This window comes from Achromobacter sp. 18P8.1.1, from assembly GCF_057799415.1.
This window is the reverse complement of record NZ_JBYOKH010000025.1, coordinates 1-90,745: the sequence shown is the minus strand read 5'-3', so window position 1 is coordinate 90,745 and position 90,745 is coordinate 1. Positions and strand designations below refer to the sequence as shown.

The 90,745-nt window shown below is 65.0% G+C and carries 80 protein-coding genes, 3 tRNA genes and 1 other RNA gene; 53 read left to right on the top strand and 31 right to left on the bottom strand.

Annotation, left to right across the window (positions count from 1 at the left end; genetic code table 11):
* The 15 genes from AC27VE_RS17220 to ompA form a co-directional block, all read right to left on the bottom strand.
* On the bottom strand, nucleotides 1–479 hold a 479-nt coding region (locus AC27VE_RS17220; RefSeq protein WP_488704520.1), incomplete at its 3' end, for an alginate O-acetyltransferase AlgF.
* 3 nt (nucleotides 480–482) lie between these two features.
* Nucleotides 483–1,952 (bottom strand): AMP-binding protein, encoded by a 1,470-nt coding sequence (locus AC27VE_RS17215; RefSeq protein ID WP_488704519.1) that lies wholly within the window; start codon nucleotides 1,950–1,952, stop codon nucleotides 483–485.
* Nucleotides 1,953–1,983: 31 nt separating this feature from the next.
* Nucleotides 1,984–2,223: an acyl carrier protein gene (locus tag AC27VE_RS17210; protein WP_088590158.1), complete on the bottom strand. Its 240-nt coding sequence runs from the start codon at nucleotides 2,221–2,223 to the stop codon at nucleotides 1,984–1,986.
* Nucleotides 2,224–2,248: 25 nt separating this feature from the next.
* Entirely contained in the window at nucleotides 2,249–3,829 is a 1,581-nt protein-coding gene (locus AC27VE_RS17205) for an MBOAT family O-acyltransferase (RefSeq protein WP_427957959.1), read from the bottom strand.
* 9 nt (nucleotides 3,830–3,838) lie between these two features.
* The gene (locus tag AC27VE_RS17200; protein WP_488704518.1) at nucleotides 3,839–4,933 is read right to left on the bottom strand and encodes an alginate O-acetyltransferase AlgX-related protein; all 1,095 of its coding nucleotides are present in this window, start codon (nucleotides 4,931–4,933) and stop codon (nucleotides 3,839–3,841) included.
* Between the two features lie 4 nt (nucleotides 4,934–4,937).
* Nucleotides 4,938–5,918: an alginate O-acetyltransferase AlgX-related protein gene (locus AC27VE_RS17195; RefSeq protein ID WP_488704517.1), complete on the bottom strand. Its 981-nt coding sequence runs from the start codon at nucleotides 5,916–5,918 to the stop codon at nucleotides 4,938–4,940.
* A gap of 38 nt (nucleotides 5,919–5,956) precedes the next feature.
* Nucleotides 5,957–8,698, bottom strand: coding sequence for an NfrA family protein (locus AC27VE_RS17190; RefSeq protein ID WP_488704516.1), 2,742 nt, complete (start codon nucleotides 8,696–8,698; stop codon nucleotides 5,957–5,959).
* Nucleotides 8,695–10,392 carry a glycosyl transferase family protein gene (locus AC27VE_RS17185; RefSeq protein WP_488704515.1) on the bottom strand — a complete coding sequence of 566 codons (1,698 nt, stop codon included), beginning with the start codon at nucleotides 10,390–10,392 and terminating at the stop codon, nucleotides 8,695–8,697. Before AC27VE_RS17185 ends, AC27VE_RS17190 begins: the two co-directional genes overlap by 4 nt.
* Nucleotides 10,393–10,404: 12 nt before the next feature.
* On the bottom strand, nucleotides 10,405–12,621 hold the full coding sequence (locus AC27VE_RS17180) for a cellulose biosynthesis cyclic di-GMP-binding regulatory protein BcsB (RefSeq protein WP_488704514.1): 2,217 nt from the start codon (nucleotides 12,619–12,621) through the stop codon (nucleotides 10,405–10,407).
* Between the two features lie 34 nt (nucleotides 12,622–12,655).
* Nucleotides 12,656–13,816, bottom strand: coding sequence for a non-hydrolyzing UDP-N-acetylglucosamine 2-epimerase (wecB, locus tag AC27VE_RS17175; protein WP_488704513.1), 1,161 nt, complete (start codon nucleotides 13,814–13,816; stop codon nucleotides 12,656–12,658).
* 366 nt (nucleotides 13,817–14,182) lie between these two features.
* Nucleotides 14,183–14,573, bottom strand: a transfer-messenger RNA (tmRNA) gene (gene ssrA, locus AC27VE_RS17170).
* Between the two features lie 90 nt (nucleotides 14,574–14,663).
* A complete protein-coding gene (locus AC27VE_RS17165; RefSeq protein WP_088590163.1) occupies nucleotides 14,664–15,839 on the bottom strand; it encodes an MFS transporter in 1,176 nt (391 codons plus the stop codon).
* Between the two features lie 343 nt (nucleotides 15,840–16,182).
* Nucleotides 16,183–16,857, bottom strand: coding sequence for an HAD-IA family hydrolase (locus tag AC27VE_RS17160; RefSeq protein ID WP_488704512.1), 675 nt, complete (start codon nucleotides 16,855–16,857; stop codon nucleotides 16,183–16,185).
* Nucleotides 16,854–17,582: a bifunctional 2-polyprenyl-6-hydroxyphenol methylase/3-demethylubiquinol 3-O-methyltransferase UbiG gene (gene ubiG, locus AC27VE_RS17155; protein ID WP_488704511.1), complete on the bottom strand. Its 729-nt coding sequence runs from the start codon at nucleotides 17,580–17,582 to the stop codon at nucleotides 16,854–16,856. Before ubiG ends, AC27VE_RS17160 begins: the two co-directional genes overlap by 4 nt.
* Nucleotides 17,583–17,732: 150 nt before the next feature.
* Nucleotides 17,733–18,314 (bottom strand): outer membrane protein OmpA, encoded by a 582-nt coding sequence (ompA, locus tag AC27VE_RS17150; protein ID WP_006225153.1) that lies wholly within the window; start codon nucleotides 18,312–18,314, stop codon nucleotides 17,733–17,735.
* 413 nt (nucleotides 18,315–18,727) lie between these two features.
* Between ompA and gyrA the strand changes: the two genes are divergently transcribed.
* The 15 genes from gyrA to cysM all read left to right on the top strand — a co-directional run bounded on the left by gyrA (nucleotide 18,728) and on the right by cysM (nucleotide 35,414).
* On the top strand, nucleotides 18,728–21,397 hold the full coding sequence (gene gyrA, locus AC27VE_RS17145; RefSeq protein WP_280025424.1) for a DNA gyrase subunit A: 2,670 nt from the start codon (nucleotides 18,728–18,730) through the stop codon (nucleotides 21,395–21,397).
* Nucleotides 21,397–22,527 carry a 3-phosphoserine/phosphohydroxythreonine transaminase gene (gene serC, locus AC27VE_RS17140; protein WP_006225151.1) on the top strand — a complete coding sequence of 377 codons (1,131 nt, stop codon included), beginning with the start codon at nucleotides 21,397–21,399 and terminating at the stop codon, nucleotides 22,525–22,527. Before gyrA ends, serC begins: the two co-directional genes overlap by 1 nt.
* Nucleotides 22,520–23,605, top strand: coding sequence for a prephenate dehydratase (gene pheA, locus AC27VE_RS17135; RefSeq protein ID WP_088590167.1), 1,086 nt, complete (start codon nucleotides 22,520–22,522; stop codon nucleotides 23,603–23,605). Before serC ends, pheA begins: the two co-directional genes overlap by 8 nt.
* A gap of 11 nt (nucleotides 23,606–23,616) precedes the next feature.
* On the top strand, nucleotides 23,617–24,738 hold the full coding sequence (gene hisC, locus AC27VE_RS17130) for a histidinol-phosphate transaminase (protein ID WP_006225149.1): 1,122 nt from the start codon (nucleotides 23,617–23,619) through the stop codon (nucleotides 24,736–24,738).
* Nucleotides 24,735–25,637: a prephenate dehydrogenase gene (locus tag AC27VE_RS17125; RefSeq protein WP_488704510.1), complete on the top strand. Its 903-nt coding sequence runs from the start codon at nucleotides 24,735–24,737 to the stop codon at nucleotides 25,635–25,637. The genes hisC and AC27VE_RS17125 overlap by 4 nt, the downstream gene beginning before the upstream one ends.
* A 5-nt stretch (nucleotides 25,638–25,642) precedes the next feature.
* Nucleotides 25,643–26,965, top strand: coding sequence for a 3-phosphoshikimate 1-carboxyvinyltransferase (aroA, locus tag AC27VE_RS17120; protein ID WP_006225147.1), 1,323 nt, complete (start codon nucleotides 25,643–25,645; stop codon nucleotides 26,963–26,965).
* A 12-nt stretch (nucleotides 26,966–26,977) separates the two neighbouring features.
* Nucleotides 26,978–27,670 (top strand): (d)CMP kinase, encoded by a 693-nt coding sequence (gene cmk / locus AC27VE_RS17115; RefSeq protein ID WP_088590170.1) that lies wholly within the window; start codon nucleotides 26,978–26,980, stop codon nucleotides 27,668–27,670.
* Nucleotides 27,671–27,874: 204 nt separating this feature from the next.
* On the top strand, nucleotides 27,875–29,587 hold the full coding sequence (gene rpsA, locus AC27VE_RS17110) for a 30S ribosomal protein S1 (protein ID WP_006225145.1): 1,713 nt from the start codon (nucleotides 27,875–27,877) through the stop codon (nucleotides 29,585–29,587).
* 3 nt (nucleotides 29,588–29,590) lie between these two features.
* A complete protein-coding gene (locus tag AC27VE_RS17105; RefSeq protein WP_006225144.1) occupies nucleotides 29,591–29,950 on the top strand; it encodes an integration host factor subunit beta in 360 nt (119 codons plus the stop codon).
* A gap of 183 nt (nucleotides 29,951–30,133) precedes the next feature.
* The gene (locus AC27VE_RS17100) at nucleotides 30,134–30,448 is read left to right on the top strand and encodes a LapA family protein (RefSeq protein WP_006225143.1); all 315 of its coding nucleotides are present in this window, start codon (nucleotides 30,134–30,136) and stop codon (nucleotides 30,446–30,448) included.
* Between the two features lie 59 nt (nucleotides 30,449–30,507).
* Nucleotides 30,508–31,725, top strand: a complete 1,218-nt coding sequence (gene lapB / locus AC27VE_RS17095) for a lipopolysaccharide assembly protein LapB (protein ID WP_315135154.1) — start codon at nucleotides 30,508–30,510, stop codon at nucleotides 31,723–31,725.
* Nucleotides 31,722–32,663: a D-glycero-beta-D-manno-heptose-7-phosphate kinase gene (gene rfaE1, locus AC27VE_RS17090; RefSeq protein ID WP_427959402.1), complete on the top strand. Its 942-nt coding sequence runs from the start codon at nucleotides 31,722–31,724 to the stop codon at nucleotides 32,661–32,663. The genes lapB and rfaE1 overlap by 4 nt, the downstream gene beginning before the upstream one ends.
* Complete coding sequence (gene rfaD, locus AC27VE_RS17085; RefSeq protein WP_006225140.1) at nucleotides 32,660–33,649, top strand: ADP-glyceromanno-heptose 6-epimerase; 990 nt, start codon at nucleotides 32,660–32,662, stop codon at nucleotides 33,647–33,649. The genes rfaE1 and rfaD overlap by 4 nt, the downstream gene beginning before the upstream one ends.
* Before the next feature lie 193 nt (nucleotides 33,650–33,842).
* Nucleotides 33,843–34,397 carry a ComEA family DNA-binding protein gene (locus tag AC27VE_RS17080; protein ID WP_488704509.1) on the top strand — a complete coding sequence of 185 codons (555 nt, stop codon included), beginning with the start codon at nucleotides 33,843–33,845 and terminating at the stop codon, nucleotides 34,395–34,397.
* 108 nt (nucleotides 34,398–34,505) lie between these two features.
* Entirely contained in the window at nucleotides 34,506–35,414 is a 909-nt protein-coding gene (cysM, locus tag AC27VE_RS17075) for a cysteine synthase CysM (RefSeq protein ID WP_006225138.1), read from the top strand.
* Between the two features lie 86 nt (nucleotides 35,415–35,500).
* On the opposite strand, the gene mltB is transcribed toward cysM, so the two are convergent.
* Nucleotides 35,501–36,655 carry a lytic murein transglycosylase B gene (gene mltB, locus AC27VE_RS17070; RefSeq protein ID WP_488704508.1) on the bottom strand — a complete coding sequence of 385 codons (1,155 nt, stop codon included), beginning with the start codon at nucleotides 36,653–36,655 and terminating at the stop codon, nucleotides 35,501–35,503.
* A gap of 10 nt (nucleotides 36,656–36,665) precedes the next feature.
* Here mltB and AC27VE_RS17065 point away from each other — a divergent pair, with 10 nt between their 5' ends.
* The 17 genes from AC27VE_RS17065 to AC27VE_RS16985 all read left to right on the top strand — a co-directional run bounded on the left by AC27VE_RS17065 (nucleotide 36,666) and on the right by AC27VE_RS16985 (nucleotide 56,974).
* On the top strand, nucleotides 36,666–37,589 hold the full coding sequence (locus tag AC27VE_RS17065; protein ID WP_006225136.1) for a histone deacetylase family protein: 924 nt from the start codon (nucleotides 36,666–36,668) through the stop codon (nucleotides 37,587–37,589).
* Between the two features lie 70 nt (nucleotides 37,590–37,659).
* A complete protein-coding gene (locus AC27VE_RS17060) occupies nucleotides 37,660–38,409 on the top strand; it encodes an electron transfer flavoprotein subunit beta/FixA family protein (RefSeq protein WP_006225135.1) in 750 nt (249 codons plus the stop codon).
* A gap of 2 nt (nucleotides 38,410–38,411) precedes the next feature.
* Nucleotides 38,412–39,341 (top strand): electron transfer flavoprotein subunit alpha/FixB family protein, encoded by a 930-nt coding sequence (locus AC27VE_RS17055; protein WP_006225134.1) that lies wholly within the window; start codon nucleotides 38,412–38,414, stop codon nucleotides 39,339–39,341.
* Nucleotides 39,342–39,536: 195 nt separating this feature from the next.
* Entirely contained in the window at nucleotides 39,537–41,228 is a 1,692-nt protein-coding gene (gene aspT / locus AC27VE_RS17050; RefSeq protein ID WP_006225133.1) for an aspartate-alanine antiporter, read from the top strand.
* 113 nt (nucleotides 41,229–41,341) lie between these two features.
* The gene (locus AC27VE_RS17045; RefSeq protein ID WP_488704507.1) at nucleotides 41,342–43,168 is read left to right on the top strand and encodes a bifunctional aspartate transaminase/aspartate 4-decarboxylase; all 1,827 of its coding nucleotides are present in this window, start codon (nucleotides 41,342–41,344) and stop codon (nucleotides 43,166–43,168) included.
* 22 nt (nucleotides 43,169–43,190) lie between these two features.
* Entirely contained in the window at nucleotides 43,191–44,891 is a 1,701-nt protein-coding gene (gene aspT, locus AC27VE_RS17040; RefSeq protein WP_488704506.1) for an aspartate-alanine antiporter, read from the top strand.
* 133 nt (nucleotides 44,892–45,024) lie between these two features.
* Nucleotides 45,025–46,851, top strand: a complete 1,827-nt coding sequence (locus tag AC27VE_RS17035) for an acyl-CoA dehydrogenase family protein (protein ID WP_488704505.1) — start codon at nucleotides 45,025–45,027, stop codon at nucleotides 46,849–46,851.
* 150 nt (nucleotides 46,852–47,001) lie between these two features.
* Nucleotides 47,002–47,643, top strand: coding sequence for a peroxiredoxin (locus tag AC27VE_RS17030; protein WP_006225129.1), 642 nt, complete (start codon nucleotides 47,002–47,004; stop codon nucleotides 47,641–47,643).
* A 211-nt stretch (nucleotides 47,644–47,854) separates the two neighbouring features.
* Nucleotides 47,855–48,883 carry a sulfate ABC transporter substrate-binding protein gene (locus AC27VE_RS17025; protein WP_006225128.1) on the top strand — a complete coding sequence of 343 codons (1,029 nt, stop codon included), beginning with the start codon at nucleotides 47,855–47,857 and terminating at the stop codon, nucleotides 48,881–48,883.
* Between the two features lie 24 nt (nucleotides 48,884–48,907).
* Entirely contained in the window at nucleotides 48,908–49,798 is an 891-nt protein-coding gene (gene cysT / locus AC27VE_RS17020; protein ID WP_488704504.1) for a sulfate ABC transporter permease subunit CysT, read from the top strand.
* Complete coding sequence (gene cysW / locus AC27VE_RS17015) at nucleotides 49,795–50,697, top strand: sulfate ABC transporter permease subunit CysW (RefSeq protein ID WP_488704503.1); 903 nt, start codon at nucleotides 49,795–49,797, stop codon at nucleotides 50,695–50,697. Before cysT ends, cysW begins: the two co-directional genes overlap by 4 nt.
* Before the next feature lie 26 nt (nucleotides 50,698–50,723).
* Nucleotides 50,724–51,788 (top strand): sulfate/molybdate ABC transporter ATP-binding protein, encoded by a 1,065-nt coding sequence (locus AC27VE_RS17010; RefSeq protein ID WP_088590182.1) that lies wholly within the window; start codon nucleotides 50,724–50,726, stop codon nucleotides 51,786–51,788.
* Nucleotides 51,785–52,543: a phosphoadenylyl-sulfate reductase gene (locus tag AC27VE_RS17005; RefSeq protein ID WP_488704502.1), complete on the top strand. Its 759-nt coding sequence runs from the start codon at nucleotides 51,785–51,787 to the stop codon at nucleotides 52,541–52,543. Before AC27VE_RS17010 ends, AC27VE_RS17005 begins: the two co-directional genes overlap by 4 nt.
* 40 nt (nucleotides 52,544–52,583) lie before the next feature.
* Entirely contained in the window at nucleotides 52,584–53,492 is a 909-nt protein-coding gene (gene cysD / locus AC27VE_RS17000) for a sulfate adenylyltransferase subunit CysD (RefSeq protein ID WP_488704501.1), read from the top strand.
* A 42-nt stretch (nucleotides 53,493–53,534) separates the two neighbouring features.
* Entirely contained in the window at nucleotides 53,535–54,833 is a 1,299-nt protein-coding gene (locus AC27VE_RS16995) for a sulfate adenylyltransferase subunit 1 (RefSeq protein ID WP_488704500.1), read from the top strand.
* 213 nt (nucleotides 54,834–55,046) lie between these two features.
* On the top strand, nucleotides 55,047–56,447 hold the full coding sequence (locus AC27VE_RS16990) for a PA0069 family radical SAM protein (protein ID WP_488704499.1): 1,401 nt from the start codon (nucleotides 55,047–55,049) through the stop codon (nucleotides 56,445–56,447).
* 59 nt (nucleotides 56,448–56,506) lie between these two features.
* Complete coding sequence (locus tag AC27VE_RS16985) at nucleotides 56,507–56,974, top strand: hypothetical protein (RefSeq protein WP_488704498.1); 468 nt, start codon at nucleotides 56,507–56,509, stop codon at nucleotides 56,972–56,974.
* 34 nt (nucleotides 56,975–57,008) lie between these two features.
* Here AC27VE_RS16985 and AC27VE_RS16980 read toward each other — a convergent pair whose 3' ends face one another.
* Nucleotides 57,009–57,881 (bottom strand): EamA family transporter, encoded by an 873-nt coding sequence (locus AC27VE_RS16980; RefSeq protein ID WP_488704497.1) that lies wholly within the window; start codon nucleotides 57,879–57,881, stop codon nucleotides 57,009–57,011.
* Nucleotides 57,882–58,185: 304 nt separating this feature from the next.
* Between AC27VE_RS16980 and rplS the strand changes: the two genes are divergently transcribed.
* Together rplS and AC27VE_RS16970 are read left to right on the top strand one after the other, a co-directional pair.
* Nucleotides 58,186–58,566 (top strand): 50S ribosomal protein L19, encoded by a 381-nt coding sequence (gene rplS, locus AC27VE_RS16975; RefSeq protein ID WP_054423686.1) that lies wholly within the window; start codon nucleotides 58,186–58,188, stop codon nucleotides 58,564–58,566.
* A 123-nt stretch (nucleotides 58,567–58,689) separates the two neighbouring features.
* Nucleotides 58,690–59,421, top strand: coding sequence for a CoA pyrophosphatase (locus tag AC27VE_RS16970; RefSeq protein ID WP_035213221.1), 732 nt, complete (start codon nucleotides 58,690–58,692; stop codon nucleotides 59,419–59,421).
* A 102-nt stretch (nucleotides 59,422–59,523) separates the two neighbouring features.
* Here AC27VE_RS16970 and rsgA read toward each other — a convergent pair whose 3' ends face one another.
* Together rsgA and AC27VE_RS16960 are read right to left on the bottom strand one after the other, a co-directional pair.
* Complete coding sequence (gene rsgA, locus AC27VE_RS16965) at nucleotides 59,524–60,489, bottom strand: ribosome small subunit-dependent GTPase A (RefSeq protein WP_006225117.1); 966 nt, start codon at nucleotides 60,487–60,489, stop codon at nucleotides 59,524–59,526.
* The gene (locus tag AC27VE_RS16960) at nucleotides 60,486–61,736 is read right to left on the bottom strand and encodes a M48 family metallopeptidase (protein ID WP_488704496.1); all 1,251 of its coding nucleotides are present in this window, start codon (nucleotides 61,734–61,736) and stop codon (nucleotides 60,486–60,488) included. Before AC27VE_RS16960 ends, rsgA begins: the two co-directional genes overlap by 4 nt.
* Nucleotides 61,737–61,796: 60 nt before the next feature.
* On the opposite strand from AC27VE_RS16960, the gene orn reads away from it, so the two are divergent.
* Nucleotides 61,797–62,342 (top strand): oligoribonuclease, encoded by a 546-nt coding sequence (gene orn, locus AC27VE_RS16955; protein ID WP_006225115.1) that lies wholly within the window; start codon nucleotides 61,797–61,799, stop codon nucleotides 62,340–62,342.
* A gap of 56 nt (nucleotides 62,343–62,398) precedes the next feature.
* Nucleotides 62,399–63,022, top strand: coding sequence for an NAD(P)H-hydrate epimerase (locus AC27VE_RS16950; protein ID WP_488704495.1), 624 nt, complete (start codon nucleotides 62,399–62,401; stop codon nucleotides 63,020–63,022).
* Nucleotides 63,023–63,029: 7 nt separating this feature from the next.
* Here the strand turns inward: AC27VE_RS16950 and paaX are convergent, their stop codons facing one another.
* A complete protein-coding gene (gene paaX / locus AC27VE_RS16945) occupies nucleotides 63,030–63,959 on the bottom strand; it encodes a phenylacetic acid degradation operon negative regulatory protein PaaX (RefSeq protein ID WP_488704494.1) in 930 nt (309 codons plus the stop codon).
* A 172-nt stretch (nucleotides 63,960–64,131) separates the two neighbouring features.
* Between paaX and paaA the strand changes: the two genes are divergently transcribed.
* The 9 genes from paaA to paaK all read left to right on the top strand — a co-directional run bounded on the left by paaA (nucleotide 64,132) and on the right by paaK (nucleotide 72,475).
* A complete protein-coding gene (paaA, locus tag AC27VE_RS16940) occupies nucleotides 64,132–65,121 on the top strand; it encodes a 1,2-phenylacetyl-CoA epoxidase subunit PaaA (RefSeq protein WP_315135141.1) in 990 nt (329 codons plus the stop codon).
* 177 nt (nucleotides 65,122–65,298) lie between these two features.
* The gene (paaB, locus tag AC27VE_RS16935) at nucleotides 65,299–65,583 is read left to right on the top strand and encodes a 1,2-phenylacetyl-CoA epoxidase subunit PaaB (protein ID WP_006225111.1); all 285 of its coding nucleotides are present in this window, start codon (nucleotides 65,299–65,301) and stop codon (nucleotides 65,581–65,583) included.
* Nucleotides 65,584–65,598: 15 nt separating this feature from the next.
* Nucleotides 65,599–66,363 carry a 1,2-phenylacetyl-CoA epoxidase subunit PaaC gene (gene paaC, locus AC27VE_RS16930; RefSeq protein ID WP_427957275.1) on the top strand — a complete coding sequence of 255 codons (765 nt, stop codon included), beginning with the start codon at nucleotides 65,599–65,601 and terminating at the stop codon, nucleotides 66,361–66,363.
* Nucleotides 66,360–66,866, top strand: coding sequence for a 1,2-phenylacetyl-CoA epoxidase subunit PaaD (gene paaD, locus AC27VE_RS16925; RefSeq protein WP_488704493.1), 507 nt, complete (start codon nucleotides 66,360–66,362; stop codon nucleotides 66,864–66,866). Before paaC ends, paaD begins: the two co-directional genes overlap by 4 nt.
* 13 nt (nucleotides 66,867–66,879) lie before the next feature.
* On the top strand, nucleotides 66,880–67,968 hold the full coding sequence (paaE, locus tag AC27VE_RS16920; RefSeq protein ID WP_488704492.1) for a 1,2-phenylacetyl-CoA epoxidase subunit PaaE: 1,089 nt from the start codon (nucleotides 66,880–66,882) through the stop codon (nucleotides 67,966–67,968).
* Between the two features lie 46 nt (nucleotides 67,969–68,014).
* Entirely contained in the window at nucleotides 68,015–69,679 is a 1,665-nt protein-coding gene (paaN, locus tag AC27VE_RS16915) for a phenylacetic acid degradation protein PaaN (RefSeq protein ID WP_454676366.1), read from the top strand.
* A gap of 110 nt (nucleotides 69,680–69,789) precedes the next feature.
* Nucleotides 69,790–70,578 (top strand): 2-(1,2-epoxy-1,2-dihydrophenyl)acetyl-CoA isomerase PaaG, encoded by a 789-nt coding sequence (paaG, locus tag AC27VE_RS16910; protein WP_088590195.1) that lies wholly within the window; start codon nucleotides 69,790–69,792, stop codon nucleotides 70,576–70,578.
* A complete protein-coding gene (paaI, locus tag AC27VE_RS16905; protein WP_006225105.1) occupies nucleotides 70,578–71,048 on the top strand; it encodes a hydroxyphenylacetyl-CoA thioesterase PaaI in 471 nt (156 codons plus the stop codon). Before paaG ends, paaI begins: the two co-directional genes overlap by 1 nt.
* A 107-nt stretch (nucleotides 71,049–71,155) precedes the next feature.
* Entirely contained in the window at nucleotides 71,156–72,475 is a 1,320-nt protein-coding gene (gene paaK / locus AC27VE_RS16900; protein ID WP_088590196.1) for a phenylacetate--CoA ligase PaaK, read from the top strand.
* Nucleotides 72,476–72,538: 63 nt separating this feature from the next.
* Here the strand turns inward: paaK and AC27VE_RS16895 are convergent, their stop codons facing one another.
* From AC27VE_RS16895 to radC, 6 genes are all read right to left on the bottom strand, one after another.
* The gene (locus tag AC27VE_RS16895) at nucleotides 72,539–73,942 is read right to left on the bottom strand and encodes an MATE family efflux transporter (protein WP_488704491.1); all 1,404 of its coding nucleotides are present in this window, start codon (nucleotides 73,940–73,942) and stop codon (nucleotides 72,539–72,541) included.
* Entirely contained in the window at nucleotides 73,939–75,669 is a 1,731-nt protein-coding gene (locus AC27VE_RS16890; protein ID WP_488704490.1) for an ArnT family glycosyltransferase, read from the bottom strand. The genes AC27VE_RS16895 and AC27VE_RS16890 overlap by 4 nt, the downstream gene beginning before the upstream one ends.
* A 124-nt stretch (nucleotides 75,670–75,793) precedes the next feature.
* Nucleotides 75,794–76,060: a type B 50S ribosomal protein L31 gene (locus tag AC27VE_RS16885; RefSeq protein ID WP_006225101.1), complete on the bottom strand. Its 267-nt coding sequence runs from the start codon at nucleotides 76,058–76,060 to the stop codon at nucleotides 75,794–75,796.
* A 214-nt stretch (nucleotides 76,061–76,274) separates the two neighbouring features.
* Nucleotides 76,275–77,123 carry a tryptophan 2,3-dioxygenase gene (gene kynA, locus AC27VE_RS16880; RefSeq protein ID WP_488704489.1) on the bottom strand — a complete coding sequence of 283 codons (849 nt, stop codon included), beginning with the start codon at nucleotides 77,121–77,123 and terminating at the stop codon, nucleotides 76,275–76,277.
* Nucleotides 77,124–77,276: 153 nt separating this feature from the next.
* Nucleotides 77,277–77,903, bottom strand: a complete 627-nt coding sequence (gene kynB, locus AC27VE_RS16875) for an arylformamidase (protein ID WP_006225099.1) — start codon at nucleotides 77,901–77,903, stop codon at nucleotides 77,277–77,279.
* A gap of 93 nt (nucleotides 77,904–77,996) precedes the next feature.
* Nucleotides 77,997–78,674, bottom strand: coding sequence for a RadC family protein (gene radC / locus AC27VE_RS16870; protein WP_488704488.1), 678 nt, complete (start codon nucleotides 78,672–78,674; stop codon nucleotides 77,997–77,999).
* Between the two features lie 49 nt (nucleotides 78,675–78,723).
* Between radC and AC27VE_RS16865 the strand changes: the two genes are divergently transcribed.
* The 3 genes from AC27VE_RS16865 to maiA all read left to right on the top strand — a co-directional run bounded on the left by AC27VE_RS16865 (nucleotide 78,724) and on the right by maiA (nucleotide 80,896).
* Complete coding sequence (locus AC27VE_RS16865; RefSeq protein WP_088590201.1) at nucleotides 78,724–79,200, top strand: FKBP-type peptidyl-prolyl cis-trans isomerase; 477 nt, start codon at nucleotides 78,724–78,726, stop codon at nucleotides 79,198–79,200.
* On the top strand, nucleotides 79,200–80,177 hold the full coding sequence (gene ispH / locus AC27VE_RS16860) for a 4-hydroxy-3-methylbut-2-enyl diphosphate reductase (protein WP_006225096.1): 978 nt from the start codon (nucleotides 79,200–79,202) through the stop codon (nucleotides 80,175–80,177). Before AC27VE_RS16865 ends, ispH begins: the two co-directional genes overlap by 1 nt.
* 74 nt (nucleotides 80,178–80,251) lie before the next feature.
* Nucleotides 80,252–80,896, top strand: a complete 645-nt coding sequence (gene maiA, locus AC27VE_RS16855; protein ID WP_088590202.1) for a maleylacetoacetate isomerase — start codon at nucleotides 80,252–80,254, stop codon at nucleotides 80,894–80,896.
* A gap of 15 nt (nucleotides 80,897–80,911) precedes the next feature.
* On the opposite strand, the gene AC27VE_RS16850 is transcribed toward maiA, so the two are convergent.
* The 4 genes from AC27VE_RS16850 to AC27VE_RS16835 all read right to left on the bottom strand — a co-directional run bounded on the left by AC27VE_RS16850 (nucleotide 80,912) and on the right by AC27VE_RS16835 (nucleotide 84,641).
* Nucleotides 80,912–82,354: a DegQ family serine endoprotease gene (locus AC27VE_RS16850; RefSeq protein WP_088590203.1), complete on the bottom strand. Its 1,443-nt coding sequence runs from the start codon at nucleotides 82,352–82,354 to the stop codon at nucleotides 80,912–80,914.
* A gap of 78 nt (nucleotides 82,355–82,432) precedes the next feature.
* Nucleotides 82,433–83,767, bottom strand: a complete 1,335-nt coding sequence (locus tag AC27VE_RS16845; protein ID WP_488704487.1) for an ATP-binding protein — start codon at nucleotides 83,765–83,767, stop codon at nucleotides 82,433–82,435.
* Complete coding sequence (locus tag AC27VE_RS16840) at nucleotides 83,764–84,423, bottom strand: response regulator (RefSeq protein WP_088590205.1); 660 nt, start codon at nucleotides 84,421–84,423, stop codon at nucleotides 83,764–83,766. Before AC27VE_RS16840 ends, AC27VE_RS16845 begins: the two co-directional genes overlap by 4 nt.
* A gap of 142 nt (nucleotides 84,424–84,565) precedes the next feature.
* Nucleotides 84,566–84,641: transfer RNA gene (locus tag AC27VE_RS16835), tRNA-Thr, on the bottom strand.
* Between the two features lie 233 nt (nucleotides 84,642–84,874).
* Here AC27VE_RS16835 and AC27VE_RS16830 point away from each other — a divergent pair.
* The 4 genes from AC27VE_RS16830 (at nucleotide 84,875) to AC27VE_RS16815 (ending at nucleotide 88,552) form a co-directional block, all read left to right on the top strand.
* Nucleotides 84,875–84,950, top strand: a tRNA-Asn gene (locus AC27VE_RS16830).
* Nucleotides 84,951–85,238: 288 nt separating this feature from the next.
* Nucleotides 85,239–86,477, top strand: a complete 1,239-nt coding sequence (gene zigA, locus AC27VE_RS16825) for a zinc metallochaperone GTPase ZigA (RefSeq protein WP_488704486.1) — start codon at nucleotides 85,239–85,241, stop codon at nucleotides 86,475–86,477.
* A gap of 20 nt (nucleotides 86,478–86,497) precedes the next feature.
* A complete protein-coding gene (locus AC27VE_RS16820; protein ID WP_488704485.1) occupies nucleotides 86,498–87,499 on the top strand; it encodes a CobW family GTP-binding protein in 1,002 nt (333 codons plus the stop codon).
* A 117-nt stretch (nucleotides 87,500–87,616) separates the two neighbouring features.
* On the top strand, nucleotides 87,617–88,552 hold the full coding sequence (locus tag AC27VE_RS16815; RefSeq protein WP_488704484.1) for a LysR family transcriptional regulator: 936 nt from the start codon (nucleotides 87,617–87,619) through the stop codon (nucleotides 88,550–88,552).
* Between the two features lie 772 nt (nucleotides 88,553–89,324).
* Here AC27VE_RS16815 and AC27VE_RS16810 read toward each other — a convergent pair.
* Nucleotides 89,325–89,401 (bottom strand) — tRNA-Met (locus AC27VE_RS16810).
* Nucleotides 89,402–89,463: 62 nt separating this feature from the next.
* Here AC27VE_RS16810 and scpB point away from each other — a divergent pair.
* Entirely contained in the window at nucleotides 89,464–90,645 is a 1,182-nt protein-coding gene (gene scpB, locus AC27VE_RS16805) for an SMC-Scp complex subunit ScpB (protein ID WP_488704483.1), read from the top strand.
* Nucleotides 90,646–90,745 lie beyond the last annotated feature (100 nt).

The following is a 90,745-nucleotide window of genomic DNA, read 5'->3' as shown; positions in this document are numbered from 1 at the left end:
TTTACGTCCTGGAACAGTGCTGGCCCGGACGGGCTCACGCCCAGTTGGCCGGCAGCACAATCGGCCGCCAGATTGTAGAAGCGCAGTTCCGCCTTCAGCGCATCCTGCGTGCCGTTGCTGTCGTCGATGACGGCAAATGTCAGCTTGCCGTCGCTGCGCTGGGGGATCAGCGTGCTGAAGGTGTCGGGGGGCACTTGCAGGCTGGCTGCGGGCTTGCCGTCCACCAGCACGTTGAAGGGCTGGTTGCCGCGGACGATCGCGTAGGTCGTGGCGGGCTTGGTGGCGCCGGGTTCCTGCGCCGGTCCGTTGGCGATCTGCACGCGCAACGGGACGGCGTCCGGGTTCACGATGCGCACGAATGAGGAGCCGGCGGGCGGGCGCGCAGCGTACAGCTGCGCGAAGGCGCCTTCGGCTGCCGCGTTGCCGGCCAGCGTGGCCAGCGCGAGGGCAAGCGCCGCATTGCGGAAAGGGTGGGGCATGGTTCAGGACTCCGGTTTTTTGCTGAGGCGGGCGTCCAGGTACAGGCGCTGGAGCTGCTTGCGGTCCGCCTTGTCCGTGCTGGTCGTGGGGAAGCGGTGGCAGGCGACCAGCTCGGACGGGATCATGTAGGGCGGCAGGCGGCGCGCCAGCACGGCCTTCCAATCCTGCAGTTCGGGCGGCAGCGGTTGCAGGCCTTCGGGGCCCGCCAGCGCGGGCTCGACAAAGCCGATCAGGCGGACGATCGCGCCGTCCGGGCGGCGCAAGGCGACGGTGGCGCCCGCGCGCGCGCCGGGCAGGGTGGCCAGCGCGGCATCGATCTCGGCGAGTTCGATGCGGTAGCCGTGCAGTTTGATCTGATCGTCGACGCGGCCGCGGAAAGTGACCAGTCCTTGCGCGTCGATCTCGCCCAGGTCGCCGCTGCGGTAGCCGCGCTTGCCGTTGCGCGTGAACATGCGCGAGGCGTTCAGGTCAGGGCGGTTCAGATAGCCGCGCATGACATGGTCGCCCGAGATGCTGATTTCGCCGTTTTCGATGAAGACGTCCGCATAGGGCTTGGCGCGGCCGATGGGAAAGGGGTTGGGCGCCGCGGCGCGCAAAGCCGGATCGATCTCGACCCAGGTCGTGGAGCAAGTGGCTTCCGTCGGGCCGTACGAATTGATGATGCGGACCTGGGGAAAGCGCTGCCAGAGTTCTTCGGCCATCGGCGGCGTCAGCGATTCCGCGCCGAACACGAAGACGCGCAGGTCGGGTAGATGGGCGTGGTTGAAGTCCGGATTGAACAGTTGTTGACGCACGAACGACGGCGTCGAGGCCCAGACATTGATACGGGTGTCGGCCAGGTACCGGATGAAGGCGTCGCGCTCGGCGATGGTCTCGCGCGGGCAGAGCACGCAGGTGCCGCCCAGTTCCAGCGCGCCCACCCAGTTGAACAGCGAAAAGTCGAAGCTGAACAGCATCTGGTCCATGAAGGCGGGCGCCGCCCCCAGGTTCAGGCAGTCCCGGATCCAGCCGGCAAAGAGCGTGACGCTTTCGCGTCCGATCTGCACGCCCTTGGGATCGCCCGTGCTGCCCGAAGTGAACATGATGTAGGCCAGCCCCGCCTCGGCCAGCGGCGCGGGGGCGTCGCAGCCGGGCAGGAAGACCTTGGCCTGGGCGTCGTAGCGCAGGCCGGCGCGCACCAGTTCGCCGATGCGCGCGATGCGTTCCGGCGGGTTGATGACGTCTACCGGCACGAAGGGCACGCCCAGCCGCAGGCAGCCCAGGATGGCCACGAGGAAGGCGGTTTCCTTGTGGCCCGAAATCGTGAGCGGCACGCCCGCAGTGGCGCCGGCCCGGCGAGCGTTCGCTTCCCAGGCTTGGGTGGCGGCCTTCAGCTCGCCCCAGGTCGTCGCGCCTTGCGCGTCGACCACTGCCACGGCGTCGGCGCCTGACTCCGTGTCGGCAAAGTCGTAAGCGTTGAAATCGAAACGCATGGTCCAGTCCTCCGGGCTGCTCGCCTGTGGGTCAAGCGCGGGCGTTCTCCGCGATGAATGCGGCAAGCGTGTGCACCGACTCCAGATGCACGTCGATTTCGGTCGGCGGAATCTTGCAGCCGAACTCGCGTTCCACGGCCAGCGCCAGGTCGACGGCGGCCAACGAATCCACCAGGCCGGAGTCGATCAGCAGCGTGTCGGGGTCGACCTTGGTCAGGATGATGCTTTCGATGATGTCCGAGACCTTGGTCTCGATCGTCTTGATGTCCATATGATGCTCCTGGACCGCGTCGCGGTCAGAATTGGAAATAGAGGAACCGGGTTACCTTGTGCAGGTTTACCAGGCAAAGGAACAGCAGCGCCAGCATCGCGACCAGCCAGGCCGCGTTGGGGCGCCACCGCATGAAGGCGCTGGGCGCTTCCTGTGTCTTGAAGAGCGCGGGCGAATAGCGGCCCAGGATCTGGTGCGCATTGGGCGTGAACCAGGCGATGCCCAGCAGCACGACCGCGTAGACCAGCTGCAGGTGATGCCCCACCACGACGCGCCAGGCGTCGCCCCAGGCCAGGCCGGCCACATGCGCGGACAGGTCCAGTGCTTCCATGCCGCGCAAGCCGACCATGCCCTGCATCAGCAGCATCGCGTCGCCCACGCCATGGGCGCGGAAGAACGCCTGCGCCACCAGCACCGCCACGAAGGTCAGCAGAATGCACAGGGCGCGCTTGATTCCGCCCACCTTGCGCGCGGCGGCCGGCTTGCGGCCGACGACGAAAATCCGCCAGGCATGGTTCACCGACAGGTACATGGCGTGCAGCAGCCCGAAGACGATGAACTGCAGGCCCGCGCCGTGCCACACCCCCGCCAGCGTCATCGTGAAGAGCGTGGGGAACACGATGCTGCTGACGAATCCGCCCGGCGTGCTGATGCCGGCGGAGCCCACCGGCAGGTTGCGGTCCGTGCGCCACTTCGATACTGCCATCGCCACGGGGTAGTACAGGTAGGCGGTGATGTAGCGGGTCAGCGTCATGTGCCAGCGTGCCCAGAAATCGATGATGCTGCTGGCCTTGTAAGGCGAGTTGAAGTTCAGCGGGAAGCGGATGCCGAACATCTTGGCCAGGCCCAGCGCCATGTCCGAGTAGCCTGAAAAGTCGAAGTACAGCTGCAGCGCGTAGCAGATGCTGGCGCCCCAGGAGCCCCAGAACATCAGCTCGCCCGGCGCCGCGAAGCCGGCGTCCGCATAGGGCGCGATGCCGTCGGCCAGCAGCACCTTCTTGGCCAGCCCGATCACGAACAGCATCGCGCCGACCGACAGGTTTTCGGCCTTGAAGCGGTAGTTCTCGGGTTGCGCGAACTGCGGCATCATTTCCTTGTGATGCAGGATGGGGCCAGCGATCAGGTGCGGAAAGAACGTGACGAACAGCACATAGCTGAGCAGGCTGCGTTCCTTCACCACGCCGGCCTTGCAATCCAGCAGGTAGCCGATCTGCGTGAACGTGAAGAACGAAATCCCCAGCGGCAGGATGATGTCGTCCATCGTGGTGCTGGTCATGCCCAGGTCGGTCAGGAAGTTCAGCAGCGTCGCGAAGTACTTGTAATGGAACAGCAGTACCAGGTCGGCGCCCACGCCCAGGCCGACGATCAGCCCTTGCAGCCGAGGGCGTCCGGCGTAGTGCAGGATCAGTTGGCTGATCACGTAGTTGAACGCGATGGACCCCGCCAGGAGCGCCACGAACTGCGGGTTCCACCAGCCGTAGAAGACCAGCGAGGTCAGGCACAGCCACAACGCCGCCAGGCGCACGTTCAGCGGCCCCAGCGCGTAATAGACGGCGAGTGTGACCGGCAGGAAGATCAGCAGGAACAGGTAGGAGTTAAATAGCATCTTGGTTCGCTACGGCAGGCCGGCCAGCACGGCCTTTTCTTCCGGGGTCAACGGCAGGGACAAGGCGTTTTCCGAGAATTCCCAGATCAGCACCTTCAGGCTCTTGGGCCATTGGTCGCGCTGCTTCATCGCGATCTGCAAGGCGCCCGAGAACTGCCCGCCGTCCAGGCTCAGGTTCCAGACCTCGCGGCCGAGGCCCATGCCCAGTCGTTCCGCGAACTGGCTGCGGCGCCCGTTCGAAGTGCCCGCCAGCAGGACTTCCACCGGTGGCGCCTCGTCCAGCAGTCCGCCGGAGCGCACGGGTTCGATCTTCTGTTCCGACACGACTTCCAGCTCGGGCCGCCAGCCTGGCCGCGCGTGCTCCAGTCCCGACAGCACGATCAGGTCGCCCATCCGCGGTGCGGGCGGGGCCGGCGCGTCCGTCTTGAAGGCTTGCGTGCCCCGGCCTTGCAGCAGCGGCAAGGCTGCCTCGGCCACGCGCTGGGCGGCGGCTTGCGCGCCCTGCGCGTTCATGTGCACGTCCGTGCGGAAGAAACGGGGGGCGGGCGCGGCCTGCAGGGCGTCGCGCAGGTCCACGAAAGGCACCCCTTGCGCCCGCAGGGCGTCCTGCCAGGCATCCAGCGTCTGGCGCATCGGAAGCGATACCGGCAGGCCGCAAAGCCGGTCGGCCTCGACGCGGGATTTGTCGGGCACGGCAACGACCAGCACCTGCACCTGCTTCTGGCGCAGTTCCTCCACCCAATGCCGCATCAGGCGCAGGCGGTCGTTGAACACATGGACGCCCGGCGGCGGACGCAAGCCGTCGCGGTAGAACAGCCACTGCGGGCAACCCATCGCCACCTGGTCCCCCAGGTCGCCCAGCATGCGGTAGCGCACCGAAGCGTTCCAGGTGTCCACATCCGCCTGCCGGGGCATATGCAGGGCCTTGTTCAGCACGCTGCCCGCCGATCCGTCGACCCAGGCGGACGGCGATACCTGCGCCGGGCTGATCTTGGCCTCGACCAGGCACCAGGCGCCCCAGCCCAGCCCGATCGCCAGCAGCAGGGCGACCACGCAGGCGCTTGCCCGATGGCTGGGCGCGGCGGGTGGATCGGAAGGCGCCATGGCGTTACTGGCCAACGGCGGCCTTCATGCGGCTGCGCCAGGTGTCGGCGCCCATGATGGACGCGTTGTCCCACAAGCCCTTGGCCTCTGGCCCCTGTGCGTAGGTCGGCTCGAACATCTGCCAGACCAGTACCTGCGGCTTGTTCTGCTTGAAGGCGGGCGACTCCAGGTATTCCAGCAGCATGACCCAGTGCCCGACGTTGCCGGGCTTCCAGTTCACGGAAACCGGGCGGTCCAGCACGTTGGACAGCTTTTGCGGAAAGCCGAAATACGGCTGCACCATGCTGTGGCCGGTGACATGCACGGGGGCGGGCGCATCGTCCAGCAGGCTCTGGTTCTCGGCCTGGCGGCGCACGGTGAATGTCTCGCGGCCGGCCTGCTTGCGCTGGTCCGGCGTCAGGAACAGTTCGGCCAGATCGCCATAGCGGCGTTCATTGACCACGCTGCCCAGCGGCATGCCGGTGCCGGGTTTGCCCGCCAGTGTCTTCACGTCTTGCTTGATGCGTTGCGCCAGGGCTTCCGCTGTGGCATCGGCGGCGGCCTGCGTCCAGTGCTGATCGGTGCGGTAGAAGACGTCCTGGCCGCCGTCCTTCACGCGCTTGAGCACGGCCTCGTCATCGAAGGTCGCCACGCCGGCCTGCTTGAGTTTTTCCTGGATGGTTTGATAGCGCTTTTTCACATCGGCGCTGAGAGATTTGCCGTCGGGCAGCTTGTCCTGATAGAACAGGGTCTTGTCCGGCAGCACCAGCACTTCCAGTTGAATGCCCTTGGCCGCCAGCGCATCGCGGGTTTCGCGCACCAACTGGGTCGAGGCATCGATGCCGCGCGTGTCGACCTGCGTGAGGCTGCCCCAGCCCGGAAACAGCCAGTTGTCCTTGCCCTGGATCACGATGGACGAGCCCTCTTGCGCATGCGCGGCAACGGCCATCAGCGCGGCGGACAGGCCAAGTGCCAGGCGGGCGGAGTAGGGAGGTGCGGTTTTCATGAGACAGGGCTCCTTGTTCGGTACGGTTCGGCGGGTCGTCAGTAAGACAGGGTCAGGTTGATGAACAGGCCCCGAGCCCGGTCAGCCGCCCCGCCGCCGATGTTGAAACGGTACTGCGTCGTCCAGTCCAGGTAGGACCGCGGCGCGTTGTAGTGGTCTTCGCGGAACCAGTAGCGCACGTTGAAGCCCGGACCGGCGCCCATGGACCACGACGAGCCGTTGCCCAGCAGGTTGTAGGAATCGGTGCCGGCGATGTCCAGGCCTGAGGCGCGGTTCCGGTTCGACAGCCAATCGGCGCCGACCACGGCATACGGGAAAAACACGAGGCGGTCGCTGATGGCGTCCATGCGGTAGCTGCGGCCCACGCGCAGTTCGCCGGCGCCGAAGGCCTGGTCGCGCTTGAGCCGGCCCGATGATTTCTCGCCGTCCACGCCGGTCGCATTGTCGCGCAACCAGAACTTCGCAGGCATGTCCTGCCAGGAGTACCCCGCCTGCACATAGCCTTCCATCGTGAACCAATCCGGTCGGTCGATGCGCAGCGTCGTGCCCTCGTACAGCCCGTAGGTCACATATGCCAGCCAGCCGCCGCTGCCGGCATTGGTTTCGTAATGGGCGGTCTGGTTGTCCTGGTTGAGCGCGCAGCGCAACCGCGACGGATCCGGGCTGAAGGTGCCGCGCCGGGTGGCCGTGCCCAGGTTGAACTGGCGTTCCAGGCCGAACGTCACGCCCACCTCGGTGGACGGCGTGAAGCGCATCCCCAACGAGCCGATGGTGGTCGGAATGCCGGCCAGCCCCTGGTTGCGGGTCTCGTTAACGTCGACGCTGCCGCCGCAAGGGTCGGATACCGTCTGGCTGGATGTCTTGCCGCCCTTGTCGTACAGGGTGTTGGACAAGCGGCCATACAGCTCGAAGACCTGGGTCGAGGAATTGAGAAAGTCGGACGGTCGCCAGAAGATCTCGGTGGTACTGAACACGGCGTCGCCCGGCACGGTGACGGCCGCGCCGCCGAGTCCCGCCGAAGCGGGCCGCGCGCCGCGGTAGCCAGCGGAGAAATAGCCGCCCCATTCGCGGTCCAGCCCCGCAATGCCGCTACGGGTGTCGAAGCGCTGCTGCGGCGTCAGTTCCAGCCGGCCGGCGTCGGCCTCGTCGATGGCTTCCTTCAGCTTATTGACCGCGCCGCGCTTGTCGCCGACACCCGACAGCGCGTAACCCTCGTCCAGGATGACGGTGGGGGGCGCCTTGCCTGTCGCGCGCGCCGCCTGGAAATCCTGCAGGGCCAACTTGGGCTCTTTCATGCGCTGGTGCAGATAGCCGCGCTGCATCAGCAGCGTGGGGTCGTCTGGCTGGGCGGCCAGCGCTTCGCCCATGCGTTGGTTCGCTTCCGCCAACTGCTTGCGGTCGCCCGCGGCCAGCGTGGTCGTCAGCAGGCGTTGGAGTTCTTTGTTGGTGGGGTCCTGTTCGACCGCTTTGCGGGCCTGAGCGATGGCTTCCTGATAGTCCTCGCGGGCATAGGCGGCGTAGGCCAGCGAGGCCGGGCCGCCGCTGCCGGCGGCGTCCGAAGGCAGCAGCTCGCACGACGTGCCATAAGGCGTGTCGCGGCAATCCTGCACCGGGGCGGGGTAGTTGGCCAAGGTCAGCGTGGCGGGCACGGCCGGCCGCGCGCGCGCGCGCTTGATGCGGGCATCGGCCGCGTCGTCCTTGGCGCCCAGCGGTTGCACCAAGGCCAGTGCGCGCGCGTTTTCCCCGGCCGCCAACGAGGCGTCGGCGGCAATCAGGCGGATGTTGCGCCGCTGGTCGTCGTCCAGCCAGTCCTGCTTGAGGGCCGCGTCGAAGTCCGCGTTCGCCAGATCGGTTTTTCCCTGGCGCTGGCGCAGATAGGCGCGCATGACCAGCGCCACGGTGTTCTCGTCGTCCTGCTTCATCGCGTCGGTCGCGGCGTCTTCGGCGGCTTGCAGCTGGTTGTCCAGCATCAGCGCGCTGATGAGCAGCAGGCGATGGCTGGCGGTATCGGGCGCCAGCGCGACGGCCTGGCGCGCCAGCGGCACCGCATCGCCCGGCCGGTTGGCGATCAGGGCCTGGTAACCCGCTTCGGCTGGCTTGATCGCCATGCGCCGCTTCATCGTCTGTTGCCGCGCAGTCAGGTCGTTTCTGTTGGGCGCACCGAGCGCAATCGCCTTGGCGGCCGCGGCATCGGCCTCTTCATACTTGCCCTGCGCTTCCAGCGCGTCCAGCCACAGCATGGCCCAGGCGCCTTGCTTCGGATCGATGCGGAACGCCTGTTCGGCGCCGCGCGCAGCCGCCGGGTAGTCGGCGCGGTTGTAGTCGGCATAGGCGCGCGTGGCGATGGGAAAGCCGCGGCGGTAGGCGGACGTGGTGGCCGGGCCGCCGGTGGCGGCGCCAGCGCCCGCAGGCCGCGCCGCAGTTTGCGGGCGCAAGTTGGCGCGTGCCTGTCGCAAGGCCGGCGTATCCAGGCCGTTCTTGACGGCGTCGGCGGCGGCCTGGTCGGCCTCCTTCAGCTTGCCTTGCTTTTGCAGCGCATAGATCAGCAACAGGCGCAGCCGCTCCACGTCCGGACGCAGGGCGATCGCGGATTCCGCTTGCTGCTCGGCCAGCGCGTACTTGCCGGCGTCGTAGTTCTTGTAGCCTTCATCGGCAAACTGCCAGGCGGCGCCTTCCAGCGGCGCTTCCGTCTTGGCCGGAGTTTGGGCCGCGGCGGGCGCTGCCGCCCACACGCATGCCAGCGCGGCGGACAGGATGAGCGAACGGGTCAGTGGAGTCATGTCGTCGCGGGTTTGTCTTCTGCATGCGGGGGCGGCGGCGCCTCCTGTCCCGCTTGTTGAAAATCGATGGCTTCGTTGAGCGTGCCTTCATCCAGCCAGCCTTGTTCCATCAGGATCTTGCCCAATGGCTTCTTTTCGCGCGCCTGGATTTCCAGCGCGCGCGACAGCGTTTCCTGGTCGATGGCCTGCCAGGACAGCAGCAACTCGCCCAGCCGCTTGCGCTGCTGCGACAGTTGGTCGGTGGTGGGGAAGTCGTGCATGGTCTTGTCCCATGCCAGGCGCTTGCCGGTGATCAGATGCATGATGAACAGGCGCCAGGCGCGTGCCGCCGCCATCGCATTGATGAAGTTGCCCACGATCATCCGCGGGATCGACAGCAGGGCGTGTTCCCACCCGTACATGTGGCCCACGAAATACGCCCGCTGCACCACCCGCAGCAGCAGCGCCACCGCGTTGATCCACATCAGCGTCACCAGCCACCCGCCGGGCCGGAAGTACGACGGGTAATACACCGTCCACCAGCCGAACTTGTCCGCCAGGAAAAACAGGAAGAAGTTGGCCAGCAGCACGTACGCCAGGATGGCGATGAACGACGTGACCAGGCCCTTGCGATCGCGGAACAGCAGGTACTTGGTGGCCAGCGATCCCGTCCAGCCCACCTGTTGCCAGCCCTGCAGGCCGATCCCCAAGGTCCAGCGCGCCTTCTGGCGGTAGGCGGTGCGGAACGTGTTGGGGAAATACTCGCGTACGCCCAGCGGCATCCTGATCGTCGATATCTTTTCAGGCCCCAGCCCGAACCACGACCGGCGCCGCGTGACGTATTCCACCCGGAACTTGCCGAAGATCTGCTTCATGCCGCGCTGGGCCAGCCGCGCGCCGATGTCATAGTCTTCGGTCAGCGTGTCGGTGTTGAAGGGCTGGTTATTGGTTTCCGCGGCCAACTCCACCAGCGCATGGCGCGAGAAGCAGGTGCCCACGCCGGCGGACGGCACCATCTTGGACAGGCTTTCGCGCACCACCAGATCCTTGGTGTGCCATTCCGCGAATTCGTCCATGTAGGTGCCTGCCACCAGTTCGTACCAATGGCGCTCCAGCGACGTCACCGGCAGTTGGATGAAGTCGATACGCGGCAGCAGATAGTTGTAGTACTTGAGCTCCAGCGGGTGCAGCACGTCTTCGCTGTCATGCAGGATGACGCCCGCAAACGGCACCGGCTGCTTCTCGTCTTGCGCGAAGATGGCCTGCACGATCCAGTTCAGGCAGTCCGCCTTGCAGGTGGGCCCGTCATGGGGCACCTCCACGCGGACCAGCTGGCGATAGCGCCGGCGCATCCGTTCCACTTCGTCGATCGTCCGCTGGTCGTTCTGGTACGTGCCGGCAAAGATCATGTAGTTCTTGTATTCCAGCGTCGACACCATCGTTTCCAGCATCGACGAGATCACGTCGTACTCCAGCCATGCGGGCACCATGATCGCCAGCGGCTGTTCCTCCTTGGCGCGCAACTGCTCGGCCGACAGCGGGGCGTAGCGGCGCTTGACCGTCAGCGACCGCTTCAGTTCGCGCAGCCAGAACCAGGCGTCGATGAACAGGTCATCCAGGCTCGAGAGCAGGATGATCACGCCCACGACGGCGGTCACGACTTCCAGCCCGCGGTAGTAGTCCGCGATGAAGTAGGGCCAGTAGAGCGAAGACATGGCGCTTCCGGATTACGCGTGGTCCTTGTTTTTCCTGCGGTTCACGCGCAGGGCGACGATCAGGATCAGGATCAGGACGAGCATGCTGATGCTGATGACGGGCACGCTCCACGAGATATAGCGGCGCCATTCGAAGAAAGCACTTTCGCCCGCGCCCGGCGGGTGGCTGGCGTCGGGGTTGGCGCTGTCGATCCAGGCCACCGGCCCCGTCGCGCCGATAATGGCGACGTTGCCGCGGTTCAGCACGAAGGGGGCGTCAAGCATGCCGGGATGCTGGCCCAGCGTGTGCCACAACAAGCCGTCCTGGCCGCCGCCGCTGACGACTTCCGCGGTGCTCAAGTGATCCAGGCCCGAGATGTCCAGCCAGGTCGCGTTCTTCCCATCCACCTTCAGTTGCTTGCGGTCGGTCACCTGGACCATCGGCTTGGCCCCGTCCACCGTCACCTCCATCGCCACGAATGGCCGGCCGGGCTTGACCGCCTGGCCTGCGGGCGCCACAGTCAGTTCCGCCCGCGTCGCGGACACGCCGCTGGCAGATGCGATGCCGATCACGCGCTTGATGTTGTCGGGCGCATCGGCCAGGTAGCTGTCCGGAATGATCAGTTGCGGATTGCCGGCCAACAGCGGCAGAAGGCCCACGAACGTGCCGTCGGGCTGCGCCTTGCCCGGCTTGACGTAGCTGGTGGGCAGCACGTTCACGGGGTAGCCCTGGGGAATCTCGTTGCAATCCACCGATACCGGCTGGCGCTGGAACGTGACCCGCACCGCGTTGGTGACGCCAAGTGCATAGCCCGGCACCCGCGCGGTCAGGCGTTCAGGCTTGCCGTCGGCATCCAGCTGCTTGGCGGCCAGCAGGATGCCGTTCCAGAAGACCGAGGCCACGGGGCGGGTCGACGACGCGCCGGGCGCCGCGGCCAGGTCCATGACCAACTCGTCGGGCATCAGGCCGTCCGAGGACACGGCCGCCAAGGGGAAGGTCGTGTTCCAGTCCCCGCGCGCGACCACGTCGAAACTGTCCGGCGTGCCGCCCAGCGTCGTCAGGCGCAAGCCGCCGTCCTTGAAAGTCTGCGGCGGCGTCGCCGTCTTCACATTGACCTGGCGGGTGACCAGGATGCGGCGCCAGGCCGCGTCAAACGCGCCCGCGCCCTGGGCGCCGGCGTCGGCGGCCACCGCGATGACCGCTTGGCGGCCCAGCGACAAGAGCCGGATATCCTTGGCGGGCAGGTCCGCGCCGGCCAGCGGCATGCGCTGCTGGCGCCAGGCCTTGAACGCATCGGCCGCGTCGGCGTCAGAGGCCAACTGCGCCTGCAAGGCATCCAGCGCCTCGTTGTAGCGCGCCCTTAGCGCCGCATCCACGATCACCACGTCGCCGCTCACGGCCGGGGCGCCCAGCACCAGCAGCGCGCCGATTTCCGCGGGGCTGGCCAGCTTGTGCTTCGCGTTGTCCGCCAGAGCGGCGAACGCCGGGATCTGTCCCAGGCCGGCAGGGGCCTGCAGGCCCCGCGTGTCGACCTCGTCGCCCACCGAAGGAAACGCCTTGACCGACACGCGCTTGCCCGTGCGCTCCATCGCCACGCCAATGCGCCAGGCGCTGTCGAAGGCCTGCTGGTCCAGCTTGGTGCCCGGCACCATCAATATCGGTTTGCCGGGCAAGGTGCCCCAGGCGTCGTCAAGATTGCCGATGGCCGAGGCGTCGTAGCGATAGCTCAGGCGCGTCTGCGGCGAGATCGTCAGCGCATTGGCCGTGGCCCGGTTGCTTTCGCAGTGGCGCAGCGCGATTTCCGATTGCCAGTCCACGCCCAGCCGCAGGAAGCCCGTTTCGCGGCGGCGCGGCTCCACCTGCAGGTTGCGGTCCACGGTCCCGTCGCCGTCGGTGATCCGCTGCGCGGTCTGCGGCACGCCGTCCACCCACAGCACCATGCTTGTGCGTCCCGGCTCGCCCTTGGTGTATTTCGCGTCGAAGTTCAGCGTCGCGTCCGAGATGGGTACGCCGCGCGGCACGGGCAGGTAGAAGTCCTGACGCGCGTCGCTATTGCTCAGGACGACCGGCTCCGTGATGCCCAGGTCCTGCAGCGTGGTGTTGCGCGTCACCCAGTCATCGCTTTGCAGGCGGCGCAAGGCGTCGCCGGCAGGGCTGGCCATCGCGGCCAGCGGCAGCAACAGGCCGGCGGCCATCAGGGCACGGCAAAGCGTACGGGTCACGGGGGTGGTCAGGGCAGGGTGGGGCATGGAGGCTCCGGGCAGGGAATGCGTCGCGGGGGAGTCAGGCGGAAGGGGCGGCCACGGTTCCGTAGGGATCGAATTCCGATACGGCGCGGCCGCACAAGGCGTCCACGATGCGCTGGCTGGCGCGGCCGTCGCCATAAGGATTGATGCGTCGCGAGAAAGACGCGTGCAGGTCGGGGTTGTCGAGCAGGCGGGCGACTTCGGCCACGATGCGCTGCGGGTCGGTGCCGACCAGTGCCACGGTTCCCGCCCGCACGGCTTCAGGACGCTCGGTCACGTCCCGCATCACTAGTACCGGCTTGCCCAGATAAGGGGCTTCTTCCTGAACCCCGCCGGAATCCGTCAGGATCAGGTGCGACCGTTGCATGAACCAGACGAAGTCCAGGTAATCCAGGGGATCGATCAAGTGCACGTGCGACAGGCCGCCCAATGCCGTCATCACCACATTGCGTACCTGCGGGTTCAGGTGCACGGGATAGACGATCTGCAAGTCTTCGCGATGGGCCAGTTCGGCCAGCGCCGCGCAGATGTTCTTGAAGCCCTCGCCGAAGCTCTCGCGCCGGTGGCCGGTCACCAGCAGCAGCCGGCGCGACGGATCCAGCCAGTCGTAGCGGGCTTCCAGCTGGCGGGCCAGCGGGCCCTGCGGGTCCAGTTTGGCGCAGGTCATCGCCAGCGCATCGATCACGGTATTGCCGGTGACAGTAATGTGGCCCGCCAGGTTCTCACGTAGCAGGTTGCCGCGCGATTCCGACGTCGGGGCGAACAGCCAGTCGCCCACCGCGTCGACGACGCGGCGGTTCATTTCTTCCGGGAACGGCATGGCCAGGTTGCCGGTGCGCAAACCCGCCTCGACGTGGCCGATGCGGACACGGCGATGGAACGAGGCCAGTGCGCACGCCGACGCGGTGCTGGTATCGCCATGCACCAGGACGCAGTCGGGATGTTCGGCTTCCAATACGCTATCCACCCGGCTGATCAGCCGGGCATAAAGCCCGTTCAATGTCTGGTTGGGAACCATGATGTCCAGGTCGTGCTGGGCGCGCAGGTCAAACAGCGCCAAGACCTGATCCAGCATTTCCCGGTGCTGGCCGGTGACGCACACGACGCTCTGGATCTGCGGCTCTCGTTCAAGCGCCGTGACCAGCGGGGCCATCTTGATGGCTTCCGGACGCGTGCCGAATATGGAAAGGACTTTCATCGCAAGAGTCACCTCACAGACGCCGGTGGCATTTTCTTGCGTTTATTATGTCTTGAAAGTATTCGTAATATGTGACGGATTATTTCGAATATAAAGACTGTTGGGGACATATTCGGTAAATGTCTCGGCAGTCGTTCGAAAGGCCGTTGGGGCGCGCCAGAGAAAAAATGGGGCCGCATGTGAAACGATCTTGACTTGATCCGAACCCCAGGGCGGGCCCATTGTTACGTTCGGTGTCGGGAATGTGTCGTCGACTGGCAACAATACCGGTGCTGCCATGCCATGGCCTGCGGTGCGGCGTCAAAAAAAAAGGCCAACTCCGGGGAGTTGGCCATTTTGCTAAGCACTGCGCAATAAAGCGGAATTTGGTGGAGCCGGGGGGAATTGAACCCCCGTCCGCAAGCCCTCTGCAATCAGTTCTACATGCGTAGTCGATTTATTTAGTTTTAACTTTGGACTTAGCCAACCGACAGGCCGGACCAAAGCGATTCACGTAATTTAAATCTGAGCCGTGTGACCCCAGCGCAGACCGATTCCTTGTGAATGTCGCTGCTGTGGTTCGAGGGTTACCCCCCCTAGGAAGTTGCCTTCCTCCACCTGACCCAAGGACAGATCAGTGCAGCGGCTCACCGCTTAAGCGGCGAGAGCGAAACGCTCGTCGTTGGCGTTTGTAGTGTTTCCAGTGGTTTAACGAGCGAACTGGTGCTCGGCATGCCCTGAGTTGTTTCGCGACCCACGTCGAATCCGGATCGGCCCCAAGAACTTCTATTGTACTGGTAAACGCAATAGCCTGCTGCGTTGTCCGCGCCCGCCGGTGCAGGCGTGGCGCGGGGGACACAAGTGCGGGTCAGGCGGCGTTGGCGCAGGCAGTTTTCGCCTGGCGCGGACGGGAGGCCGCCATCAGCGCGAAGGCCAGGGCGACGGATATCGCCACGATGACAGACGCCGCCCAACCCAGCGACGCCAGGCCGTAGTGGTCGATCACGTTGCCGCCCACCACCGCGCCCAGCCCGATGCCGATGTTGGCGCCAGAGATGTTCAAGGACGCGGCGAAGGCCGGCGCTTCGGGCGCAGCTTTCATCAAGCGCACGTGGCAGACGATGAAGAGCGCCGCCTGCGCAATGCCCCAGATCCCCAGCGCGACGGCCAGCAGGCCATGGGATTGCATCACGGGCGCCACGAACGCCAGGCCCGCTGCCATCATCGACGAGAACAGCGCGGTTGCGCCCAGGGGGCTGCGGTCCACCAAGCGGCCGCCCAAGGTGTTGCCGATCAGGCCCACGCCGCCGAAGGCCATCATGGTCCAGCCGACGATCTGCCCGTTGAAGCCGGCCAGCCGCTCCAGCATGTCCGCCAGGTAGGTGTAGGCCGTGAACATGCCGGTGAACACCAGCAGCGACAGCACCACGTGGCCCAGCACGATCGGGTTGCGCAGGATGCGCAGCTGCGTCACCAGCTTGACGCTGTCGGCACGGATGCGGGTGCTGGGGAACGCCAGCAACAGGAGCAGCGCCTTGGCGAAGGCAACGCCCGACAACACCCAGAATGCCGCGCGCCATCCGAACGCATCGGAGATCAGCACGCCGATCGGGATGCCGAAGACGGTGGCCGCCACGATGCCGAAGGCCACCATCGAGATGGCGCGGCCGGCGCGCGCGGGGCCGACCAGCTCCACGGCGGTAGCGCTGGCCAGTGACCAGAACACGGGCAAGGCCAAGGCGGGCACGAAGCGGGCCACGGCCATGATCCAGATGTTCGGGGCCATCGCCGCCACGGCGTTGGACACACCGAACAGCACCAGCACGCCGATGAACAGGCGCTTGCGCTCGACGTTGGCCATCAGCGCGGTCAGCAGCGGGCCGGTCGCGGCCACCGTGAAGGCGAACAGCGTGACCAGCAGGCCCGCTTGCGACACGGTGACGTTCAGGTCGCGGGCCAGCCCGGGAAGCAGGCCGACGATCAGGAATTCTGTCGTCAGGATCGTGAAACCGGCGGCGGAAAGTAGCAGGATAGGCAAAAGCATAGGCATTCCTCTGGCGCGATGCCGTCAGGCGGCGCGCGGGGCAGGGCGTTGTAGGCGTACTAAAAAGGTCTGGGGGGCGCGGCGGCACGGGGGCCGGGCGCTGCGCCGGGGCAGAATGCCGTCAGCGCGAAAGTTGCGGATGGGAACTGCCGCAACACCGGCCTTAGCCGGAATGGCAATCGGGAGGCACCCGGATGCCTTGCATGAGTGACACTTTAAGGGAGTTTGGAATCCGGATAAAGACCCCGGTGCCGGATAGATTGTTCAGATGCGTCAACTAATGCGCGCGGAACCCATTGGCAGGCAACACGGCGGACCAGCGTGGCCCGCCGCGCATCGCGCATCAGCGCAGGTCGCTGGGCAGCAGCGGCTGGATGGCGGACCAGAGCTCAGCAGGGGTATTTGCGCAGGTTTCCGCTTCCCAGGAGCTGATGTTGTCTTCTTCGCCGACATAGCCGTAAGCGGCCGCCACGGCGGGCATGCCCGCCGCATGCGCCGCCTGGATGTCGCGCAGGTCGTCGCCCACGTAGACGCAGCGGTCCACCGCGAAACCGGCTTCGCGCGCGGCGTGCTGCAGCGGCAAGGGGTGCGGCTTGGCGTGGGCCGTTGTGTCGCCGCAGACCAGCACCGCGCTGTCGCGCGTCAGGTCCAGGAATTCGACGATCGGCAGGGTCAGGTAGGTGACCTTGTTGGTGACGATGCCCCAGGACAGGCCGCGGCGGCGGATGTCGGCCAGCAGGGTATCGATGCCGGGGAAGAGCTTGCTGTGCACGGTCGAACTGGCGGCATAGTCTTCCAGGAACTGCAGGCGGGTGGGCTCGTAGTCCGGGTCGCCGGGCTTCAAATCCAGCGCCACGCGCAGCAGGCCGCGGGCGCCTTGCGACGCCACGGGGCGCAAGGCCTCGTAGGGCATGGACTCCAGGCCCCGGCGGGTGCGCTGCCGGTTGGCGGCGGCGGCCAAGTCGGGGGCGGTGTCGGCCAGGGTGCCGTCGAAATCGAACAGGATCAGGGCGCTCATTTACGGGTAGCCATCAGGTAGTTGACCGAGGTGTCGGACGACAGCGAGTAGATCTGGGTGATCGGGTTGTATTCCATGCCACGCATGCTGATCGGCTCCAGGCTGGCGGCGCGCGCCGCCGCGGACAATTCGCTGGGCTTGATGAATTGGTCGTAGCTATGGGTGCCGCGCGGCAGCAGGCGCAGGACGTACTCGGCGCCGACGATCGCGAAAAGAAACGCCTTGGCGTTGCGGTTCAAGGTCGAAAAGAACACCCAGCCGCCGGGTTTGACGAGTGTCGAGCAGGCGCGCACGATGGACGCCGGGTCCGGCACGTGTTCCAGCATTTCCATGCAGGTGACCACGTCGTACTGGCCGGGCTGTTCGGCGGCCAGTTCTTCCACGGGCACCTTGCGGTATTCGACCTTCACGCCCGATTCCAGGCCGTGCAGGCGGGCGACCTTCAGCGACTTGTCGGCCAGGTCGATGCCCGTGACGTCCGCGCCGCCGCGCGCCATGGATTCCGACAGGATGCCGCCGCCGCAACCCACATCCAGCACTTTCTTGCCGGCGAGGCTGCCCGCGCACTCCTGAATCCATTCCAACCGCAGTGGGTTGATGGCGTGCAGGGGCTTGAATTCGCTTTCGGGGTCCCACCAGCGGCTGGCCAGGGCGCTGAACTTGTCCAGTTCGGCCTGATCGGCGTTGATGGCGGGGCGTTCGGAGTCGTGAATTTGCGTGGTCATGGGCGGTCCAGCGAAAAGCGACGCTATATATAGAGAGGGGTCCGTCGCGCAAAGGCGGGGAGGAAACACGCCATCGCACCACGTTGGTGCAAGACGGACGAAAAAAAGGGCCTCGCTATGCGAGGCCCTTTATTGTAGCTAGTCCGGCAATTACTTGCGGCTACCCACGATTTCGATTTCAACGCGACGGTTTTGGGCGCGGCCCTCTTTCGTCTTGTTGGAAGCGATCGGGTTCGACTCGCCCTTGCCTTCCGTGTAGATACGGTTGGGGTCGATACCCTTGCTGACCAGGTAGGTCTTGACCGAAGCGGCGCGGCGCTCGGACAGCTTCTGGTTGTAGGCGTCAGTACCGATGGAGTCGGTGTGGCCAACAGCAATGATGGTTTCCAGCTCGATACCGCGAGCTTGCTGGGCGACTTGATCCAGCAGCTGACGGCCTTCGGGCTTCAGGGTCGACTTGTCGAAGTCGAAGAACGTGTCAGCATTGAACACGACCTTTGCCGCCATCGGGGCCGGCTTCGCCTTCTGTTGTGCAACCGGGACACCGTCGCAACCGGGGATACCGGTGGCAGGGGTCCAGAAAGCATCGCGCCAGCACAGTTCGTTCGTACCGTTTTTCCAAACGTTACCGAACGGGTTGCGCCAGTTGTCCACGGTTTGCGCGGAAGCTACACCAGAGGCCGTGACGGCGGCGAAGGCGAGCGCCAGAGCGAATTTGGAGGGTTTGTTCATGTTTCTCCTCGTTGAGCTTGAAGCTGGATAAGTGACTCGCAGCGAACCCCCGCCGCATATCAGGAAAACGGGGCCAGTATAGCAACGCCAAGAGCTGGTTCAAAGGAATAGCTACTGGGTTTCCTGCGTGCTGGAAACAATGTTAAGGCATTTGGGGGGCTTTGGCTTCCCTGGAGAGGCGCATTGACGCTGGATACGGCGTTTTCGGCGCTCCATTGGTTTTCCATGTTGGTTTTTGACAACAGGGCCATTGGGCGCGGCCCGACGGCCGGCCGCGGCTTGCCGATGGCGGCCCGCAATGGCCGCTCATCGGGCACTTCCCGTGGCCCTGCCCAACGGGATCGGAATCGAATGATAGAATTTCCTGTTTACCCGGCCCGGGTTCCTCCTTACACGATTCTGTCGTTATATATATGGATTCCTTTGCCAAGGAGACGCTTCCGGTTTCGCTGGAAGAAGAGATGCGCCGCAGTTACCTCGATTACGCGATGAGCGTGATTGTTGGGCGGGCGCTACCGGATGTGCGGGACGGGTTGAAGCCCGTCCACCGGCGCGTGCTCTACGCGATGCACGAACTGAACAACGATTGGAACCGCGCCTATAAGAAGTCGGCGCGTATCGTCGGGGACGTCATCGGTAAATACCACCCCCACGGCGACCAATCCGTCTACGACACCATCGTCCGCATGGCGCAGGATTTCTCCATGCGCTACATGCTGGTCGACGGCCAGGGCAACTTCGGCTCGATCGACGGCGATAACGCCGCGGCGATGCGTTACACCGAAATCCGCCTGGCCAAGATCGCCCACGAGCTGCTGGCCGACATTGACCAGGAAACCGTGGACTTCGGCCCCAACTACGACGGCAGCGAGCAAGAACCGCTGCTGTTGCCGTCGCGCCTGCCCAACCTGCTGGTCAACGGCAGCTCGGGCATCGCGGTGGGCATGGCCACCAACATTCCGCCGCACAACCTCCAGGAAGTGGTCGACGGCTGCCTGTACTGCCTGCGCAATCCGGCCTGCACGGTCGATGAGCTCATCGAGCTCATCCCGGCGCCCGATTTCCCCACGGGCGGCATCATCTACGGCATGTCCGGCGTGCGCGAAGGCTATCGCACCGGTCGCGGCCGCGTCATCATGCGTGCCAAGACCCACTTCGAAGACATGGAGAAGGGCAATCGCCAGGCGATCGTGATCGACGCGATTCCCTACCAGGTCAACAAGAAGACCCTGCAGGAACGCATCGCCGAACTCGTCAACGACAAGAAGATCGAAGGCATCTCCGATATTCGCGACGAGTCCGACAAGGACGGCATGCGTCTGGTCATCGAGCTCAAGCGCGGCGAGGTGCCCGAGGTTGTCCTGAACAACCTGTACAAGAACACGCAGCTGCAAGACACCTTCGGGATGAACCTGGTGGCGCTGGTCGACGGCCAGCCCCGCCTGCTCAACCTGAAGCAGATGATCGACTACTTCCTGCAGCATCGCCGCGAAGTGGTCACGCGCCGCACGGTGTTCCAGCTGCGCAAGGCCCGCGAACGCGGCCACGTGCTGGAAGGCCTGGCCGTCGCGCTGGCCAACATCGATGATTTCATCACCATCATCAAGGCCGCGCCGACGCCTCCCGTCGCCCGCCAGGAATTGATGGCGAAGTCGTGGGATTCGTCGCTGGTGCGCGAAATGCTGTCGCGCGCCGATGGCGATACGCCGGGAGGCCGCTCGGCCTTCCGTCCGGACGACCTGGACGCCGAGTTCGGCCTGCAGGGCGACGGCATGTACCGCCTGAGCGATACGCAGGCTCAGGAAATCCTGAACATGCGCCTGCAACGCCTGACCGGGCTGGAGCAGGACAAGATCGTCGGCGAATACAAGGACATCATGTCCACCATCGCCGACCTGCTCGACATCCTGGCCCGCCCCGAGCGCATCACGACGATCATCTCCGACGAACTGCAGGCCATCAAGGCCGAGTTCTCGACCGGCGTGAAGGACACGCGCCGCTCGGAAATCGAGATGAACGCGACCGAGCTCGATACCGAAGACCTGATCACGCCCACCGACATGGTCGTGACCCTGTCGCACGGCGGCTACATCAAGAGCCAGCCCTTGTCCGAGTACCGCTCGCAAAAGCGCGGCGGACGCGGCAAGCAGGCGACGGCGATGAAGGAAAACGACTGGATCGACCAGTTGTTCATCGCCAACACGCACGACTTCCTGCTGTGCTTCTCGAACCGCGGCCGCGTGTACTGGCTGAAGGTCTGGGAAGTGCCCCAAGGCACGCGCAATTCGCGCGGCAAGCCCATCGTCAACATGTTCCCGCTGGCTGACGGCGAGAAGATCACGGTGGTGCTGCCGGTCAAGGAATTCAGCGAAGACCACTACGTCTTCATGGCGACCTCGCGCGGCACGGTCAAGAAGACCCCGCTGTCCGACTTCTCCAACCCGCGCAAGGCCGGCATCATCGCCGTCGACCTTGACGATGGCGACTACCTGATCGGCGCCGACCTGACCGACGGCCAGCATGACGTCATGCTGTTCTCGGATTCGGGCAAGGCCGTGCGCTTCGACGAAAACGACGTGCGTCCGATGGGCCGCAACGCCCGTGGCGTGCGCGGCATGATGCTCGAGGAAACGCAGACCGTCATCGCGCTGCTGGTTGCCGGCGACGAAACGCAGACTGTGCTGACCGCCACCGAAAACGGTTACGGCAAGCGCACGCCGATCGGCGAATACACGCGCCATGGCCGTGGTACGAAGGGCATGATCGCCATCCAGACCAGCTCGCGCAACGGCAAGGTCGTGGGTGCGGTGCTGGTCAACCCGACCGACGAAATCATGCTGATCACCACCGGCGGCGTGCTGGTGCGCACCCGTGTCGCGGAAATCCGCGAAATGGGCCGCGCGACCCAAGGCGTCACGCTGATCAACGTGGATGACGGCAGCACGCTGTCCGGTGTACGCCGTGTCGTGGAAAGCGATGCGGACGACGACGGCGAACTGGACGAAGACGTCCAGGCTGACGGCGGCGACGACAGCAACGGTGCAGCAGACTCGACGGATTCGACGGAACCTACGGAGCAATAATGGCCCGCCCCTGGAACTTCTCGGCAGGCCCCTCGGCCTTGCCCGAGGTGGTATTGCAGCAAGCAGCAGCTGAGATGCTGGATTGGCATGGCAGTGGCATGTCGGTGATGGAAATGTCTCATCGCGGCAAGCACTTCGTGCAGATCTGCGACGAAGCCGAATCCGATTTGCGTGAGCTGCTGGGCTTGCCCGCTGACTACGCGGTCATGTTCATGCAAGGCGGAGGTTCCGGGGAGAACGCCATCGTTCCCATGAATCTCATGGGGCGCCGCAGCACGCCGGCTGCCGACTTCGTCGTGACGGGCCATTGGTCCAAGCGGTCGTACAAGGAAGCCGGGCGCTATGGCAGTACCCATGTGGCGGCAAGCAGCGAGCAAGCCATCCAGCTGGATGGCCGCGAGCAAGGCCCGCTGACCTGGGTGCCGCCGGTCGATACCTGGAATGTGCGCAAGGAATCGGCTTACCTGCACCTGTGCAGCAATGAAACCATCGGCGGCGTCGAGTTCATGGACTGGCCCGACACCGCCGCGCTGGGCGCACCCGACGTGCCGTTGGTCGTCGATGCGTCTTCGCATTTCCTGTCGCGTCCGATGGACGTGACGCGTTGCGGCATGATGTATGCCGGCGCGCAGAAGAACGCGGGCCCGGCTGGCGTGACCATGGTCATCGCCCGCCGCGACCTGATCGGCCACGCCTTGCCGATCTGCCCGTCCGCCTTCGATTACGCCAATGTGGCCGCGGATCATTCGCGCTACAACACGCCGCCGACCTTCGCGATCTACGTCGCTGGCCTGGTGTTCAAGTGGGTCAAGGCCAATGGCGGCGTGGCCGGCATGGAAGCCGCCAACAAGGCCAAGGCCGACCTGCTGTACGGCTATCTGGACAGCACCAATTTCTATCGCAATCCCATTCACGCTCCCGTGCGTTCGCGCATGAACGTGCCGTTTGTGTTGCGCGATGAGTCGCTGAATGACGCCTTCCTGCAAGGCGCTGATGCGGCGGGTCTGACGCAACTGAAGGGCCACAAGAGCGTGGGCGGCATGCGCGCCTCCATCTACAACGCCGTCCCCCTTGCCGGGGTGTCGGCGCTGGTCGAGTACCTGAAGGAATTCGAGCGCCGCTATGGATGAAGATCTGCAGCGCAAGCTGCTTCCCTTGCGCGCCCGCATTGATGCGTTGGACGCGCAGATCCTGGACTTGCTGTCGCAGCGCGCCCGCGCCGCGCTGGAAGTGGGCGAGGCCAAGCATGCCGCGCAAGCGGACGGCCCGGTGTTGCGCCCCGAGCGCGAAGCCGAAGTCATCCGCCGCTTGCAGCAGCTCAACCCTGGCCCGTTCCCGAATGCGGGCGTGGCGTCGGTATGGACCGAGATCATCTCGGCCTGTCGTGGCCTGGAGCGCGGCATGACCGTCGCGTACCTGGGGCCGCAAGGCTCGTTTTCCGAACAGGCGGCGCTGGAGCATTTCGGCCACGCCGTGCAGAAGCTGCCTTGCGCGTCATTCGACGAAGTGTTTCGCGCGGTCGAGGCCGGCCAGGCGGATGTGGGCATGGTGCCGGTGGAGAACTCCACCGAAGGCGCCGTCAACCGCAGCCTGGACCTGCTGCTGAACACGCCGCTGACGATCCTGGGCGAACGCTCGCTCGTCATCCGCCATTGCCTGATGTCGCAATCGGGCGGCATGGACGGCATCAAGACCATTTCCGCGCATCCGCAGGCGCTGGCTCAGTGCCAGGGCTGGCTGACGCGCAACTATCCCGACCTGGAACGCGTGGCTGCCTCCAGCAATTCCGAGGCTGCGCGTGCAGCGGCGGGCGACCCAACCGTTGCGGCGATCGCCGGCGAAGTGGCCGCGCCCGCCTGGAACTTGCAGGTCGTTGCGGCCGGCATCCAGGACGATCCGCACAACCGCACCCGTTTCCTGGCCATCGGCAACATCCAGCCGCTCGTCAGCGGCAAGGACAAGACCAGCCTGATCCTGGCTGTGCCGAACCGTGCGGGCGCCGTGTATGAAATGCTGGCCCCGCTGGCGGCCAACGGCGTATCGATGACCCGCTTCGAGTCGCGCCCCGCGCGCACCGGCCAGTGGGAATATTATTTCTACGTTGATGTCCTGGGCCACCGCAACGATCCGAACGTCGAGCGCGCCCTTGCCACCTTGCAGGCGCAGGTCGCCTATCTGAAAGTGCTGGGTTCCTACCCGGCGCCGTGAGCCTCCACACCATGACCACCGCATCCAAGCCCCTCGTTGCTCCCGCGCACGTCAGCGCCATCGCGCCTTACCAGGCGGGCAAGCCCATTGAAGAACTGGCCCGCGAGTTCGGGCTGGATCCGGCCGGCATCGTCAAGCTGGCGTCCAATGAAAACCCGCTGGGCATGCCCAAGTCGGCGCGCGCGGCCATGCTGGCCGCGGCCGAGTCGCTGGCCCGCTATCCCGACCCCAACGGTTTCGACCTGAAGGCGGCCCTGGCGGAACGCTACGGCGTGCCGATGAACTGGATCACGCTGGGCAACGGTTCGAACGACATCCTCGAGATCGCCGCGCTGGCGCTGCTGGAGCCGGGCTCGTCGGCGGTGTATGCACAGCACTCGTTCGCGGTGTATCGCCTGGCCACGCAAGCGCGCGGCGCGCGCCACATCGTCGTGCCGGCGCAAGACTACGGCCACGACCTGGATGCCATGTTCGACGCTATCGCCGACGACACGCGCCTGCTGTTCATCGCCAACCCCAACAATCCGACCGGCACCTTCGTGCCGGGCGACAAGGTCGCGTCGTTCCTTGAGCGCGTGCAAGCCGCTCATGGCGATCGCGTCACCGTGGTGCTGGACGAGGCCTACAACGAGTACCTGGATCCGGAGCACCGCTTCGACAGCACCGCGCTGGCCCGCCGCTTCCCCAACCTGATCATCTCGCGCACGTTCTCCAAGGCCTACGGCCTGGCGGGCTTGCGCGTGGGTTTCTCGGTGGCCCAGCCGCCGCTGACTGACCTGCTGAACCGCGTGCGCCAGCCGTTCAACGTGAATACGCTGGCCCAGGCCGCGGCGATCGCCGCGCTGGGCGATGCTGCCTACCTGGAAGAGGCGTATGCCTCGAACAAGTCCGGCAAGGCGCAATTGTGCGAGGCGTTCGACCGCCTGAAGCTGCGCTATGTGCCCAGCTACGGCAACTTCGTGCTGGTGCATGTGGGCGATGCGCCGCGCATCAATCTGGAATTGCTCAAGCGCGGCGTGATCGTGCGCCCGGTGGCCGGCGATGGCCTGCCTGAATGGCTGCGTGTGTCTATCGGCTTGCCGCAAGAGAATGCCCGCTTTATCGATGCCCTGACCGCCATCCTGTCCGCATGAACGACGCGTTACCTTCTACGAATCAGGGGGCCGCTGGCCCCCTGATTCCTGTATTGGCCGTCGTGGGCGTGGGCCTGATCGGCGGCTCCTTTGCCGCGGCGTTGCGCCAGGCGGGTCAAGTGGGCCGCGTGCTGGGAGTCGGGCGCAATGCGTCTTCGCTGGCGCGCGCCGTCGAGCTGGGATTGATCGACGAGGCCGTCAGCGCCGAAGACGCGGCGGCCCGCGCCGACCTGATCTTGCTGTCCACGCCTGTGGGTGGCTTGAAGAACGTGCTGGCACGGATGCTGCCGCATCTGGGCGCCACGACGGTATTGACCGACGCGGGCAGCACCAAGGCCGAAGTCGTCGACGCGGCGCGCGAGGCGCTGGCCGGCAGCATCGGACGTTTTGTGCCCGGCCATCCCATCGCGGGCGCGGAACGCACGGGGCCGGACGCGGCTGATCCGGGCTTGTACCAGGGGCGCACCGTAATCCTGACGCCGCTTGCCGAAAACAGCGCGCAGGCGACGGACCTGGTACGCCGAGCCTGGCAGGCCTGCGGCGCCAGCGTGATCGACATGGATGCCGGCGCCCATGACCGCTTGCTGGCATCGGTCAGCCATCTGCCGCATCTGTTGTCCGCGGTCTACATGGAACAGGTGGCCACGGCCGCCGACGCGCGCACGCGCCTGGACCTGGCCGGCAGCGGTTTTCGTGATTTCACGCGCATCGCGGCGGGCTCGCCCGAGATGTGGCGCGATATCTTTCTGTCCAATCGCGATGCGATGCTGGCCGAGCTTGCCGATGTGCGCGCCGTCCTGGATCGTGCCGAACGCGCCATCGCCGATGGTGACGACGCGGTGTTGCTGGCGCTGCTGGAAACCGCGGCCCAGGCGCGCCGCAACTGGCGCAAGGAGTAACTGACATGGGCGCTTTGCCTTATCTGGACCTGCCGCGCGTACGGCAAGCGCAGGGCGTGATCGCCTTGCCGGGTTCCAAGAGCATTTCCAACCGCGTGCTGTTGCTGTCGGCGATTGCCGAGGGCACCACCGTCATCACCGGCTTGCTGGATTCCGACGATACGCGCGTCATGCTGGGTGCGCTGCGCCAGCTGGGCGTGCAGGTGTCGGACCTGGACGCCGGCCGCGTCACCGTCGAGGGCGTGCGCCGTTTCCCCGTGGAAAGCGCCGATCTCTTCATGGGCAACGCCGGCACGGCGATCCGTCCCCTGACGGCGGCCCTGGCCCTGATGGGCGGTGATTATCGCTTGTCGGGCGTGCCGCGCATGCACGAGCGGCCTATCGGCGACCTGGCTGATGCCTTGAATGCGCTGGGCGCCCGGATCGACTATCTGGGCCAACCGGGCTACCCGCCGCTGCATATCGGCCGTGGCGAGATCGCCGCGGATGCCGTGACGCGCGTGCAGGGTTCGGTGTCCAGCCAGTTCCTGACCGCCTTGCTGCTGGCCGCACCGCTGCAGGCGGGCCGCAGCGGCAAACCCGTCACGATCGAAGTGGTGGGCGAACTCATCTCCAAGCCTTACATCGAAATCACGCTGAACCTGATGGCGCGCTTTGGCGTGCAGGTGCGGCGCGACGGTTGGAGCCGCTTCGTGATCGAGGGCGGCGCCGGCTACCGCAGTCCGGGCCAGATCGCGGTGGAAGGCGATGCCTCCACGGCGTCCTATTTCCTGGCGCTGGGTGCGATTGGCGGTGGTCCGTTGCGCGTGACGGGCGTGGGCGCCGACAGCATCCAGGGCGACGTCGCCTTTGCCGATACGCTGGCGCACATGGGCGCCAACGTGGCCTACGGTCCGGATTGGATCGAAGTGACCGGCGTACGGGTGGCCGACGGCGCGCGCCTGAAGGCGTTCGATACCGATTTCAACCTGATCCCGGACGCCGCCATGACCGCCGCGGCGTTGGCCCTGTATGCCGATGGACCGTGCCGCCTGCGCAACATCGGCAGTTGGCGGGTGAAGGAAACCGACCGCATCCACGCCATGCAGACGGAACTGGAAAAGCTGGGCGCGCAAGTGGAATCGGGGCCGGATTGGCTGCGTGTCATCCCGCCGGCACAGGATGCCTGGCGCGACGCGCACATCGGCACCTGGGACGACCACCGCATGGCCATGTGTTTTTCGCTGGCGGCTTTTGGCCCGGCAGCGGTCCGTATCCTGGATCCGGGTTGCGTCAGCAAGACGTTCCCGGGTTACTTTGATGTCTACGCGAGCCTGGTATCGGCCTAGCGCGAACCCCCCATGACTTTGACTTCTTCGATTGATTCCTCTCCGGCCGCCGTCATCACGATCGACGGCCCCACCGCTTCGGGCAAGGGCACCGTGGCGCATCGCGTCGCCAAGGCGCTGGGCTGGGACGTGCTGGATAGCGGCGCGCTGTACCGCCTGACCGCCCTGGCCGCCATCAAGCAGGGTGTTGCCGCCGACGACGAACCCGGCGTGGCCCGCGTGGCGGAAACGCTGGACGTGCGCTTTGACGGCCCCCATGTGTACCTGGAAGGCGCCGACGTCGGCCACGACATCCGCCGCGAGGAAGTGGGCAATTTCGCCTCCCGCGTGGCCGCTTTTCCCGGTGTGCGCCGGGCCCTGCTCGAGCGCCAGCGCGCTTTCCGCCTGCCGCCGGGCCTGGTGGCGGACGGCCGCGACATGGGCACGGTGGTGTTCCCGGATGCGTCCCTGAAGGTGTTCCTGGTCGCCGATGTGGTCGCCCGGGCGGAGAGGCGCCGTAAGCAGTTGATCGAAAAGGGAATTTCTGCTAATCTAGATGACCTTCTGCGAGACATGCGCGAGCGAGACGCCCGCGATACCGAACGCGCTACCGCGCCGCTGGCCCCCGCAGCAGATGCACACGTGCTGGATTCGTCTGATTTGACGATTGCAGAGACGGTGCAGGCAATACTGGATTTCTGGCAACAAGCGCAGGCAAAAGCTTAAAGGCATCAGCCTGAAAGCTTGGCTGAAAGCCCAAGTTAGCCAGTCCACCTTTATTTTTTGATTAGGCCCTGTTCTAGCCAGGCGCAACCCCCACGGGACACCCCGCAGGGCAAACCGGCAGGCAGGTATTTTGACTCCACTGTGGCGGGCAATCCGCTGCGGTGTGTTCTTAACGGCCATTTCGGCCCAATGGATTTCAACCCCATGTCTTCCGTTTCCACTACCGCCACCGGCGGCGAAAGCTTCGCCGACCTTTTCGCCCAAAGCCTCAAGAGCCAGGACATGAAGTCCGGCGAGGTCATCAGCGCCGAAGTCGTGCGCGTCGACCATAACTTCGTCGTCGTCAACGCCGGCCTGAAGTCCGAAGCGCTGATCCCCCTGGAAGAGTTCCTGAACGACCAGGGCGAGCTCGAAGTGCAACCCGGCGATTTCGTCTCGGTGGCCATCGATTCCCTGGAAAACGGCTACGGCGACACCATCCTGTCGCGTGACCGCGCCAAGCGCCTGTCGGCCTGGCTGCAACTGGAAAAGGCCCTGGAAAACGGCGAGCTGGTTACCGGCACCATCACCGGCAAGGTGAAGGGCGGCCTGACCGTCATGACCAACGGCATCCGCGCGTTCCTGCCGGGTTCGCTGGTGGATCTGCGTCCGGTCAAGGACACCACCCCGTACGAAGGCAAGACCCTCGAATTCAAGGTCATCAAGCTCGACCGCAAGCGCAACAACGTTGTGCTGTCGCGTCGCCAAGTGCTGGAAGCCAGCATGGGCGAAGAGCGTCAAAAGCTGCTCGAAACCCTGCACGAAGGTGCTGTGGTCAAGGGCGTGGTCAAGAACATCACCGACTACGGCGCGTTCGTTGACCTGGGCGGTATCGACGGCCTGCTGCACATCACCGACATGGCATGGCGCCGCGTGCGTCACCCGTCCGAAGTCCTGCAAGTGGGTCAGGAAGTCGAAGCCAAGGTCCTCAAGTTCGACCAGGAAAAGAGCCGCGTCTCGCTGGGCGTCAAGCAGCTGGGCGAAGATCCGTGGGTGGGCCTGGCTCGCCGCTACCCGCAAGGCACCCGCCTGTTCGGCAAGGTCACGAACCTGACCGACTACGGCGCGTTCGTTGAAGTCGAAGCCGGCATCGAAGGCCTGGTTCACGTCTCCGAAATGGACTGGACCAACAAGAACGTCGACCCGCGCAAGGTTGTTACCCTGGGCGAAGAAGTCGAAGTCATGGTCCTGGAAATTGACGAAGACCGTCGTCGTATCTCGCTGGGCATGAAGCAGTGCCGTCAGAACCCGTGGGAAGAGTTCGCCACGAACTTCAAGCGCGGCGACAAGGTCCGCGGCGCCATCAAGTCGATCACCGACTTCGGCGTGTTCGTCGGTCTGCCTGGCGGCATCGACGGCCTGGTTCACCTGTCCGACCTGTCGTGGACGGAAACGGGCGAAGAAGCCGTGCGCAACTTCAAGAAGGGCGACGAGATCGAAGCCGTGGTTCTGGGCATCGATACCGACAAGGAACGCATCTCGCTGGGCATCAAGCAGCTGGAAGGCGACCCCTTCAACAACTTCGTCGCCACGTTTGACAAGGGCGCCGTTGTTCCGGGCACCATCAAGTCCGTCGAAGCCAAGGGCGCTGTTGTTACGCTGTCCGTGGACGTTGAAGGCTACCTGCGCGCTTCCGAGATCTCCTCGGGCCGCGTTGAAGATGCCACCACCGTTCTGAACGCTGGCGAAAACATCGAAGCCATGATCGTCAACATCGACCGCAAGACGCGTTCGATCCAACTGTCGATCAAGGCCCGTGACAACGCCGAGACCGCCGACACGATCCAGCGCATGTCCGACGCCAGCGCTTCGTCCGGCACCACCAACCTCGGCGCGCTGCTGAAGGCCAAGCTGGACCAACAGCGCAACGACGGTTAATTCGTGACCAAGTCGGAGCTGATCGCCGCCTTGGCGGCCCGCTATCCTCAGCTGGCCGCCCGCGACACCGATTACGCGGTCAAGACCGTGCTGGATGCAATGACCCAGGCCCTGGCCTCGGGTCAGCGCATCGAGATCCGCGGTTTTGGCAGCTTCTCGTTGTCGCAGCGGTCTCCCCGAGTCGGTCGCAATCCGAAATCCGGCGAACAAGTGCTGGTGCCTGGCAAACAGGTGCCGCACTTCAAGGCGGGCAAGGAATTGCGCGAACGGGTAGACCTGGTCGGCGGCAATGACGAGGACGCTCAATCCTCTGGATCGAGTGAGCCGATGCCGTCCATGGCAAGTTTGCACGCCATGCATTGACGGCTCGGCGTAAAGGCTGCCTACGGGCAGATCGGACCGAGAACAGGCCCCTTGAGAAATCAAGGGGCTTTGTTTTTTCCGGCCGCGCGCCTGGTGGCCCGGCGCCCCGCGGGGATTTTTTTTCCTTGTGGCTTTGCGGCGTCGCTTACAATTGACAGTCTTGAATTCTCTGGAGCATGCGTCATGCGCTATCTCGTCTGGGCCCTGCGATTGCTCGTGTTTATTGCGGTATTGATGTTCGCCCTGAAGAACACCGATCCGGTTGCCGTGAAGTTCTACGCGGATTACGTCGTGCAAGACGTGCCGTTGATCGTTGTGATGCTGGTCGTATTCGTGGCCGGCGCCCTGTTTGGCTTGTTGCTGACCGTGCCCGCCGCCATGCGCCGCCGCCGCGAAGCCATGCGCTTGCGCCGCGAGCTGGACCGCGTGCAGGCCGCCGTCAACGGCACCACGCCTGTCGTGCCGCCGGAAGCCGTTGCGCCGATGTCGCCGCTGTGACGGCACGCCGTCTGCCGCACACCTCCTTTTCGCACTGAATTACCGCAAGAGCCCGAATAGTGGATTTTGAACCTTGGTGGTTGATTTTCGTGCCGGTGTTGTTTGCGCTTGGCTGGTTGGCCGCGCGCTTCGATATCCGGCAGATGCTTCGGGAAACCCGCAGCCTGCCCGACTCGTATTTCCGGGGGCTTAACTTCCTGCTGAACGAGCAGCCGGATCGTGCGATCGACGCGTTCGTCGAAGTCGCCAAGCTGGATCCGGAAACGACCGAACTGCACTTTGCGTTGGGCAGCCTTTTCCGCCGCCGCGGCGAGATGGAACGCGCCATCCGCGTCCATCAAAGCCTGCTGAGCCGCTCCGACCTGCCGGCCGCCGAGCGCGAGCACGCGCAACATGAACTGGCGCAGGACTTCCTGAAGGCCGGCATGCTGGATCGCGCCGAAAGCGGCTTTGAACAGCTCAAGGACACGCGCTACGCGCTGCCAGCCTTGCGCTCGCTGATCCGCATTTTCGAATCGGAACACGATTGGCCCCGCGCCATCGAGGCCGTCAAGACGCTGCAAGGCCTGGTGGACGAGCCCGTGCCGCAGATCGTGCACTACTACTGCGAGCAGGCGCAGACCGCGCTGACCGCCAAGCCCGCGGATGTGGATGCCGCGCACAAGGCGTTGGATGCCGCCGATCATGCGCTGTCCACGACCGACGCGTCGCTGAGCAAGGGCGCGATGGTGCGCACGGCCATGCTGCGCGCGCGCCTGGCCCTGATGGAGCAAGACCCCAAGCGTGAACGCCTGTACCTGGAGTCGGTGATGACCGACGCCCCGGAATACGCGGGCCTGGTGGCCGAGCAACTGCTGGCCAACTACCGCGCGGCCGGGCAGGTCGAAGCCGGGCTGGAATACCTGCAAAAACAGTATCAGCGCCACGCGTCGCTGGACCTGTTCAATGTGGTGTTCCGCGAATTGCGCGTGCAGCAAGGCTCGGCCGTGGCCTGGGCGTTCGCGCGCGGCGCGCTGCGCAGCCATCCGTCCCTGCTGGGCCTGGACCGCTTGCTGGAAGCCGAACTCGCCAGCCCGGAAGCCGGCGTCACGGAGCAGGGGCCGGTGCCCGGCGCCGACCTGACGCTGCTGCGCAGCCTGATCCACAAGCATACGCAACGGCTGGACCGCTATGCGTGCCGCAGTTGCGGTTTTCAAGCGCGTCGTTTTTACTGGCAATGTCCCGGCTGCAACGCCTGGGAAACCTATGCGCCGCGCCGCCTGGAAGAACTTGAATGAAGCCTTTCCCCGCCGAAGCCATTTCGCGTAGCCGCGTCCTAGTGGTGGGCGACGTGATGCTGGACCGTTACTGGTTCGGCGAAGTCGAACGTATTTCACCGGAAGCGCCGGTGCCCGTGGTGCGCGTCGCACGCCGCGAAGACCGCCTGGGTGGCGCCGCTAACGTGGCCCGCAACGTGGCGGCGCTTGGCGGCCAGGTGACGCTGGTGGGCGTGCTGGGTGCGGACGAGGCCGGTGACAGCATCCGCCGCCTGTCGGCCGAAGCCGGCATCCACGCCGACCTGATCGCCGACCCGTCCCTGCACACCACGCTGAAAATGCGCGTGCTGGGCCGCCAGCAGCAACTGCTGCGTGTGGATTTCGAACAGCACCCCGAGCAGGCCGCGCTGGACAGCGTGGACGCCGCGTTGGCCCGTCACCTGGCCAACCACGACATCGTGGTGTTGTCCGACTATGCCAAGGGCGTGCTGACCCGCGTCGAATCGCTGGTGGCCATGGCGCGCCATGCGGGCATCCCGGTGCTGGTGGATCCCAAGGGCGACGACTACGCGCGTTATCGCGGCGCCACGCTGGTCACGCCGAACCGCTCGGAAATGCAGCAGGCCGTAGGCCGCTGGAATTCCGAGGCCGAATTGACCGATCGGGCGCAACGCCTGCGTGCCGATCTGGACCTGGAAGCCTTGCTCGTGACGCGTTCCGAGCAGGGCATGACGTTGTTTACCGATACGGGGCGCGACCACATCGATGCGCAGGCGCACGAAGTGTTCGATGTGTCCGGCGCAGGCGATACCGTGCTGGCCACGCTGGCGGTGTCGCGCGCCATCGGCTTGCCGTGGGCCGAGGCCATGGGCTGGGCCAACAAGGCCGGCGGCATCGCCGTGGGTAAGCTGGGCACCTCCGTCGTCACCGCAGCCGAATTGGCAGGAGAATCCTCATGATCGTCGTAACCGGAGCCGCAGGCTTCATTGGCAGCAATCTGGTGCGCGGGCTGAACCGCCGCGGCATCCAGGACATCATCGCGGTGGATGATCTGACCGAAGGCGACAAGTTCGTCAACCTGGTCGATTGCCAGATCGCCGAGTACATGGACAAGGACGATTTCCGCCGCCGGGTCGCCGACGGCAGCCTGCCCGCAGTGCGCGCCGTGTTGCACCAGGGCGCGTGTTCGGACACGACCGAGCGCAATGGCCGCTACATGATGGACAACAACTACCGCGTCACGCTGGAGTTGTTCGAGTTCTGCCAGGCGCGACGCATTCCGTTCCTGTATGCGTCGTCGGCGGCGGTGTATGGCGGGTCGTCGATCTACGTCGAGCATCCCGACAACGAAGGCCCGCTGAACGTCTACGGCTATTCCAAGCTGCTGTTCGATCAGGTGCTGCGCAAGCGCATGGACAGCCTGACGGCACAGGTCGTGGGGCTGCGCTACTTCAATGTCTACGGACCGCACGAACAGCACAAGGGGCGCATGGCTTCGGTGGCCTTCCACAACATGAACCAGTTCCTGGAGCATGGCCATGTGCGCCTGTTCGCGGGCTGGGACGGTTATGTAGATGGCGGGCAGAGCCGCGACTTCATTTCGGTCGAAGACGTGGTGGCCGTGAACCTGCACTTCCTGGACCATCCGCAACAGTCGGGCATCTTCAATTGCGGCACGGGCCGAGCGCAGCCGTTCAACGACGTGGCGGCGGCGGTGGTCAATACCCTGCGCGCCGAGCGCGGCGAGGCCGAATTGACGCTCGCGCAGTTGGTGGAGCTGGATCTCATCCGCTACATTCCGTTCCCGGACGACCTGAAGGGCCGCTACCAGAGCTATACGCAGGCGGATGTCACGCAACTGCGCACCGCCGGGTTCTACGCGCCCATGCGCGACGTGCAGACCGGTGTGGCCGAGTATGTGCGCTATTGGCGCGCGCGCCGTTAAGGACGGACATCGCCTGGCATTGCGTTGTCTCGCCAGGCCTTGAAGAGAAACCACCGGTCAGGTGGTTTTTTTTCGCCCCCGTATTTGCCGGGGTGGATGTTTGCGTTCACCGGGCCGCCCGTGGCCAGGCGGGATCGCCATGATTCAAGGGTGGCGCGACAGCCGTCGCGTCCCGTCCGTTCTGGAGACCCTCATGAATCCATCGTTCGAATCCAACGCTGCCCGATTGGGCACTTGCCCGGCACGGGGGCCAACGCTTCGGCCGGCCGCCGTGCGGGGCGGCCCTCGCAGGCTGCGACAGGTGCTGGGCGCACTGCTGGTCACGGCAGGGCTAGGCGTGGCGGCGCCGCCGGCCAATGCGCTGGACGTCAATCAGGCCAGCGCGCAGCAACTGGAAGGCATTCGGGGCATCGGCCCGCGCACCGCCGAGATCATCGTGGGCGAGCGCGAGCGCGGGGGCAAGTTCGAATCGTTCGAAGATCTGGCCGAGCGCGTGCGCGGCATCGGGCTGAAAAAGGCGCAGGCGCTGGAATCCGCCGGCTTGCAGGTGGGGTCGGGCGTGGCAGCGTCCGCAGGCGCAGGGGCGGTCGCCCGAGCGTCCACGGGGGCCAACGACGTCAAGCCTGCCGACGCCAAGCCCACCGATGCCAAGCCTGTCGCGAAGACGGCGGCCGCCAAACCGGCCAAACCTGCCACTCCGGGCGCCAAGCCGGCCGCCTCGAAGGCGCAGGCGTCGTCCCGGCCCTGATCGGCGGCCCGCTTGATGGGAACCCCGGCGGGCCCCCTGGGCGGGAACCCCTGGCGGGAGCGCGGCTTTTGGCCGCGTCCGCCGCCGGGCGGAGTTATGATCGTCCGCATGACTACCTCCTACCCCACTATCGAGCAGACCGTCGGCAACACGCCGCTGGTGCGATTGCAGCGCATTCCCGGTGCCGCGGGTGACGCGCGTGGCAACGTCATCCTGGCCAAGCTGGAAGGCAACAACCCCGCCGGTTCCGTGAAGGACCGCCCCGCCTTGTCGATGATCAAGCACGCGGAAGCGCGCGGCGACATCAAGCCGGGCGATACCCTCATCGAAGCCACCAGCGGCAATACCGGCATCGCGCTGGCCATGGCGGCGGCGATGAAAGGCTACCGCATGATCCTGATCATGCCGGACAACCTGTCGGTGGAACGCCGGGCCGCCATGGCGGCCTACGGCGCCGAACTGATCCTGACGCCGGCCGACAAGGGCGGCATGGAATACGCCCGCGACCTGGCCACCGAGATGCAGGCGGACGGCAGGGGCGTGGTGCTGGACCAGTTCGCCAACCCCGACAACCCGCGCGCACACGTTGAGACCACCGGCCCCGAACTCTGGGACCAGACCGAGGGCCGCATCACGCACTTCGTCAGCGCCATGGGCACGACGGGCACCATCATGGGCGTGTCGACCTATCTGAAATCGCGCAATCCGGCGGTGCAGGTGGTGGGTGCGCAGCCGGCCGAAGGCTCGCAGATTCCGGGCATCCGGAAATGGCCCGAGGCCTATCTGCCGAAGATCTTCGACCGCAGCCGCGTGGACGCCTACGAATCCATCGAGCAATCGGAAGCCGAAGTCATGGCGCGCCGACTAGCTGCGGAAGAGGGCATCTTCGGCGGTATTTCGTCCGCCGGCGCCCTGGTTGCCGCCTTGCGTGTGGCCGAGCGGGTGAACGACGCAACCATCGTCTTCATCGTGTGCGATCGCGGCGACCGCTATCTGTCCACGGGTGTCTTCAACTGATTTCCCGAAGGTGCGGGGGCGCAGCCTCCTCACGATGAGAAAACGCCCCGTTCAACGGGGCGTTTTTCCTTTCTGCGGACGCCCGACTAGCGCGTGACGCGGGCTTCGATCTCAGTGGCCAGATCCGCCACCGACGTCGCGTAGAAATAGCTGCGGTTGTATTTCGTCAGCGCGAAAAAGTTGGGCGTGCCGACCCGGTACTGGGCGGTGCCCCGGGCTTCTTCGACCAGGTCGACGACGCCTAGCGGCTGGCCGCCCCAGCCCGTCGCGGACGCGCCCGGCTGCAGGCGGGCGCCGGCGGCGCTGAGCGTGGCCCAGCTCTGCTTGGGCTCCAGCCCGCCATCGACCAGCGCGGTGGGATCCGCGGGCAGGGTCACCGGGGCGAACACGGGCAGGCCGCGCTGCCAGCCGTGCTGGGCCAGGAAGCTGCCCACGGACATGATGGCGTCCTGGGTATTGTTCGTCAGGTCGATATGGCCGTTCTCGTCGCCGTCCACCGCGTAATGCATGATGCTGGTGGGCATGAATTGCGGCATGCCGATGGCGCCGGCGTACGAGCCCTGCGTCTCCAGATCCAGCTTGTCTTTCATGACCAGGGTCAGGAAGTCCGCCAGTTGGCCCCGGAACATCGTGGCGCGCTCGGGCTTGTTGGGGTCGGGATAGTCGAAGGCCAGCGTGGCCAGCGCGTCCAGCACCCGGAAATTACCCATATTGCGGCCATACAGCGTTTCGACGCCGATGATCGACGCGATGATGGGCGCCGGCACGCCGAAGCGCTGCGAGGCCTGATTGAGCAGGTCGCGGTTCTCGTTGTAGAAGTCCACGCCCCAGCCGATGCGCTTGGGTTCGACGAAGCGCGAACGGTACGTCAGCCAACTGCGCCAGATCTTCTTGCCCGGCGGGGCCGGCGCGATCAGCCGCGACACCGTGGCGTTGTAGCGCGAACTCTCCAGCGCCTTGACCATGGGGTTCAGCGGCAGTTGGCGTTCCGCGGCCAGTTCTTCCACGAAGCTGCGCACTTCCGGACGCAGGGCGCCGGTGGCGGTCAACGTGGCCGGGGCGTCGTCCGGGAGTTCGGAGCCTGGTGTCGGCGTACTAGGCCCGATGCGGATGGCGGTGTTGGCAGTGGCGGCCGCGGGTTGCGCGGCGAGTGAATTTGGAGCGGTGGGAGCGGTGGTGGAGCAGCCCGCCAGCAGGGCGGAGAGCGTTCCGAGTTGCAGTAATCGCCGACAGATGAACATAATCTTCCTTATGGAGACCATGTATCTTACTCACCCGGCATGCCGCTTGCATGAAATGGGCAGTTGGCATCCCGAAAGCCCGCAGAGGCTGGATGCCATTTCCGACCAATTGTTGGCAAGCGGATTGATGCCTTATCTGGACGACCGGCAGGCGCCTCAAGCATCGCGCCATGACCTGCTGCGCGTGCACACTGTCCAGTATCTGGACAGTTTGCGCGAACATACGCCGGACCAAGGGTATTACCCGATAGATCCCGACACGCTGATGAATCCCCACACCTACGAGGCCGCCCTGCATGCGGCCGGCGCAGGGGTGGCGGCCGTGGATGCGGTGATGGGCGGCGAGGCCCGCACGGCCTTCTGCGCGGTGCGTCCTCCCGGCCACCATGCCTGCCGATCGCAGGCGATGGGATTCTGCTTCTTGAACAACGTGGCCATTGCGGCGCGTCATGCGCTGGACTTCCACGGCCTGTCGCGCGTGGCCATCGTGGACTTCGACGTCCACCACGGCAATGGCACCGAAGACGTCTTCGCCGGGGACGAGCGCGTGCTGATGTGCAGCTTTTTCCAGCATCCGTTCTTCCCCAACAGTGGCACGGAGCACCCGGCCGCCAACATGCTGAATGTGCCTGTGGCCGCCTACACCACGGGCGCCGCGGTCAAGGCCATCGTCACCGACACCTGGCTGCCCAGGCTTGAGGCCCACCGTCCGGAACTGATCCTGGTGTCTGCGGGCTTCGATGCCCACCGCGAGGACGACATGGGCCAGATGGGTCTGGTCGAGGCCGACTACGCCTGGATCACCGAGCAGCTCGTGGAGGTGGCTGAACGCCACTGCCAGGGGCGGATCGTCAGCACGCTGGAGGGCGGTTACAACTTGTCCGCCTTGGGCCGCAGTGTAGTTGCGCATATACGAGCGCTGGCGAAGCTGTAGAATCAGGAAAAAATTGTGCAATGCGATCCCGGCGCATGCCGGGTCATTATTTCCATTTGGAGGCAGCGGGATGAAGGTGTTGGTACCTGTCAAGCGCGTCGTTGACTACAACGTCAAGGTGCGCGTCAAGTCGGATCAGACTGGCGTGGATATCGCCAATGTGAAGATGTCCATGAACCCCTTTGACGAAATCGCCGTCGAAGAAGCGACCCGCCTGAAGGAAAAGGGTGCCGTCGCTGAAGTCGTGGCGGTTTCTTGCGGCGTTGCGCAATGCCAGGAGACGCTGCGCACCGCCATGGCCATCGGCGCCGACCGCGGCGTGCTGGTCCAGACCGATGCCGAGCTGCAGCCGCTGGCCGTCGCCAAGCTGTTGAAGGCGCTGGTCGACAAGGAACAGCCGCAACTGGTGATCCTGGGCAAGCAAGCCATCGATGACGACGCCAACCAGACCGGCCAGATGCTGGCCGCGCTGCTGGACTGGCCGCAAGCCACGTTCGCCAGCAAGGTCGAACTAGCCGACGGCCGCGTCACTGTCACGCGTGAAGTGGACGGCGGCCTGGAAACGCTGACGCTGAAGCTGCCGGCGATCGTCACCACCGACTTGCGCCTGAACGAGCCGCGTTACGTCACGCTGCCGAACATCATGAAGGCCAAGAAGAAGCAGTTGGACACCGTCACGCCGCAAGACCTGGGTGTTGATCCCGCGCCGCGCCTGAAGACGCTGAAGGTCAGCGAGCCGCCCGCCCGCAAGGCCGGCATCAAGGTGGCCGACGTTGCTGCCCTGGTGGACAAACTCAAGAACGAAGCGAAGGTGGTCTGAACATGACGACGCTGGTTATTGCCGAACACGATAACGCCCAGTTGAAGGGCGCAACCCTGAACGCCGTCGCCGCCGCCGCCAAGATCGGAGGCGACGTGCACGTGCTGGTCGCCGGCGCCAACGCGCGCGCCGTGGCCGACCAGGCCGCTGCCGCCGCAGGCGTGGCCAAGGTCCTGCTGGCCGACGCACCGCAATTGGCCGATGGCCTGGCGGAAAACGTCGCCGCGCAGGTGCTGGCGGTGGCTTCGAACTACAGCCACATCCTGTTCCCGGCCACCGCCTCGGGCAAGAACGTGGCGCCGCGCGTCGCGGCCAAGCTCGATGTGGCGCAGATCTCGGACATCATCGGCGTGGAATCCGCCGATACGTTCCAGCGCCCGATCTACGCGGGTAACGCCATTGCCACCGTGCAATCGGCCGACGCCGTGAAGGTCATCACCGTGCGCACGACGGGCTTTGACGCCGTCGCCGCGCAAGGGGGCTCGGCCGCCGTGGAAGAGATCGCCGCCGTGGCCGATTCGGGCCTGTCCTCGTTCGTGGGCCGCGAAGTCGCCAAGAGCGACCGTCCTGAACTGGCCGGCGCACGTGTGGTGGTGTCGGGCGGCCGCGGTCTGGGCAGCGCCGAGAACTTCAAGATCCTGGATCCGCTAGCCGACAAGCTGGGCGCCGCACTGGGCGCTTCGCGTGCCGCGGTCGACGCCGGCTACGCGCCGAACGACTGGCAAGTTGGCCAGACGGGCAAGATCGTTGCGCCGCAGTTGTACGTGGCGGTTGGTATCTCGGGTGCCATCCAGCATTTGGCCGGCATGAAGGATTCCAAGGTCATCGTCGCCATTAATAAAGATCCCGAAGCGCCGATTTTCGGCGTGGCCGATTATGGTCTGGTGGGTGATTTGTTCCAGGTCGTGCCTGAACTGACTGGCGCGCTGTAAACCGCCTGTCTCTGCATTATGAGAAGCCCGCGGATGTCACGTCCGCGGGCTTTTTTTCGCCTTTGATAATCTGCGTCCGATTGTCATGGGTGGCTTATTTCTTTTGATTTTCTGAAAGATTCTGATAATGTGTTCCGCGCGCAGCAGGATTGTTCGCGCACGTGCTCGACCTGTACAGAACGAAGGAGATTCGGGATGGAATGGTTCTTTGACACATTGCGGAAGTACCCAGAATTAGCGATCTTCCTGACCTTGGGCTTGGGGTATTGGATCGGAGCCAAGAAGATCTTCGGTTTTAATCTGGGCGCAGTAACGGGTACTTTGCTGGTGGGCGTGCTTGTCGGTCAACTCGACATCACCATCGCCCCGATTCTGAAGCAGGTGTTCTTCCTGCTCTTCCTCTTCGGTCTTGGCTACGGCGTCGGACCGCAATTCTTCCGCGGCATGAAAAGCGATGGCCTCCCCCAGGTTATCTTCGCGGTCATCATTTGCGTGATTTGCTTGCTGGTCACTTGGGCCACCGCCGTGGGCTTCGGCTTTGATGCCGGCACGGGCGCTGGCCTGCTGTCAGGGGCGCAGACCATTTCGGCGGTGATGGGCGTGGCTACCGACACGATCAACGGCCTGAGCGTGGATGCGGCGACCAAGAAGCAATGGATCGACAGCATTCCGGTTGCCTATGCCGTCTGCTACATCTTCGGCACCGTGGGCAGCGCCTGGCTGCTGGCCTCGCTGGGCCCTAAGCTGATGGGCGTGGACATCGTGAAGGAGTGCAAGGAATACGAAGCCAAGATGTCTGGCGGCTCCGACTCCATGGAACTCTCCGGCTACCGCAAGTTCACGGCCCGGGCGTATCGCCTGGATCACACCGAGCACGTGGGCAAGACGGTCGGTGAACTGGAGTCGCGATTCGTCGAAGCGCGCGTCTTCGTCGAACGCATCCGGCGCGGCGACCAGATCCTGGATAACGACTCGACCACCGTCCTGCAAGCCGGCGACGTGTTGGGCGTGACGGGGCGGCACGACGCGCTGGTCTTGCAGGCTGCCGGCATCATCGGCACCGAGGTCGAAGACCGCGACTTGCTGAACCTGCCGGCCGAGATCGTCGAAGTGGTGCTGACCAACAAGAACCTCGCCGGCAAGACCGTCAAGGAAATCTCCGAACTGGAGTCGGTGCGGCAATTGGGCCGCGGCGTGTTCCTGCGCAAGGTCGTGCGCGGCGGGCATGAGATGCCGGTCAATTGGGGCCTGAAACTGGACCGCGGCGATCGTCTCTTCATCCTGGGCGCCAAGCGCGACGTGGAGCGCGTGATCGGCAAGGTGGGGTATGTGGACCGCGCCACCGAGCAGACCGACATGGTGTTCGTGGGCTTCGGCATTTTGCTGGGCGGCCTGTTCGGCACCCTGGTGCTGACCGTTGGCGGCATCCCCATCACGTTGTCGACCTCGGGCGGCGCGTTGATCTCAGGCCTGATCTTCGGCTACCTGCGTTCGGTGCACCCGACCTTCGGCCGCGTGCCCGAACCCGTGCACTGGTTCCTGACATCCGTCGGGTTGACCGCTTTCGTGGCCGTGGTCGGCATCACGTCGGGGCCAGGCTTCGTGCAGGGCTTCCAGCAGCTGGGAGCCAAACTGTTCGTGGCCGGCATCATCGCGACGAGTGTGCCGATGATCCTGGGCGTGTACATCGCCCGCTACGTCTTCAAATTCCATCCCGCCATCGTGCTGGGCGTCTGCGCTGGCGCCCGCACCACGACGGCCGCGATCGGCCAGATCACCGAAACGGCGAAAAGCCAGGTGCCCGCCCTGGGCTACACGGTGCCTTACGCAATCGGCAATACCCTGCTCATCATCTGGGGGATTGTCATTGTCTTGCTCATGACCTAGTGGGACGCCCGCCAAGCCGCATGGCTTGCGGGCAGCATATCGGGGCGGCGGGCGTGCCCGCCCGCACCGCCCCGGCAAGCGCTTGTCAAAACGCAAATCAGGAGTACTGAATAATGGCTTCCACCACGCCTCTCACCGTCAGCCTGGCCTCGGCCCTGAAAACGACGCGGTCGCGCCAGCGCGACCTTGAGCAACTGTCGCCCTTCGAACTGAAGGATTATCTGATCACGCTGGCCAAGGAAAACCAGCAGACCGCCGCCTTGACCATGTTGAACGCCGGCCGCGGCAACCCGAACTGGATCGCTACCGAGCCGCGTGATGCTTTCTTCCTGCTTGGCCAATTCGCCATGAAGGAAGCGCGCCGCGTGCGCGACGATGCCATCCTGGCGGGCATGCCGGCCAAGAAGGGCTGCGCCGACCGCCTGCGCAAATTCCTGTCCAAGCACAAGGGCGAAGACGGCTACGACTTCCTGGTGGGCGTGCTTGAGTACGGCGTGAAGATCAAGGGTTTCGATCCCGACGAGTGGATCCATGAACTGACCGACAGCATCATCGGCGACAACTATCCCGTGCCGCCGCGCGCGCTGGTGCATATCGAACAGATCGTGCACGACTACCTGATCAAGGAAATGTGCGATGGCCGCCCGCCCAAGGGCAAGTTCGACCTGTTCCCGGTCGAAGGCGGCACGGCCGCCATGTGCTACATCTTCGATTCGCTGATGCAGAACGGCCTGCTCAAGCAGGGCGACACCATCGCGCTATTCCTGCCGACGTTCACGCCCTATATCGAGATCGCGCACCTGGAGCGTTTCCAGTTCAAGATCGTGGCCATCAACGCTAGCAGCGTGCGCGCCGACGGCACGCACGACTGGCACTATCCGGCCTCTGAAATCGCCAAGCTTGAGAACCCGAAAATCAAGCTGGCCGTCACGGTGAACCCGAGCAATCCGCCGTCGGTCGCGTTCAGCCCGGTCGAGATGAAGCAGATCGTGCGCCTGATCCGCAAGAACCCGGACCTGGTGCTGGTGACCGACGATGTCTACGGTACCTTTGTGCCGAATTTCCGTTCGCTGATGGCCGAGGTGCCGCACAACACCATCTGCGTGTATTCCTTCTCGAAGAACTTCGGTTGCACGGGCTGGCGCCTGGGCGTGATCGCGACCCACGAGAAGAACACGATGGACCGCCGCATCGCCGAACTGCCCGCGTCGTGGAAGCAGCGCCTGAACAAGCGCTATGGCGCAATGACGATGGAGCCCGAAAAGCTCAAGTTCATCGACCGATTGGTGGCCGACAGCCGCAATGTGGCGCTGAACCACACTGCGGGCCTGTCGCTGCCGCAGCAAGTGCAGATGGGCTTCTTCGCCCTGTCGCATCTGCTGGACCTGAAGGACGCCTACAAGCATCTGACGATGGAGATCGTGCGCGGCCGCCGCGATGCGCTGTGGCGCGGGCTGGGTGCGCCGCTGCCGCCTGAAGATCCGATGCGCGGCTGGTATTACGTGGAGCTGGACTTCATGGTCTGGGCCAAGAATACCTATGGCGACGCCTTCTGCAAGTACATGACGACCAACTACGAGCCGGTGGACTTCCTGTTCCGCCTCGCCGAGAAGTCGGGCGTGGTGCTGATGGACGGCGGCGGCTTCGGTGGTCCCCCGTGGTCCATCCGGATCTCGCTGGCCAACCTGGACGACGGCGACTACGCGAAGATCGGCAAGCACATGGTCGATGCGGCCACCGAGTACGTCGAAGCGTGGAAGGCCGGCGAGCTGGTGCGTTCGGGCCCGACGGCAGGCAAGGGCCAGACGGTGAAGGCGGGCGCGGCCAAGCGCGTGGCCAAGAAGGCTGCCAAGAAGGGAGCCAAGACGGCGGTGAAGAAGGCGGTCAAGCAAGCGGATACCGCCGCTCGTTCGGCCAAGAAGGCCACGGCTCGGAAGTAGGCAAACAGGGCGACATGACCTTATGACGTGCTCAGTCGGGTTTTTCAATAGCGTCCCCATCGCGGTGTTGTTCGTTACGGTGGGTTTGGGATACCTGATCGGCAAGCTGAAGGTCGGGCCGATCCAGTTGGGCGGGGTGTGCGGGACACTCATCGTCGCCCTGCTGATCGGCCAGACGGGCTGCCAGATGCGCGGCGACCTGAAAGAGGTCGCGTTCGCCCTGTTCATCTTTGCCATGGGCTACTCCGGCGGCCCGCAGTTCTTCGCCAACCTGAATCGGTCCAGCCTGCGCTACATCGTGCTGCCGATCATCGAAGCGCTGCTGGTGCTGACCATCGTGCTGTCGGCCGTGCCGCTGTTCGGGCTGGACGCCGGCACGGCGGCGGGCTTGGCGGCCGGGGCGGCCACGGAGTCGGCCGTGGTGGGCACGGCGGCCGAGGCCCTCAAGCATCTGGGGCTGCCGGATGCCGAGGTGCAGCGCATGGAGGCCAATATCGCGACGGCCTACACGCTGACCTATCTGGTGGGCCTGATCAGCATCGTGTTCTTCACCAGCCAGGTGGCGCCCGCCCTGTTGCGCATCAATTTGCGCGAGGCCTCCAAGGCCCTGGAAGAGAAGCTGGGCGTGGCGTCCGGCGATGACGATGAAATCAACCTGCCCACCTTGCCGCGTCTGGTGGGGCGCGCCCATGTGGTCAAAGACGCCGACGGCATGAGCGTGGCGGACGTCGAGGCGCAGCTGGGCGGACGGACGGTGATCAGCCGCATCCTGCGCAACGGCGAAGCCGTGGACGCGACGCCGGAAGACACGTTGGCCACCGGCGACATCGTGGTCGTGCTGGGCCTGCGCCGTTTCGCGCTGCGCGCGGGGTCGGTGGTCGGGCCTGAAATCCAGTTACCCGAGGCCCATGCGGACGACCTGCAACTGAGCGAGCTGGCCGTCATCGTCAACAAAAAGACGATCAACGGGCACACGGTGGGCGAATTGGCCAAACGGCCCGGCGCCCGCCGCGCGCGCGGTGTCTTCGTTCAATCCATCATGCGTTCCGGCCATGTGCTGCCGTTGACCCCGGCCACGGTCGTGCAATACGGCGACCTGGTGACCTTGGTCGGCACGCAGCCGGAACTGGCGGAAGCCGGCGCGGCCCTGGGCAATGAACTGCGCCGCAGCGGCGTGACCGATCTGGTGTTCCTGGCGTTCGGCATTCTGGCGGGCTTGATGATCGGCGCCTTGAGCGCGCGCCTGTGGGGGATCCCGGTGTCGCTGGGCAGTGGGGGCGGCGCGTTGGTCAGCGGCCTGGTCTGCGGCTGGATCAACGCCAAGCGGCCCGCCATCGGCCATATGCCCGACCATGCCGTGCAGTTGCTGAAGGACCTGGGCCTGGCGGTTTTCGTGGCGTGCGTGGGCCTGTCGGCCGGCCCCGAAGCGATATCGCTGATCCGCGAGCATGGCGCCGTGCTGCCCCTGATCGGCCTGCTGGTGTCGCTGGGGCCTGCCTGCCTGTCGCTGTGGGTGGGGCACAAGATCCTGAAGATCGAGGGGCCGTTGCTGGTGGGGGCCATTGCGGGGCAGCACGTCAGCACGCCCGCGATCAGCGCCATCCTGGGGTCTAGCGGCAGCTCGGTGCCGCTGCTGGGTTACACCGTGACCTATGCCATCGCCAATGTGCTGCTGCCGGTGCTGGGGCCGATCATCGTGTCATTGGCGTACCATCTGAGTTAGCGCCCGTCCGGCCACCCGCCGGACGACGCGGCGCCTGTCATACCCCGACGCGCGCAATCAGACGCGCGTACCAAGAAACGCATCTGGCAGCCAGGCGCTTTGCGCCTTGCTGCCCCTTGCACACGGAGACACCATGCCTTACGTAACCCCGCTGCAGGACTTTCGCTTCGCCTTGAAAGAATTGGCCGGACTGGACGATATCCTGAAGCTGCCGGGATTCGGCGACGTCACGCCCGACCTGGTGGACGCCATCCTGGAAGAGAACGGACGCTTCGTAGAGCAGGCGGTGGCTCCCTTGAACGTGCCCGGCGACACGCAGCCCCCCGTCTGGAAGGACGGACAGGTAACGACGACGCCCGGCTACGCCCAGGGTTTCAAGGACTATGCGGCAGGTGGCTGGCAGGGCTTGCAGCACCCGCAAGCCTGGGGCGGGCAGGGCCTGCCCAAGCTGGTCGCGGCCGCGCCCGGCGAGAACATCCAGGCAGCCAGCCTGGCGTTTTCCTTGTGCCCCATGCTGACCGATGGCGTGATCGAGGCGGTGTTGACCGTGGGGTCGGAGGCGCAGCGCAAGCAATATGTGCCCAACCTGATCAGCGGCAAGTGGACGGGCACCATGAACCTGACCGAGCCACAGGCCGGTTCGGACCTGGCCCAGGTCGCCACGCGCGCGGTGCGCCAGGACGACGGCAGCTTCCGCCTGTCGGGCCAGAAGATCTTCATCACCTACGGCGAGCACGACCTGGCCGAGAACATCATCCACCTGGTGCTGGCCCGCACGCCGGACGCGCCGGCGGGCGTGAAGGGCATATCGCTGTTCATCGTGCCCAAGTTCCTGGTCGAGGCCGACGGCAGCCTGGGCAAGCGCAACGACGTCTGGTGCGCCTCGCTGGAGCACAAGCTGGGCATCCACGGCAGCCCCACGGCGGTGTTGCTGTACGGCGCGGGCAAGGGCGAGGTGGGCGAGGGCGCTGTGGGCTACCAGGTCGGCGAATTGAACCGTGGCCTGGAATACATGTTCATCATGATGAACGCGGCCCGCTATTCCGTGGGGCAGCAGGGCATCGGCCTATCCGAACGCGCCTACCAGCACGCGCTGGCGTATGCGCGCGAACGGGTGCAGGGGCGTGCGGTGGAAGGGTCGGCCGGGCCGGTGGCCATTGTGCGGCACCCCGACGTGCAGCGCATGCTGCTGACCATGAAAGCGCTGACCGAAGCGGCTCGCGCGGTGTCGTACGTGACGGCGGCGGCGCACGATAAGGGCACGCACCACCCCGATCCCGAACAGCGGTCGCGCAACCGGGCCTTCTACGAATACATGGTACCCATCGTGAAGGGCTACTCGACCGAGACCGCGGTCGAAGTCGCCTCCCTGGGTATCCAGGTGCATGGCGGCATGGGTTTCATCGAGGAGACCGGGGCGGCGCAGTACTACCGCGACGCCCGTATCCTGCCGATCTATGAAGGCACCACCGCGATCCAGGCCAACGATCTGGTCAGCCGCAAGACGCAGCGCGACGGCGGCGCCACCGCGTATGCCGCCATCGCCGCGATGCGCGAAACTTTGCGTGCCGTCGAGGCGGAGTCCACCCGCGCGGCAGCGCCGGAACGCGACGCCCTGCGGCTGCTGCGTGACAACCTGGACGGCGCGATCCAGGCGTACGAGGCCGGCGTGGGCTTCATCCTGGAGCAATCGGCCGCCAACATCCGGGCGGTCTACTCCAGCAGCGTCCCGTACCTGATGCTGGCTGGCGTGGTGCATGGCGGCTGGCAGATGGCGCGTGCGGTGCTGGCATGCCGCAAGCACATGGCCGCGGGGTCCTCAGACCCGTTCCACAAATCGAAGATCGCGACGGGATTGTTCTATGCGGCGCACATCCTGCCGCGCGCCTTGGCCCTGTCTGCCGCCGTGCGCGCCGGGGTGGTCGCGGACGCCTGTGGCGCAGCTTCAGATATTGCATAAGGTTATATGGCTTGCGTATTTCCCCCGCCAAAGGTTTGATGGAAGAATCGTTTTACAGGCGGCACTTTCCGCAATGAAAAACGACTTCCTGGCTGGCAGTTGTCGCGAGCCGCCAGCCCCTTCCCACTGAATCCGCATACAGGAGACACCATGAGTCATCTACGTCTGGGCGATACCGCCCCCGATTTCGAACAGGAATCCTCGGCTGGCCCTATCCGCTTCCACGAGTATCTGGGCAACAGCTGGGGGGTGCTTTTCTCGCATCCGGCCGATTTCACCCCCGTTTGCACGACCGAGCTCGGCTACACCGCCAAGCTGGCGGACGAATTCGCCAAGCGCAACGTGAAGGTGCTGGCGCTGTCGGTGGATGGCACCGATTCCCACTCGAAGTGGATCGAGGACATCAACGACACGCAGTCGACCAAGGTCAATTTCCCGATCCTGGCCGACAAGGACCGCAAGGTCTCCGAGCTCTACGACATGATCCACCCGAACGCCAATGCCACCCTGACGGTGCGCTCGGTGTTCATCGTCGACCCGAACAAGAAGGTGCGCCTGATCATCACGTACCCGGCCAGCACCGGCCGCAACTTCAACGAGATCCTGCGCGTCATCGATTCGCTGCAGTTGACCGACAGCCACAGCGTGGCCACGCCGGTCAACTGGGAAGATGGCGATGACGTGATCATCGTTCCGTCCCTGCAGGACGAAGCCGTGATCAAGCAGAAATTCCCCAAGGGCTACAAGGCCGTGCGTCCGTACCTGCGCATTACGCCTCAACCGAATAAGTAAATTCGGATTCCGGGGGTAGCCCCGGGTGTCCGCGAGCGGTTTCCGGCCGCCAGAACCGCCGCCTTCCCATAGGGGAACGCGGCGGTTTTTCATTGTTGGGACTCGGGTCCTATATGTCTGGGAGCGATGAGCAATCAAAAAATGATTCGTTCCGTTCAGATTGTCCAGCCAGCACACTTGCTTGCACATTGCCAAATACAGGGAGCAAGGGATGTCTTTCAGGAAAGCTGGTTGGTTGGCCGCGCTGGCGGCGGTGACAGTTTCGCTGGCGGCGATCGCGCCGGCTCAGGCTCAGCAAAAGCAGACGCTGCTGAACGTCTCGTACGACCCGACGCGCGAGCTGTATCGCGCCATCGATGACGCCTTCGTCAAGCAATACAAGGAAAAGGCCAACGTCGACCTGACGATCCGCCAGTCGCACGGCGGCTCCGGCCGCCAGGCGCGTTCGGTCATCGACGGCCTGGAAGCCGACGTGGTGACGTTGGCACTGGCCTATGACATCGACGCCATCGCCGACCGCGGCCTGGTGCCCGAAAACTGGCAGACCCGCCTGCCGCAGAACAGCTCGCCCTATACCTCCACCATCGTATTCCTGGTGCGCAAGGGCAATCCCAAGGCCATCAAGGACTGGGATGACCTGGTGAAGGACGGCGTGCAGGTCATCACTCCGAACCCGAAGACCTCGGGCGGCGCGCGCTGGAACTACCTGGCCGCCTGGGCCTATGCGCTGGAGAAGAACGGCGGCAGCGAAGACAAGGCCCGCGCCTTCGTCGGCGACCTGCTCAAGCACGTGCCGGTGCTGGATACCGGCGCCCGCGGCGCCACCACCACGTTCGTCGAACGCGGCGTGGGCGACGTGCTGCTGGCCTGGGAAAACGAAGCCTTCCTGGCGCTTGAAGAGCTGGGTCCGGACAAGTTCGACATCGTGGTGCCGTCGCTGTCCATCCTGGCCGAACCGCCGGTGGCCATCGTGGACAAGGTCGTGGACAAGAAGGGGACGCGTGCCGCCGCGCAGGCCTACCTGGAGTTCCTGTACACGCCTGCCGCGCAGGAGATCATCGCGAAGAACTACTACCGTCCCATCGACAAGACGGTCGCCGCCAAGTACGAAAACAAGTTCCCCAAGGTCAAGCTCGTCACCATCGACGACAAGATCTTCGGCGGCTGGCGCAAGGCGCAGAAAGACCACTTCAGCGACGGCGGCACGTTCGACCAGATCTATCTGCCGCAGAAGAAATAAACGCACAACGATCGGACGATGGCCATGACCACTGCCTCGAACCCGACGGCAAACGGCGCGAAAGCGCCTTTTGCCGTTCGGCGCAACAGCCCGGGCGTGCTGCCCGGATTCGGCATTTCCATGGGTTACGCGGTGCTGTACCTGAGCGTGCTCGTGCTGATTCCGCTGGCCGCCCTGCCGCTCAAGAGCGCCGAGCTGGGCTGGCAGGGATTCTGGGATGCCGTGACGGCGCCCCGCGTGCTGGCGTCGTATCAACTGACCTTCGGCGCGTCGCTGTTGGCCGCGCTGGTGAACCTGGTGTTCGGCACGGTGGTGGCCTGGGTGCTGGTGCGCTACCGCTTTCCCGGCAAGAAAATCCTGGACGCGCTGGTCGACCTGCCGTTCGCGCTGCCCACGGCCGTGGCGGGCATCGCGCTGACCGCGCTGTACTCCGAAAAAGGCTGGCTCGGGACGCCACTGTCGAAATGGTTTGACTTGAAAGTGGCGTTCACCCCGCTGGGCATCGTGATCGCCTTGATCTTCATCGGCGTGCCGTTCGTGGTGCGCACCGTGCAGCCCGTGCTGGAAGACGTCGAACGCGAGATCGAGGAAGCCGCCGCCAGCCTGGGCGCCAGCCGTTGGCAGACGATCCGCCGCGTGTTGCTGCCGACCATCCTGCCGGCGCTGATGACGGGCTTTGCGCTGGCCTTCGCACGCGCGGTGGGCGAGTACGGATCGGTGGTGTTCATCGCGGGCAACATGCCCATGGTGTCCGAGATCACGCCGCTGCTGATCATTTCCAAGCTGGAGCAGTTCGACTACGCCGGCGCCGCCGCCATCGCCACGGTGATGCTGGTGCTGTCGTTCGCGCTGCTGCTCGTCATCAACCTGCTGCAAGGCTGGCAGGCGCGCCGCAACCTGGGGAGGCTCGCATGAGCGCATCGGATCGTCCGGCACATTTGACCGAGCCGCGCTGGGTGCGCGGCATTCTGCTGTTCATCGCGCTGGGATTCCTGGCGCTGTTCCTGCTGGTGCCGTTGGCGGCAGTGTTCGCCGAGGCCTTCAAGAAGGGCTGGGAGCTCTACCTGGCCGCCATCGTCGAGCCGGACGCGTTGTCGGCGATCCGCCTGACGCTGCTGGTGGCCGCGATCGCCTTGCCGGTGAACCTGGTGTTCGGCGTGGCCGCCGCCTGGGCCATCACGAAGTTCCAGTTCCGCGGCAAGCAGTTCCTGATCACGCTGATCGACCTGCCGTTTTCGGTGTCGCCCGTGGTGGCCGGCCTGGTGTTCATCCTGCTGTTCGGCACGCAAGGCTGGCTGGGCGGCTGGTTGCAGGACCACGACTGGAAGATCGTCTACGCCGTGCCCGGCATCATCCTGGCCACGCTCTTCGTGACCTTTCCTTTTGTCGCGCGCGAACTGATCCCGCTGATGCAGGCGCAGGGTAGCGAAGAAGAGCAGGCCGCGTTGACGCTGGGCGCCAGTGGCTGGCAGATCTTCTGGCGCGTCACCCTGCCCAACATCAAGTGGGGCCTGTTGTACGGCGCCATCCTGTGCAATGCGCGGGCCATGGGCGAGTTCGGGGCGGTGTCGGTGGTGTCCGGGCAGATCCGGGGGCTCACCAACACGATGACCCTGCACGTAGAGATCCTCTACAACGAATACCAGTATTCCGCGGCGTTCGCGGTGGCCTCGCTGCTGGCGTTGCTGGCGCTGGTGACGCTCGTGGCCAAGAACGTGGTCGAGTGGCGCAACGCGCGCTTCCTGCGCGCCGCCGACCTGCCGGTCGAGTATCCCGGCGCGGGGACGGCAACCCTCAAGCCGGCCGTCGCCTGACGCGGCCGGTTCAGACGGAGACAAGCATGAGTATCGAAGTTCGCAATCTATCCAAGCAGTTCGGCCAGTTCCGCGCGCTGAATGACGTGTCGCTGCACATCGAAACGGGCGAGCTCGTGGCGCTGCTGGGGCCGTCCGGCTGCGGCAAGACCACGCTGCTGCGCATCATCGCGGGGCTGGAGGCGCCCGATTCCGGCAGTGTGCTGTTCGCCGGCGAAGACGCCACCTCGGTCGATGTGCGCCAGCGTCAGGTCGGCTTCGTGTTCCAGCACTATGCGCTGTTCAAGCACATGACGGTGTTCGAGAACGTCGCCTTCGGCCTGCGCGTGAAGCATCGCTCGCAGCGTCCTCCCGAAGACCAGATCCGCCGCAAGGTGCACGAACTGCTGACGCTGGTGCAGCTGGACTGGCTGGCGGACCGCTATCCGGCGCAACTGTCGGGCGGCCAGCGCCAACGCATTGCGCTGGCGCGCGCGCTGGCCGTCGAGCCGCGCGTGCTGCTGCTGGACGAGCCTTTCGGTGCGCTGGACGCCAAGGTGCGCAAGGAACTGCGGCGCTGGCTGCGCCGGTTGCACGACGAACTGAACGTGGCCAGCGTGTTCGTGACGCATGACCAGGAAGAGGCGCTGGAAGTGGCCGACCGCGTGGTGCTGATGAACGCCGGCCGCATCGAGCAGGTCGGCACGCCGCGCGAGGTCTGGGAGGGGCCGGCCACGCCGTTCGTCTACGGCTTCCTGGGCGATGTGAACCAATTGCAGGGCGTGGCCACGCGTGGGGTCTGGGAAGGCGCCGGCCTGTCGTTGCCGGCGCCCGAGCTGGCGCAGGCGGACGCCCAGCGCGCCACCGCCTATGTGCGCCCGCACGAGTTCGATATCGAGCGCTATCGGGCGGGCGGGGAGGGCATCGCGGTGCGCCTGTCGCACGCATATCTGGCAGGCCCCAGCGCCTATCTGGAACTGGCCCGCGAAGACTCCGACGCCATCATCGAGGCCGAGGTGCCCGAGTACCTGTATCGGGAACTGGACCTGCGCGACGGCGAGGCCTTGTTGGCCCGCCCGCGTCGCGCGCGCATCTTCGCGGTGCAGCCATGACCGTGATTTCCAACCGCTCTTCCGACATTGCCGCCGACCTGGATGCCGGGCTGGCCCGGCGCTGGCGCGAGCTGACCGAGCGCCTGGCGCAAGTCCAGCGCCGCTACCCCGATGCGGCGCTCGCGTCCTCGCTGGCGGCCGAAGACATGGTGCTGACGCACGCCATCTACGACTCGGGCCTGGACCTGGAAGTGTTCACGCTGGATACGGGCCGGCTGCATGCTGAAACGCTCGGCGTGCTGGATGCGGTGCAGGCGCGCTACGGGCGCAGCGTCACCGTGTACCGGCCCATTGCGGCCGCGGTGGATGCGCACGTGGCGGCGCACGGTGCGTATGCCTTCTACGAAAGCGTCGAACTGCGTAAAGCCTGTTGCCAGATCCGCAAGGTCGAGCCGCTCAAGCGCGCGCTGGCCGGGCGTGGCGCGTGGATTACCGGCCAACGCCGCCAGCAGTCCACGACGCGCGGCGAACTGCCGCTGGAAGAGCAGGACGCCACCTTCGGCCTCTACAAGTTCAACCCGCTGGCCGAGTGGAGCGAGGAAGAGGTGTGGGCCGTCATCCGCGCGCTGGACATCCCGTACAACCCCTTGCACGACCAGGGCTATCCGTCGATCGGGTGCGAACCCTGTACGCGCGCGATCCGTCCGGGCGAAGACCTGCGGGCGGGGCGCTGGTGGTGGGAGTCGTCGGACTCCAAGGAATGCGGCCTGCATGCGGGCAACCGAGTCATCAGTGTCGTGGCGCGCGGCGACTGAGGCCGGCCATGAATTCAAAATCTGTTTTAGGGGAATACCTATGTCTGCTGTGATCCAACGCAGCCACCTGGATTGGCTGGAATCGGAAGCGATATTCATCTTGCGCGAGGTCGCCGCCGAAAGCGAAAACCCCGTGTTGCTGTTTTCGGGCGGCAAGGACTCTGTGGTGCTGCTGCGCCTGGCCGAAAAGGCCTTCCGCCCCGGACGCTTTCCGTTCCCGCTCATGCACATCGATACGGGACATAACTTCGACGAAGTGATCGCCTTCCGCGATCAGCGCGCCGCTGAACTGGGCGAGAAGCTGATCGTGCGCAGCGTCGAAGACTCCATCAAGCGCGGCAGCGTGGTGCTGCGCCGCGAAACCGATTCGCGCAATGCGGCCCAGGCGGTGACGCTGCTGGAGGCCATCGAGGAGTTCGGATTCGACGCCTGCATCGGCGGCGCACGGCGCGATGAGGAAAAGGCGCGCGCCAAGGAACGCATCTTTTCGTTCCGTGACGAATTCGGCCAATGGGACCCCAAGGCGCAACGGCCGGAGCTGTGGAACCTGTTCAACACCCGCGTGCACCGCGGCGAGAACATGCGCGTCTTCCCGATTTCGAACTGGACCGAGCTGGACGTCTGGCAGTACATCCAGCGCGAACAACTGGCGCTGCCGTCGATCTATTTCAGCCATGAGCGCGAGGTGGTGCGCCGCAAGGGGCTGCTGGTGCCGGTCACGCGCCTGACGCCGCCGCAGGAAGGCGAGCAGGTCGAGCGCCTGCCGGTGCGGTTCCGCACCGTGGGCGACATCTCGTGCACGTGCCCGGTGGCCTCCGACGCCGCCGACACCGTCGCCATCATTGCCGAGACGGCGGTGACCGACATCACCGAGCGCGGCGCCACGCGCATGGACGACCAGACTTCCGAGGCCTCGATGGAGCGCCGCAAGAAGGAAGGTTATTTCTGAATGCAGTAACCGCCGGCTTCGGCCGGCGGCAGGGGAACACACATGAACGCACTGAATGACTCTTTTCTTTCCGGCGCCGGCAACGGCGTGCTGCGCCTGATCACGGCGGGCTCCGTCGACGACGGCAAGTCCACGCTGATCGGCCGCCTGCTGTATGACAGCAAGGGCGTGTTCGCCGACCAACTGGACGCGATCTCGCGCGCCAAGCATAAGCGCGTGGCGGGCGACGGCATAGATTTCTCGTTGCTGACCGACGGGCTGGAAGCCGAGCGGGAGCAGGGCATCACCATCGACGTGGCCTATCGCTACTTCTCCACGCCGACGCGCAAATTCATCATTGCCGACGCGCCAGGGCACGAGCAGTACACGCGCAACATGGTCACGGGGGCCTCGACGGCCGACGTCGCCGTCATCCTGATCGACGCGACGCGCGCCGCCGACGGCAAGTTGCTGGCCCAGACCAAGCGGCACAGCACCATCGCGCGCCTGCTGGGCATCCGGCACATCGTGGTGGCGGTCAACAAGATGGATCTGGTGGACTGGGACCGCGCTGTGTTCGAGCGCATCCGCGATGCCTATGCCGATCTGGCCGGCAAGCTGGGCTTCGCGCATTTCGATGCGCTGCCGCTGTCGGCGTTGAACGGCGACAACGTCGTCACGCTGTCGCCGAAGACGCCGTGGTACGAAGGCCAGCCCCTCTTGGCGCTGCTGGAATCGCTGGACCTGGCCAGTGATGGTCGCGCGCTGCCGTTGCGCTTTCCCGTGCAGTGGGTGGCGCGCCACGATGGCGACCGCAAGGATGATTTCCGCGGCTATGCGGGTCGCGTGGCCAGCGGCGTGGTGCGTCCGGGCGATGCGGTCACCGTGCAACCGTCGGGCGTGACGGCGGTGGTGCGCGAAGTGCGCGTCTTCGATCGCGTGCAGGAGGAAGCGGTGGCCGGAGACTCGGTGACGCTGGTGCTGGACCGCGACGTGGACGTGTCTCGCGGCGATGTGATCGTGCACACGGCTGCGCCCGCGCAAGTGGCGCGCGAGTTCGAAGCCGAGCTGTGCTGGCTGGATGCGCAGGCGTTGAATCCCGCGCGCAAGTACCTGCTGAAGTCCGGTACGCGATTGACGTCGGCGAAGATCCGCGCGGTGCTCTCGCATCGCGACATCCACGAATTGCAGGAGGTCGAGAACACCGAAGGCACCTTGCGCATGAACGACATCGGACGCGTGACATTCACCACGCGCGAGGCGTTGGCGGTCGATCGCTATGCCGATGTGCCGGCCACGGGAGCCTTCATCCTGATCGATGAGGCCACGCATCAGACCGCGGCGGCGGGCATGTTGCGCTGAAAGCTTGAACGGGCTGGAAAACAACGGATTTTCAGCCCGGATTTTGCTGTTGTTTTTCTTCCAAATCCAATTCTGCCGCGGCTCTCCGGGCCATATCGCCTGATGAAATCGATTTGTTCAGACGAGGCCCGCGTCTTGCGGTAAAGTGGGGCTGTCTTACGAAAAGGCTTTTGGTGCTTGTCAAAACCACTGTGTTTTTGTACAGTAGTTTTTATGGCACGCACCGATCATTCTTTTCCCGCCGGTTCTGGGTCCCCGGCTGCCGCCCCCGCCGCCTTGCGCGGTCGGGGTGCGGTTACTAATGTTCGGCATCGCTTTCAGCGCGATGACCGCGTGCAGGTCGATGACGGCTGGTCCGCGTCCGGTCTGCCGGCGGATTTCGTAGAGTCCGTCCCCGAATTTCCTTCCGATGCATCGTCCGCCGCACGGGTCATTCCGATCCTGCCGGATTCACGTCTTGCGCCTGCCGCCCCCAAAACCACGGTTACGGCCGAAGAAGCGCGCAAGATGCTGTCGCGCAATGATTCGCCCGATATTCCGTTTGATGTGGCCGTCAACCCATACCGGGGCTGCGAACATGGCTGCGTGTACTGCTACGCCCGGCCCACGCATTCCTACCTGGGGATGTCCCCCGGGCTGGACTTCGAAACCCGGCTGGTAGCCAAGGCCAATGCCGTGCAGGCATTGCGGGCTGAGCTCAGCCGCCCCGGTTACAAGCCGTCGCCCATCAACATCGGTTCTGCCACAGACGCCTACCAGCCCATCGAACGCGAATGGCGGCTGACGCGCGGCTTGCTCGAACTGATGCTGGAAACCCGGCATCCCCTCACCATCGTTACAAAGAACGCGTTGGTCGCCCGCGACGTGGACTTGCTGGCCGCGCTGGCCGAACAGAAGCTCGTGGTGGTCTACATGAGCATCACGTCTCTCGACGCCGGCATGGCCCGCACGCTGGAACCCCGCGCCGCCGCGCCTTGGCGCCGGCTGGAGACCGTGCGCACCCTGACCGAGGCCGGCGTGCCGGTGGGCGTGCTGGTGGCGCCGGTCATCCCGTTCATCAACGACGAATCCATGGAACACATCCTCCAGGAGTCCAAGGCGGCCGGCGCGGATTACGCCAGCTATACCGTCTTGCGCCTGCCGTGGGAGGTCAAGACCCTGTTCGAGGACTGGCTGAACGCCCATTTCCCCGACCGCGCCCAGCGCGTGCTGCACCGCATTGAAGACCTGCGCAATGGCCGCCGCAACGACCCGAATTTCGGCTCCCGCATGCGCGGCACCGGTATCTGGGCCGATCTGCTGCGCCAACGGTTCGCCGTGGCTACCCGAAAGCTCGGGCTGAACCGCCATCGGCTTGCCCTGGACTGCGACCGTTTCCAGCCGCCTCTGGCCCCGAATGCGACGCCGTCGCTGTTCGCCGCGGCCGCATCGGCCGCATCGGTCCCATCGGGTGCGTCCGCAGCGTCCTCTTCCGATTTTCAATCCCCGGTTGGCGCGCAAGCGTCTTCAGGGGTCCCCTTTTCTGATGGGTTGCCGGCGGTCAGCGGCGCAGTGGGCCGCGGTGCGCGCCAACTGCGCGCAATGGCCGCGGGCCAGTTGTCATTGTTCGATTGATCGCCGGTCGATACCGCGGTGCTCGCCGCGGCATGGAATCGTTTCTCCAAGGAGTTCCTATGAACACCGCTGATATTTCCGTCTTGTCGGACGAGCTTGCCGTCTCGCTGAACCCGCTGCGTCGCAGCGCGCATCGCGCCCGTGCGGTTTGCGCCAAGTTGGCGGGCCTGGCCATGCCCTGGGCCACGTCGTCGGCGGATGCCGAACCGCGTCACCGAGTGCGCCCGGGCTCCATGCCGGCCCGGTGGCCGTTCCCGCCGGCGCCGGTGGACGAAGGCGCCGCGGGCCAGGCGGCGGTGCTGCCGGTGTCGGCGCCGACGGTTCGCCCCGCTGCTCCGATGGCACCGGTGGTGACCAGCGTGCCTGCTGTGCCCGCCGTGCGCGAGCGCAGCCTGGGCAACGCCACGGTCGAACCCGTGACGTCCCAGGTCACCATGAAGGCCATGGTGATTGATGTGGTGATGGTGTTGGCTTGGGGCGCAATCATCCCCGGCCTGATGTGGCTGGGGGCGGCCGCGGGGTTCTAAGCGGCTAGAACCCGTGCCGAATGGCCGGGACGGTCTAGCTGGAACCCAGCAGAATGACGCCCGCCAAGATGGACAGGCAACCGGCAAGACGGCCGGGACCCACCTTTTCGCGCAGCAGGAACATGCCGGCCAAGGTGCCCAGCATCATGGACATTTCGCGTGCAGGGGCCACCAGGCTTAGCGGCGCGCCGTTGCGCAAGGCGTAGAGCACCAGGATGTATCCCAGCGGCGACAGCAGGCCCACGGCCAGCGCCAGATGCCAGTGCCCACGCATGGATTCCCAGGCCTGAGCGCGCCGGGCCGCCATGTGGGGGGTCATCATGACCGTGCGGGTCACACAGGTAAACCAGTCGAACAGCACCGGGCTGATCAGCAACACCTTGACGCCGTAGGCGTCCACCACGGTATAGGCCGCGATGAACAGGCCGATCACCACGCCCCAGCGCACCCCCACCCAGGCCTGCGCCTGCTTGAAGATGGCCAGCCGGCCCTGCGTCGCGATCAGCAGCACGCCGATCACCACGCACAGCATGCCGATGATGCCGGTGCTGGTGGCGGGTTCGCCCAGCAGCAAGAAGGCGCCGGTGGTGGAAAGCAGGGGCCCGGTGCCGCGGGCAATGGGGTACACCACAGACAGGTCGGCCACCTGATAACCGCGCTGCAGGCACAGGCTGTAGCCCAGATGCAACAAGCTGGACGTCAGGATGGCGGCCACGACGGGCCAGGTCCAGGTCATGCCGTCGTGCATCAGCACCCAGATCACCCAGGGCGCATACAGCACCGAAGCGCAGAGCCCGTACGCGAAGACGAACGGGGCGCCCACCATGGCCGCACGCTTGGCAAGCAGATTCCACGTTGCGTGGGCCATCGCCGCCAGGACGACCAATAACAGGGACGAATACGACATGTGGGAACAGCGTCAGATGACGTGTTTGTTACAGAAATGGCAAGGGTACAGCAAAGCCACCGGAAGGTCGCCATTCTACTAGACGCTCCGGCGAATTTTTGGTGTAGAATCATTGGTTTGCCAAATCTCATCCTCTGCTTGCGGTACGAGTATTGTGCGTTGACCCTTCGGGTTGCCGGCAATACACACGCGTAGTCAGCCCCGCGGTTTGCCCCAGTGGCGCGCCCCGATGGCCAGCTTCACGTGAACAACATCGAACGGCAAAAGTTTTAGTCCGCAAAGACATGATGATCTAGGAGTTCTAATGAACCTTATCGCTATCCTGGAACAGGAAGAAATTGCCCGTCTGACCGGCGGCCAAGCCAAGCCTGAATTTGCTCCTGGTGACACCGTCATCGTGAGCGTGAACGTCGTTGAAGGCACCCGCAAGCGCGTGCAGGCTTTCGAAGGCGTTGTCATCGCCAAGCGCAACCGCGGCCTGAACTCCGCGTTCACCGTGCGCAAGATTTCGTCGGGTGAAGCCGTGGAACGTACGTTCCAGCTGTACTCGCCGCAAATCGCCGGCATCGAAGTCAAGCGCCGCGGCGACGTGCGCCGCGCCAAGCTGTACTACCTGCGCAACCGCTCGGGCAAGTCGGCGCGTATCAAGGAAAAGCTGGTCAGCAAGCAAGCCCCGGCGGCTTGATCGCTTATCGGCACACGGCCCTACCAGTGTCGGACGTCCGCGCCATCCAGCGTTTCCGTCCGGCACAGGTTTCCGGGTTAAAAAGGCACCTGCGAGGGTGCCTTTTTCTTTTTGCAAAGCCGAATGTCTGATTCCTCGTATTCCGCGCGGCCCAGAAGGCCGCTCGCACGTCCCGGTTTCGACCCCGCGACGCAACCGTGGGTGGTGGCCAATGAGTCCTTGCCGGCCGTGCCCGCCAGCCTGCTGACCCCGGATTCTTTGCGGGGCACGCTCAGCCAGCCGTCCACCTGGACGCTGGAGCTTTCGCGTGACAATGACCTGCGCTATCCCGGCCGCGAAGGCACGCCTGTGCCCGCCGCCGTGTTGATTCCGCTGGTCACTCGCGACAACGGCGTGCACATCATGCTGACCCAGCGCGCCGCGCATCTGCATGACCATGCCGGCCAGATCAGCTTTCCCGGCGGACGCATCGAAACCAGCGATTCGACACCGGTGGCCGCCGCCCTGCGCGAGGCGCAGGAGGAAACGGGCCTGCCTGCCAACCATGTGGAAGTGCTGGGCAGCATGCCGCCGTACTTGACGGCGACGGGTTTTTCGATCATTCCGGTGGTGTCGCTGGTGCGCCCGGGTTTCGACCTGGCGCCCGATGCGTTCGAAGTGGCGGAAGTGTTCGAGGTGCCGCTGTCCTTCCTGATGGACCCCGCCAATCACCGCCTGTACGAAGCGCGGCTGGACGACGGGCGGGTGCGCAATTACTACGGCATGCCGTACGGCGACCATTTCATCTGGGGCGCGACTGCCGGCATGCTGCGCAACCTCTATCACCTGGTGCGCAACGGATTGCAGCCGCGCTGACCGCGCCTATCTTTACCGGGCCACCCGGCGCCCACCGCACGCCCAATAAGAACGGCCCCTCATCGGGGCCGTTTTTCATGCAGGCAGATCTTGTGCCGGCGGTCAGTAACGCTGCTGCCCGGCCAGGTTCTCTTCCAGGATACGTTCGTACAGCGCATAGCGCAGCGGATTGATCTGGCCTGCCTGTAATGCTGCCAGCACGCCGCAGCCCGGCTCCTGCCGGTGCGTGCAGTTGTAGAAGCGGCAGGCTTCGATGGGCTGCGTGAACTCCGGGAAGCCGCGGATGATGTCCTCGCGGGTCAGATGCTGCAAGCCGAATGCCTGGAATCCCGGAGAGTCGATCAGGTCGCCGCCCGGCGCCGGCAGGTGATACAGCCGCGTGCTGGTCGTGGTGTGCTTGCCCATGTCCAGCGCGGTGGAGTGTTCTCGCGTGGCGGCGCCGGCGGTGGGGATCAACGCATTGAGCAGCGTGGATTTGCCCATGCCGCTTTGACCCAGCAGCAGGTTGGTGCGGCCGGCCAGGTGCGGCGCCAGCAGGGTATGGACCTTTTCGGGCTCCAGTGCGCTCAGTTCGATGACGGGCACGCCGAGCGCTGCAATGGGCGCGAGGCGTGCACGCGCGGCGGGCAATTCATCGACCAGGTCGGTCTTGTTCAGGATGATGAGCGGCGAGATGCCTGCGCTCCAGGCGCCCGCAAGCGCCCGGCCGGTGAGGTCGTCCGAGAAGGTCGGGCGCACGGCGATCACGATCAGCAACTGGTCCACGTTGGACGCGAATTGCTTGGAGCGCATGTCATCCGAGCGGTACAGCAGGTTGCTGCGCGGCAGGATGGTGTCGATGGCGCCTTCATCGTTGCCCTGCGGCGTGATCTGCACGCGGTCGCCCACGGCGGCGCCGGCTTTCTTGCCGCGAGGGAAGCACTTGCGGGTCGAACCATCGGCCAGTTCCACGGTGTAGTGACGCCCGTGCGCCGCGATGATGCGGCCCTCGAGCCCGACCGCGGCGGCCGGGGCGCCCGCCGGCGCTTGGTTGGGAGGCTTCTTGCTGCTGTTGTTGCGGGCGTTCATGCGGCGCCCGCCATCAGGTGGCGGATGCGCTCGGCGGCGGGGGGATGGCTGTCGTAGAAGGCGGAGTGCACGGGGTCGGGGGTCAGCGTAGCGGCGTTGTCGTCGTAGAGTTTGACCAGCGCGGAGACCAGGCGTTCCGGCGAACTCTGCTCGGCCGCATAGCGGTCGGCTTCGAATTCGTCACGGCGCGAGTACCAGCTGGCCAGCGGCGTAAACATGAAAGTGAAAACGGGAATGACCAGGAAGAACAGCAGCAACGCCATGGCATCGTTGCGTCCGCCCAGTTGCGGCATGACGCCCAGGTCCACATAGAACCAGGGCTGTTGGGCGACCCATCCCAGGATGGCAAAAAAGCCCAATGCCATGGCGAAACTGAAAATGATGCGCTTGATGATGTGGCGTTTGGCGAAGTGGCCCAGTTCATGGGCCAGCACGGCTTCGATCTCATCGCCGTTCAAGCGGGCCAGCAAGGTGTCGAAGAACACGATGCGGCGCGACCGGCCAAAGCCCGTGAAATAGGCGTTGCCGTGGGCAGAGCGGCGCGAACCGTCCATCACGAACAGGCCATTGAGCGAAAAGCCGCAACGTTGCGCCAGGCGCTGGATGCGTCCTGCCAGGTCCGGGTCGGACAGCGGGGTGAACTTGTTGAACAGCGGCGCGACGAACATCGGGTAGATGATCAGGAGCGCCAGGTTGAACACGGTCCAAAGCGCCCACGCCCAGATCCACCAGTAGGCGCCCGCGCTCCCCATCAGCCACAGCACGGCGGCGGCCAGCGGCAAGCCCAGCACGGCGGCTACCAGCAGGCCCTTGGCGGCATCGGCGATGAAGAGCTCGGGCGTCATGCGGTTGAACCCGAAGCGCGCCTCAAGCTTGAATTGCCGCCATAGCGTGAACGGTAACCCCAGCACGCCCAGCAGCAACGCCACGGCGACCAGCAGCAACATCTGGCGCAGGAAGTCGTTGCTGGTAAGCTGGCCTATCATCAGGTCGATGAACTGCAGGCCGCCCATCAGCGTCAGGCACACCAGCAGGATCGCGTCGTAGGTGCGTTCCAGCATCCCCAGCTTGACCCGCGCCACCGTGTAATCCGCCGCGCGCTGGTGGCTGGACAGCCCGATCCGGTGGGAGAATTCCGCAGGCACCTGGTCGCGGTTGCGAATGACGTGGCGGATCTGGCGTGTGGCCAGCCACAGGCGCACGGCAATATCGGTCAGCAGGAAAGCAACGAACAGCAATGTGAACATGGGCGAAGCGGTCGGCTCAAGAAGGATGTGCGAAAATCGCGCGTTTTATAGGCAAATTATATGGCTGTGAACGAAAATCGCCTGGTTTGGCTCGACATGGAAATGACGGGCCTGGAACCTGAGAAAGAACGCATCATCGAGGTGGCCGTCGTGGTGACGGAGCCTGATCTGACGGTCGTGGCCGAAGGCCCCGTGCTGGTGATCCACCAGCCCGACAGCCTGCTTGACGCCATGGACAACTGGAACAAATCCACTCACGGCAAGAGCGGCCTGATCGACAAGGTCAAGGCATCGACGGTGTCCGAGGCGCAGGCAGAGGATACGCTGTTGGCGTTTCTTGCGCAGCATGTGCCGGCCGGTAAATCGCCGTTGTGCGGCAACACCATCAGCCAGGACCGCCGCTTCATGTTTGCTTACATGCCGCGCCTGGAACAGTTCTTCCATTACCGCAACCTGGATGTCAGCACGCTGAAGGAATTGGCGCGCCGCTGGGCGCCGGCCGTGTACAAGGGTTTCGAGAAGAAGAGCCGCCACGAAGCGCTGGCGGACATCTACGAATCCATCGACGAACTCAAGTACTACCGCGAGCACTTCCTGAAGGTGTAAGCGGCAGGCAGGGCCGCGGCGTAAACTGGGTAAGCCCCATCCGCCGCGCCTTCGCCATGCCGTCTTATCCTATTGCCCAGATTCGCCGCGCCGAACAGCTTGCCCTGGCTTCCGGGCGGGCGCTGATGCCGTTGGCTGGTCGGGCTGCCGCCGAATTCATCGCTGCCCGCTTTCCTCCTGACCGTACCGTCCTGGCCCTGGCCGGCCCCGGCAATAACGGGGGCGATGCCCTGGAGGCGGCCGCACGCCTGCTTGCCTTGGGGTATGCAGTGAAAGTGCTGTTGCCGTCGGACCCGGACCGTTTTCCCCCCGATGCCGCCCGCGCCTGGGCGGGCTGGCTTTCTGCCGGCGGACAGACGCAGACCGCGCTGACGCCCGGCGACATTCCCGACATCGTCATTGACGGCCTGTTCGGTATCGGCCTGAACCGGCCGCTGGACGCGGACTGGCAAGCGCTGGTTGATACCGTCAACAGCTGGAATGTCCCGGTGCTGGCGCTGGATGTGCCCAGCGGCATCGACGCCGACACCGGTGCGGCACTGGGGCGGCCGATCCAGGCGCACTGGACGCTGTCCTTCATTGCCGCTACAGCCGGGCTGACGCGCCCCGGCCCCGGCCAGATCTCAGCCGGCGAACGCCATGTCGACACGTTGGGAGTGACCCTGTCGCCGGACGCCTGACGGCTGTTTATGCCGGCCGTCCGCCGAAGCGCGCCGCGATGTCGCCCGCCAGCGGGGCATACCGCTCGTTGTCCTGCCCGGCCAACGCCTCCAGATGCGTTTCCGACGCGTCGAACACCTTCCAGTAGATCCGCCCGCAGAGTTCACGCGCGGCATGGCCGGGCCAGTTGTCGGGCAGCATCGGGCCGGGCAGTTGCGGATCGTGCAGGACGATTCGGCGCCAATTGTGCAGCAGCATGACGCGTACAACGAACGCTTCCGACGGCGAGGGCGGTTCTTCCAGCAGTTTTTCCAGCGGGCCGAAGTTGCGCGAGAACTGCCGGTATTGCTCAGCCACGTCGTCCAGGTTCCAGCATTGCGAAGCCAGGCTGGCAATCGGCAGGCCACCTGCGCCGGCCAGGTCGCGCGCGGACAGCACCAGCGCCCGGTCCGGGATGCCGAGCTTTTCAAGGATGTCGTGCGCCGCCCGCGCCTCCGTGTGCGGATGGGCGAACAGCCCGGGGGCGATCATGCCGAAGCCTTCCCAGACCAGCTCCCGGCGCAATTCCGCCCGCTCGGCCAGGCCGTTGCCGGTACGCGGCAGCGCGACCAGCGTCCATTCCCCGTTCCAGTCTTGCGCCGCGCCTTCGTAGATGCGCTGCGAGGCATGCGCGGTATGGCGCAGCCCTTGTTCGGAAATCAGGTAAAGGCTGCGGCGCCCATGGCGTTCGGACTGCAGCCAGTTCTGGGCGACCAGCCGGAAGACGCTGGTGCGCAGGAGCCGTTCATTGATGCCCAGCGGCGCCAGCAGCGCGATCAGGTCGCCCAACCAGATGGCGCCGCCATGGGGGGCGAGCGCGTCCCCCAGCAAGCTGACGCACAGGGATTTGGCGCGGGGCGGATCGCTTTTCAATAAGCGGGACAGGAAGCGGTCCAGGGGCGAATGAGGGTTTGCCATAAGGGGGGCCGCAAACGGCCGATATCGGGATCCGCAATATGATACATAAATCCAATGTGATACAGATTTGAGTTTGACAATGGTTTTTTTGTATTAAATAATCCACCTATGACATGACGGCACTGCGCAACGTTTGCTTTGCGTTTTCGCAAACCGTCTCTAGGAGACAAACATGTACGCTCAACTCGTCGAAACCGGCGTCAAGCAGGTCAAGACCGCGGACCAGCTCGAAGGCCGCGAACAGACGTTCCAGCGCCGCATTGACGACGGCGTGCGCATCGAGGCCAAGGACTGGATGCCGGACGCCTACCGCAAGACGCTGGTGCGCCAGATCTCGCAGCACGCGCATTCGGAAATCGTCGGGATGCTCCCGGAAGGCAACTGGATCAGTCGCGCCCCGTCGCTCAAGCGCAAGGCCATTCTGCTGGCCAAGGTGCAGGACGAAGCGGGCCATGGGCTGTACCTGTACAGCGCTGCGGAAACGCTGGGCGTGTCGCGCGACGACCTGATCGACGACCTGCATGCCGGCCGCGCCAAGTACTCCAGCATCTTCAATTACCCCACACTCAGCTGGGCCGACATCGGCATGATCGGCTGGCTGGTCGACGGCTCGGCCATCATCAACCAGATCCCCCTGTGCCGCTGTTCCTACGGCCCGTACGCGCGGGCCATGGTGCGCGTCTGTAAGGAAGAGTCCTTCCACCAGCGCCAGGGCTACGACCTGCTGATGCAGATGTGCCTGCACGGCACGCCCGAACAGAAGGCGATGGTGCAGGACTCGCTGAACCGCTGGTGGTGGCCCGCGCTGATGATGTTCGGCCCGTCGGACGCCGACTCGCCCAACAGCGCCCAGTCCATGGCCTGGAAGATCAAGCTCTTCTCCAATGACGAGCTGCGCCAGAAGATGGTCGACCAGACCGTGCCCCAGGCCGAATACCTGGGCCTCACCGTGCCGGATCCCGATTTGAAGTGGAACGCCGAGCGCGGCCACTATGACTTCGGCGAGATCGACTGGAGCGAGTTCTACGCGGTGCTCAAGGGCAACGGCCCGTGCAACCGGGAACGCCTGGCCGCGCGCGTCAAGGCGCACGAGGACGGTGCCTGGGTGCGCGACGCACTCGTCGCCTATGCGGACAAGCAGGCGCAGCGCAAGGCCGCCTGATGAACTCGACCCCGAAGCGCTGCGCGCTGCTCCTTTGAAGGGGCGCCGCTGCGAACCGGCCAAGCCGGCTCCGCGCGGCCGCGCCGGCGCTCCGATAGCCGAGTTTCCAGGTTCATTCTTCCAACCATTGCAAATCAGGGCGCGCGGTGCGCGCCCCGTATTCCAAGGATATCCATCATGAGCAAAGACTGGCCTTTGTGGGAAGTGTTCATCCGCAGCCAGCACGGCCTGGCGCACAAGCACGTCGGCAGCCTGCATGCATCTGACGCCGAAATGGCGATCAACCACGCCCGTGACGTCTATACCCGCCGCAATGAAGGCCTGAGCATCTGGGTCGTGCGCGCCTCCGATATCTCGGCCAGCAGCCCCGGTGACAAGGAACCTCTGTTCGAACCGGCCAACAGCAAGGTCTACCGGCATCCCACGTTTTTCCCGATGCCCGAAGAAATCAAGCACATGTAAGGCGGCGGGGGAGACATGGACAAGACTCTGTTTGAATACCTGCTGCGCCTCGGCGATTCGTCGCTGATCCTGTCGCAGCGCCTGGGCGCCTGGACGGGCCACGGCCCCATCCTGGAAGAAGACCTCGCGCTGACCAACACCGCGCTGGACCTGCTGGGCCAGGCTCGCATGTGGCTGACGCTGGCCGGCGAAGTCGAAGGCGCAGGTCGCGACGAAGACGCGCTGGCCTACCACCGCGACGCGCACCAGTTCCACAACGTGCTGCTGGTCGAACGCGCCAACGGCAACTATGCCGACACGATGGCGCGCCAGTTCCTGTTCGACGTGTGGCACTACTTCCTCTTGCAGCGCCTGGAGCAATCCTCTGACGAACGCGTGGCCGGCATCGCCGCCAAGTCGATCAAGGAAGTGACCTATCACGTGCGCCGTTCGTCGGACATGGTGGTTCGCCTGGGCGACGGCACGGCAGAAAGCCACGCCAAGATGCAGGCCGCCATCGACGACGCCTGGCGCTTCACCGGTGAACTATTCGCCGACGACGCCGTGGATCAGGACGTGGCTGCCCGCGGCATCGGCTGTGAGCTGTCCGCCTTGCGCCAGCCTTGGCTCGCCCACGTGCGGGAAGTGCTGGAAGAAGCCACGCTGACCGTGCCGGACGAAACCGCCGCCAACCATCTGGCCTACCGCGGTGGACGCCAGGGCAAGCACACCGAAGAACTCGGCTACGTGCTGGCAGAAATGCAGTACCTGCCGCGCGCCTATCCAGGAGCCACGTGGTGAACGCGCTGGCGCCCATTTCCGCCGACCAGGTCTATGCCTGGCTGCAAGAGGTTCCCGATCCGGAGATCCCCGTGCTGTCCGTGGTGGATCTGGGCGTGGTGCGGGACGTCTCCTGGGATGGCGAGGCCTGTGTCGTGGTCATCACGCCCACGTACTCAGGCTGCCCGGCCATGCGCGAGATCACGCAGGACATCCAGCAGACGCTGGCACGCCACGGCATCGACGAGGTCCGTGTCGAAACCCGCCTGGCGCCCGCCTGGACGACCGACTGGATGAGCGAGAAGGGGCGCGAAGCGCTCAAGGGCTACGGCATCGCCGCGCCCGCCGAACGCGCCATCGACATCTCGGGCATCAGCCGCCGCGCCGTCGCGCCCGCCATCGCCTGCCCGCGCTGCGGTTCGCGCGATACGCGGATGGTCAGCAACTTCGGGTCCACGTCATGCAAGGCGCTGTATCGCTGCGTCGCTTGCCGCGAACCCTTCGATTATTTCAAGACTCACTGAGAGCGGTTTCGAGATGAGCCAGAACCAATTTCATTCGTTGAAGGTGGCCTCGGTGGCGCGCAATACGCGCGATGCCGTCGTCGTGACCTTCGATCTGCCCGACACGCTGACCAAGGAATTCGCTTTCCTGCCCGGCCAGTACCTGACCCTGCGCACCCAGCTGAACGGCGAAGAGCTGCGCCGCTCATATTCGATCTGTTCGGCGCCGCACGACAAGCTGCTGCGCGTGGCGATCAAGAAAGTGGACGAAGGCACGTTCTCCAGCTGGGCCAACCAGGAACTGCAGCCTGGCCAGACGCTGGAAGTCATGGCGCCGGCGGGCAATTTCACGGTCGATTTCTCGCCCGAGAACAAGCGCCACTACGTGGCCTTTGCGGTGGGCAGCGGCATCACACCGGTGTTTTCGCTGGTCAAGACCGCGCTGTCCATCGAACCGGGCAGCAAGTTCACGCTGTTCTTCGGCAACCGCGCTTCCTCGGCGGTGCTCTTTCGCGAAGAGATCGAAGACCTGAAGAACCTGTACATGGACCGCTTCTCGCTGGTCTACGTGATGAGCCGCGAATCCCAGGACATCGAACTGTTCAACGGCCGCCTGGACGGCGACAAGGTTGACCAGCTGATGTCGGCCTGGATGAGCCCCGAAGATATCGATTACGCTTTTGTCTGTGGCCCGCAGACCATGACGGAAAGCGTGGTCGAGCGCCTGCAGGCCCGCGGTATTCCGAAGTCGAACATCAAGTTCGAGCTGTTCGGCGCGCCCAAGGGGCCGCGTGCGCTGCGCACCGGTCACGAGGCCCGCCAGGCGCCCGGCAAGGGCCAGTGCGAAGTCACCGTGGTGCAGGACGGCCATAGCCGCAAGTTCGTCATTGAAAAGAATAAAGACAGCGTGCTGGACTCGGCGCTGGCGCAAGGGATCGAGTTGCCGTATTCGTGCAAGGGCGGGGTGTGTTCCACCTGCCGTTGCAAAGTGGTCGAGGGCGAAGTGGACATGGATGCCAACTTCGCGCTGGAAGACTACGAAGTGGCGCGCGGTTTCGTCCTGAGCTGCCAGAGCTTCCCGGTCAGCGACCGCCTGGTCATCGACTTCGACCAGGAAACCTGACCCGGCGCGCGCCAGGCAGACCTACCTAATTCATTGGAGAGACACAGTGTCCCAGAAATTCTTCGAACGCCATCAGCCCCTGCTGGAACAATCCCTGGCGGCCGCCGCGCTGCGCGGCTACTGGAGCCCGTTTGCCGAATCGCCCAGCCCCCGCAACTATGGCGAGACCGCCAACGACGACGGCCGTGCCGCCTTCGAAGCGCTCAAGGGCAAGCCGTTCCCGCTGAACCTGCATGACGCCGACGGCACCGTGGGCGGCGAGAAATCCCCCTACGGCTTCGACCTGGGCATCACGTATCCGCACGTGCCCGTCGACAAGCTGATCGCCGCCTCCAAGCGCGCCCTGGAAGACTGGCGCCGCGCCGGTCCGCAGGCGTGGGTGGGTGTGTCGCTGGAGATCCTGGCGCGCCTGAACAAGCTCAGCTTCGAGATCGCCTACGCGGTCCAGCACACCACCGGCCAGGGCTTCATGATGGCCTTCCAGGCCGGCGGCCCGCACGCGCAGGACCGCGGCTTCGAGGCCGTGACCTACGCCTGGCAGGAAATGTCGCGCATTCCTGGCGTGGCCATCTGGGAAAAGCCGCAGGGCAAGAATGACCCGATCCGCATGGAAAAGCAGTTCACCGTCGTGCCGCGCGGCGTCGCGCTGGTAATCGGCTGCTCGACCTTCCCGACCTGGAACGGCTACCCCGGCCTGTTCGCCAGCCTGGCCACCGGCAACACCGTCATCGTGAAGCCGCACCCGGGCGCGATCCTGCCGCTGGCCATCACCGTCAAGGTGGCGCGCGAAGTGCTGCAGGAAGCGGGCTTCGATCCCGACGTCGTGCTGCTGGCCGCGCACGAAGCGGGCGATGACACTGCGCAGAAGCTGGCGCTGGACCCGGCCGTCAAGATCGTCGATTTCACCGGCAGCACCGCCAACGGCGACTGGCTGGAAAACAACGCCCGCCAGGCGCTGGTCTACACCGAGAAGGCCGGTGTCAACCAGGTCATCATCGATTCCACGGCCGACCTGAAGGGCGTGGCGCGCAACCTGGCGTTTTCGCTGGCTCTGTATTCCGGCCAGATGTGCACGGCGCCGCAAAACATCTACGTGCCGCGCGACGGCATCAACACCCCGGAAGGTCGCGTCAGCTTCGATGACGTCGCCGCCGCCCTGGGCGTGGCGCTTGAGAAAGTCAGCGCCGACGCCGCGCGCGCCGTTGAACTGACCGGCGCGATCCAGAACGAAGGCATCGTCGAGCGCATCGAACGCGCCCGCGCGCTCGGGCTGCCGGTCGTGGCCGACAGCAAGACGCTCGTACACCCGCAATTCGAAAACGCCCGCGTCCGCACGCCGCTGCTGCTGCGCACGGAAGCCGGCAATGCCGCCATCGCCCAGGAATGGTTCGGTCCCATCGCGTTCGTGGTGGCCACCGATTCCACTGCGCACAGCATCCAGCTGGCGCGCGACAGCGTCATCCAGCACGGCGCGCTGTCGCTGTCCGCCTACACGACGGATGCGCAGGTGGCCGAGCAGGTGCAGGACGCGGCCGAAGTCTCCGGCGTGTCGCTGTCGCTCAACCTGACGGGCGCCGTGTTCGTCAATCAGACCGCGGCCTTCAGCGACTTCCATGGCACCGGCGCCAATCCGGCCGCCAATGCGGCGCTGTCCGACGCGGCTTTCGTGTCGAACCGATTCCGCGTGGTGCAAACCCGCCGTCATATTTAAGCCCCCGAAGCGCTACGCGCTTCCCTCTCGAGGGGGGCGCCGCTGCGGCCCGGATAGGGCGTTACCGATTACCTTTGATGCCAGTAGCGTGCCCGCAATGGATAACTGATATGAGCTACCAAGATATTCAATTCGACCTGTCCAACGGCATTGCGCGTCTGACGCTGAACCGCCCGGACAAGCTGAACAGTTTCACCGCCAACATGCATGGCGAAGTGGCCGACGCATTGACGCGTGTTGAAACCGAAGGCGCGCGCGTGCTGGTCCTGACCGGCGCGGGCCGCGGCTTTTGCGCGGGGCAGGACCTGAGCGAGCGCAAGCCCGCCGAAGACGGCACGCCGCCTGACCTGGGCGAAACCGTCGACAAGTTCTACGGTCCGCTGGTGCGCCGCCTGAACGCCTTGCCCATGCCGGTCGTGGTTGGGGTGAACGGCGTGGCGGCTGGCGCGGGCGCCAACCTCGCGTTCGCCGGCGATATCGTCATCGCCAAGGCTTCAGCCAACTTCATCCAGTCGTTCTGCCGCCTGGGGCTGATTCCGGATACGGGCGGCACCTTCGCGCTGCCGCGCCTGGTCGGCCGCGCGCGCGCCATGGGCCTGGCGATGCTGGGCGACAAGCTCAGCGCCAAACAGGCCGAAGAGTGGGGCCTGATCTGGCAATGCGTGGCCGACGAGGAATTCGACGCCACCCTGGACCGCCTGGCCAAGCACTTCTCCACGGCGCCCACCAAGGGTCTGGCGTTCACCAAGCGTGCCATGCAGGCCAGCCTGGGTAACGACCTGTCCACGCAGCTGGACCTGGAACGCGACATGATGCGCGAACTGGGCCGCAGCGCGGATTACGCCGAAGGCGTGGCCGCCTTCCTTGGCAAGCGCGAACCGCAATTCAAGGGGCAATGATGAACGCGCATGTTCCCGCTGTTGAAGTGCCGGCTGATCCCCAGGAACTGGCTCAGGCCGTCGGCACCGTGATGTACGCAGGTGACGCGGCCTCGCAAGGCCTGGACATGAAGGTCGAGGAAATGGCGCCGGGCTACGCACGTCTGACGATGCGCGTGCGCGCCGACATGCTGAACGGGCACAAGACCTGCCATGGCGGTTTCATTTTCGCCCTGGCTGACAGTGCCTTCGCGTTTTCGTGCAATTCGCGCAATGTCAGCACGGTGGCCTCCGGCTGCACCATCGATTACCTGGCGCCGGGTTTCGAAGGCGATCTGCTGACTGCGGTGGCCCAGGAGCGTTCCCTGGCTGGCCGCACGGGCGTGTACGACGTCACGGTGACCAACCAGGATGGCCGCAATGTCGCGCTGTTCCGCGGGCGCTCTTATCGCATCAAAGGTCAGATCGTCGGCGTTCCCGCCGACGCGTAAGGCAACCTACCAAAGACAAGGCCGCTGGCAGGGCGGCGCGCGCCCGGGGTTCAGGCCCCCGTCGCTGCCCCGACCGGCGTAAAGAGAATTTCAGGAGAGAGATAACCATGTCCAACACCATGAGCAAGCCGGGGCTGGACCCCATCGAGCATGCCAGCGAGGATGAGCTTCGCGCGTTGCAGCTGCAGCGTCTGAAGTGGACGCTCAAGCATGCCTACGAGAACGTCGCGCACTACAAGAAAGCGTTCGATGACGCGGGCGTGCATCCGGACGATCTGAAGCAGCTGTCCGATATTTCGAAATTCCCCTTCACGACGAAGAAGGAACTGCGCGATAACTATCCCTTCGGTATGTTCGCCGTGCCGCGCGAACGAATCTCGCGTATCCATGCTTCCAGCGGCACCACGGGCAAGCCGACGGTGGTGGGCTACACCAAGGGTGATCTGGACAACTGGGCCAATCTGGTTGCGCGTTCGATCCGTGCGGCCGGCGGTAAACCCGGCGACACGGTGCACGTGGCCTACGGCTACGGCTTGTTCACGGGCGGCCTGGGTGCGCATTACGGCGCCGAGCGCCTGGGTTGCACCGTCATCCCGATGTCGGGCGGGCAGACCGAAAAGCAGGTGCAGCTGATCAGCGATTTCCGTCCGGATATCATCATGGTCACGCCCTCCTATTTCTGCAATATTCTGGAAGAACAGCGTCGCCAGGGCATTGATCCGCGTCAAAGTTCGCTGCGCATCGGCATCTTCGGCGCCGAGCCGTGGACGGGGCAGATGCGCGCTGATATCGAGACCGAAGCCGGCATCGACGCGGTGGACATCTACGGCCTGTCCGAAGTAATGGGGCCGGGCGTGGCCAGCGAGTGCGTCGAAACCAAGGATGGTCCCGTGGTCTGGGAAGACCATTTCTACGCCGAAATCATCAACCCGGATACGGGCGAGCCCGTGGCCGATGGTGAACCTGGTGAACTGGTGTTCACGTCGCTGACCAAGGAAGCGATGCCCATCATCCGCTACCGCACGCGCGACCTGACCCGCCTGCTGCCGCCGACGGCACGCAGCATGCGCCGCATCGGCAAGATCACGGGCCGCAGCGACGACATGCTGATCGTGCGTGGCGTGAACATGTTCCCGACGCAGGTGGAAGAGCTGGTGCTGAAGATCGCTCAGTTGGCCCCGCACTATCAGCTGGTGCTGTCGCGCACGGGCAATATGGACGAGCTGGAGATCCTGACCGAAGTGCGCGCCGAGTTCTCGGGCCTGTCGGACGCCGAGCGCAACGATCTGGGCCGCCAGTTGCAGCATGCCGTGAAGACGCACATTGGCGTCAGCGCGCGCATCCAGGTGTCGGACTCCGGGCATGTGGAACGCACGCTTACCGGCAAGGCACGCCGCGTGATCGACAAGCGGCCGAAAGTGGTCTGATCCCACGATCGGAGACAAGAAAGGCAGCCCTCGGGCTGCCTTTTTTCTTTTGCTTCCGGGGCGTTACGGCTGTGCCAGGGTCCGCACGATCCGCCGATACCAGAAGTGCAGTAGCGCGGCGGACAGGGCCAGGCCGACCATCGCCATCAACCACATGCTGCCCGCACCGACGGGGGAACCCGGTACGAGGACGTTGCGGATGCCATCCAGGCCGCCCTTGCCGGGGCCGAAACCGAACCACCAGCCGCCCACCAGGCCCACACCAGCCAGCGCCACTACCTGCAGCAGCAGCGGCACGACCGCGACCTTATAGGCGCGCAGGAGGTAGGAGTTGATGCACTGCATGGAATCGAACAGGTGGAACAGCGGCAGCACGGCCAGCAGGGTCGTGGCGACGGCCGCCACGCCGGCGTCATCGGTGTAGGCCGCCAGGATGAGCGGCCGGCCAACCAGCAGCACGGCCGCCGTCAACAGTGCGCCGATCAGGCCGAGCGCCAGCCCTGCCATGCCGGTGCGGTGTGCATGGGCCAGGTTGCCGGCGCCGATCGCTTGTGCGGTCAGGGCGGCAGTCGCCACGCCCAGCGCCATCGGCATCATGTAGCACAGCGCGGCCAGGTTCGACATGATCTGGTGCCCACCGGTCACGAATGTGCCTTCGCGAGCGACCAGCAACGCCATGAACGTGAAGGCAGACACTTCCACCAGGTACGAGCCGCCCATCGGGATGCCCAGGCGCAGCAGTTCCTTCAACGTCGTCCAGTCGGGCTTGCCGATCCGCAACTGGAAGCGGCGGTAGAAGCGGTCATGGGTGATCACCCACAGGCCCAGCCCTAGGCTCATCCACGACACCAGCGCGGTCGCCAGGCCGGCGCCGGTGGCGCCCATCGCGGGCAGGCCCAGCTTGCCGTAGATGAACAGCCAGTTGAAGAAGGCCTTGAAGCCGATGGCCGACAGGTTGATGGCCATGACCAGCTTGGGGCGCGACACCGAGGTGCCCAGCGCATAGATGGTGCGGAACACCAGCGCGGCAGGCAGGGCAAGCGCCAGCGCCTGCAGGTAGGAGCCGATCCGCTCCCGCACGGCGGGCGCCACCTCGCCGGACATGGATAGCCAGACGTTCGGGAACAGCATCAGGATCGCGCCCACCCCGGACAGGCCCAGCGCCAGCCACACGCCCTGGCCCCAGCTGCGGCCGACTTCCAGGTTGTTGCCGGCGCCATAGTGCTGGGCCAGGATGGGGATCAGGGCATGGACCACGCCCATCAAGCCCACGAAAACGGTGATGTAGATCGAGGCGGACAAGGCCATCGCGGCCAGGTCGCTGGCGCTGGAGTGGCCCGTCATGGCGGTGTCCAGCACGCCGAACGAGATGCCGGCCCATTGGCTGATCAGCACGGGCCAGGCCTGCTTGGCGATGCCGCGCAGGGTGGCGCCGAAGGAAATCGGCGCCGCGCTCACCGAACTCATCGGTTGGCGCCGACCCGAAGCAGGCGGAATACTTCCTGCCGGTCAGCGCGGCGGCCGCCCTGCCACAGCACGTCGGCGCCGTCGCTATACGCGGCGGTGTTGTCGCGCAGGCTCTGGTTGCTGGTCTGCTGCAAGATCAACGTGCACTTCGCGTCGAACGTGAAGGTCAGGTTATTGAAGATCAGGAACGAGGCGCGCTGGCCGCTGCCCAGGCTCAAGCCGCGAACGCATTCGCCAGGGCGCGTGTGCTGCGCCAGCGCCTGGGCCAGTTGGCCCGAGACGGTGCGGTAGCTGCGGGCGTAGTCCACGGCGGGCTGCCACAGCAGCACCAGCAGGATCCACGTCACGGTCAGTCCGCCGGCCGACAGCACGGTGCCGCGCCACAGGGCTTGCGGACGCACGCGCAGGCGCCAGACCACCAGCGCGATCCAGGCCACCGTGAAGATGACTGCCAGCGTAAAGGCGGTCCACGAAATCACGGGTTCATAGCCGGTCGTCTGGCGGGCGATGTTGCGGGAAATCTGGGCCGGCCAGTTGAAATGCAGCGCCACCCAGCCCAGCCAGGCGGTGGCGGCCGTCAGCGAAAAGCACATGACGGCGAACCAGTCCAGCGTGTTGACGACGCCGCGGCGCAGGGTCGGCAGCGAGAACGCGCCCAGCACGGCGCACGGCACCGCCAGCAGGACGTATTCGGAATCGGTGGCCTCTTCCAGGCCGAACAGCACCAGGGCCGAGCATGCCAGCAGCATCAGCGGCAGCCAGATATGGGGGGCATAGATCCATGCGCGCCAGCGCCAGACGGCCAGCAGCGCCAGCGGCCAGGTGGGCCACAGGTACCAGGGCAGGTCGCGCAGCGTGCGGCCCATATCGTGCCAGGACGGCCAGGCGAAGGACGCCAGGTTCCAGGTCTTCCAGTTGCGGATCCAGTACTGGCTGCTTTCGCTGGCCGGAATCCACCAGGCCAGGATCAGCGCCACCGTCACCAGCGTGGCCCAAGGCAGCCAGCGCTTGCGCTTCCACAATTGGCTGCGAGGGTAGAAAGCCAGCAGGGCGCCGATCATGATGGGCGTCGCGCCCACCCAGCCACGGGTCAGGAAGCTGGCCGCCAGGGCGATTCCCAACGTGGTGGTGCCGGACACCGGGCGGTCGACGCTGCGCGCCAGCGAATAGAAGGCCAGCGCCTGGCACGCCATGATGGCGGGCACGACAGTGGTCTCGTGCGTGCGTTGCAGGATGCCTACGGTGGCCAGCAGCAGCAGCAGGGCCGCGTCCGCCAGCATGCGGCCATAGTCGCGCGGGGCGGGTTCGCCGCCGAAGGGCAGGGCAAGCGGTTGGGCTTCCGATCGGCGGCCCAGCAGGTAGGTGCCGTACCAGACACTCATCGCGGTGATGCCGAACCACAACAGGTTAGGCAGGCGTCCGGCGGTGATGTCGCCCACGAAGGGGCCAAACAGCCAGATGCTGGCCGCGCCCACCCAGGTGATCAGCGGGCCTTCTTCGGCGTGCGCCAGCAGTCCCACTTGCGGCAGCAACCAGGTGATGCCGCCTTCGCGGATCGCCGTGATCATGGTCGCCAATCCGACCGCATCGTCCGTTTTCCACGGGTCGCGCATGAACAGGCCGGCCACGATATAGGCCAGCGACAAGCCCAGCAGAATCAATCTGGGGAGCTTTGCGGTGGCCACGGACGTGAGCCGGGCCGGAGTGGAAAGTGAAAGTGGGGACACGGGCGTTAATGTAACCGAGTGGTCTGGTTGCGCCAGCCCCCAGCGCGTAACAAGCCGGCTAGGGGGGAAAAAAAAGCAGCCCGGAGGCTGCCTTTTTGCTGTGACTCCCGCGGGAGCGACAGGATCAGGAAGCGGACTTGACCGTGCCAGCCGTACGGGCGAAGCGGGCGCGGAACTTTTCCACACGGCCGGTTTCGACGATACGCGTTTGGGCGCCCGTGTAGAACGGGTGCGATTCGGAGGTCACGTCGCACTTGAAGAGCGGGTACGTCTTGCCGTCGATTTCGACGGTTTCGCGCGTGTGCACGGTCGAACGGGTGATGAACTTGTTGCCCGTTTGCAGATCGGCGAAAACGACATCGCGGTATTCGGGGTGAATGCCTTCTTTCATGGTGCTTTCCTAGGACTCGCGAGGAGTCTTTCTCAAAGTTGTAGGGTCGCCAGCCAGACCACGAAAACCGTTCACACAGAACGTCTACGCGAGGACTCTAGCCACGTATCCAAAAAGTAACCCCAAATTCTAGCATGGGAAATTCCCGATGCGCCAGCGCCCGAAGGCGGCCGGGCGTGGCCCGCCTTCGTGACTCCATAAGGGGACAGGTTCCTCAGAGCTCGGTGCGCAGCTTCCATATTTCGGGAAACAGCACGACGTCCAGCATCCGCCGCAGGTAATCGACGCCGGAGGTGCCGCCGGTGCCGCGCTTGAAGCCGATGACCCGTTCGACCGTCGTGACGTGGCGGAATCGCCACAGGCGGAACGCGTCTTCCAGGTCGGTCAGCTTTTCACCCAACTGATACAGGTCCCAGTAGCGGTCGGTGTCACGGTAGACGGTCAGCCAGGCGGCTTCGACGCCTACCGAGGACTCGTAAGGCTGCGTCCAGTCGCGCTCCAGGCGGTCGGCCGGCACGGCCACGCCGTGGCGGGCCAGCAGGCGCAGCGCCTCGTCATACAGCGAAGGGGCCTCGTAGGCGGTGCGTACCTGCGCCAGCAGGTCTTCGCGGTGCGCGTGCGGCTTGAGCATGGCCGCGTTCTTGTTGCCCAGCAGGAATTCCACCTGGCGGTACTGGTAGCTCTGAAAGCCGCTGGAACGGGCCAGATACGGCCGCAGCGCGGAATACTCGGGCGGCGTCATGGTAGCCAGCACGTCCCAGGCGTGCACCAGCTGCTCCATGATCTTGCTGACGCGCGCCAGCATCTTGAAGGCGGGCTGCAGCCGGTCGGCGGCCACATTGGCGATGGCGGCACGCAACTCGTGCAGCATCAGCTTCATCCAGAGTTCGCTGGTCTGGTGCTGGATGATGAACAGCATCTCGTTGTGCTCGGGCGACAGCGGATGCTGCGCGCCCAGCAATTCGTCCAGATGCAGGTAGTCGCCATAGGTCATGTCGCGCGCGAAATCCAGCTGCGCCTTTTCCTCGTGGACGATGTCTTCGGGGCGGTGCGGGCAGCTCATGCTTGGCCTCCGTGGCAGGGCGGGGCAGCACGGCGGGCGGATGCGGGCAACGCGCGCCAGCTGGGCGCGTAGGGGGTGGCGATTCTCATGGTCGAACCTAGTCGAAAACGGGCGGCCAGGGCAGGCCGGCCGCCCAGTGGCCAGCGGACCAGCCTACAGTTCGCGCAAGACAGCGCGAACCGGGCTGGCATCGGCCTGGACCAGCGCCAACGGCAGGGCGATCAATTCGTAATCGCCTTCGGGCACATCATCGAGCACCAGGTTTTCCAGTACCCGCATGTCATGCCGCAATATCGTGTGGTGGCTGTCCAGGGTCTTGCTGGACGCGGGGTCGATGCTGGCGGTATCCAATCCGATCAGCATGACGCCGCGTTCAGCCAGCCATTCGATGGTCTGGGGGGCGTAGGCAGAGAAATCGTCGGTCCACCAGTGCTGCGCCGCATGCTTGGCGGTGCGCACCAGCACGCGGGGAGGCAGATTCAGGGCCGCATGAGCCAGGTGGTCGGTCGTGATCAGCGGGCCGCAATCCATGGCGTGGATGACACGACAGGGGCCCAGGAACGGTTCCAGGGACACCGCGCCGATGGCGGCGGCGCCGTTCTGGTAATGCAGCGGCGCATCCGCGTGCGCGCCGATGTGCGGCGACAGCGTGATTTCACTGACATTGACCGGACAGCCGGGCGTAAGCGACCACTTCCATTGCTGGCGGTACGGCGTGTCGCCGGGAAAGACAGGCGAAGCCGTGGAGACGGGCGGGGAAATATCCCACAGGCGTTTCATATGGCGGGAAGCGGTCGGATGATGCCGGAACAGGTTAAAGCCTAAAGCAATTCAGGGCGGTAGTCTAACGAATTCCGGCGCGCCGCGCTGTGCCTACAAACCGCCCAGTTCCGCCATGGAGACGACGGTGGCGCCGGCGACGATCAGGTGGTCCAGCAGTTTGATGTCCACCAGCGCCAGGGCCTGTTTCAGTTGCAGGGTGAAGCCGCGGTCGGCCGCGCTGGCTTCGGCCAGGCCCGACGGGTGGTTATGGGCCACGATCAGCGCGGCGGCATGGTGGCGCAGGGCTTCGCGGACCACTTCGCGGGGGTAGACCGACGCCTGGGAGAGCGTGCCGCGCGCCAGTTCGCCGGTGGCGATCACGCGTAACTGGTTATCCAGATACAGGGCGATGCAGTGCTCCACCCGCCGATGACCCAGGGCAGCCATGCAATATTGTTTCACCTGGGCAGGGTGACGCAGGGTGTCGCTGCGGGTCAGGTCTTCCTCGATGGCCCGGCGCGCCAGTTCCAGCAGGGCAGCAAGCGTGCACGATTTGGCCACGCCCAGGCCGGAAACGGTCATCAATTCCTCGGGGGTGGCGCCCAGCAGGCCCCGCAGACCGGAAAAACGCTCCAGCAGGCGGCTGGACAAGTCCACCACGTTCATGCCGGGAATGCCCGTGCGCAGGGCCACGGCAAGCAGTTCGGCGTCCTGGAGCGCGCCGGCCCCGTGACGCAGCAACCGCTCCCGCGGGCGCTCGTGTTTTGACAGCCGCACAGACAATTTCATAAGAGGCTCTAAAATCAAGGTTTATCCAATATCTATACGGTGGCAGATCTTGAGCATCGCCTCTAACGAAGTGAACGTTTTTGTCCGTCAGGATTCCTACCTAACGCTGCACTACCGAATCACCCTGGCTTCCGGGCCCGGCAAGGATTCCGTGTTCGCTGACACCTTCGACGGCCGTCCTGGTACGTTGCAGATGGGCGGCGGCCAGTGGGCGCCCGGCCTGGAAGCTGCGCTGATCGGCCATGCCGAAGGTGAGCGGTTCAGCGTCACGCTGGAGCCGGCCGACGCCTACGGGGAACGCAATCCCGAATTGATCCAGCGCGTCACGCGCGCCATGCTTGCCGAGCACGCCGGCCCCGACGCCGGTTTCGAGCCAGGCGACCTGGTGGAATTCACCGCGCCCAACGGCGGCCGCTATTCGGGCGTCCTGAAAGAGATCAACGACGAGTCGGCGCTGTTCGACTTCAATCACCCGCTCGCGGGCATCAGCTTGCGCGTGGACGTGGCGCTGCTGGGAGTCCTCTGATGAGCAAGGCCGTTACCGCCTCCGACGCCGAAGTCCTGCTGGCGCAGCCGCGCGGCTTCTGTGCCGGCGTGGACCGCGCCATCGACATCGTCGAGCGCGCGATCGAACTGCATGGCGCGCCGATCTACGTGCGCCACGAGATCGTCCACAACCGCTATGTAGTGGAAGACCTGCGCGCCAAGGGCGCGATCTTCATCGATGAACTGGACGACGCGCCCTCGGGTTCCATCGTCGTGTTCTCGGCGCATGGCGTGTCCAAGGCGGTGCGTGCCGAAGCGGAATCCCGCGGCTTGCAGGTATTCGACGCTACCTGCCCGCTGGTCACCAAGGTCCATATCGAAGTGGCCCGCATGCGTGCGGCCGGCCGCGAGATCATCATGATCGGCCACAAGGGCCACCCCGAGGTCGAGGGAACGCTGGGCCAGGCGCAGGGCGGCATGTATCTGGTCGAGACCGTGGAAGACGTCGCGGGGCTGGAAGTCAACGACCCGGAAAACCTGGCTTACGTCACGCAGACGACGCTGTCTGTGGACGACGCCGCGGCCGTCTCGAAGGCGCTGAAGGCGCGCTTTCCCAGCATCGTCGAGCCCAAGAAAAGCGATATCTGCTATGCCACCCAGAACCGTCAGGACGCAGTCAAGGTGATGGCGCCCGATTGCGATCTGGTGCTGGTCGTGGGCAGCCCCAACAGCTCGAATTCCAACCGGCTGCGCGAAGTGGCCGAGCGCAAGGGCGTGGCCTCCTACCTGATCGACGGCGCAGACTCCATTGATCCGGCCTGGCTGGTGGACCGCAAGCGCATCGGCGTGACGGCGGGCGCGTCCGCGCCCGAAATCCTGGTGCAGCAGGTCATCGACCGCGTCAAGGAGCTGGGCGCGGTGTCGGTGCGCACGATGCCCGGCCTGGAAGAGAATGTGGCGTTTCCGCTTCCCAAGGGCTTGTCGCGCAAGGCCGCGCAGACGGAATCGCTGGAATAGCGCCGGACGGAATGCGGCGCTGAAAAAAAAAAGGCGCCGCACGCGCGGCGCCATCAGCACATCGAGGAGACTTCATGCAGTTGTACAGCTATTTCCGCAGCTCGGCCGCGTACCGCGTACGCATCGCCCTGAACCTGAAGGGCCTGTCGTACGAATACCTGCCGGTGCATCTGCTGAAGGACGGCGGGCAGCAGCTGTCGGAGGGGTATCGCAAGATGAACCCGACGGCGCTGGTGCCCACGCTGATCGATGGCGACGCCGTCATCGGGCAGTCGCTCGCCATCATCGAATACCTGGAAGAAACCCATCCCCAGGCGCCGCTGCTGCCGGCCGACGCCATTGGCCGCGCCCGGGTACGCGATCTGGCCTTGGGCATTGCTTGCGACACGCACCCGCTGAACAACCTGCGCGTGTTGAAGTACCTCAAGCACACGCTGGGCGTGGACGAAGCCGCCAAGAACGCCTGGTACAAGCATTGGGTGCATCAGGGGTTGGAAGCGCTGGAGGCGCAACTGGCGCGGTCCAGCGCCACGGGTCGTTTCTGTCACGGCGACACGCCGACCATCGCCGACCTGTGCCTGGTGCCGCAAGTGGCCAATGCGCAGCGCTTCGAGTGCGATCTCTCTGCGATGCCCAACGTGGTGCGCATTGATGCGGCCTGCCGCGAACTGCCGGCTTTCGCGGACGCCGCGCCGGGCAAGCAGCCCGACGCGGAGTAACGCCGGCGGTCAGGTTCAGCCGATCTGCACCGGCACGAAGATCTTGTCTTCGCCGCGCTGAACCAACAGGGCAACGGTCTTGCCCGCCTTGGACAGCGCATCCTTCACTTGACCGATGTTGTGCACGGGCACGCCATTCAAGGACAGCAGCACGTCGCCCGGTTCGATGCCCGCCTTGGCGGCCGGGCCGGCGGCGCGTTCGATCAGCAAGCCTTCGGTGCCCGAAGCCTGCTGTTCCTGCGGGCTCAGCGGGCGCAGCGCCAGGCCCAATTGGCCGCGCTGTACGTCCTGGTCGCCCGCCGACGCCTGCGTCTTGTCCTTGGGGATGCCGCCCAGCGTGGCCACCAGTTCCTTGGGGGCACCGGCGCGCCAGACATCCATCTTGATCTTTTCACCCGGCGAGGCCAGCGTGATCAGGGACGCCAGATCGCCCGAGGACACGATGATCTTGTCGTCGATCTTCCGGACCACGTCGCCCGGCTGCAGGCCGGCCTTGTCGGCGGCGCTGCCTTTCTCGACACTGGAGACCAGTGCGCCTGACGGCGAGTCCAGCTTGAAGGAGTTGGCCAGGTCCTGGTTCACTTCCTGCACCGTCACGCCCAACCGCGCGTGCTGCACCTTGCCGTGCTCCAGGATCTGGTCCTTGATCTTGTAGGCCACGTCGATGGGGATCGAAAACGACAGGCCCTGGAATCCGCCGGTGCGGCTGTAGATCTGGGAATTGATGCCCACCACTTCGCCGCGGTCGTTGAACAGCGGGCCGCCCGAGTTGCCGGGATTGACGGCCACGTCCGTCTGGATGAAGGGGACCGATGTGTCGTCGGGCAGCGAGCGCCCCTTGGCGCTGACGATGCCCGCGGTGGCGGTGTTTTCCAGGCCGTACGGCGAGCCGATGGCCAGCACCCATTCGCCCACTTGCAGCTGGTTCACGTCGCCGACTTTCACGACGGGCAGGTTCTTGGCGTCGATCTTGAGCACGGCCACGTCGGTCTGCGGATCCGCGCCCAGCACCTTGGCCTTGTACTCGCGGCGGTCGGTCAGCTTGACGGTGACTTCGCGGGCGTCTTGCACGACGTGCGCATTGGTCAGGATGATGCCGTCGTTGCTGATGATGAAACCCGAGCCTTCGCCGCGCATCGGCACTTCGCGCGAGGGCATGCGGCCGCGGGATCCGGGGATCTGGCCAAAGAACTGGGCAAAGGGGTCATCGTCGTCGGCGGACACCTTGCGGGTGCCGCTGACGCTGATGTTCACGACGGCGGGCCCGAAGTCGCGCGTGATCTGCGCGAAATTGGGCGGGCTGGAAGTATTGATCGTCTGCGGGGCGGTGGCGACGGACGGCGCGTTGGCCGCCATCGACACGCCGCCGGTCACGGCGGTTGCGCCGGCGCCGCCAATGGCGCCAGCGGCCAGCAGCGCCAGCACCAGGCGCGAGGGGGTCAGTTGCGAGGTCTTCATGTCGGCTCCTGCGTTCATGTTTGAGGACATGGCGCTATGTTCGGGCCTGACACTTAGGTGAATCTTAAATTGCCGGACTCAATGCGGGCGGGTGAGCGTCACTCGGGCACGCAACCCCTGTCCGCCCGGCGCGTCTTCCAGGAGGATCTCCGCGCCGTGGCGGTCGGCGATGGCGCGGGCGATCGACAGTCCCAGGCCGCTGCCGTGCTGCGTGTTGCCTTCGGCGCGGTAGAAACGGTCGAACACGCGCTCGCGTTCAGCGGGCGGAATGCCCGGGCCCTCGTCATCGATGATGAACGACGCCTTGTCCGCCGTCTGCTCCAGATGCAGGCGGATGCGCTTGCCCTCGGGCGTATGCTTGACGGCGTTGTCCAGCAGGTTGCGCGCCAGCAGCACCAGCGCGTCGCGATGCCCCGTTACCCAGGCTTCGGCCGCGCCGTCCATGTCGATGCCGATCGATTTGGCGTTGGCTTGAGGCAAGGTTTCCGACAACGCCTGGCGCAGCACGTCGGCCAGGTCCACGGGGGCGGCAGGCGAGGGCTCGGCGGCGCTTTCGTGGCGGGCCATGGACAGCAATTGCTCGACCAGCCGGGTGGCGCGGTCAATGCCCGCTGCCAGGCGTTGTTCGGCCAGCTGGCGGCCTTCAGGGGAGCCGGCGCGTTGCAAGGCCTGTAGTTGCAGGCGCAGCGCGGTCAATGGCGAGCGCAGCTCGTGTGCCGCATCACCCACGAACTGCTTCTGCTGGGCGAAGGCGCCCCGCATGCGTTCCAGCAGCAGGTTGAGTTCCTGGATCAGCGGTTGGATCTCATCGGGCAGGCCCTGCACGTTGACGGGAGACAGGTCCTCGGGCTGCCGCGCCGCCACCTGGGCGCGGGCGCGCTTGACGGGGCGCAGCGACCAGCTGACCACGCACCAGATGATCAGCATCAGCAGGGGAGCGGCCGCGGCGATGGGGGCGATGGTGCGCAGGGCCAGCGCGCGCGCCATGTGCTTGCGCACGTCCATGTCCTGCGCTACCTGGATCACCTGGAACGGCGTGGCCAGCGAATACACGCGGTACGTGATGCCTTCCATCCGGGCGTCGGAGAACCCCAGCACAATCTGGTCGGGCAGCGGGCGGCGCGAGCGCGAATTGAACACCCGCAGGCCGTCCGGGGTCCAGATCTGGATGATCAGGTCGTCGGCAACGGGCGAACCTGCGCCGCGGGTGTGGGTCGGGCCGGTACTGAGCAGCCCGTCGCCGGTGCCCAGCGACAGGGCGGTGCGTTGCAGCAGCGAATCGAAGATGTCGTCGGCTTGCGCCAGCGTGCTGCGATAGGCGATTGTGCCTTGCACGAGGGCGCCGACCGCGATGGCGGCCAGCAGGAAGAAAAGCAGGCGGGCTCTCAGTGAGTAGCTAAGCCGGATGCTCATGTTTTGGGAATGACATAGCCGACGCCTCTGACGTTCTGGATCAGGTCCGGACCCAGTTTCTTGCGCAGGCCATGAATATAAACCTCAACGGCATTGCTGCTGACGCTGTCCTTCCAGCTGTAGAGCTTTTCTTCCAATTGCGCGCGCGAAAAGATCATGCCGGGGCGGGCGATCAGGGGCTCCAGTACCGCCCATTCGCGGGCGGTCAGGGCAACCGGTGTGCCGTCCACCATGGCTGCGTGCGATTGTGGGTCGATGGTAATGCCATCGTGTTCAAACACCGGTTCGGCGCGGCCGGCGCTGCGGCGGATCAACGCGCGCATGCGGGCCAGCAGTTCGTCCACGTCGTAGGGTTTGACGACGTAATCGTCTGCGCCCGCGTCCAATCCGGCGATGCGGTCGCTGACGGCGTCCCGCGCGGTGGCGATGAGCACCGGCGTGCGGTCCTTGCGCGTGCGCAAGTCGCGCAGCAAGGTCAGGCCATCGCGTTTGGGCAGGCCCAGATCCAGGAGGATCAGGTCGTAGGTGTCGGTGCGCAAGGCCAGTTCCGCGGCGTTGCCGTCCTTGACCCAGTCGACGGCGTAGTGCTCCGCGCGCAGGCAGTCCAATACGCTTTCACCGATCATGATGTCGTCTTCGACGAGTAGGATGCGCATGGCGGTCTTCGCTTGGTGTAGAAGGAATCCAGCAAGTTGGACGCGCGCCAGGCGAATGGAGTTCCCGTAACCGGGTAGCCTGCAAGAGAAGAGAGGGGAGCGGAAATGAAAAAAGCAGCCCGAGAGGGCTGCTTTTTGAATTTGGTGCCGGCAATAGGAGTCGAACCTACGACCTTCGCATTACGAATGCGCTGCTCTACCAACTGAGCTATGCCGGCAAGACCATTTGCTTCGATTCTTGCGTGCCGGTGTTGAATTCGGCAATGCTGGAACTACAAGCAAAACATCTTTGTTCTTCCCAGTTCGCTGCCCTGTTTATGGGGCCTGATCTGGAAAGACCGAAATCATATCAGAGTTTTTTCGCGATGGGAAACAAACGGACCAAAAAGAATTAAAAAAACTGCGATTTGCACGCGCCGAAAATTTAGGTCATAATTATGTTCTTGGCAGATCCCCGATAGCTCAGTCGGTAGAGCGACGGACTGTTAATCCGCAGGTCGCTGGTTCGAGCCCAGCTCGGGGAGCCAAAAGAATTCAGTACCGACACCGTTCAGCGCACAAGCCAATGCCCAAGCGCCGAACAACAGCCAGGGTCATTCACGAAAGTGGGTGGCCCTTTTTGTTTTCCGCGCGATCCTCATTCGCGCGTCATGCAACCCCGCGCAGCGCCTGCCCTGCACGCTGGGTACCTGCTCGATCCTCCCCAAGCTTCCTTGCCTGATGTCCTGCCCGCGCCGCTGGCGGGTCGCGTATTCATTGCTTGGCGTTCGCACCTAAATTGTTATGTAATAACATTCTAATTTTGGAGCGAAGCGATGATGCCGATTGATGAAACGAACCCGTTGCGCGACGGGCGCCTGCCGGTGACGGTGTTGTCGGGGTTTCTGGGGGCGGGAAAGACGACGCTGCTCAACCACGTGTTGAACAACCGCGAGGGCCGTCGGGTCGCGGTCATCGTCAATGACATGTCGGAGGTCAACATCGACGCCCGCCTGGTGCGCGAAGGTGGTGCGGCGCTGTCGCGCGCCGAGGAAAAGTTGGTCGAGATGAGCAATGGCTGCATCTGCTGTACGCTCCGCGAAGACCTGCTCATCGAGATCCGCCGCTTGGCGGCCGAGGGGCGTTTCGATTATCTGCTGATCGAATCGACGGGGGTCTCCGAGCCTTTGCCGGTGGCCGAGACCTTCACCTTCCGCGAAGAGGACGGGGCGAGACTGGACGATATCGCCCGGCTGGACACGATGGTCACGGTGGTGGATGCTTTCAACTTCCTGCGTGACTACTCCAGCAGGGATCGCCTGGCCGAGCGGGGCGAGGCGTTGGGCGACGAGGACGCGCGCACGGTTGTCGATCTGTTGATCGAGCAGGTGGAATTCTGTGATGTCATCGTCTTGAATAAGACTGACCTGGTGGAGGCTGCCGAACTGGCGCGCCTGGAAGCGATGTTGCACGGCCTGAATCCTCGCGCGGAAATCGTGAAGAGCGAGTTCGGCCGGGTGCCGATGGCCAGCGTGCTGGATACGGGCCGGTTCGATTTTGAAGCTGCCTCCCAGGCGCCCGGCTGGCTGAAGGAATTGCGCGGGGAACACATCCCGGAGAGTCAGGAATATGGCATCGGCAGTTTCGTGTTTCGCGCCCGGCGCCCGTTCCATCCGCAGCGTTTCTGGGATTGCATTCATCAGGAATGGCCTGGCGTGGTGCGGTCGAAAGGTTACTTTTGGCTGGTGACGCGCCCGGGGTACGCGGCATCGTGGTCGCAGGCAGGGCCCATCATGCGGCATGGCGCGGTGGGATACTGGTGGGCGGCCTTGCCGCGCGAGCAGTGGCCCGAGGATGGAGAGGCGCGGGCGGCGATCGTGTCGGAATGGGATCCGATCTACGGCGACCGGTGCCAGGAACTGGTGTTGATCGGCATCGGCATGGACGAGGCGGCGCTGCGGGCGCGCCTGCAGGCCTGCTTGATGACGCAGGAAGAAATGACGCGGCCCGCGAGCGAACTGGCGGCGATAACAGATCCGTTTCCGGTGTGGGAGCGGCCGCAGAATCCGGGGTAGCGCCCGTTGGGTGAGGGGACATGGACGAGGACAAGCGCATCGGCGTGACGGTGATTTCGGGATTTCTGGGCAGCGGCAAGACCACGTTGCTTAACCGTCTGCTGCACGAACCGGCCTACGCCGATGCGTTGGTCATCGTCAACGAATACGGCGACGTCGGCGTTGATCATCATCTGGTGCGCCTGGCGCCGGCCAATGTCGTGCTGATCGAGGGCGGCTGCCTGTGCTGTGTCGTCAGCGGTGCCGTGGTGGACGCCCTGCGCGATCTTTTCATGCTGGCGCTAAGCCGCCGGATCAAGCCCTTTCGGCGTGTGCTGATCGAAACCAGCGGGCTGGCGGACCCTGCGTCGACGCTGTTCATGCTCAAGCACGACCGGTTCCTGTCCGAGCGTTACGCGTACCGCGGCGCGATCGTGGTGGTGGACGTGCGCCACGGAGAAGCGCAACTGGCGACGCAGGCCGAGGCGTCGCGGCAATTGGCGCTGGCCGATACCGTCGTGCTCAGCAAATCGGACCTGGCGGACGCGGCGCAATTGCGGCGGGTGGAGCAGGCGGTCATTGCCATCAATCCCGGGGCGCAACGTTGCGTCCAGCGTCAGGACGCGCCGCTGGCGGGCATCTTGCGGGACGGTCCTGATGTGATGGTGCGGCGCGATGGCGTGGCGCTCGCGAACTGGCTTCAGGCGTTTGCGCGGCCGGTGGCCGACCGCCACGCGCAGGTCTCCAGTTTTTCGCTGACCTTGTCCTCGCCGCTGGGGCGCGCAGCCTTCCTGGCGGGCGTGTCGCGTATCCAGGAGCGCTTCGGTCAGGGGCTGCTGCGGATGAAGGGGCTGGTTTGCTTCGAAGGCGAGGCGTTACCGTGCGAGGTCCACGGCGTCCATGGTGAGCTTTATCCCCTGCGCACGCTGTCGCAATGGCCAGGTGATGAGCGCGCGTCGCATCTGGTCTATGTCCTGCGCGGCCTGGATGTCGGCATGGTGCGCGCCGAGGTCTGCGAGGCGCTGGGGCAGTTGCCTGCCTGAGCGCTGCCGCCCCGATTTCGCTGTCGGGCTGCCTGACGCTTTGTCGCTATTTGGGCACGGATGTTGCACGGAAATACGGTATAACCGGTACGGTCTGATGCAAGAACCGAGACAATCATGGATCGTCTGAAAGCCATGCAGGTGTTCGTGGAAGTCGCTGACCGGGGAAGCCTGTCGGCGGCGGCGGTCCATCTGGACATGTCGCGAGCGATGGTGTCGCGGTATCTGGCCGAAATGGAGCAGTGGGTGGGGGTGCGTTTGCTGCACCGCACGACCCGCCGGCTCAGCCTCACGCCCGCCGGGGCGGAGACCTTGCCGCGATGCCGGCAGATGCTCGATATGGTGGGTGACCTGCGTAGCGCGGTCTCCACGCCTGAAGACACGCCGCGCGGCTTGCTGCGCATCACGACCAGTATGTCCTTCGGTTCGAAACATCTGGCCAGCGCGGTCACGGACTACGTCAAACTGCATCCCGGCACGTCGGTGGATCTGATGCTGGTCGAACGCGCCGTCAATCTGGTGGAAGAGCGGGTGGACCTGGCCGTTCGGATCACCAACGACCTCGATCCCAACCTGATCGCCCGAAAATTGGCCGTCTGCCGTTCGGTGGTGTGCGCATCCCCGGAATACCTGGCACGCGAAGGCGTGCCTGCCCGCATCGAAGACCTGTCCTTGCGCAACTGCCTGACGCATTCCTATTTCGGCAAAAGCCTGTGGCGCTTCGAACGCGACGGCCAGCCAGTGGATGTGCCGGTCAGCGGCAATATCAGTGCGAACGAGGTCTCCGTGCTGCTGAGCGCCGCGCTGGAGGGGGCGGGCATCGCGATGCTGCCGACTTACTATGCGGCAGAATATGTGGCGGCAGGGCGCCTGAAGGCCATCCTGCCACAATGCAAACCGCAGGAACTGGGGATTTACGGCGTTTATGCCTCGCGCCGCCAGATGCCGCTGATCCTGCGTTCGATGCTGGATTTTCTGGTGGAACGGCTGGGTTCTGCGCCCTGGGATAAGCCCGCCGCAGCGTCTACGGTGCCGCCCACCTTGTCGTCTTGAGGCGCCCGGCTGCGGGCGCCCGGGCTTGAGGCCCGGAGTTATGGCGGTATAATTTGGACATTGCTTTGGCGGGCGGGTCGCTTTGATCTCGCGTTTCTGCCAGCAAACCATTTTGCGGCGGGCGGATGTCCGCTAGCATGTAGTCGTCGAAAACATCTAAGAATCGTAAGTCCGGCCTGGGGTTGGCCAACGCATTGCGAAGCCGGTCTTCGTATGCACGAGGGGGAGCATGGGGTTCAGGGAGCGGCAGCTGGCCGCAATACCGAATCCGATGCCTGACGATCCGGGTTCTTGATACTGATCGCTGCGGGAAAATGGCGCTGGGTTACCGGCGGGTCCCGCAGGCTTGTTGGCGAGTGAGGCCAGCTTTTCCAGAATTGCTCAAGGCGTCTGCCGCGATGAAAGTCGGGCAGGCATATCGCCCTATCTTGATCGGTACGGCTGTTTTGGCGCATGTCCGCCGCGCAGTCCGTCATGCATGGCAATCATCACAGGAATTTTGTGAACATTACGCAAACCAATGCCGTCTGTAGCGGGTCCACTCTCATGGTGGCCCTGCCGGCGGGTGCGGGCGTGATGTCCATTTTCTGTTTTGCGGCTACTACTACTGCGGCCACTGCTTTGGCTGGCGCTTTCGGTTTGCAAGGCGCCAAAGCAGTGCGCGCAGCATTTATTGCAGCGCAATCTTCGCAAACTCTGATTTTGCAGGCACAAATGAATTTGCAGGCACAAATGAAAAAGGCCCGGCGCATTCGCCAGGCCTTCGTCAATTTGGTTGCGGGGGCAGGATTTGAACCTACGACCTTCGGGTTATGAGCCCGACGAGCTGCCAGACTGCTCCACCCCGCGTCTGAGAAAAGAATATTAACCTTATTTTCAACCTAGCGCAAGTTAGCCCTTTTTGAATTTGAATGTCGATGAACGATAGCGAGGCAATACTCGTGCTGGAAACCGCGCTGCTATGCGCGGTGCAGCCGATGCAACTGTCCGATATGCGCAAGCTATTCGGGGACGATGAACAATTCGACAACAGCAAACTGCGTGCGCTGTTGGAGACGCTGCAAAGCAATTGGGCCGATGGCGGCCTGGAGCTGGTGCAGCTGGCAAGCGGGTGGCGTTTCCAGAGCCGCCCGCACATGCAGCGCTACCTGGAGCGGCTGAGTCCTGAAAAGCCGCCCAAATATTCGCGCGCCGTCATGGAAACGCTGGCGATCGTGGCCTGGCGCCAGCCGGTCACTCGCGGCGACATCGAGGATATCCGGGGCGTCACCGTGTCTTCGCAAATCGTGAAGGCGCTGGAGGACCGCGGGTGGATCGAGGTCATCGGGCACCGCGATGCGCCGGGGCGTCCGGCCCTGTTCGGCACCACGCGCCAGTTTCTGGATGATCTGGGCTTGCGGGCGCTGGATGAGCTTCCGCCGCTGGAATCGGCGCAAGCCGCCGCGGCGCTGGCCGGGCTGGATCTGGGCGAAGTGCAACAGCTCACAGGCGAGGGCGCCGCGCCCGCCGAAGAGACGGCGCAGGACGAAACCGCGGTGGCTGTCGAAGGCGAAACCGAGCCCGCGCAAGGTGAAATCCCCGTCGACGTGCCGTCCGAAGTGGACGAAAATGACAATATCCCGGTTGCGGAATTGTCTGTTTCGGAACACGATGCACCCATAGCCCCGGGCGATAGCGTAGAATCCGTCGTTTCGCGCACAGAAGAAGGCGCGGATCCCGCAGACGAACCCACCGTCCGGGAGCAAGCCGAAGGCTTGTCCAATACGCCGACCCCGTCCGGTTTTCCCGACGAAGGGGCCGGCAGCGACATTTCCGATATAGCCGCCGACGTCACAGAGGCCGGTGCTGCAAAGGAAAGTGTCGAGAACGCAAAACACGCGGAACCGACCGAACCGATTGACGAGACCGATCACGCAGCGCTTGGCGCCGCCGGGCACGAGCCCGCCATCGGCCTTGACGAACGTGTTCGGCCCGACCCCGATGCCGCCTTTGCGGCGTCGGACGAGGCAGATCCGGAGCGGCCTGGCGCCGACCGCGAGTCGGCGTCCCCTGATGATGACGAGCTTGCCTCCGGCAAGCCTACCCAAGTTTGAAATTCGGAGCTGTCCCAGTGACAACGAATACAGCAATGCAGGACGACAATCCCCGTTCGGATGACACCGTTTCCAACGGTCAGCCGGAATCTTCCGCCGC

Bases quoted from the DNA above. Each gene is read 5' to 3' on its own strand.
- AC27VE_RS17215 (WP_488704519.1), bottom strand. From the start codon at position 1,952: ATGCGTTTCGATTTCAACGCTTACGACTTTGCCGACACGGAGTCAGGC.
- AC27VE_RS17210 (WP_088590158.1), bottom strand. From the start codon at position 2,223: ATGGACATCAAGACGATCGAGACCAAGGTCTCGGACATCATCGAAAGC.
- AC27VE_RS17205 (WP_427957959.1), bottom strand. From the start codon at position 3,829: ATGCTATTTAACTCCTACCTGTTCCTGCTGATCTTCCTGCCGGTCACA.
- AC27VE_RS17200 (WP_488704518.1), bottom strand. From the start codon at position 4,933: ATGGCGCCTTCCGATCCACCCGCCGCGCCCAGCCATCGGGCAAGCGCC.
- AC27VE_RS17195 (WP_488704517.1), bottom strand. From the start codon at position 5,918: ATGAAAACCGCACCTCCCTACTCCGCCCGCCTGGCACTTGGCCTGTCC.
- AC27VE_RS17190 (WP_488704516.1), bottom strand. From the start codon at position 8,698: ATGACTCCACTGACCCGTTCGCTCATCCTGTCCGCCGCGCTGGCATGC.
- AC27VE_RS17185 (WP_488704515.1), bottom strand. From the start codon at position 10,392: ATGTCTTCGCTCTACTGGCCCTACTTCATCGCGGACTACTACCGCGGG.
- AC27VE_RS17180 (WP_488704514.1), bottom strand. From the start codon at position 12,621: ATGCCCCACCCTGCCCTGACCACCCCCGTGACCCGTACGCTTTGCCGT.
- wecB (WP_488704513.1), bottom strand. From the start codon at position 13,816: ATGAAAGTCCTTTCCATATTCGGCACGCGTCCGGAAGCCATCAAGATG.
- AC27VE_RS17165 (WP_088590163.1), bottom strand. From the start codon at position 15,839: ATGCTTTTGCCTATCCTGCTACTTTCCGCCGCCGGTTTCACGATCCTG.
- AC27VE_RS17160 (WP_488704512.1), bottom strand. From the start codon at position 16,857: ATGAGCGCCCTGATCCTGTTCGATTTCGACGGCACCCTGGCCGACACC.
- ubiG (WP_488704511.1), bottom strand. From the start codon at position 17,582: ATGACCACGCAAATTCACGACTCCGAACGCCCCGCCATCAACGCCGAT.
- ompA (WP_006225153.1), bottom strand. From the start codon at position 18,314: ATGAACAAACCCTCCAAATTCGCTCTGGCGCTCGCCTTCGCCGCCGTC.
- gyrA (WP_280025424.1), top strand. From the start codon at position 18,728: ATGGATTCCTTTGCCAAGGAGACGCTTCCGGTTTCGCTGGAAGAAGAG.
- serC (WP_006225151.1), top strand. From the start codon at position 21,397: ATGGCCCGCCCCTGGAACTTCTCGGCAGGCCCCTCGGCCTTGCCCGAG.
- pheA (WP_088590167.1), top strand. From the start codon at position 22,520: ATGGATGAAGATCTGCAGCGCAAGCTGCTTCCCTTGCGCGCCCGCATT.
- hisC (WP_006225149.1), top strand. From the start codon at position 23,617: ATGACCACCGCATCCAAGCCCCTCGTTGCTCCCGCGCACGTCAGCGCC.
- AC27VE_RS17125 (WP_488704510.1), top strand. From the start codon at position 24,735: ATGAACGACGCGTTACCTTCTACGAATCAGGGGGCCGCTGGCCCCCTG.
- aroA (WP_006225147.1), top strand. From the start codon at position 25,643: ATGGGCGCTTTGCCTTATCTGGACCTGCCGCGCGTACGGCAAGCGCAG.
- cmk (WP_088590170.1), top strand. From the start codon at position 26,978: ATGACTTTGACTTCTTCGATTGATTCCTCTCCGGCCGCCGTCATCACG.
- rpsA (WP_006225145.1), top strand. From the start codon at position 27,875: ATGTCTTCCGTTTCCACTACCGCCACCGGCGGCGAAAGCTTCGCCGAC.
- AC27VE_RS17100 (WP_006225143.1), top strand. From the start codon at position 30,134: ATGCGCTATCTCGTCTGGGCCCTGCGATTGCTCGTGTTTATTGCGGTA.
- rfaE1 (WP_427959402.1), top strand. From the start codon at position 31,722: ATGAAGCCTTTCCCCGCCGAAGCCATTTCGCGTAGCCGCGTCCTAGTG.
- rfaD (WP_006225140.1), top strand. From the start codon at position 32,660: ATGATCGTCGTAACCGGAGCCGCAGGCTTCATTGGCAGCAATCTGGTG.
- AC27VE_RS17080 (WP_488704509.1), top strand. From the start codon at position 33,843: ATGAATCCATCGTTCGAATCCAACGCTGCCCGATTGGGCACTTGCCCG.
- cysM (WP_006225138.1), top strand. From the start codon at position 34,506: ATGACTACCTCCTACCCCACTATCGAGCAGACCGTCGGCAACACGCCG.
- mltB (WP_488704508.1), bottom strand. From the start codon at position 36,655: ATGTTCATCTGTCGGCGATTACTGCAACTCGGAACGCTCTCCGCCCTG.
- AC27VE_RS17065 (WP_006225136.1), top strand. From the start codon at position 36,666: ATGGAGACCATGTATCTTACTCACCCGGCATGCCGCTTGCATGAAATG.
- AC27VE_RS17060 (WP_006225135.1), top strand. From the start codon at position 37,660: ATGAAGGTGTTGGTACCTGTCAAGCGCGTCGTTGACTACAACGTCAAG.
- AC27VE_RS17055 (WP_006225134.1), top strand. From the start codon at position 38,412: ATGACGACGCTGGTTATTGCCGAACACGATAACGCCCAGTTGAAGGGC.
- aspT (WP_006225133.1), top strand. From the start codon at position 39,537: ATGGAATGGTTCTTTGACACATTGCGGAAGTACCCAGAATTAGCGATC.
- AC27VE_RS17045 (WP_488704507.1), top strand. From the start codon at position 41,342: ATGGCTTCCACCACGCCTCTCACCGTCAGCCTGGCCTCGGCCCTGAAA.
- aspT (WP_488704506.1), top strand. From the start codon at position 43,191: ATGACGTGCTCAGTCGGGTTTTTCAATAGCGTCCCCATCGCGGTGTTG.
- AC27VE_RS17035 (WP_488704505.1), top strand. From the start codon at position 45,025: ATGCCTTACGTAACCCCGCTGCAGGACTTTCGCTTCGCCTTGAAAGAA.
- AC27VE_RS17030 (WP_006225129.1), top strand. From the start codon at position 47,002: ATGAGTCATCTACGTCTGGGCGATACCGCCCCCGATTTCGAACAGGAA.
- AC27VE_RS17025 (WP_006225128.1), top strand. From the start codon at position 47,855: ATGTCTTTCAGGAAAGCTGGTTGGTTGGCCGCGCTGGCGGCGGTGACA.
- cysT (WP_488704504.1), top strand. From the start codon at position 48,908: ATGACCACTGCCTCGAACCCGACGGCAAACGGCGCGAAAGCGCCTTTT.
- cysW (WP_488704503.1), top strand. From the start codon at position 49,795: ATGAGCGCATCGGATCGTCCGGCACATTTGACCGAGCCGCGCTGGGTG.
- AC27VE_RS17010 (WP_088590182.1), top strand. From the start codon at position 50,724: ATGAGTATCGAAGTTCGCAATCTATCCAAGCAGTTCGGCCAGTTCCGC.
- AC27VE_RS17005 (WP_488704502.1), top strand. From the start codon at position 51,785: ATGACCGTGATTTCCAACCGCTCTTCCGACATTGCCGCCGACCTGGAT.
- cysD (WP_488704501.1), top strand. From the start codon at position 52,584: ATGTCTGCTGTGATCCAACGCAGCCACCTGGATTGGCTGGAATCGGAA.
- AC27VE_RS16995 (WP_488704500.1), top strand. From the start codon at position 53,535: ATGAACGCACTGAATGACTCTTTTCTTTCCGGCGCCGGCAACGGCGTG.
- AC27VE_RS16990 (WP_488704499.1), top strand. From the start codon at position 55,047: ATGGCACGCACCGATCATTCTTTTCCCGCCGGTTCTGGGTCCCCGGCT.
- AC27VE_RS16985 (WP_488704498.1), top strand. From the start codon at position 56,507: ATGAACACCGCTGATATTTCCGTCTTGTCGGACGAGCTTGCCGTCTCG.
- AC27VE_RS16980 (WP_488704497.1), bottom strand. From the start codon at position 57,881: ATGTCGTATTCGTCCCTGTTATTGGTCGTCCTGGCGGCGATGGCCCAC.
- rplS (WP_054423686.1), top strand. From the start codon at position 58,186: ATGAACCTTATCGCTATCCTGGAACAGGAAGAAATTGCCCGTCTGACC.
- AC27VE_RS16970 (WP_035213221.1), top strand. From the start codon at position 58,690: ATGTCTGATTCCTCGTATTCCGCGCGGCCCAGAAGGCCGCTCGCACGT.
- rsgA (WP_006225117.1), bottom strand. From the start codon at position 60,489: ATGAACGCCCGCAACAACAGCAGCAAGAAGCCTCCCAACCAAGCGCCG.
- AC27VE_RS16960 (WP_488704496.1), bottom strand. From the start codon at position 61,736: ATGTTCACATTGCTGTTCGTTGCTTTCCTGCTGACCGATATTGCCGTG.
- orn (WP_006225115.1), top strand. From the start codon at position 61,797: ATGGCTGTGAACGAAAATCGCCTGGTTTGGCTCGACATGGAAATGACG.
- AC27VE_RS16950 (WP_488704495.1), top strand. From the start codon at position 62,399: ATGCCGTCTTATCCTATTGCCCAGATTCGCCGCGCCGAACAGCTTGCC.
- paaX (WP_488704494.1), bottom strand. From the start codon at position 63,959: ATGGCAAACCCTCATTCGCCCCTGGACCGCTTCCTGTCCCGCTTATTG.
- paaA (WP_315135141.1), top strand. From the start codon at position 64,132: ATGTACGCTCAACTCGTCGAAACCGGCGTCAAGCAGGTCAAGACCGCG.
- paaB (WP_006225111.1), top strand. From the start codon at position 65,299: ATGAGCAAAGACTGGCCTTTGTGGGAAGTGTTCATCCGCAGCCAGCAC.
- paaC (WP_427957275.1), top strand. From the start codon at position 65,599: ATGGACAAGACTCTGTTTGAATACCTGCTGCGCCTCGGCGATTCGTCG.
- paaE (WP_488704492.1), top strand. From the start codon at position 66,880: ATGAGCCAGAACCAATTTCATTCGTTGAAGGTGGCCTCGGTGGCGCGC.
- paaG (WP_088590195.1), top strand. From the start codon at position 69,790: ATGAGCTACCAAGATATTCAATTCGACCTGTCCAACGGCATTGCGCGT.
- paaI (WP_006225105.1), top strand. From the start codon at position 70,578: ATGAACGCGCATGTTCCCGCTGTTGAAGTGCCGGCTGATCCCCAGGAA.
- paaK (WP_088590196.1), top strand. From the start codon at position 71,156: ATGTCCAACACCATGAGCAAGCCGGGGCTGGACCCCATCGAGCATGCC.
- AC27VE_RS16895 (WP_488704491.1), bottom strand. From the start codon at position 73,942: ATGAGTTCGGTGAGCGCGGCGCCGATTTCCTTCGGCGCCACCCTGCGC.
- AC27VE_RS16885 (WP_006225101.1), bottom strand. From the start codon at position 76,060: ATGAAAGAAGGCATTCACCCCGAATACCGCGATGTCGTTTTCGCCGAT.
- kynA (WP_488704489.1), bottom strand. From the start codon at position 77,123: ATGAGCTGCCCGCACCGCCCCGAAGACATCGTCCACGAGGAAAAGGCG.
- kynB (WP_006225099.1), bottom strand. From the start codon at position 77,903: ATGAAACGCCTGTGGGATATTTCCCCGCCCGTCTCCACGGCTTCGCCT.
- radC (WP_488704488.1), bottom strand. From the start codon at position 78,674: ATGAAATTGTCTGTGCGGCTGTCAAAACACGAGCGCCCGCGGGAGCGG.
- ispH (WP_006225096.1), top strand. From the start codon at position 79,200: ATGAGCAAGGCCGTTACCGCCTCCGACGCCGAAGTCCTGCTGGCGCAG.
- maiA (WP_088590202.1), top strand. From the start codon at position 80,252: ATGCAGTTGTACAGCTATTTCCGCAGCTCGGCCGCGTACCGCGTACGC.
- AC27VE_RS16850 (WP_088590203.1), bottom strand. From the start codon at position 82,354: ATGAAGACCTCGCAACTGACCCCCTCGCGCCTGGTGCTGGCGCTGCTG.
- AC27VE_RS16845 (WP_488704487.1), bottom strand. From the start codon at position 83,767: ATGAGCATCCGGCTTAGCTACTCACTGAGAGCCCGCCTGCTTTTCTTC.
- AC27VE_RS16840 (WP_088590205.1), bottom strand. From the start codon at position 84,423: ATGCGCATCCTACTCGTCGAAGACGACATCATGATCGGTGAAAGCGTA.
- zigA (WP_488704486.1), top strand. From the start codon at position 85,239: ATGATGCCGATTGATGAAACGAACCCGTTGCGCGACGGGCGCCTGCCG.
- AC27VE_RS16820 (WP_488704485.1), top strand. From the start codon at position 86,498: ATGGACGAGGACAAGCGCATCGGCGTGACGGTGATTTCGGGATTTCTG.
- AC27VE_RS16815 (WP_488704484.1), top strand. From the start codon at position 87,617: ATGGATCGTCTGAAAGCCATGCAGGTGTTCGTGGAAGTCGCTGACCGG.
- scpB (WP_488704483.1), top strand. From the start codon at position 89,464: ATGTCGATGAACGATAGCGAGGCAATACTCGTGCTGGAAACCGCGCTG.